This is a genomic window from Paraburkholderia sp. HC6.4b, assembly GCF_014200875.1.
Classification (GTDB): Bacteria; Pseudomonadota; Gammaproteobacteria; order Burkholderiales; family Burkholderiaceae; genus Paraburkholderia; species Paraburkholderia tuberum.
In genome coordinates this window covers 1-113,068 of sequence record NZ_JACHDC010000029.1, presented here as the reverse complement: position 1 = coordinate 113,068, position 113,068 = coordinate 1, and the positions used below count along the sequence as shown (strand labels likewise).

General features: G+C 64.1%; 110 protein-coding genes and 2 pseudogenes (1 of these 112 cut by a window edge). 49 read left to right on the top strand and 63 right to left on the bottom strand.

Going from position 1 to position 113,068, the window contains the following annotated elements; all coding sequences use genetic code 11:
• Both HDG34_RS34910 and HDG34_RS34905 read right to left on the bottom strand, forming a co-directional pair.
• Positions 1-167, bottom strand: partial view of an L-rhamnonate dehydratase gene (locus HDG34_RS34910; protein ID WP_090809205.1) — the 5' end (the start) only. Its footprint begins 1,009 nt before the window's first position; 167 of the gene's 1,176 nt are visible here — the first part of the coding sequence; its start codon is at positions 165-167; its stop codon lies off the left edge, out of view.
• Between the two features lie 31 nt (positions 168-198).
• Positions 199-1,539, bottom strand: coding sequence for an MFS transporter (locus HDG34_RS34905; RefSeq protein WP_184067510.1), 1,341 nt, complete (start codon positions 1,537-1,539; stop codon positions 199-201).
• Positions 1,540-1,676: 137 nt separating this feature from the next.
• Between HDG34_RS34905 and HDG34_RS34900 the strand changes: the two genes are divergently transcribed.
• Positions 1,677-2,612: a LysR family transcriptional regulator gene (locus HDG34_RS34900; RefSeq protein ID WP_184067507.1), complete on the top strand. Its 936-nt coding sequence runs from the start codon at positions 1,677-1,679 to the stop codon at positions 2,610-2,612.
• Here HDG34_RS34900 and HDG34_RS34895 read toward each other — a convergent pair.
• A complete protein-coding gene (locus tag HDG34_RS34895; RefSeq protein WP_184067504.1) occupies positions 2,587-3,924 on the bottom strand; it encodes an MFS transporter in 1,338 nt (445 codons plus the stop codon). The two genes, HDG34_RS34900 and HDG34_RS34895, sit on opposite strands and share 26 nt — an antisense overlap.
• A 307-nt stretch (positions 3,925-4,231) precedes the next feature.
• Between HDG34_RS34895 and HDG34_RS34890 the strand changes: the two genes are divergently transcribed.
• Positions 4,232-4,558 carry a hypothetical protein gene (locus HDG34_RS34890; RefSeq protein WP_184067501.1) on the top strand — a complete coding sequence of 109 codons (327 nt, stop codon included), beginning with the start codon at positions 4,232-4,234 and terminating at the stop codon, positions 4,556-4,558.
• An 80-nt stretch (positions 4,559-4,638) separates the two neighbouring features.
• Positions 4,639-4,809 (top strand): annotated as a pseudogene (locus HDG34_RS34885) (LysR family transcriptional regulator); the annotation flags it as partial.
• Positions 4,810-4,829: 20 nt separating this feature from the next.
• Here the strand turns inward: HDG34_RS34885 and HDG34_RS34880 are convergent.
• The 6 genes from HDG34_RS34880 to HDG34_RS34855 all read right to left on the bottom strand — a co-directional run bounded on the left by HDG34_RS34880 (position 4,830) and on the right by HDG34_RS34855 (position 10,584).
• Entirely contained in the window at positions 4,830-5,240 is a 411-nt protein-coding gene (locus HDG34_RS34880; RefSeq protein WP_184067498.1) for a hypothetical protein, read from the bottom strand.
• 208 nt (positions 5,241-5,448) lie between these two features.
• Positions 5,449-5,850, bottom strand: coding sequence for a hypothetical protein (locus HDG34_RS34875; protein WP_184067495.1), 402 nt, complete (start codon positions 5,848-5,850; stop codon positions 5,449-5,451).
• A 329-nt stretch (positions 5,851-6,179) separates the two neighbouring features.
• Positions 6,180-6,515 carry a hypothetical protein gene (locus HDG34_RS34870; protein WP_184067492.1) on the bottom strand — a complete coding sequence of 112 codons (336 nt, stop codon included), beginning with the start codon at positions 6,513-6,515 and terminating at the stop codon, positions 6,180-6,182.
• A 36-nt stretch (positions 6,516-6,551) separates the two neighbouring features.
• Positions 6,552-7,538: a sugar-transfer associated ATP-grasp domain-containing protein gene (locus HDG34_RS34865; protein WP_260321435.1), complete on the bottom strand. Its 987-nt coding sequence runs from the start codon at positions 7,536-7,538 to the stop codon at positions 6,552-6,554.
• Between the two features lie 101 nt (positions 7,539-7,639).
• Positions 7,640-9,022 carry an undecaprenyl-phosphate glucose phosphotransferase gene (locus tag HDG34_RS34860; protein ID WP_184067486.1) on the bottom strand — a complete coding sequence of 461 codons (1,383 nt, stop codon included), beginning with the start codon at positions 9,020-9,022 and terminating at the stop codon, positions 7,640-7,642.
• Positions 9,023-9,063: 41 nt separating this feature from the next.
• The gene (locus HDG34_RS34855) at positions 9,064-10,584 is read right to left on the bottom strand and encodes a mannose-1-phosphate guanylyltransferase/mannose-6-phosphate isomerase (protein ID WP_184067483.1); all 1,521 of its coding nucleotides are present in this window, start codon (positions 10,582-10,584) and stop codon (positions 9,064-9,066) included.
• A gap of 634 nt (positions 10,585-11,218) precedes the next feature.
• Here HDG34_RS34855 and HDG34_RS34850 point away from each other — a divergent pair.
• Positions 11,219-12,526 carry an O-antigen ligase gene (locus HDG34_RS34850; protein WP_184067481.1) on the top strand — a complete coding sequence of 436 codons (1,308 nt, stop codon included), beginning with the start codon at positions 11,219-11,221 and terminating at the stop codon, positions 12,524-12,526.
• Here HDG34_RS34850 and HDG34_RS34845 read toward each other — a convergent pair.
• From HDG34_RS34845 to HDG34_RS34820, 6 genes are all read right to left on the bottom strand, one after another.
• Positions 12,502-13,692, bottom strand: a complete 1,191-nt coding sequence (locus HDG34_RS34845; protein WP_184067478.1) for a glycosyltransferase family 4 protein — start codon at positions 13,690-13,692, stop codon at positions 12,502-12,504. The two genes, HDG34_RS34850 and HDG34_RS34845, sit on opposite strands and share 25 nt — an antisense overlap.
• Positions 13,693-13,743: 51 nt before the next feature.
• Complete coding sequence (locus tag HDG34_RS34840) at positions 13,744-15,060, bottom strand: lipopolysaccharide biosynthesis protein (protein WP_184067475.1); 1,317 nt, start codon at positions 15,058-15,060, stop codon at positions 13,744-13,746.
• A gap of 16 nt (positions 15,061-15,076) precedes the next feature.
• Positions 15,077-16,087, bottom strand: coding sequence for a glycosyltransferase family 2 protein (locus HDG34_RS34835; RefSeq protein ID WP_184067472.1), 1,011 nt, complete (start codon positions 16,085-16,087; stop codon positions 15,077-15,079).
• A 69-nt stretch (positions 16,088-16,156) separates the two neighbouring features.
• Positions 16,157-17,614 (bottom strand): hypothetical protein, encoded by a 1,458-nt coding sequence (locus HDG34_RS34830; RefSeq protein WP_184067469.1) that lies wholly within the window; start codon positions 17,612-17,614, stop codon positions 16,157-16,159.
• Positions 17,615-17,632: 18 nt separating this feature from the next.
• Positions 17,633-18,748, bottom strand: coding sequence for a glycosyltransferase family 1 protein (locus HDG34_RS34825; protein WP_184067466.1), 1,116 nt, complete (start codon positions 18,746-18,748; stop codon positions 17,633-17,635).
• 60 nt (positions 18,749-18,808) lie between these two features.
• Positions 18,809-21,130, bottom strand: a complete 2,322-nt coding sequence (locus HDG34_RS34820) for a polysaccharide biosynthesis tyrosine autokinase (RefSeq protein WP_184067464.1) — start codon at positions 21,128-21,130, stop codon at positions 18,809-18,811.
• An 809-nt stretch (positions 21,131-21,939) separates the two neighbouring features.
• Here HDG34_RS34820 and HDG34_RS34815 point away from each other — a divergent pair.
• Together HDG34_RS34815 and HDG34_RS34810 are read left to right on the top strand one after the other, a co-directional pair.
• On the top strand, positions 21,940-22,872 hold the full coding sequence (locus HDG34_RS34815) for a GlxA family transcriptional regulator (RefSeq protein ID WP_184067461.1): 933 nt from the start codon (positions 21,940-21,942) through the stop codon (positions 22,870-22,872).
• 58 nt (positions 22,873-22,930) lie between these two features.
• Positions 22,931-23,947 (top strand): ATP-grasp fold amidoligase family protein, encoded by a 1,017-nt coding sequence (locus HDG34_RS34810; RefSeq protein ID WP_184067459.1) that lies wholly within the window; start codon positions 22,931-22,933, stop codon positions 23,945-23,947.
• Between the two features lie 152 nt (positions 23,948-24,099).
• Here the strand turns inward: HDG34_RS34810 and HDG34_RS34805 are convergent, their stop codons facing one another.
• The 5 genes from HDG34_RS34805 to HDG34_RS39655 all read right to left on the bottom strand — a co-directional run bounded on the left by HDG34_RS34805 (position 24,100) and on the right by HDG34_RS39655 (position 28,635).
• Positions 24,100-24,807: a substrate-binding domain-containing protein gene (locus HDG34_RS34805; RefSeq protein WP_221309352.1), complete on the bottom strand. Its 708-nt coding sequence runs from the start codon at positions 24,805-24,807 to the stop codon at positions 24,100-24,102.
• Positions 24,808-24,821: 14 nt separating this feature from the next.
• Positions 24,822-25,505 carry a 4-carboxy-4-hydroxy-2-oxoadipate aldolase/oxaloacetate decarboxylase gene (gene ligK / locus HDG34_RS34800; protein ID WP_184067453.1) on the bottom strand — a complete coding sequence of 228 codons (684 nt, stop codon included), beginning with the start codon at positions 25,503-25,505 and terminating at the stop codon, positions 24,822-24,824.
• 2 nt (positions 25,506-25,507) lie between these two features.
• Positions 25,508-26,533, bottom strand: coding sequence for an amidohydrolase family protein (locus tag HDG34_RS34795; RefSeq protein WP_184067450.1), 1,026 nt, complete (start codon positions 26,531-26,533; stop codon positions 25,508-25,510).
• A gap of 71 nt (positions 26,534-26,604) precedes the next feature.
• Positions 26,605-27,963 (bottom strand): aromatic acid/H+ symport family MFS transporter, encoded by a 1,359-nt coding sequence (locus HDG34_RS34790; protein WP_184067448.1) that lies wholly within the window; start codon positions 27,961-27,963, stop codon positions 26,605-26,607.
• 543 nt (positions 27,964-28,506) lie between these two features.
• Complete coding sequence (locus HDG34_RS39655) at positions 28,507-28,635, bottom strand: hypothetical protein (protein WP_260321434.1); 129 nt, start codon at positions 28,633-28,635, stop codon at positions 28,507-28,509.
• Between the two features lie 220 nt (positions 28,636-28,855).
• On the opposite strand from HDG34_RS39655, the gene HDG34_RS34785 reads away from it, so the two are divergent.
• The 4 genes from HDG34_RS34785 to HDG34_RS34770 all read left to right on the top strand — a co-directional run bounded on the left by HDG34_RS34785 (position 28,856) and on the right by HDG34_RS34770 (position 31,516).
• The gene (locus tag HDG34_RS34785; protein WP_184067445.1) at positions 28,856-29,437 is read left to right on the top strand and encodes a cytochrome b/b6 domain-containing protein; all 582 of its coding nucleotides are present in this window, start codon (positions 28,856-28,858) and stop codon (positions 29,435-29,437) included.
• 3 nt (positions 29,438-29,440) lie between these two features.
• On the top strand, positions 29,441-30,235 hold the full coding sequence (locus HDG34_RS34780; protein WP_184067441.1) for a molybdopterin-dependent oxidoreductase: 795 nt from the start codon (positions 29,441-29,443) through the stop codon (positions 30,233-30,235).
• A 48-nt stretch (positions 30,236-30,283) separates the two neighbouring features.
• A complete protein-coding gene (locus HDG34_RS34775; protein WP_184067438.1) occupies positions 30,284-30,898 on the top strand; it encodes a hypothetical protein in 615 nt (204 codons plus the stop codon).
• A gap of 216 nt (positions 30,899-31,114) precedes the next feature.
• Positions 31,115-31,516 (top strand): DUF3597 domain-containing protein, encoded by a 402-nt coding sequence (locus tag HDG34_RS34770; RefSeq protein WP_090809158.1) that lies wholly within the window; start codon positions 31,115-31,117, stop codon positions 31,514-31,516.
• Between the two features lie 278 nt (positions 31,517-31,794).
• Here the strand turns inward: HDG34_RS34770 and HDG34_RS34765 are convergent, their stop codons facing one another.
• Positions 31,795-32,067, bottom strand: coding sequence for a hypothetical protein (locus HDG34_RS34765; RefSeq protein ID WP_084754487.1), 273 nt, complete (start codon positions 32,065-32,067; stop codon positions 31,795-31,797).
• 329 nt (positions 32,068-32,396) lie between these two features.
• The gene (locus HDG34_RS34760; RefSeq protein WP_184067435.1) at positions 32,397-34,097 is read right to left on the bottom strand and encodes a Na/Pi cotransporter family protein; all 1,701 of its coding nucleotides are present in this window, start codon (positions 34,095-34,097) and stop codon (positions 32,397-32,399) included.
• Positions 34,098-34,475: 378 nt separating this feature from the next.
• On the opposite strand from HDG34_RS34760, the gene HDG34_RS34755 reads away from it, so the two are divergent.
• The gene (locus tag HDG34_RS34755; RefSeq protein ID WP_184067433.1) at positions 34,476-35,216 is read left to right on the top strand and encodes a 3-ketoacyl-ACP reductase; all 741 of its coding nucleotides are present in this window, start codon (positions 34,476-34,478) and stop codon (positions 35,214-35,216) included.
• A gap of 173 nt (positions 35,217-35,389) precedes the next feature.
• On the top strand, positions 35,390-35,794 hold the full coding sequence (locus tag HDG34_RS34750; RefSeq protein WP_184067430.1) for a Fis family transcriptional regulator: 405 nt from the start codon (positions 35,390-35,392) through the stop codon (positions 35,792-35,794).
• Positions 35,795-35,810: 16 nt separating this feature from the next.
• Here HDG34_RS34750 and HDG34_RS34745 read toward each other — a convergent pair whose 3' ends face one another.
• The 5 genes from HDG34_RS34745 to coxB are packed head-to-tail and all read right to left on the bottom strand — an operon-like array spanning position 35,811 to position 41,282.
• Positions 35,811-37,139, bottom strand: a complete 1,329-nt coding sequence (locus HDG34_RS34745) for a cytochrome c (protein ID WP_184067427.1) — start codon at positions 37,137-37,139, stop codon at positions 35,811-35,813.
• A complete protein-coding gene (locus HDG34_RS34740) occupies positions 37,139-37,555 on the bottom strand; it encodes a hypothetical protein (protein WP_184067424.1) in 417 nt (138 codons plus the stop codon). The genes HDG34_RS34745 and HDG34_RS34740 overlap by 1 nt, the downstream gene beginning before the upstream one ends.
• Entirely contained in the window at positions 37,552-38,193 is a 642-nt protein-coding gene (locus tag HDG34_RS34735) for a cytochrome c oxidase subunit 3 (RefSeq protein WP_090810416.1), read from the bottom strand. Before HDG34_RS34735 ends, HDG34_RS34740 begins: the two co-directional genes overlap by 4 nt.
• A 1-nt stretch (position 38,194) precedes the next feature.
• Positions 38,195-40,192 carry a cytochrome c oxidase subunit I gene (ctaD, locus tag HDG34_RS34730; protein WP_184067421.1) on the bottom strand — a complete coding sequence of 666 codons (1,998 nt, stop codon included), beginning with the start codon at positions 40,190-40,192 and terminating at the stop codon, positions 38,195-38,197.
• 28 nt (positions 40,193-40,220) lie between these two features.
• Positions 40,221-41,282 (bottom strand): cytochrome c oxidase subunit II, encoded by a 1,062-nt coding sequence (gene coxB / locus HDG34_RS34725; RefSeq protein WP_409259698.1) that lies wholly within the window; start codon positions 41,280-41,282, stop codon positions 40,221-40,223.
• A gap of 357 nt (positions 41,283-41,639) precedes the next feature.
• Here coxB and HDG34_RS34720 point away from each other — a divergent pair, with 357 nt between their 5' ends.
• The 4 genes from HDG34_RS34720 to HDG34_RS34705 all read left to right on the top strand — a co-directional run bounded on the left by HDG34_RS34720 (position 41,640) and on the right by HDG34_RS34705 (position 46,220).
• Positions 41,640-42,077 (top strand): DUF2778 domain-containing protein, encoded by a 438-nt coding sequence (locus tag HDG34_RS34720; RefSeq protein ID WP_260321433.1) that lies wholly within the window; start codon positions 41,640-41,642, stop codon positions 42,075-42,077.
• Positions 42,074-42,349, top strand: coding sequence for a hypothetical protein (locus HDG34_RS34715; protein WP_090809143.1), 276 nt, complete (start codon positions 42,074-42,076; stop codon positions 42,347-42,349). The genes HDG34_RS34720 and HDG34_RS34715 overlap by 4 nt, the downstream gene beginning before the upstream one ends.
• Before the next feature lie 162 nt (positions 42,350-42,511).
• Complete coding sequence (locus HDG34_RS34710; protein WP_260321432.1) at positions 42,512-42,964, top strand: DUF2778 domain-containing protein; 453 nt, start codon at positions 42,512-42,514, stop codon at positions 42,962-42,964.
• 799 nt (positions 42,965-43,763) lie between these two features.
• The gene (locus HDG34_RS34705) at positions 43,764-46,220 is read left to right on the top strand and encodes a penicillin acylase family protein (RefSeq protein ID WP_184067411.1); all 2,457 of its coding nucleotides are present in this window, start codon (positions 43,764-43,766) and stop codon (positions 46,218-46,220) included.
• A 43-nt stretch (positions 46,221-46,263) separates the two neighbouring features.
• Here HDG34_RS34705 and HDG34_RS34700 read toward each other — a convergent pair whose 3' ends face one another.
• On the bottom strand, positions 46,264-47,229 hold the full coding sequence (locus HDG34_RS34700; protein WP_184067408.1) for a PDR/VanB family oxidoreductase: 966 nt from the start codon (positions 47,227-47,229) through the stop codon (positions 46,264-46,266).
• The gene (locus HDG34_RS34695) at positions 47,226-48,311 is read right to left on the bottom strand and encodes an aromatic ring-hydroxylating dioxygenase subunit alpha (RefSeq protein ID WP_184067405.1); all 1,086 of its coding nucleotides are present in this window, start codon (positions 48,309-48,311) and stop codon (positions 47,226-47,228) included. Before HDG34_RS34695 ends, HDG34_RS34700 begins: the two co-directional genes overlap by 4 nt.
• 185 nt (positions 48,312-48,496) lie before the next feature.
• On the opposite strand from HDG34_RS34695, the gene HDG34_RS34690 reads away from it, so the two are divergent.
• On the top strand, positions 48,497-48,997 hold the full coding sequence (locus HDG34_RS34690) for a MarR family winged helix-turn-helix transcriptional regulator (RefSeq protein ID WP_090809135.1): 501 nt from the start codon (positions 48,497-48,499) through the stop codon (positions 48,995-48,997).
• A 22-nt stretch (positions 48,998-49,019) separates the two neighbouring features.
• Here HDG34_RS34690 and HDG34_RS34685 read toward each other — a convergent pair whose 3' ends face one another.
• Complete coding sequence (locus tag HDG34_RS34685; protein ID WP_184067402.1) at positions 49,020-49,958, bottom strand: NADP-dependent oxidoreductase; 939 nt, start codon at positions 49,956-49,958, stop codon at positions 49,020-49,022.
• Between the two features lie 204 nt (positions 49,959-50,162).
• Here HDG34_RS34685 and HDG34_RS34680 point away from each other — a divergent pair, with 204 nt between their 5' ends.
• Positions 50,163-50,396 carry a DUF2795 domain-containing protein gene (locus tag HDG34_RS34680; protein WP_184006680.1) on the top strand — a complete coding sequence of 78 codons (234 nt, stop codon included), beginning with the start codon at positions 50,163-50,165 and terminating at the stop codon, positions 50,394-50,396.
• A gap of 62 nt (positions 50,397-50,458) precedes the next feature.
• Complete coding sequence (locus HDG34_RS34675; protein WP_184067523.1) at positions 50,459-51,370, top strand: DUF72 domain-containing protein; 912 nt, start codon at positions 50,459-50,461, stop codon at positions 51,368-51,370.
• On the opposite strand, the gene HDG34_RS34670 is transcribed toward HDG34_RS34675, so the two are convergent.
• From HDG34_RS34670 to HDG34_RS34645, 6 genes are all read right to left on the bottom strand, one after another.
• Positions 51,362-52,024, bottom strand: coding sequence for a UdgX family uracil-DNA binding protein (locus HDG34_RS34670; RefSeq protein WP_184067399.1), 663 nt, complete (start codon positions 52,022-52,024; stop codon positions 51,362-51,364). The two genes, HDG34_RS34675 and HDG34_RS34670, sit on opposite strands and share 9 nt — an antisense overlap.
• Before the next feature lie 27 nt (positions 52,025-52,051).
• Positions 52,052-52,204: a DUF6496 domain-containing protein gene (locus HDG34_RS34665; RefSeq protein WP_018437257.1), complete on the bottom strand. Its 153-nt coding sequence runs from the start codon at positions 52,202-52,204 to the stop codon at positions 52,052-52,054.
• A 126-nt stretch (positions 52,205-52,330) separates the two neighbouring features.
• Positions 52,331-53,002, bottom strand: coding sequence for a hypothetical protein (locus HDG34_RS34660; RefSeq protein WP_311734755.1), 672 nt, complete (start codon positions 53,000-53,002; stop codon positions 52,331-52,333).
• An 8-nt stretch (positions 53,003-53,010) separates the two neighbouring features.
• Entirely contained in the window at positions 53,011-54,417 is a 1,407-nt protein-coding gene (locus tag HDG34_RS34655) for a selenium-binding protein SBP56-related protein (RefSeq protein ID WP_184067392.1), read from the bottom strand.
• A 265-nt stretch (positions 54,418-54,682) separates the two neighbouring features.
• Positions 54,683-55,123, bottom strand: coding sequence for a zinc-finger-containing protein (locus HDG34_RS34650; RefSeq protein WP_090809124.1), 441 nt, complete (start codon positions 55,121-55,123; stop codon positions 54,683-54,685).
• A gap of 107 nt (positions 55,124-55,230) precedes the next feature.
• Positions 55,231-55,908 carry a DJ-1/PfpI family protein gene (locus HDG34_RS34645; RefSeq protein WP_184067389.1) on the bottom strand — a complete coding sequence of 226 codons (678 nt, stop codon included), beginning with the start codon at positions 55,906-55,908 and terminating at the stop codon, positions 55,231-55,233.
• Positions 55,909-56,064: 156 nt separating this feature from the next.
• Here HDG34_RS34645 and HDG34_RS34640 point away from each other — a divergent pair, with 156 nt between their 5' ends.
• The gene (locus HDG34_RS34640) at positions 56,065-57,039 is read left to right on the top strand and encodes a GlxA family transcriptional regulator (protein WP_184067387.1); all 975 of its coding nucleotides are present in this window, start codon (positions 56,065-56,067) and stop codon (positions 57,037-57,039) included.
• 49 nt (positions 57,040-57,088) lie between these two features.
• Here HDG34_RS34640 and HDG34_RS34635 read toward each other — a convergent pair whose 3' ends face one another.
• From HDG34_RS34635 to HDG34_RS34580, 12 genes are all read right to left on the bottom strand, one after another.
• Positions 57,089-57,649, bottom strand: coding sequence for a hypothetical protein (locus tag HDG34_RS34635; RefSeq protein ID WP_184067384.1), 561 nt, complete (start codon positions 57,647-57,649; stop codon positions 57,089-57,091).
• A gap of 378 nt (positions 57,650-58,027) precedes the next feature.
• Positions 58,028-59,020: an MxaL protein gene (locus HDG34_RS34630; RefSeq protein ID WP_184067380.1), complete on the bottom strand. Its 993-nt coding sequence runs from the start codon at positions 59,018-59,020 to the stop codon at positions 58,028-58,030.
• Positions 59,017-59,562, bottom strand: coding sequence for a tetratricopeptide repeat protein (locus HDG34_RS34625; RefSeq protein ID WP_184067378.1), 546 nt, complete (start codon positions 59,560-59,562; stop codon positions 59,017-59,019). Before HDG34_RS34625 ends, HDG34_RS34630 begins: the two co-directional genes overlap by 4 nt.
• The gene (locus HDG34_RS34620) at positions 59,559-60,545 is read right to left on the bottom strand and encodes a vWA domain-containing protein (protein ID WP_184067375.1); all 987 of its coding nucleotides are present in this window, start codon (positions 60,543-60,545) and stop codon (positions 59,559-59,561) included. The genes HDG34_RS34625 and HDG34_RS34620 overlap by 4 nt, the downstream gene beginning before the upstream one ends.
• Complete coding sequence (locus tag HDG34_RS34615; protein WP_184067372.1) at positions 60,542-61,465, bottom strand: calcium incorporation protein MxaA; 924 nt, start codon at positions 61,463-61,465, stop codon at positions 60,542-60,544. The genes HDG34_RS34620 and HDG34_RS34615 overlap by 4 nt, the downstream gene beginning before the upstream one ends.
• A complete protein-coding gene (locus HDG34_RS34610; protein ID WP_184067369.1) occupies positions 61,462-62,349 on the bottom strand; it encodes a DUF58 domain-containing protein in 888 nt (295 codons plus the stop codon). Before HDG34_RS34610 ends, HDG34_RS34615 begins: the two co-directional genes overlap by 4 nt.
• Before the next feature lie 20 nt (positions 62,350-62,369).
• On the bottom strand, positions 62,370-63,392 hold the full coding sequence (locus tag HDG34_RS34605) for a MoxR family ATPase (RefSeq protein ID WP_184067366.1): 1,023 nt from the start codon (positions 63,390-63,392) through the stop codon (positions 62,370-62,372).
• A gap of 254 nt (positions 63,393-63,646) precedes the next feature.
• A complete protein-coding gene (locus HDG34_RS34600; protein ID WP_184039165.1) occupies positions 63,647-64,651 on the bottom strand; it encodes a LysR family transcriptional regulator in 1,005 nt (334 codons plus the stop codon).
• Between the two features lie 5 nt (positions 64,652-64,656).
• A complete protein-coding gene (locus tag HDG34_RS34595; RefSeq protein WP_184067363.1) occupies positions 64,657-65,427 on the bottom strand; it encodes a hypothetical protein in 771 nt (256 codons plus the stop codon).
• Positions 65,424-66,335 (bottom strand): substrate-binding domain-containing protein, encoded by a 912-nt coding sequence (locus HDG34_RS34590; RefSeq protein ID WP_184067360.1) that lies wholly within the window; start codon positions 66,333-66,335, stop codon positions 65,424-65,426. Before HDG34_RS34590 ends, HDG34_RS34595 begins: the two co-directional genes overlap by 4 nt.
• 31 nt (positions 66,336-66,366) lie before the next feature.
• Positions 66,367-66,786, bottom strand: a complete 420-nt coding sequence (locus HDG34_RS34585; protein WP_090810412.1) for a c-type cytochrome — start codon at positions 66,784-66,786, stop codon at positions 66,367-66,369.
• Between the two features lie 164 nt (positions 66,787-66,950).
• A complete protein-coding gene (locus HDG34_RS34580; protein WP_184064735.1) occupies positions 66,951-68,768 on the bottom strand; it encodes a methanol/ethanol family PQQ-dependent dehydrogenase in 1,818 nt (605 codons plus the stop codon).
• Positions 68,769-69,186: 418 nt separating this feature from the next.
• Between HDG34_RS34580 and HDG34_RS34575 the strand changes: the two genes are divergently transcribed.
• The 9 genes from HDG34_RS34575 (at position 69,187) to HDG34_RS34535 (ending at position 77,237) form a co-directional block, all read left to right on the top strand.
• Positions 69,187-69,585: a 4a-hydroxytetrahydrobiopterin dehydratase gene (locus HDG34_RS34575; RefSeq protein WP_090809095.1), complete on the top strand. Its 399-nt coding sequence runs from the start codon at positions 69,187-69,189 to the stop codon at positions 69,583-69,585.
• A gap of 273 nt (positions 69,586-69,858) precedes the next feature.
• Entirely contained in the window at positions 69,859-70,884 is a 1,026-nt protein-coding gene (locus tag HDG34_RS34570; RefSeq protein WP_184067357.1) for a beta-ribofuranosylaminobenzene 5'-phosphate synthase family protein, read from the top strand.
• 103 nt (positions 70,885-70,987) lie between these two features.
• On the top strand, positions 70,988-71,914 hold the full coding sequence (locus tag HDG34_RS34565; RefSeq protein WP_184067354.1) for an NAD(P)-dependent methylenetetrahydromethanopterin dehydrogenase: 927 nt from the start codon (positions 70,988-70,990) through the stop codon (positions 71,912-71,914).
• 11 nt (positions 71,915-71,925) lie between these two features.
• Positions 71,926-73,149 carry an ATP-grasp domain-containing protein gene (locus tag HDG34_RS34560; protein WP_184067351.1) on the top strand — a complete coding sequence of 408 codons (1,224 nt, stop codon included), beginning with the start codon at positions 71,926-71,928 and terminating at the stop codon, positions 73,147-73,149.
• Positions 73,112-74,152, top strand: a complete 1,041-nt coding sequence (gene mch, locus HDG34_RS34555) for a methenyltetrahydromethanopterin cyclohydrolase (RefSeq protein ID WP_260321431.1) — start codon at positions 73,112-73,114, stop codon at positions 74,150-74,152. Before HDG34_RS34560 ends, mch begins: the two co-directional genes overlap by 38 nt.
• Positions 74,149-75,120: a RimK family alpha-L-glutamate ligase gene (locus HDG34_RS34550; RefSeq protein WP_184067348.1), complete on the top strand. Its 972-nt coding sequence runs from the start codon at positions 74,149-74,151 to the stop codon at positions 75,118-75,120. The genes mch and HDG34_RS34550 overlap by 4 nt, the downstream gene beginning before the upstream one ends.
• 5 nt (positions 75,121-75,125) lie before the next feature.
• The gene (locus HDG34_RS34545) at positions 75,126-76,028 is read left to right on the top strand and encodes a triphosphoribosyl-dephospho-CoA synthase (RefSeq protein WP_184067345.1); all 903 of its coding nucleotides are present in this window, start codon (positions 75,126-75,128) and stop codon (positions 76,026-76,028) included.
• A gap of 184 nt (positions 76,029-76,212) precedes the next feature.
• Positions 76,213-76,722: a formaldehyde-activating enzyme gene (gene fae / locus HDG34_RS34540; protein ID WP_184067342.1), complete on the top strand. Its 510-nt coding sequence runs from the start codon at positions 76,213-76,215 to the stop codon at positions 76,720-76,722.
• 137 nt (positions 76,723-76,859) lie between these two features.
• A complete protein-coding gene (locus HDG34_RS34535; protein ID WP_184067339.1) occupies positions 76,860-77,237 on the top strand; it encodes a hypothetical protein in 378 nt (125 codons plus the stop codon).
• A 149-nt stretch (positions 77,238-77,386) separates the two neighbouring features.
• On the opposite strand, the gene HDG34_RS34530 is transcribed toward HDG34_RS34535, so the two are convergent.
• Entirely contained in the window at positions 77,387-77,893 is a 507-nt protein-coding gene (locus tag HDG34_RS34530; protein WP_184067336.1) for a dihydroneopterin aldolase, read from the bottom strand.
• 388 nt (positions 77,894-78,281) lie between these two features.
• Between HDG34_RS34530 and HDG34_RS34525 the strand changes: the two genes are divergently transcribed.
• The 3 genes from HDG34_RS34525 to HDG34_RS34515 are packed head-to-tail and all read left to right on the top strand — an operon-like array spanning position 78,282 to position 82,323.
• The gene (locus tag HDG34_RS34525; protein ID WP_184067333.1) at positions 78,282-80,336 is read left to right on the top strand and encodes a sigma-54-dependent Fis family transcriptional regulator; all 2,055 of its coding nucleotides are present in this window, start codon (positions 78,282-78,284) and stop codon (positions 80,334-80,336) included.
• Positions 80,333-80,962 (top strand): flavoprotein, encoded by a 630-nt coding sequence (locus HDG34_RS34520; protein ID WP_184067330.1) that lies wholly within the window; start codon positions 80,333-80,335, stop codon positions 80,960-80,962. Before HDG34_RS34525 ends, HDG34_RS34520 begins: the two co-directional genes overlap by 4 nt.
• Positions 80,941-82,323, top strand: coding sequence for a DUF6513 domain-containing protein (locus HDG34_RS34515; protein ID WP_184052010.1), 1,383 nt, complete (start codon positions 80,941-80,943; stop codon positions 82,321-82,323). The genes HDG34_RS34520 and HDG34_RS34515 overlap by 22 nt, the downstream gene beginning before the upstream one ends.
• 13 nt (positions 82,324-82,336) lie before the next feature.
• Here HDG34_RS34515 and rpe read toward each other — a convergent pair whose 3' ends face one another.
• The 7 genes from rpe to HDG34_RS34480 form a co-directional block, all read right to left on the bottom strand.
• Positions 82,337-83,044: a ribulose-phosphate 3-epimerase gene (gene rpe / locus HDG34_RS34510; RefSeq protein ID WP_184067327.1), complete on the bottom strand. Its 708-nt coding sequence runs from the start codon at positions 83,042-83,044 to the stop codon at positions 82,337-82,339.
• A 22-nt stretch (positions 83,045-83,066) separates the two neighbouring features.
• Entirely contained in the window at positions 83,067-84,104 is a 1,038-nt protein-coding gene (gene fba, locus HDG34_RS34505) for a class II fructose-bisphosphate aldolase (protein ID WP_184067324.1), read from the bottom strand.
• A 201-nt stretch (positions 84,105-84,305) separates the two neighbouring features.
• Entirely contained in the window at positions 84,306-85,178 is an 873-nt protein-coding gene (locus HDG34_RS34500) for a phosphoribulokinase (RefSeq protein ID WP_184067321.1), read from the bottom strand.
• 55 nt (positions 85,179-85,233) lie between these two features.
• Positions 85,234-86,337: a class 1 fructose-bisphosphatase gene (locus HDG34_RS34495; protein WP_184067318.1), complete on the bottom strand. Its 1,104-nt coding sequence runs from the start codon at positions 86,335-86,337 to the stop codon at positions 85,234-85,236.
• A gap of 27 nt (positions 86,338-86,364) precedes the next feature.
• A complete protein-coding gene (gene cbbX, locus HDG34_RS34490) occupies positions 86,365-87,357 on the bottom strand; it encodes a CbbX protein (protein ID WP_184067315.1) in 993 nt (330 codons plus the stop codon).
• A gap of 51 nt (positions 87,358-87,408) precedes the next feature.
• On the bottom strand, positions 87,409-87,837 hold the full coding sequence (locus HDG34_RS34485) for a ribulose bisphosphate carboxylase small subunit (RefSeq protein ID WP_184067312.1): 429 nt from the start codon (positions 87,835-87,837) through the stop codon (positions 87,409-87,411).
• 117 nt (positions 87,838-87,954) lie between these two features.
• Positions 87,955-89,454: a form I ribulose bisphosphate carboxylase large subunit gene (locus HDG34_RS34480; protein ID WP_184039098.1), complete on the bottom strand. Its 1,500-nt coding sequence runs from the start codon at positions 89,452-89,454 to the stop codon at positions 87,955-87,957.
• A gap of 235 nt (positions 89,455-89,689) precedes the next feature.
• On the opposite strand from HDG34_RS34480, the gene pqqA reads away from it, so the two are divergent.
• The 3 genes from pqqA (at position 89,690) to HDG34_RS34465 (ending at position 91,489) form a co-directional block, all read left to right on the top strand.
• Positions 89,690-90,013, top strand: coding sequence for a pyrroloquinoline quinone precursor peptide PqqA (gene pqqA, locus HDG34_RS39975; RefSeq protein WP_311734754.1), 324 nt, complete (start codon positions 89,690-89,692; stop codon positions 90,011-90,013).
• A gap of 105 nt (positions 90,014-90,118) precedes the next feature.
• Positions 90,119-90,718, top strand: coding sequence for a DUF447 domain-containing protein (locus HDG34_RS34470; RefSeq protein WP_184067309.1), 600 nt, complete (start codon positions 90,119-90,121; stop codon positions 90,716-90,718).
• A gap of 27 nt (positions 90,719-90,745) precedes the next feature.
• Positions 90,746-91,489 (top strand): (5-formylfuran-3-yl)methyl phosphate synthase, encoded by a 744-nt coding sequence (locus HDG34_RS34465; protein WP_184067306.1) that lies wholly within the window; start codon positions 90,746-90,748, stop codon positions 91,487-91,489.
• Positions 91,490-91,496: 7 nt separating this feature from the next.
• On the opposite strand, the gene HDG34_RS34460 is transcribed toward HDG34_RS34465, so the two are convergent.
• The 3 genes from HDG34_RS34460 to HDG34_RS34450 form a co-directional block, all read right to left on the bottom strand.
• Positions 91,497-92,087: an aspartate/glutamate/uridylate kinase gene (locus HDG34_RS34460; protein ID WP_018424588.1), complete on the bottom strand. Its 591-nt coding sequence runs from the start codon at positions 92,085-92,087 to the stop codon at positions 91,497-91,499.
• Between the two features lie 166 nt (positions 92,088-92,253).
• Positions 92,254-93,363 (bottom strand): hydantoinase/oxoprolinase family protein, encoded by a 1,110-nt coding sequence (locus HDG34_RS34455; RefSeq protein ID WP_184067303.1) that lies wholly within the window; start codon positions 93,361-93,363, stop codon positions 92,254-92,256.
• A complete protein-coding gene (locus HDG34_RS34450) occupies positions 93,360-94,403 on the bottom strand; it encodes an ATP-grasp domain-containing protein (protein ID WP_184067300.1) in 1,044 nt (347 codons plus the stop codon). Before HDG34_RS34450 ends, HDG34_RS34455 begins: the two co-directional genes overlap by 4 nt.
• 13 nt (positions 94,404-94,416) lie before the next feature.
• On the opposite strand from HDG34_RS34450, the gene HDG34_RS34445 reads away from it, so the two are divergent.
• The 12 genes from HDG34_RS34445 (at position 94,417) to HDG34_RS34390 (ending at position 105,935) form a co-directional block, all read left to right on the top strand.
• Positions 94,417-95,166, top strand: coding sequence for a HisA/HisF-related TIM barrel protein (locus tag HDG34_RS34445; RefSeq protein WP_184067297.1), 750 nt, complete (start codon positions 94,417-94,419; stop codon positions 95,164-95,166).
• Between the two features lie 218 nt (positions 95,167-95,384).
• Positions 95,385-96,776, top strand: coding sequence for a formylmethanofuran dehydrogenase (locus HDG34_RS34440; protein ID WP_184067294.1), 1,392 nt, complete (start codon positions 95,385-95,387; stop codon positions 96,774-96,776).
• On the top strand, positions 96,773-98,482 hold the full coding sequence (locus tag HDG34_RS34435) for a formylmethanofuran dehydrogenase subunit A (RefSeq protein WP_184067291.1): 1,710 nt from the start codon (positions 96,773-96,775) through the stop codon (positions 98,480-98,482). The genes HDG34_RS34440 and HDG34_RS34435 overlap by 4 nt, the downstream gene beginning before the upstream one ends.
• A gap of 10 nt (positions 98,483-98,492) precedes the next feature.
• Positions 98,493-99,464, top strand: coding sequence for a formylmethanofuran--tetrahydromethanopterin N-formyltransferase (gene fhcD / locus HDG34_RS34430; protein ID WP_184067288.1), 972 nt, complete (start codon positions 98,493-98,495; stop codon positions 99,462-99,464).
• Positions 99,461-100,297: a formylmethanofuran dehydrogenase subunit C gene (locus tag HDG34_RS34425; RefSeq protein ID WP_184067285.1), complete on the top strand. Its 837-nt coding sequence runs from the start codon at positions 99,461-99,463 to the stop codon at positions 100,295-100,297. Before fhcD ends, HDG34_RS34425 begins: the two co-directional genes overlap by 4 nt.
• 79 nt (positions 100,298-100,376) lie before the next feature.
• Positions 100,377-100,961 (top strand): cytochrome b, encoded by a 585-nt coding sequence (locus HDG34_RS34420; RefSeq protein ID WP_409259691.1) that lies wholly within the window; start codon positions 100,377-100,379, stop codon positions 100,959-100,961.
• A complete protein-coding gene (locus HDG34_RS34415; protein WP_184067282.1) occupies positions 100,958-101,992 on the top strand; it encodes an alpha/beta fold hydrolase in 1,035 nt (344 codons plus the stop codon). Before HDG34_RS34420 ends, HDG34_RS34415 begins: the two co-directional genes overlap by 4 nt.
• Positions 101,989-102,903: a pyrroloquinoline quinone biosynthesis protein PqqB gene (pqqB, locus tag HDG34_RS34410; RefSeq protein WP_184067279.1), complete on the top strand. Its 915-nt coding sequence runs from the start codon at positions 101,989-101,991 to the stop codon at positions 102,901-102,903. The genes HDG34_RS34415 and pqqB overlap by 4 nt, the downstream gene beginning before the upstream one ends.
• 72 nt (positions 102,904-102,975) lie before the next feature.
• Positions 102,976-103,734 carry a pyrroloquinoline-quinone synthase PqqC gene (gene pqqC, locus HDG34_RS34405; RefSeq protein ID WP_184067276.1) on the top strand — a complete coding sequence of 253 codons (759 nt, stop codon included), beginning with the start codon at positions 102,976-102,978 and terminating at the stop codon, positions 103,732-103,734.
• Complete coding sequence (gene pqqD / locus HDG34_RS34400; protein ID WP_090809033.1) at positions 103,731-104,009, top strand: pyrroloquinoline quinone biosynthesis peptide chaperone PqqD; 279 nt, start codon at positions 103,731-103,733, stop codon at positions 104,007-104,009. Before pqqC ends, pqqD begins: the two co-directional genes overlap by 4 nt.
• A 4-nt stretch (positions 104,010-104,013) precedes the next feature.
• A complete protein-coding gene (pqqE, locus tag HDG34_RS34395) occupies positions 104,014-105,276 on the top strand; it encodes a pyrroloquinoline quinone biosynthesis protein PqqE (RefSeq protein WP_184067273.1) in 1,263 nt (420 codons plus the stop codon).
• Positions 105,273-105,935 carry a response regulator transcription factor gene (locus HDG34_RS34390; RefSeq protein WP_184064647.1) on the top strand — a complete coding sequence of 221 codons (663 nt, stop codon included), beginning with the start codon at positions 105,273-105,275 and terminating at the stop codon, positions 105,933-105,935. Before pqqE ends, HDG34_RS34390 begins: the two co-directional genes overlap by 4 nt.
• Here the strand turns inward: HDG34_RS34390 and HDG34_RS34385 are convergent.
• The gene (locus HDG34_RS34385; protein WP_184067270.1) at positions 105,905-106,903 is read right to left on the bottom strand and encodes a histidine kinase; all 999 of its coding nucleotides are present in this window, start codon (positions 106,901-106,903) and stop codon (positions 105,905-105,907) included. The genes HDG34_RS34390 and HDG34_RS34385 overlap by 31 nt on opposite strands.
• 179 nt (positions 106,904-107,082) lie before the next feature.
• Between HDG34_RS34385 and HDG34_RS34380 the strand changes: the two genes are divergently transcribed.
• A complete protein-coding gene (locus HDG34_RS34380; protein ID WP_184067267.1) occupies positions 107,083-109,464 on the top strand; it encodes a TonB-dependent receptor in 2,382 nt (793 codons plus the stop codon).
• A 260-nt stretch (positions 109,465-109,724) separates the two neighbouring features.
• On the opposite strand, the gene HDG34_RS34375 is transcribed toward HDG34_RS34380, so the two are convergent.
• From HDG34_RS34375 to HDG34_RS39970, 3 genes are read right to left on the bottom strand one after another with little or no spacing between them, the layout of a single operon-like run.
• Positions 109,725-110,186: a hypothetical protein gene (locus tag HDG34_RS34375; RefSeq protein WP_184067264.1), complete on the bottom strand. Its 462-nt coding sequence runs from the start codon at positions 110,184-110,186 to the stop codon at positions 109,725-109,727.
• 55 nt (positions 110,187-110,241) lie between these two features.
• Complete coding sequence (locus tag HDG34_RS34370) at positions 110,242-110,727, bottom strand: hypothetical protein (protein ID WP_184067261.1); 486 nt, start codon at positions 110,725-110,727, stop codon at positions 110,242-110,244.
• A complete protein-coding gene (locus tag HDG34_RS39970; protein ID WP_311541563.1) occupies positions 110,724-111,263 on the bottom strand; it encodes a hypothetical protein in 540 nt (179 codons plus the stop codon). The genes HDG34_RS34370 and HDG34_RS39970 overlap by 4 nt, the downstream gene beginning before the upstream one ends.
• 401 nt (positions 111,264-111,664) lie before the next feature.
• Here HDG34_RS39970 and HDG34_RS34355 point away from each other — a divergent pair.
• A pseudogene (locus tag HDG34_RS34355) lies at positions 111,665-112,960 on the top strand (filamentous hemagglutinin N-terminal domain-containing protein); the annotation flags it as partial.
• Positions 112,961-113,068 lie beyond the last annotated feature (108 nt).

Genomic DNA, 113,068 nt, shown 5'->3' with positions numbered 1-113,068 from the left:
TCGTCGCATTCGACTTCGACGACGAGCCAGCCGTGAAAGCGGAACGACCCCATCGCATCGCCACGCTCGTACAGAATATCGACCGCGTTCGTGCAGAAATGCGCTTGCGGCGGCACGACTTTGCCTTTCCACTCGAAAACACGCGTTCGGATATGCTTGATTTTCATGTTCGACGATTTCCTTCAGAGAATCAGAGAGTCAGTGGCCCGGGCGTTCGCCGAGCGGGCCGCTGCGATGAGAGACGGAATGGGAGGCGGCAGGGGCGAAGCGGAACGTCAGCAGCAGCAATGCGCCGATCAGTCCGACCACCGCGAGCGAGAACATACCCGCCTGCGAAGAGCCGGTCGCGCGCTCGGCCAGCCCCTTCAGATTCGGCGCGACGAAGCCGCCCAGATTGCCGATCGAATTGATCAACGCGATGCCGCCCGCGGCCGCGGCGCCGCCCAGGTAACCGGTGGGCAACGTCCAGAACAATGGCTGCACGCAGACGAAACCGATGGCGGCGAAACAGAAGGCGGCAATCGCAAGCGTGACCGACGACGTCATCGCCGACGCGGCAATGCCGAACGCCGCGAGCGCGAGCATCGCCGCGGCCCAGACACGGTGATGACCGTGGCGGTCGGCGTAGCGCGTCACCCAGAACGTGCCGATGATCGCGGCGATCCACGGAATCGCTGTCAGCATTCCGACCTCGACGCCGACATGGCCGCCGCTTGCGAGCCCGGCGATGCGGGTTGGCAGATAGAACACGACGCCATACACGCTCATCTGCACCGCGAAGTAGATCAGGCCGCAGAACAGTACGCGCGAATCGCGCAGCGCCGCGAGCACCGAAGCCGGACCATGCGCGAGCTTCTGGCGGTCTTCCTGGCGCAACGCGTGATCGAGCGCGTCACGCTCTTCGGCATCGAGCCAGTGCGCCTGCACGGGCCGGTCGGTCAGATAGAAGTAAGCGACGACACCCACCACCGACGCCGCCAGCCCCTCGATGACGAACAGCCATTGCCACGGATGCATGCCGAACGGATTGCCCGCATCGAGCAGCAGACCCGAGATCGGGCTGCCGAGCAGGAGCGCGAGCGGGAAGCCGAAATAGAACATGCCCATCGTCTGCGAGCGCGTTTTGGCGGGAAACCAGTTCGACAGGAACAGGATGATGCCGGGAAAGAAACCGGCTTCGGCGATGCCGAGCAGCGTGCGCAGCACATAGAAGCTCGTGGCGCTGTCGACGAAGGCGTTGCACGCGGACACGATGCCCCACGTGACCATGATGCGGCTCATCCAGATGCGCGCGCCGAAGCGGTACATCAGCAGGTTGCTCGGTACTTCGAACACCGCATAGCCGACGAAGAAAATGCCGGCGCCGAACGCGAACGCCGCGTCGCTCAAGCCCGTGTCGGCCTGCAGCACGTTCTTCGCGAAGCCGACGTTCGCGCGGTCGATGAACGCGAGTACGTACATCAGGATCAGAAAAGGCAGCAGCCTCGTGCGCGCTTTGGTAATCGCGCTGTCGAGCGCGGGGCTCGCGGTCATCGTCATGCGTCGTCTCCGGTTTTGTCTTGTCAACGCGAACGGCGTTGCGATTGGCCGTCCTGCGATAACCGCTAGTGTGCGAAACTATCCGATAACTGACCACTGAATAATTCGAATCGGCCGATTCGCTAAAGTTATCGCTCATGATCCCGCCCGCCTCCACCATTCGCAAACGCTTGCGCCTGCGTCATCTGCAACTGATGGTCGCGCTGTCGGAAACGGAATCGCTGCGGCGTGCCGCCGACGATCTCGCGATGACCCAGCCCGCCGCGACCAAGGCCTTGCAGGAACTGGAGGACACGCTCGGCGTATCGCTGTTCGTGCGCCATGCGCGCGGCATGGAGCCGACGATCTTCGGCGAGGCCGTGATGCGCTATGCGCGCGTCGTGTTCCAGGATCTCGACGAGCTGCGCGAGGAGTTGGCCGGCATCGAGGCCGGCGACATCGGCAAGGTGCGCATCGGCGCGGTGATGGCGCCGTCGCCCGAATTGCTGACGCACACGATCGTCAAGCTGAAGGAAGCGCACCCGCGCCTGCAGATGGCGGTCACGATCGACACCAGCGACGTGCTCGTGCAGTCGCTGCAACAGGATCAGCTCGATATTATGATTGGCCGGATTCCCGATGGTTTTCCGGCGCTCGATCTGAGCTTCGAGACGTTGGCGGAAGAGGCGCTGTCGATCGTCGTGCGGCCCGATCATCCGGCCGTGAAAACAGGCAAGCAAACGGGCACGCGGCCGAAGCTCGCGGACCTCGCGCGTTATCCGTGGATCATCCAGCCGCATCCGAGCCCGATGCGCCAGGTCATCGATCAAACGTTTCGCGAGTCGCGCGTTGCGCCGCCGGTCAGCACGGTCGAGACGTCGTCGATTCTGACCACGCTGTCGTTGCTGCGCGACTCGGACATGCTCGCCGTGCTGCCGAGTTCGGTCGCGCAGTACTACGTCGCGCTCGATGCGATCGCCGCGATCGCGACGCCGCTACGCGGCCGGCTCGCACCGTATGGGCTGATTCTGCGCAGAAACCGGCGCATCACGCCGGCGATGCAACTGGTCATCGATTCGATTCGCGCGGCGTGAGGTTTTCTGCGAAGCGCAATTCGCCGCCCGCATTGATGTCCGCGAGATCCGGGTGAGCGCGAGCCGCGTCGAGCGGAATATCCGGCCGCATGAAGAAGGTCGCGACGATGCCGAGCGCGAGCAGTCCGAGCGAGCCCGCGAACGGCAGCGTCCAGCTACCCGTGCGGTCCACGATCAGGCCGAACACGATCGGCGTGAAAATCCCCGCAACCGCCGAGCCCGCATTCACGAGCCCGCTCGCGACACCGACGTGCCGCGGGCAGATGTCCATCGGCACGGCCCAGATCGGCCCGATCGTCATTTCGAGGAAGAAGAACGACAGGCTCATGCACGCTGCCATGACCGGCAGCGACTTCACGACCATCACCGGCGCGAGGAACACCAAAGCGCCGAGAAACGCGCAGATGATCACGTTGCGGCGCGCCGCGACGACGTTGCGCGTACGCTTCAACACGCGGTCGCTGAGCACGCCGCCCGCGGTATTGCCGACCACGCCGGATAGAAACACGCCCGCGGAGAACATCGCCGAGCTTTTCAGATCGAGGCCGCGACCGTGCATGAAGAACGTGGGCAGCCAGGTGAAGAACAGCCAGCCGGTCCAGCCGTAGCAGAAGTAGACGAGCATCGTTGGTGCGATGCGTTTGAGCAGACGCCGCCACGGCGTGGGCTCGCGCGTCGCTTCGACCGCGGATTGACGGACCGGTGGCAATTGCATTTCCTGCTCCGCGGTCATATGGCGATGCTTGCGCGGGTCGTCGGTGAAATACCATGCGTAGACGACGACCCACACGAACGTCAGCGCGCCGACCGCGAGAAACGACACACGCCACGACGAATACGCGACCAGCAGCGCGATCAGCGGCGGTGTGATCGCATTGCCGAGCCGCGAGAACGAATGCGTGAGGCCTTGCACGAAGCCGCGCCGGTTCGAGGGGAACCAGTTGGTCAGCGCCCGCGCCTGCGCGGGCAGCGCCGCGCCTTCACCGATGCCGAGCAAAAGCCGCGCGCCGAACAGCGACGCGAGCCCGCCCGCGAGACCGGTCGCGACCGTCGCGACGATCCAGATGCTTGCGCAGGTCACGAGCGTGAGCTTCGCGCCGAAGCGGTCGCTGACCCAGCCGCCGATCACCTGGCACAGCGCGTACGTGTATGCGAACGCGGCGAACACGAGGCCGACGTTGGTATTGCTCAGATGCAGATCGTCGCGGATCAGCCCGGCCGCCGCCGACAGGTTGACGCGATCGAGATACAAGATGAACGACATCGCGCACATGAGTGCGAGAACCGCCCGGCTGACCTTGGGTCGCAGCATCGTCTCCTCCGGATTGTCGCGTGAGCCGGCGCCGATGCTCCGACGTTGGCGTCCGCTATGGCTTGTTTTGTGCGCACATTATCAGAAGCCGGGTGATAGTTGACCAATGAATTGTTTGGATACAGCGATCACTGGGGGTTATCGCTTTCATCCTTCGCCCATAGCCGAGCGTTGACTGTCAGGTATAGATTGGGGCTCCATGCGACCGACCCGCAGTACGGCGCAAAACTGATCAGCATCATTCGCTCACGCCATCTCGATCAATATGACGTCCGGTAGAACAGACAAAACCTTGAGGACACGATTGGTGACCTTCGCTCCGCTTCTCGCCAGCGTGCACGCAATGGCATCGGGGCAGACGACCGCCACAGCGGATCAGGCAGCGGACCGGGCAGCGAAAGTTACCCAGAGCCACCATCTATCCTCCAACCGCACCCAATGCCTGATGTTCGACGTATCCGATGAGAAGCGCTATTTCATCGTCGGGGTTCATGAGAAACACACCCCCGAATGCGGTGGCGATCCGACTACCGCACCGGTGCTGTTCTTCCTGAAGATACGCAAGCGAGATGGCTACGTCGTCACCAATCATCGTGACGGGGATCATTTCGCGCCGCTCCCGCCGAAACAATGATCCCGGACCCGCCACCACCACGGCGGGTTCCGCCTCTGTTGCCTCGCACCCCGCACTGGTTGTGCTCGCTCTTGCCCAGCATGAACCTCGGGGCTCTACAGTGCTTCGTCATTCTCGCGGAGGTACTCAACTTCAGCCGCGCCGCGAAGCGGCTGCATACCGCGCTGAGCCAGCAGATCCGCTCGCTCGACGAACTGCTCGGCACGCGGCGGCGTCGACCGCACGCGGCGGATCGACTCAATCACAACTTAACGCACATTGGATGTAAGCGCTATTGACCCGTACAACACTTGTTAGGACAATCGGGCTCAAACGATATTTCAACACGCCGGCCGTTTTCGACATCGTTCTTCGAATAGACGCGCGAACTGGTCTTTACCGTTCCACGCAAGAAGCCAAATTGATCCAGCACCGCTTTACCCGCTATCAGGCGAGCTTGGGCCAATTGGGTTGCGTTCTGTTCGCGTTCCTCAGCATGCCCACTTACTAGCGTTGTTTCCTTGGTTTTGTGATTCGCATATGTAATTTTTTGATCGACTACCCAGTTAGCAAGCCTTAAAACCTCATCAACGGAGATAACGGCACTATTTGGTGGAAAGTAGATATCGAAATTCTCGCCAGGCATACATGCAAAAACATGTCCCGATATCAGAGCCGAAATGATGACGTAAAGTTTACGCATTGTAGATAACGTATCCGGCGATGCTGTCAGCGTTATCGATTGCCTGTTCGGGATTCGTTCCTCCCCACGAAAGGCACTCGTTCATGAAGAGCACCAGTGTGTACCTCGAACCATTCTTCATTTTCGTCGGTCTTGAACCCGTATTTATTCCGATCATCAAAATCATTCATCCCTGATTGCCTCCGCAATATAAAACCTCAAGCTCGATTCAAAAATGGTCGCGATACGCTCGGTTTGCCCCTTGCGCATTCGTAGTTCCCGTTTTCACCCGCTCACCGTCAAGAATGATCCGGTAACGCACATTAGCGAGCGGTTTGCCGTCGCGATCTTTGAGCGCGTATTGCTCGTCGTGAGTGAAACGCTTCGACGCTGGCTCTGGCGCTGCCTTGCGTCCGCGGCAATCGCACGCCCATGCGTAACCGAGGGCTTCGGCCATATCGTAACCGTTTGAATACGACCGAAGCCTATCCAGCCGAAACCATTCGCCGGTTTCGACGTTCAGAGCCATGGCGGACGGCATTGGCGGGAAGTTTGAATATATTGAATATGTCACGCGGCAAAGCTGGCATTCTTCCTTGCCCCCAGCGTCTTCCTGTTTCTGTTGCTCCATTTGACCTCTGCTGGTTTTCCAGAACACACCCGACGAATTAACCATCTAAAACGAATCACAGTCAATGACTTTAATCTGAGATAAAACCGTTTTTACAGATACTCACAATCGTTGCGGGTATCTGATTTTCGGGTCCATCTTTCCGGTATCGCCGCTCAACAAGAAAAGACGGCATTGAGCCGCCTTCTCCGTCAGTGATCGACGCCGGTCAGTGCCAGCGAGAACCGCTGCCGCGCCCGCCGGTGTCAGTCGTCGGTTGGGAAGCCTCTCGGCTGATCTGATCGAGGACGTGCCACTGCCCGCATAACGCGGTTTGCCATAGCCGCGCTTCACGCATCGTCCTTCCCCGCGCGCGCGACGCTCAGCAGTTCTCTAACGCGTCGCGCGAGATTCGACAACGGGCCGCCGGACCGCGCGACGGCCTGCTGTCTGTGTGGCATACGTTGCAGATCGTGCCAGTCGTCATCGAGCGCTCTTGCGTGAGCGTCGGCGCCAAACGGCCATTCGACCACCACCGCGCGCAAGCGGGCGGCGCGCGAGCTTCTGTCGGCGCGATCGATATACGCATTGATCTGCGACGCCTCGTACCGCGCCGATTCCTCCGAATCCACGGCAATGAAGTCGTTCAGTCCTTCGATATGGACGCACCATAACTGTTCGCTCACGTCGCGTCTCCTACCACGTTTTTTTGGCCTGCCCGATCAGCCCAGTGACAGCCGTGCAAACTCAGGTTCGGCCCTCAGCCGTTCCCAGTTCAGATCAGCGAAGCACGGGCCTTGCGTCGCCTCGCTGAATTTGACGTCGTTGTGCTTGCCGTTCCACTCCATCACCTTGACCTGGCCGTTCGCGTCGACCGCGAGATCCCAGCCGATGCAGCGCGCAAACGGAATCTTCCTGTGCAGGCGTAGCACGGTGGCCACGCATTTCTCGAAACATGGGATCTTCAGGCCCGCAAAGCGCGCGCCCGAGTCTGGATGCGCGTCCACCGCGGCCCAGTCGCTCATATACCCCTCGTCGCACAGTTCGCCCGTTTCGAGTTCGACCGGCACGCATATCTCGCGATCGCTCAGCACATGCGTATCGTCCGCTCTGCCGAGTCGCAAGTAGCAAGCCCGAATGGAAATGCGACCGGCCTCGTCCACCACAGTCGTGAAGCGCAATGTCGCCACCGGCTTCGCAGCAAACGTAGCGAACAGACTGTGCTGGTTGATGAACGTCTGAATCACGCCATTGCCGAGCGACCTGATGACCGCGGGGTCGAAGTTGGCACGGTCGAAGAAGTAGACACCGTTGCCCTGTCCGGAACCGTCGAGCTTGAATACGACGCGTTCGGTATGCTCGAACACGACGTCTGTCAGATCGCGCTCGGGCACCACGACGCCTTTCTCGGTAAAGAACAGCCCATTGGCAAAGTACGCGACGTCCGGCAATTCGTCGCCGTCGAAGATCAGCCGTGAAATCGGCTTGAGGCTCGAAATCTTGCCGTACCAGCCTTGCATTTGCGGCACGACGACGATGCCGTAGTAGTTGTCCGGAATCCAGCCTTCCTTGAAGGTGCCGCAAAACGCGGTATAAACGCGCAGCCAGGGTGCGTAGACCGGGTCGCCGAACACGTCTCGCGCATAGGTGTCCGCGAGCCGCAGTTTGTTCGGATCGGTCTTGCCATACCTGCTTTCGAGTCGCTCCAATATTTTTCTCGCCTGCAATTCGTGATCGTGGTGAAAGCGGTAAAGCGAGACCCGCTTCGCAGATCGTCTTACTATGTTTTCAACTCCGGATAGCATCATGCTCAGTACGCGTTTGGATGATGAAGCCCCTTGAAAATCGTGGCCAGAATGATCTTCATGTCGAGCCAGAACGACCAGTTGCGCAGGTAGTACAGATCGTGTGCGACGCGGCCCTCCATCTTTTCCAGACGATCGGTTTCGCCGCGATAGCCGTTGATCTGCGCCCACCCGGTAATGCCGGGTTTGATCCGATAACGGTGGATATAGCCCGATACGATGTTCTGATAGAGATCGTCGTGTTCCAGCGCATGCGGGCGCGGCCCCACCACCGACATATCGCCGCGCAACACGTTGAAGAACTGCGGTAGTTCGTCGAGACTCGTGCGGCGCAGGAACGCGCCGACGGTCGTGATGCGTGGATCGTCGCGCGTGGCCTGTTCGAGAATGCCCGGCTTCTGCTCGTGCAGGCGCATCGTGCGGAACTTGTAGATCGTAAATACGCGGCCGTCGGCGCCTTTGCGACACTGCGTGAAGAACACCGGCCCGCGCGAACTCAGTTTGACGGCGATCGCGCAGCCCAGCAGTATCGGCGAGATCGCGATCAACGCGACGAGCGCGAACAGACGATCGAACAGGTCTTTTTGCACCAACGCCTTCGGCGGCAGCGGCGACGCGGCAAGATTGATCGTCGGCAAGCCGAGCAACTCGGTCATGCTGCCTTCGAACAGCGCAAGCGAGCGCACGTCGGGCATGAAGCGCACATTGATCAGGTCGTTGCGAAACTCCGCCACCAGCTTGAGAATCGCGCGCTCCTCGGTGAGCGGCAGCGCCAGCCACACTTCGCCGATCTGCTGTTCGCGCACGTAGCGAGCGAACGCACCCTGTTCTTCGAAGACCTGCACCGACGAGCGCGGCGGAATGCAGCAGCCGGGGTGCAGGTTATACAGCGCATTCGCGCGAAAGCCGGCCGCGGGCGACGTCTCAATCTTATGGATGATCTCGTCGCAATGTTCGCCGCACGCCGCCACCGCGACCTGCTGCAAGTTCATCCCCGCATGACGCATGCGCCCAAGCAACGCATGCGTGACCAGCCGGCCGGCCATCATTGCCGCGCCCGAAATGCCGGTCCAGTACACGAACCAGAGTCGCGACACGAAATCGATCCGGTGCAGCGAGAACATCAGCACCATCGCGCAGGCCTGCACGACGAGCCAGCCGAGCGCCACCTGGCTCGCCAGCACTCTTTTCGAGCGGCCACGCCACGATTGGTAGACGCCGAGCGCCGGAAAGACCGCGAGAGCGAACGCCGCGGCAAAAGCGACGAAGGCGAAATAAAAGCTCCGTTGCGAGCCGCCGTCGAAGCGGATCTGGGAGGCCGCAAATGCCCCAGCCACGATCATCGCGACGTCGAACGCTCTCGCCAGTAGACCAGTCAGCAATCGCATCACAGCCCCCTCATAGGACGTAGCAGGTCGACTCCGTCGCATCAGCCACAACGCCCGTACTTGTCGTCGAAACGAACGATGTCGTCTTCGCCGAGATAAGTACCCGACTGCACCTCGATGATCTGCAGCGGCACGCGGCCCGGATTTTCGAGCCGATGGCGAACACCCAACGGGATATAGGTCGATTCGTTTTCGCCAAGAAGAAACTGCTCTTGCCCGCGCGTGACGTGTGCGGTTCCACACACCACGACCCAATGCTCGGCGCGATGATGATGCATCTGCAACGACAGACGGCCGCCGGGCATCACGACGATGCGCTTCACCTGAAAGCGCTCGCCATGATCGATCGAGTCGTAAAAGCCCCAGGGGCGACGCACTTTTCTGTGCGCATCGGCCTCCGGCGACTTCTCGGCCCTGATCCGCGACACGAGTCCCTTGATGTCCTGCACATGCGAGCGATCCGCGACGAGCACCGCGTCGTCGGTCTCGATCACGATCATGTTGTTGGTGCCGACGCAGGCGAGAAGCCTGCCTCCTTGCGAGCGTGCGTAGGTCGCGGTGGCCCCTTCAAACAGCACGCGGCCGCTGGCCGCGTTACCGCAGTCGTCCTTCTCCATCGCTTGCCATACGGCATCCCACGAGCCGAGATCGGACCAGCCTGCTTCGAGCGGCACCACCACGCCGGAAAACGCCGACTCCGGTTTGCCAAGCTGTTCCATCACCGCATAGTCGATCGAGTCGGACGGCGAACCCAGGAACTCCTCGGCGTCCGGCATGATGCATTCTTCAGTCTTCTTCGCGTCGCGGTATGCCTGAACGCAGGCCGCGTGCATGTCCGGCTGAAACTGCTCGATGACGGAGAGCCAAACCGACGCTCGCACGACGAAGATGCCGCTATTCCACCAGTAATTGCCCGACGCGACGTACTGGGCCGCGAGTTCCGTCGCGGGCTTCTCGACGAAGCGCTCGATGCGGCGCGCGCCGTCTGGCAACGCGTCGCCGAGCCGGATATAACCGAAGCCCGTGTCGGGCCGTTCGGGCGGTACGCCTAGCGTGACGATCGCGCCGTCGCGCGCATGCCTCGCGGCGATGTCCAGCGCGTGGTGAAGCGCTTCGAGATTCGCGATCGCATGGTCGGCGGGCATTGCGACCAGAATGGCGTCTTCGTCTTCCGCGCATGCCGTCAACGCGGCAAGCGTCAATGCCGGCGCCGTATCGCGACGCGCGGGTTCGACCACGATCCGCGCGGTCACGCCGATCTCGCGCGCCTGCTCGTAAGTGGCGAAATAATGCTCGGTTCCGCAGACGATCACGGGATCGGCCGCGACGTTCCATGCGCCATCAAAACCCGCCATGCGCCCCATGGTTGCTTGCAGCAAAGTCTGATTGCCGATCACGTCGATCAGTTGTTTTGGAAACTGTTCGCGCGACACCGGCCACAACCGGGTGCCGGAACCACCGGCGAGAATCACCTGCACGAGCGTCGGCAACTCCGCCTCGGCAGAATCCTGTCGTATCGTTTCGACATCCGCTGCGGCTGCTGCCGCGGTAACCTTGCCCATCGCTCACTCCTTCGCATTGAAACCGGCTCGGGAACGCGTTTCCCTCGAGGACACCGCATAACGCGGTGTGCCGCGATCCACGCAAATACCGTCTGATGTGATTCATGACAGGGCGTGCGCGTCAAACGGACCAGACCAGTAGTTCGGTTCGCAGTGAAAGATGCATGCGCCTACGGCGAATCCGGCTCGATCGGGAAGTACGGAAACGACTGGCCGAATCGCAATGGTCTGCTCGACAACGACGACCGGAAAACGATTGAAACGAAAGATCGAATGCGGCAAACGACCTGCATCGGATCTAGTCGACATCGTGCCCCGATGAATTCATCATAGTTAGACCAGATTGCGACGCAGCCCATCTGGCGCGAAGCGCGGAAGTTTTGGCGGTGCTCGCGGACTGGATTTAACAAGCTTGCGAACGAGCTTGCACTTCTATTGCAGGGCGCACGATTGGAAATAAGCAGCGACACGTGCTACCGTTTAATGAACGTCCCGTGGCATTCATGTCAAAGATAAACAGCGGTGTGATCCCCGCGCGGCCCACACTGTGAGTTTTCCGCTGTTCCAATCTCGCCATCATCCAGCGCATGGGCACAACCCCAACCGGCGCGCCATTCGTTTTTCTGGAGTTGCAATGGCCTATATTTCGCTAGTCGCACTTTTCCTGACGGTCACGAATTTCGTGCCCATCAGTGCGATCGGCTTTGTCCCGTTGCTATTGCTGGCATGGCGCTTTTACGGCCGCAGTTATCCCGCGTTCATCGCGCCGCTTACCGCTTTCACGGTGCTCGCGACCGTCTCGACGCTGCTCTATGATCCGCAGTCGTTCCTCGACTTCGACTTTTATCGGCGCGACGGCAATTTTTTCATTTCCTATGCGCCCATTTTTGCCGGTTTCGTATATGCGCACCGCTGGGATCTGCACAAGGTACTGCGTGCGCTGTTCATTTTCGCGGTCATCATCAATCTGCCGATGTACGTCTACTACATCGCCACGAACGGGCTGTTCAGCATCTTCGTTAATCCGGCCGACAGTTTCGGCAGCTACTTCATTGCGCGCAACGCAGCCGGCGGCTTCCTGGCGATGCTGTTCTGTCTCGGCATAGCGTGCTACCTGCAAAAACGCAGCAAGCTGCTGATCGCGCTGCTCGCCTGCAATGTGCTGATGCTGTTTTCGACCTACAGCCGTGGCTCGCTGCTTGGCGCGGCGGCCGTTCTGCCCTATCTGTACTTTGGCCGCAAGCGCTGGATGCTCGGCACGCTGATAGCCGTGCTGCTGCTAGCCTCGGTCGCCGTCGCGATCTACCATACCCAGCCGAACGTCGACTACATGGGCTATACGTTCGCGATTCACGCCAATGACGCCAAGGTCAACAACCTCGACATTCGCTACGAGTGGTTGTGGCCGCGAGCGCTCGCGTATTTCGTGCAAAGCCCGCTCGTCGGTCTCGGCTTCGGCTCCTTCGACGACCACATCGGCAGCCTCACCTCGTACTTCCATCTGTTCGCGGTGCCGTCCGACATAGTGATCGAGCACAGCGACTCGCACGCTCACAACTCGTATCTGAATATCCTCGCCGAGCTCGGCGTAGTGGGCTTGACGCTGATCCTCGCGTTCTTCTGGAGACTGATCGAGTGGAGCAGGCAGGGGGCGGCGTATGCCGCGTTGGTCGAGGGCGGCCGCCAGTTCGCGGCGTTCCGCTTCGTGGAGATTTCGTCGGTTTGCCTGCTGGTGATGTCGGCAACCGAGCATCGGCTCGTTTCGCCGTCGAATGTATTGATTCTTTCTCTGGTGATCTCGCTGCTGCTAGCCGCGCGTCCGCTGGCGGCCACCGCATTCAGGCCCGGCCCGCGCGGAGCGCGCAAGGCGGGCATCGTGGGCACGCGAGCTGCGCAGCCCGTGCCCCAGCGCCCGACTCAGGGCGTAACGTCGGCAAGATGACGTTCTTCGGCCGGCAGCGACTGACTCGGCGCATAGGGAAGAAACTGTTCGACGCACGCATACGGGAGCCGCGCGTCGACGAAGCCCATCAGGGCCTTCTTGAAGTTCTCCGACGAAAACCGCTCGGCATTCTTGCGGCACACGCGTGCGTCGAATAGGCCTGCGTTGCTCTCGAACCGGGTAACGGCTTCGAGCAACGACGCGGTGCTTTGCTCACCGAAGAAAACCCCGGTGGGTCGCTCGAGCGGCAATCCCACCACCGATTCAAGCGCGCCACCGCGGCCGAAGGCGATCACCGGCGTGCCGCATGCCTGCGCTTCGACCACCGAAATGCCGAAGTCTTCTTCCGCCGCGAACACGAACGCGCGCGCGCGCCGCAAATGATCGACCAGCACATCGGACGGCTGATGCCCGAGAATCTGGACGTTGTCGCCGGCCACCGCTTTGATCTTCTTCATCTCGGGACCGTCGCCGATCACGACCAGCTTGCGTTCAGGCGTTTGCGAAAAGGCCTGAACGATCAGATCGATACGCTTATAAGGCACCATCCGCGACGCCGTCACGTAGAAATCCTCTTTCTCCGTACCAATAGGCATGTTCACCAGATCGACCGGCGGATAGATCACGGTCGATTCGCGCTGATAGGCCTTTCTGATACGCCGCGCAATGAACTGAGAATTCGCGACGAGATGATCGACGCCGTTCGCGGAGCGCGAATCCCAGCCTCGAATGTAATGAAGCAGCACGCGCGCCAACGCGGAGCGCAGCCCTGTGTCGAGATGGGATTCACGCAGGTACTGATGTTGCAGATCCCACGCATAGCGGATCGGCGAATGAATGTAGCTGATATGCATCTGGTTCGGCCCGGTCAACACGCCTTTCGCGACCGCGTGCGAGCTCGAAATGACGAGATCGTAGCCTGACAGATCCACCTGCTCGATCGCAATCGGCATCAACGGTAGATAGGCGCGGTATCGTCTTCGCGCAAACGGCATCTTCTGGATGAATGACGTGTTGACGGACTTCCCCTTCACGCAATCGCGGTCTTCGAGAAAATCGACAATCGAAAAGACATCCGCATCCGGGAAGCACTCGATGATGTTCTTCAATACTTTCTCGGCGCCGCCGGACACTACCAGCCAATCGTGAACAATAGCGACTTTCACTTCGACCTCCTGTGACAATCCATCCAAACTCCCACACACCCACGCGCCACTTCAATCGTCCTTTGCGCCGCCCGCCTGCGTACTAAGCCCGCACACCACCCGCACCCGCTCGAGCGCGCGCTCGGCGCCGGGCAACAGCCCGACCAGTTCGAGGCGAATCAACACGCTGAGCAGCGTCACCGACAGCGCCGCTTCGCCGATCACCCGAGCAGAGGCCATGCCAATCGCGCCAAAACGCGGCGCGAGAACGAGCGCCGCTGCGAGATTGACCAGCGCCGAGGCGACGCCGGCAATCGCGAGCACCCGGTCTTTCCTGCGCGGCACGAATACATAGAGCGCGACGAACTCGTTGAAAGCCGCGAACGGGAACATCCATGCAAACACCTGCAACACGTGCACGCTCGGCTCGAACGCGGCGCCGAGAATCAGCGGCAACACGAAAGGCGACAGCGTCAACGCGCCGCACAGCACGAGCACGCCATAGCCGAGCAGCAAGATGGCGCCGCGCCGCGTCGTGACATGCGCGCCAGCCTTGTCGCCCTGCGCGAGTTGCCGGGTTATCGTCGGAATAAAGACTTGCGCCGCCGGGGCCATCAGGCTGAGTCCGATCGTCGCGAAACGCTCGGCGGCGCCGAAATAGCCGACCTCCGCGGGCGTCGAGAACAAGGTCAGCAAATACGTCGACGATGCCGTCAGGACGACGGAGCCGGACGAATAGCAGAACAGCATCGTCGACCGGCGCACGAGCGGCAGGACGCCGGCAAACGCCAGACGCGGCCAACCGAGTTGCCACGTCGTCAAACCGTAGGCAATGATCAAGGACGCGATACCCGCAATCAGCAAACTCGCCAACACCCATACGGCATCGTTCGGTCCTTTGACGAGAGTCAGCACCAGCACGAGACTCAGCGCGAAGCCGAACACTTCGATCATGATCGGCGTTCGAATGTGTTGCCGCCCCTGAAACAGCCAGCCGAGATTGCATGCCGACACGATACCTAGCAAGGTCGCGAGCAGGCCGATCAGCGGCCGCTCCGACAGTAACGGTGAACAGAACGTCGCAATGATGCCGATGCCCGCGCCGATCACGGCGAGTGTCAGCCGCGCGCTGACATGCAGCGAATAGATCGCATTGCATTCCTGGGTCGACTGCGCTTTCGCCACCTCGCGCATGCCGACGAAGGTAAAGCCGAAGCCGACGAGCATCCATATCACGTTCATCAGCGACATCGACGCGAGTACCCGGCCGTATTCGGCCACGCCGAGCACCCGGCCATAGAACGGCACGACGATCAGGAGGTACACGTACCTCATGAAATAACCGGCGTAAACAAATACGATCAGGTTGGCGCTCGTTCGTCTATCCATGCCGTCCTCCTTCGCCTCAGCGTCCTGCGACGCGACGGCGCGCGAGCGGGTTCGCGATATAACGCACCGCGAAATCCGACAGCGGCGAATAAGGCACGAGACACAGGCTCGACAGTACGAGCGTGCCGAGCTTCTTCTTCAGGCTCCAGAACGGATTTGCAATGATCGTGTGCAGATAGTTGCGCGAATGGAGGATCATCCAATGCCAACGCCGGAACAGGGTCGCGCGATAAACGGAAGAGCAGAATGTCGCTTTCTCGTGCGAGAAGTCGAGAAATGTTGCCGGTAGTTCTATGTCGAGCCGATCTTTGGCGATATTGCGCAGAATGGCCCAGCGCATGTTGAACGCGCGCGGTGCTTTCGTCAGTTGTTCCGAGTTCGCGAACGACACCGTTTCACTGCCCGCGTTATGCACCCGGTAGCCGCCTAGCGACTTCGACACGGTAGCGATCGGTCCAGCCAGCGCGACGCCATAGATCGCATAAAAGTCCGCGCCATAGCGATTCACGCCCTCTTCGGGAACCGGGAAGATCTGCTTGAGCGCGCTCACCCGGTAAGCATTGCCAGACGCGGGCGGGGACGGATAGAGCCACCCGCCGCGCAGCAGCCTGCCGCAGTCGTGTGGCGGCTCGCTATTCGGCACATAGGCGCCCGTCAATGCGCCTTCGTTGTCCATCACGTCGAGCCGGAATTGCACCTTGGCCCACTCGCCGCCCTCGAAAAAGCGCATGACTTCGGTAACCGCGGATGGGTACAGCACGTCATCGGAATCGAGAAGGATCACATACTCGGTGGTGAGCGACGCGATTGCGTAGTTGTAGGCGGATACTTGCCCGCCGTTTTTCTTGCACAACGTCAGTACGCGATCGCCATAGCTTTCGATGATCGCGCGCGAACCGTCGGTCGAGCCATCGTCGACGACCATGACGGTGGTCGCCGGATAATCCTGCGCGAGCGCCGAGTCGATCGCCGCGGCCAGATAGTGCTCGTAGTTGTAGTTGCAAATCGCAATGGTGACCTGCTTCATGATGTGTCAACGCTATTTGTCAGGTTCGATCCGCCGGCTCCCGGCGGTCGTCATGCTCGCGAAATATCGCTATGCCACTGCCTGCGTCACACGACGCACCACGAGATAAGCCAGATGTTTGGGCGGATTATTACCAGCGCCGTTCACCCGGTCGGGTACCTTGAATCGCACGTTCATCAAATCGTTGTCCCAACTCGATGCAACCTTGTCCGCTGCGCTCGCCTCGCCGCTCAGCGCATCGATGAAATCGACCTGCACCGCGTGCGAGCGCAGCGGCTGCAGCCCGCCGATGGAAATGTTCTGCCAGCCCGCGCTGCTGCTCACCTGCATCACGAGGTCGTTGCCGGAAAGCAAGGCATTTGCAGCAACACCCGGACCGCATTGCAGCGGCTTCGAAAAACTCGCCAGATGCCCGCCCGCTGTTTGATGCAACACGACCAAGCTTCGACCGGAAACGTTGTAGGTTCGTTCAGGCGGACCGGGATGCGTGAGACGAAAAGGTTCATAGCCGTCCCAGTGATAGATCATCGACAGGTACTTGTTCGGGTCGTCCCAATTCCTGCCGAGCGCCCACACCGCGAAGTCGAAGAAATAACGCGGCAAATAGTGCGGGTCTTTCATGTACTCGTTGCCGATCTCCGTTTGCCAGATGCCGCGCGCGGGACCGTTCTTCACATATTGCTGGTACAGCGATTCCATATCGGCAACCGGCAAGTAGTGCGTGTCGATGTAGTCGACCCAATCGAGCATGCGCTCTTTCAAGACCGGACTGCGATATTCGAGCCAGCGGTGGAAGTTATCGAGGCCGCCCTGGTCCGGCCAGCCGCCATACACCACATATGCGCGATAACTGCGAATGATGCGGGCCGCCGGAATATGAATCCGCTCGACGTAATCCTGCATCGCGCGTTCGTACGGTTTCGAGCGTTTTTCGTCCTTGCTGAACTCCGGGCCGTGCCAGAACACGGACTGAGGCAAGCCGCCGGACAATTTGCCGGCCGCCTCGTTCCAGATCTGGAAATAGCGCAGGTTATAAGGCGGCGCCGAATACTTGCGCACCACCGCGTCGACATACTGCTTCCACACATCCACGTCGACGGGTGCCGAATTGCTGTCGCCCGGCACAGTCGCATTCCATCTCGGCGTATAGCCGAGCACCAACAGCGAACCGATTCCATTGCGTTCGTTTCGCAACAGTGCCGACGGCAGATCGACATCGAACGCCGAGCTCGTTTTGTCGATGCGCATCGCCTCACCGGGCCGATCAGGTTGACCAGGGCCGACCGTGTCACGGCCCCAGCTAATGCCCATCGCTCGCCACATCTCGATGTCGGCTTCCGATCCGGCCCAGCCGTTCGTGCCGATCAGATCGGTCATCATGCGGGCGCGCGCGTTCGCGGGCGCTGGGTCCGGTACCAATGCGAGAGCGGGCCGCAGACTCGACAACGGCGCGGCCGCACCCGCCGCCAACGCGGCGAGTGTGCGCAATGCACGTCTTCTGCCAGCACGGGTCTTCATGCGATCCATGTTCGTGCCCACCCATCGCTAGCTCGCGGACGCGCGCGGCGTCAGTTCGGGCAGCCGCTCGCCAGTCTTGACATCGAGGATTTCGAGCACCGTTTGCGCCGCGCGCTCCCAGCGAAACTCGCGCGCATGCAGCAGCCCCGCGCTGCGATAACGTTGGCGAAGATCGGCGTCGCTCATCATCTGCGCGATCTTTGCGGCGATGTCGTCCGCGGAGGTCGCGTCGCAGTACATTGCGGCATCGCCGCATGCTTCGGGTATCGACGTGCGCGCCGACGCGATCACCGGACAGCCGCAATACATCGCTTCCAGAGGCGGCAGGCCGAAACCTTCGTATAACGACGGAAACACGAGGCAGCCAGCGCTCTCGTACAGTGCCTTCAGCTCCGCGTCCGACACGAAACCTGCCCACACGACCTGCCGCGAATGCACAGGATGCTCGACGCCTGCACCGCTGAAGATGCGCGGATACTGTTTTCCCACGATGACGAATTTGACGTCGCGCAGATGCCCGAGCCGCACGATCGCATCGAGCACGCCGCGCAGATTCTTGCGCGGATCGAGACTGCCGACGATCACGCAATAGGCGTCCTTGTTCAATTCGAGCCGTTGCAGCACCGATGGGTCGGCAACGATCCGGTCGAAATGATCCGCGCCGGGCGCTACCACTTTCACACGCGATTCGTCGATTTTCAGGTGATGGCAGATCCGCATTTTCGAAAACGTCGAGACCGTCAGAACGATCGGATGCGTGCGCGGCAAGAGCGCGAAACAGATGCGATACCAGAGCCGGAATTTCCTCGAAAAGCCTTGCGGCACGTCAAAGACGGCCATGTCGTGAACCATCACGACCTGACTGTGCTTGAACAGCGGGTTCGTATTGCACAGACTCAGCAGCGTGATGCCGCGTGCGGCGACTGGCAGCGTGATCTGCTCCCACAGCGTGCCGCGCAGCCACGGAAAGCGCCGTTGCGGTTTGAGCAGCGCCCCCGGCTCGACCGCGTTTTGCGGCACGAACACTTCCGGTTCGTCACCGGGCGCGGCGCGCATCTGCATGGCCCGCGTCAGCTCATACGCAACGCGTTGAACCCCCGTGATGGACTGAGAAGTAAACTTTCCGTTGATTGCAAAGGCCATCTGGTTCTCCGTTTTACGCCATCGCGAACGCGCTTTACCGCGGTTGGGGTCTCCACACGCTCAGGCGCCCCGCGGCGCTTGCTGTCCAACGTCGTTTTCGCCGAAATCGCTGGCATAGTTCGTTTCGTAGCCATAGTTCTTCGTGCTTCGACGCAGCGGAATGCCGTTGAACACCGCGCCCGCGATGCGCCCTTCCGCGCGTTCCACCTTTCTGAGCGTGTCGGCGATCTCCTCCTCGCTTTGCATGCCCGAGCGCAGCACGAGCAGAGATGCGCCCGCCTCGTTCGCGACGATCGAGGCGTCGGTGACCGCGAGGAAAGGCGGCGTATCGATGATCACCAGATCGAACTGGCTCGACAGCCGCTCGAGCACATCCTTCAGGTGCGGCCTCATCAGCAGCGCGGCGGGGTTCTCCGGGCGCACGCCGCATGACAGGAACGTCAATCCTTCGATGCGGGTCGAGCGCAGCGCATTGCGGAGCGGCAGGCGTTCGGACAGTACTTCGGAAAGGCCTCCACGATTGCTCTCGTTGAATAGCGAGGCGAGATGACCGCGTCGCATGTCGGCATCGATCAGCACCACCCGTGAGCCGATTTCAGCGTGCAGGATCGCCAGATTCGCGGCGACGAAGCTCTTGCCGGCCGACGGCGTGGGCCCGATGATCATCACGATGTTGTTGCGTGCATGCGCGAGATCGCGCGTGACGGCGGTCCGTACGCTGCGCAGCGCTTCGACCGACGTGTCGTGCGGAAAGCGCGCGGCGAGAATCCTGTTCTGGACGCCGGAATCGAACTGAATCTCGTGCAGACTCTTCTGCATCGGCGGATGGGCGCGCCCGGCTGCGGCCGGCAGCGATTTGCGCCCTGCGGTCGCATCGCGGTCGAGCAGCAGTTGCTGATGGCTGAACAGAATCTCGCCAAACACCGGCACGCTCATCTGGCGCTCGACATAGCGCGGGTCGGTCACGCCGATCATCACGTGGCGGCGCATGAAGACCAACGCGACGCCGGACACGATACCGAGCACCAATCCGCCGCCGAGCACGAGAATCGGCTGTGGCATGACCGGCATATGCGGTCTGATCGCGCGATCGAGAATATGCGCGCCGCCCGTCGTGCTGGCGCGGCGCACCTGCAATTGCTCGGCCTTCTGCACCATGCCGAGATACACCGTTTCCGCGACCTTCTGAGCGCGGATCAGATCGACGCTCGCGCGTTCCGACGCGGGCATGCCGTTGAAATGGTCGGAGAATTTCGCTTTCGCTTCTTTTAATTGCGCCAGTTGCTCGTCGACGTTCTGCACCCAGCGGCTCTGTCCCGTATAGCGCTCGAGCATTTGCGTGCGCTGCAATTGCAGCGCCGCGATCTGCTTGTCGAGATCGAGGCCGCCCTGCAAATAGGCTTGCGCCTCGTTGGTCGGCTGCATCGATTGCGAGCGCGACCGGAAGTTCTTCAGCGCTTCCTCGGCTTTTCGCAATTCGCCGAGTAGACGCGGGAGTTCGCCGTCAATAAACGCGAGCGTCTGCGTGTCGTTCGCTTGCCGGCTCGCCACCGCGGATGCGAGGTATTGCTCTCCCAATGCATTGGCGACGGCCGCGGCTTTGTCCGGACTCTTGTCGCGGTACTGGATTTGCATCAGCCCAGAGTCTTTCACCTTGTCGCCAATCTTGACGAGACTGGTGAAGCGCTTGATGGCATCGAGCTCATTCCAGCGGATCACCTCGAACTTCGTGCCCGGCCGCGCAGCGAGTTCCTTCACGAGCATCGACACGCCGTTCTGCTTGAGCGGCATGCCGACCGTGCCACTCGCCAGCAACTCGCCGGACGGGCCGTGCAATTCGAAGGCGCCATTGTCGAGCGCGGTCAAGGTCAGCTTCTCTTCCTCGAGTTCGCGCGGCACGTCGAGCGCGGCGATCTGCACACGCTCGCCGCCCCATGCAAACGATTTCAGCCCGAGCCACGGCGCCGCGGGCTGTCCCGGTGTAGCGAATTTTTCGGCGATGTCGCCGAGAACCGGAAGCTTGTGCGGCTTCACCGAAATGTCGAAACGGAACTGGTCCATCACCGGCTGCAAAACTGCACGGCTTTCCATGACCGCCATTTCGGTTACCGACGACGGCGTCGGTGGCGGCAACAGTTCCTGGTTCTGCAACGCGAGTCCGAGGGCATTTGGCTCGGGTGGGTCCACGCGAATGATTACGTCAGCGGAATAGATAGGCGTGGCAATCAGAAGATACGCGACCGCGAACGTGAGGACGACGACCGTCGTCACCACGATCTCCCAGATGTGGTCGCGCATTAGCGTGAGCATCGCGCGGGCACTGAGTTGTCTACGCTCGGTATCAACAGCGGGATAGAGCGAGTTTTGCGGATAGTAATCCACCGGTCTGATCCTTGCAGGTTGATGAAACAAAACGATCGGCAATCGCTTTGCGTCGCCACGTCGCTATTTATGCCGCCGGCCGGATAGACCCTCGATTGGCTGGCAGCACGGCGAAGCGACGTGCTGTGTCGGGTTAGGTCGGGGAGCCGTGTTCGGGACCTCTCGAACCACGGAAGGCTACACAGCTATTGCTTATCCACCGCGGTATTGCCGATTGTTCTTCTCACGAATCAGCAAATGCGAAGCCCGCCATTCACGTAATCCGCGATTGACAATTTCTCTCTCGATGTTGCGCTGAAGCATAGTCCGCAAAGGATCGAGGCATTCGCCGGCGGCCCAAAGTAGGGTGCTATTGGCCGATAATGCGGAGCCTTTTACAAATGAAACAGAAGCCGGAAAGGCTTGTTGCGATCTGCAATTGCTGTAACAGAGTAATACGACAGGCATCGTACATCGCGACAGAACGCCAATTGCACGGCTCAAGTGCCAAGAATGCCCTTGTTATCCCGCGAATCGCGCCGAATCCAAGCCACTCGGCGCATTCCGCCGATGCCCCAGCACTGCGCTTGCAAGAATCGCGCTAATTGATCTGGAAAAAAATTCCGTGCAACGTTAATTAGTAGCACGCATTTCTGCGAATAGCGAGGTAAGAATTTCTTGAATCCTGACGATTACGCCAAAACACCCACGCATGCCGGCCAAGCTCGTCTCGCCCAAATCGATGCGCTAATCTCAATGCGTAGATTTTCCTGACTGGAGAAGCTCGCGTGATGAAGCACATTGGTCTATTCGTCTTTCAGGATTGTTCGATGGCAAGTACCGGCGCGATCGGCGACGCGTTCCGGCTTGCCAATGAGTTCAAGAGAACGGCTGGCGAAGAGGCGCCATACCGGTTTACCGTGGTATCCGACGGCGGCGGTCTGGTGACCAGTTCGTCCGGCATATCGATCTGGACGCAAGGCCTCGAACGCTACTGCCTCGCTGATTTCCACGCGCTCTTCGTGGCCTGCCGCGACGTCACCGAAGTCGCGGAATCCAACGACCGCTTTCTGTCGTGGATCTCGCTGCAAGGATCGATTGCATCTTTCGGCATGCAACAGGGTGCGAATCTCGCGGTCGTCTGCAACGATCCGCTGCAATCGATCGTGCCGATTTTTCTGTTCGACGACAGCGGTGACGCCGCGCGCACGCAAAGCAATGTGACGCCGACCGATCTCGCGCTCGCGCAGATCGAACGCGACATCAATACCGACACTGCCCGCAAGATCGGCCGCATCCTGCAAACCGGCTACGCCGAGAAAAGCCGCTCCGAGTTCGACGACGTCAACATCACGACGACGACGGAGAAGATTCGCGAATCGGCGCGCTGGATCAAGGAAAACTACAGCAAGGCAATTTCGGTTGCGCAGGCGGCCGAATCGGTGGCGATGAGCAAGCGCAATTTCCAGCGCCGCTTCAAATGCGAGTTCGGCATGACGCCGCTCGAGTATCTGCTGCGCACACGCTTCGAGATCGTTCGCTCGATGCTGAAGAACACCGATCTGCCGGTCGACAAGATTGCGCGCCGCTGCGGAATGGGCGACGGTAATCGGCTTGGGCGGCTATTCAAGGAGCGCTATGGTATGTCGCCGACGCAATTCCGCGCGCAACAGCATGTGGATGCGGACGAACGCTGGCTGACGCCGGAGGAAAGCTGGAGTGCCGCGACCGAGATGTTGCGGCAAGCGCCGCTGACGCTTTGATTTCAATTCCCGTTACTCCGAGGACGACTCGTCGACTCGACCGCAAAGGGATTAGAACATGACGATCATCAAATCCGCCGAACTGGCCGCGCAGGATGCGGCCGTCGCGCCGAAAAACATGGCCTCCCTACACTCCGGTGACAGTGCTCTGGCCGCGCCCTGCCGGCAGCCGGGCTTGCACACCGGTGCGCATTCGGCGCACGGGCAATCGCCATCTACCGCGAGAAAAATCAAGGAAGCGGCGAAAACGCTATTGCCGGACGCCCTTTTCCTAAGCCTGTTACATCACAAATGCATTGGCCGCTATCCGAACCTGATTCGTCCGGTGACGTTCAATGAGAAGATCCTGCAGCGCAATCTTCATCCTGATCCGCGCTATATCGACCTGACCGACAAGCTTCTGGTGCGGGAATATATTGCCCGGAAAATCGGCGACAAGCATTTGATACCGCTGATCGCAGCGCCCGATGCATTCACGCTCGAAGTGTTCGACGCACTGCCGGATGCTTTCGTAATGAAAGCCAATCACGGCAGCAGCTACGTCGAAGTGGTGAGAAACAAATCAGAGACCTCGTTCGAGAAGCTGAAGAAGCTCGCCGACCAATGGTTGCGCACCGAATTCTATTACGTCGGGCGCGAGCGGCACTATCGGACGATCGAGCCGCGCGTTTTCTTCGAGCAGTTGCTGCTCGATCGGCGCGGCCAGATTCCGGCGGATTTCAAAATGCACTGCTTTGGCGGCCGTCCTGGCGGGCCGATCATCTATATCCTCGTGATCTCGGATCGATTCGGCGACGCGACGCACGGTGACGTGTACGACGCCGACTGGAATCACCTCGATATCGCAATCGGCGACTACAAGCGCAGCGCGTTGCCCGCTCCGCGCCCGCCGCATCTACAGGCCGTGCTCGATGTCGCGGCCCGTCTGTGCGAAGACTTCGACTATGTGCGCGTCGACCTGTATGCGCCGGACGACCTCGTTTATTTCGGCGAACTTACATTTACGCCCGGCGCGGGCGTGCTGCCCTTCACGCCGGACAGTATCGATTACGAGTGGGGCAAGCTGCTGGCTTGAATCCGCTTTCATTCGTAGCGTTTTGCGTCCTCCATCCGAGCGGGCGTGCCGGTCAGCGCTTGCAGCGTTTCGAAGCCGAGCATGCGCTCGCGCAAAGAGCTGGAGGCGGAAAAGGCAAGGACACAAGCCTGGGCGGCGAGTGCCGCCCGCCATCAAGCCGGCGACATGCCGTTTTGCAGCTTTGCGCCGTCGGCCTCGCGCGAGGCCAGAAACACCAGCAGCGCCTGGGCTGCTTCACGCTGGCGCGCCACGGTGCAGATCGCGGCGGTGAAAGTCGTGGTGGACTGGGCGGCGGCCGGAAGCTCGCCGAGCACGTCGATGCCCGCCACGTGAATCAATTCGCTCATCTGCTGAAAGCCGAGCGCGACTTCTCCGCGCGCGACGAGCGTGCCGACCGGCACACCCGGCGGCGCCTTCACGATACGCGAAGCGATCTGCCCGGCAATGCCCCAGCGTTCGAACAGCTTCAGCAGATGCGTGCCGCTCGGCCCCGTCGAGTAACCGATACTGCGCGCACCGAGAATCGCGTCGCGCAGCGCTGCTTCGGACGCGATGTCCGGGTGCGTTTCTCCGGCCGCGACCGCGACCGCGATGCCCGAGCGCGCGAGTCCGACGCGGCTCGCCGCCTCGACACAACCCGTCACCACGAGCCGCTCGATCGCGTCGGCGGCAAGCACGACGATGTCGAAGACTTCGCCATCCTCGACCCGGCGCGCCGCATCGACGCCGCCGACCGATTCGATCGCGACGCCCTGCCCCGCGCGCCGCTCGTAGAACGCGGCGAGTTCGGCCAGCACCTGGCGCGTGGCCATCGACGAAATGCCGGTGATCGGCGCGCGCGCGGCTTGATCGTTGATCATTGCGACCACGCCTGTCAGTCCTTGTAACGCAGTCCGGCCTGCTCGAGCGGCCCGCGCATGTTGTACATGTCGAGACCGAGCACCCCAGAGGCGAGTTTCGCGCGCTTCCCGGCTTCATTGGCCTCGCGCGCCGCAGCCTTGTCGAGCACGGCTTGCGCGGCGGCCGCCGGCACCACGACCACGCCGTCCTCATCGGCAACGACGACGTCGCCCGGTGTGACCAACGCACCCGCGCACACGACCGGAATGTTCACCGAGCCGAGCGTCGCCTTGACCGTGCCTTTCGCGGAAATCGCCTTGCTCCAGACCGGGAAGTTCATTTCGCTCAGCACGCTGACGTCGCGCACGCCGGCGTCGATGATCAACGCATGCGCGCCGCGCGCCTTGAAGCTCGTGGCCAGCAGATCGCCGAAGTAACCGTCGGTGCTCTGTGCGGTGACGCCGGCGACGACGACGTCGCCCGGCCGGATCTGTTCGGCCGCGACGTGCAGCATCCAGTTATCGCCCGGTTGCAGCAGCACCGTGACGGCCGTGCCGCTCGCGCGCGCGCCGGTATAGATCGGGCGCATATACGGTTGGAGCAGGCCCGTGCGGCCCATCGCTTCATGCACGGTGGCCGAACCGAGCGCGCCGAGTTTCGCTGCCACCTCCGCATCCGCGCGCTGGATGTTGCGATAGACGACTCCGATTTCATACATGATCACAGCCCCTTCGTTTTCAGCAACGCGTCGAGACGCGGATAGACGCGCCGCGCGTTACCTTCGTAGATCTTGTAGCGCTGCTCCGGATTCATATCCGCGGCTTCAACGTAGCGCTTCGTGTCGTCGAAATAGTGACCGGTTTCCGGATCGACGCCGCGCACCGCGCCGATCATTTCACTCGCGAACAGGATGTTGTCCACGGGAATCACGCGCGTGAGCAGGTCGATACCCGGCTGATGATAGACACAGGTGTCGAAGAACACGTTGTTCAGCAGATGGTCTTTCAGCAAGGGCTTTTTCAGTTCCTGCGCGAGGCCGCGGAAACGACCCCAGTGATACGGCACCGCACCGCCGCCGTGCGGAATCACGAAACGCAGCGTCGGGAAATCGCGAAACAGGTCCGAGGTCAGGCATTGCATGAACGCGGTGGTATCCGCATTCAGGTAGTGCGACCCGGTGGTGTGGAAGCACGCGTTGCAGCTCGTGCTCACGTGAATCATCGCGGGAATGTCGTACTCGACCATCTTCTCGTAGATCGAATACCAGGAACGGTCCGACAACGGCGGGCTGGTCCAGTGGCCGCCCGACGGATCGGGATTCAGGTTGATCGCGACATTGCCGTACTGCTCGACGCATTTGACGAGTTCAGGAATACAGGTGGCCGGATCGACACCCGGACTTTGCGGCAGCATCGCGGCCGGCACAAAGTTCTCGGGAAACAGCCGGCTCACGCGATAGCACAGTTCGTTGCAGATCGCGGCCCACGTGCTCGAGATTTCGAAGTCGCCGATGTGGTGCGCCATGAAGCTCGCGCGCGGACTGAAGATCGTCAGATCGAGGCCGCGCTCGCGCATCAGTTTCAACTGGTTGTTTTCGATCGACTCGCGCAGCTCGTCGTCGCTGATCTGCAATTCCGACCCCTGCGGCATCCCGGAAGGACTCTTGATGCCTGCGATCTGGTGGTTGCGCCACGTCTCCAACGCTTTCGGCGCGGTGGTGTAGTGTCCGTGAATGTCGATGATCACCGTGATTCCTCAGTAGATGAATTTATCCAGCGGCGCCCGCGAAACGCGCGCGCGCCGCGTTGCCTCACGCCTCAATGCGCGATATTCGGCTGCGCCACCGTTTCGGCGCCGCCCACACGCTGGCTCACCAGGATCGCGATAGCGGCGAGTGTGGCGGGGATCGCGAGCATCGCCAGGATCGCGCCGAACTGCCAGCCGAAGCCGAGCAGCGCGCCGCCGATCGCCGAGCCGAAGATACTGCCGAAGCGGCCCATGCCGAGCATCCAGCTCACACCAGTCGCACGCGCAACGGTCGGGTAGCGGCCGGGTGCAAATGCGTTCAGACCGGTTTGCGCGCCGCTCATGCAAAAGCCCGCGGCAAACACCAGCAATGCAAGCGACGAAGACAGCGCGCCGATGTAGCCGAGCCCGAGCACGCACAGTGCGCCGCCGATATACGCGGCGCTGATGACCGGCGCCGGACGCGCCTTGTCCATGAGCCAGCCGACGAGGATCGCGCCGATCGTACCGCCGATCTGGAACATCGCCGTGACGTTGGCCGCGGTCGTGACCGACAGACCCGCATCTTTCATCAGCGTCGGCAGCCAGCCGGTCAGCAGATAGATCACGAGCAGGCCCATGAAATACGTGACCCACAGCGCGATCGTCATCGAGCCATAGCCTTGCGAGAACAGCACGCCGATCGGCTTGCGCGTGGGCAGCGGCGGCTCGTTCGACACGAACACTTCATTGCCCGCGAAGTGCACGCCGCACACACGACCAAGCACCTTGCCGATACGCTGCGCGGGCGCGCCGCGCACCGCGAGCAGACGGGCCGACTCGGGCAGCAGCCAGATCTGGAACGGGATCAGCACGAGCGGCAGTGCGCCGCCGAAAATCAGCACCGCGCGCCAGCCGTGAACCGGAATCAGCCAGCCGGCCGCGAAGCCGATCAATGCCGAGCCGAGATTGAAGCCCGTGAACATCACGGTGATCAGCAGCGCGCGCTTGCGTTGCGGTGCGTACTCGGACAGCAGCGTCGTCGAGTTCGGCATCGCGGCGCCGAGACCGACACCGCTGAGCAGACGCAATGCTGCCATCGAAAACGGCGATTGCGCGAACGCAGTCGCGATCGTGAACACGCCGAACAGAAACACCGACGTAATCAGCACCCACTTGCGGCCGATGCGGTCCGATGCCGGACCCGCGAACAATGCGCCAATCACGAGACCGATCGGCGCCGCGCTCATCACGAGTCCGAATTCGGGGCGCGAAATCGCCCAGTCATGAATGATGGAAGGCGCGACGAAACCCATGATCGCGACGTCCATGCCGTCGGCGGTCACGATCAGAAAACACAGCACGACCAATAGCCACTGGTAGGGCGAAATCGACCGTTCGTCGATGAACTTCTTGATATCAATCCTGTTACCGCTGGTAGTACTGGTCATCAAAACTCTCCTGTCCCCTTCATTGGTCTCATCGCGCGCTCGAAGCGGGTAGCTTCGCAAAGTACGTCGACTCCGTAACCATCGTGGCGATGGGCTCCCACTCGGCTTACTCAAATAACTGGCATGAAGGTACGTTTCGTCCTTCGCGGGCCAAAGCGCGGGTTAACCATTGGGTCGATGCGAGTATCCGCATTCTCAGCGTTCCGCATAGCATCGGCGAAGCCCGTCCGATTCGCGCAAAGCCCCACTGGACAAGCGTTCAAACCAGAGTCACGGCCCTTCGAAGCGGGCTTTTCGAACGCCTGCTGGTGCACACCCTGATAAACAGAACAGATGAAGCGGGAATGAACTCGCATAGAACGGCACTGAGACGCCCCGCTTTTCCGATCAACATGGATGCGCCGCGCTGGTAGCGGATTTGCCCCACACAAAAAGGGCACAAAAAGAAAAAAGCGGCATGACCGTGCTACGGTCATGCCGCTTCGGGCTGAGCCGGCCTCGCGAGACCGGCTGGTACTCAATTACCGTTGTGCGCTACCCGGCTCAGGGTGCTGCGACCACCGAACCTTCCGCGCTGCAACCTTCGAGCCAGCGTCTGCCCGTAGTCAGGAATGTCGTATGCTGCGTTTCCCATGCGGCGGGACGGCCTTCCTGCGCGATGTGCGTCGTCATTGAAAGTCGATAGCAAGAACGAAAAGATTTCAGACACGACGGAATAACCGTCGATCGATCGCGTTACCGCTTCGGGCGCAATGCCAGTCTGACGCTCGCAGCGTACCTCGTCGCCCGATCCTGCCTGCGGCCCCATACCGGCGGCCGACGGCATCCCGTTGACGGCTCCCGCGGCACCGGAATGATTGTCAACGAGCATGGAGTGGCCTTGAGGCACAACATGGTTCAACCCGGATGGGTGCGAATTACGCACTGGATCAATGCTGTCGCGGTCGTGCTGATGGTAATGAGCGGCTGGCAGATCTACGACGCGTCGCCGATCTTTCCCGCAATTGAGTTTCCACCTTCGATCACGCTTGGCGGCTGGCTCGCCGGAGCGCTGCAATGGCATTTCGCAGTGATGTGGCTGCTGGTCGCGAATTTCATCGTCTATCTGGCGCTGAATCTGGCGACCGGACGCTTTCGACGCAAGCTGCTGCCTGTCCGGCCGAAACAGTTGGTCGCCGATCTGCTCGCTGCGCTGAGCGGGCGCCTGAAACACGACGACCTCGCGCACTACAACTCGGTGCAAAAGCTCGCCTATCTCGTCGTGATCGCCGACATCCTGCTGATCGTGTTGTCGGGGCTCGCCATTTGGAAGTCGGTGCAGTTCCCGCTGCTGCGCACGCTGATGGGCGGATATGACAACGCGCGCGTGGTGCACTTCATGTGTATGAGCATCCTGGTGGCGTTTTTCGTCATTCACGTCGCGATGGTTGCGCTCGTGCCCCGCTCGCTGCTGTTGATGCTACGCGGACGGTAAATCATGACGATCCGAAAACGAACCGCGCAACAAGGCACCTTCCTCGCGACGCATGGCGAATCGATCATTCGCGATGCTCAGCGCGAACTCAAATCGCCTGCGCGCCGGCTGTTCGGCCGGCGGCTGCTGACGTTAGGCGGCATCGCGCTGCTGTCCGGTTGCGATCTGACCGACGACAAGGCGGTGAATACCGCGCTGCGCCGCATCTCGTTCTTCAACGACGACGTGCAGGCACTGCTGTTCGATCCGAACAAGCTGGCGCCCACGTATCCGGCATCGATGATCACACGGCCGTTTCCGTTCAATGCGTTCTATGGCGTCGACGAGGTGCCCGAGATCGATGCCGCGACCTACCGTCTGCAGGTCAGCGGCCTCGCGCACGGCAAGCGTACGTGGACGCTCGACGAACTGCGCGCGCTGCCGCAGGAAAGCCAGATCACGCGTCTTATCTGTGTCGAAGGATGGAGCGCGATCGGTCGCTGGGGCGGCGTGCGCTTTTCCGAATTCCTGCGCCGCGCGGGCGCGGACACGAGTGCAACGTACGTGTCGCTTCATTGCGCGGACTACAACTACTGGACGAGCATCGACATGCCGACGGCGCTCCACCCGCAGACGCTGCTCACGCTGACTTACGACGGTGACGTGCTGCCGCCGAAGTATGGTTTCCCGACGAGGCTGCGTGTGCCGACCAAGCTCGGCTTCAAGAATCCCAAGCATGTCGTCGCTATCGAAATCACGAACCAGTATCCGGGCGGCTATTGGGAGAACCAGGGCTACAACTGGTTCAGCGGCTCGTGACGCAATGATGTTTTTCTCCTTCCCTCAACCATCCAGTTGGGAGTCCCTATGTCATTCCTCATCAAATCGGGCGCAGCCTTGATGAGCGCAGCGCTCGTGAGCGCTGCTTTCGCGCAGGCGCCGGCCACGAACCCCGCGCGCATCCGGGGCGAAATCGTGTCGCACGACGGTGACACGCTCAAGGTCCATCGACGCAGCGGCGATACTGTGTCGATCGATGTGAAGCCGGCAGCGAGCGTTTCGGCTGTCAAGACGATGCAGCTATCGGATATCAAGCCGGGTACATTTATCGGCACGGCTGCAACCACGGGCGCCGACGGCAAGCTGACAGCAACGGAAGTGGTCGTGTTCCCCGAGTCCGCGCGCGGCACGGGTGAAGGACATTACGCGTGGGACCTGGGCCCGAAAAGCTCGATGACGAACGCGAACGTCGACACCGTCGTGCAGAGCACGGGCGGCCGAGATCTGAAGCTGTCGTACAAGGGCGGCAGCAATGTGGTGACGGTGCCGCCCAACGTGCCCATCGTCACGTTCACGCCCGCGGAGCGCAGCGACCTTACGCCGGGCAAGAAGGTGTTCATTGTCGCTACGCCCGCGTCGCAGGGGACTTACGTTGCGCAACGCGTCGTGGTCGAAAAGGACGGCGTGGTGCCGCCGATGTGAAGGCAGGCCTGGGCCTCGGATAGCGCCACGCACAGCGTCATGTTGACGTGACGCGGGCTGAGTCGTGTCAGGATCATTGCGCGCGGACCAATACGAGCAGTCGACGGGTTGACAAAATATTACGTTTTTCACCGTGGTAGATCGCGTAGCATAGTGGGGGTATGTCCTGCGAGCGCCCCCACTCGCATTCGTTATTCAACCGCGGAGATTTCGGAAATGAGTATTTTTGGTGACATCGTGCACAAGCTGTTCGGCAAAGCGAAGCCGGACCAACCTCCCCCCGCGACAGAACCCACCCCCGACCCGGCCGCCGCGCAAGCCGCGACGCCCAGCGCTCCCGCCGCGCCCGCGCCGCTGACCGACGTCGACGTGGCCGCCGTGATGGATCAACTCGTCAGCGAAAGCGGACAGACGTTGAACTGGCGTACGTCGATTGTCGACACGATGAAGGCACTCGGCGTCGACAGCAGTCTCGAACACCGCAAGCAACTTGCCCAGGAATTGAAGTACAGCGGGGACATGAACGACTCCGCGAGCATGAACATCTGGCTGCACAAGCAGGTGATGCAGGCGCTCGCGGCAAACGGCGGCAAGCTGCCGCCCGATCTGGCAAGTTAAGCAGGACGAAGCAGGCGTTTCGCAGTAAGCGAAGCGCAGTGGAAGTCGCGCAGTAAAAATCACGCAGTAAAAATCACGCAGTAAAAATCAAACACTCAGTCCAGGTTGCCCGGTCGAAGCACGAAACCGGGCAACCGGACACTTCTCCGCTCGGCAATCAATGCTCGCACAATCGACTATCGAGAGCGTGCATTGCACACGCCCGCGACAGCACGATTGCCATCAGCCCACGTATCGAAACGCGGGTGACGGAACACATTGCGATGGAATAGACGCGGCTATTGCGCCGCGGTGAGCTTGAGTCCCGGCCGCAACGGCTGGGGAGACTCCAGAGGAGCCTTGCGTTCGTCCGATACCTGTTCGATTCCCTTTCGCGTGACTTCTTCGAGGAAGGTCAGGCGAGCCCGATAGTAATCGGCACGCAGCTGTGCGTCGAGCACGAGCTGTTCGGCCTGAAACAGTTCCATGCGCAAGTTGTTCAGCGCGCGTTCGGCCTGTTTCTCGGGAGTAGGAGCATGTTGTGAAGCCCAGTTAGCAAGCCACCTTATCATGGTGAAGCCCTCCTTGAGTTCAATGCTCTGCTGCGACAAAGGCTATCAAATTATGGATGCGGCGTGTGTTAAATCGCTTCAGGCGTTGCTTATTGTGCGAGCTACCGCGGGTCGTCGCACGATCGACTTCACCGCCGCGCCTTGACTACTGATACCACAACACGCGCGAGGCGAAAAAAACCCGCACAGCAAAGGCGGGCAATCCCACTCTCTTTGAAAGCGTGTCACGAGGATGACACGCCACAAGTTTAGAGCTCGTGCAACCCCAACGTCCGTGTGCTGGCGATCACTTTGCGCGAATATATCGATCTCCAATCATGCGTCGCGCGCTATTGCAGCTCTTGAAGCGCTGCCACATTTTTCGCAATGGCCCGCGCGAACTGCGCGATCTGCCGGCCCTGCTCGATCAGATCCATGGCGGTCCGGAACGTGACCACGTCCGCCTTGTCCGCCAGCTGAAGCTTCGCGAGCACGACCTGACGCGCGGTCGCGGCGAGCTTGTCGATGCCGGCCTTCGCGTCGACGACCTTCGCGACCTCTTCCGGATCGCGCGTCTCGATCGTGCGGATCGCCTGCTCGAGATTGCGGATCACCGCCTCGGAAAACTGCGTGGTCGCCGCATCGCGCAGACGCAGCAGATCGATCTGCTGCGTCATTCGTTGTTGTCCGACCGTCATCAGCGTCATGCCGACAATGCCGCTGATGCTCTCCAGATGACTCGTGACCTGCGTATAGCCGACCACCTGCTGACCTTCTTCCTCCGAGTGCTGCCGCTGCGACAGGCGGCCGATATATTGAAGAATCTCGAAGGCCAGCCGGTCGCTTTCCTTGTCCTGATCGAGCATCTGATTGATCTCTTCCATCGTGCCGGTCGACACCATCTGCGAGCCGCGTTGCACAACGTCGAGCACCTGCGCGCCGAGCCGGGTCAGCTCGATACGCACGCGTTGCAGTGCAAGTGCCGGCACCGCCAGCGACGTCTCGTCGAGATACTGCGGATCACCCGCGGGTTTGGCGGCCTTCGCGCGCTTCGGCACGACCAGTTGCGCGAGCCGCGCGATCGGACCGGCAAACCAGATCAGCAGCAGCGTGTTCGCCACGCTGAACAGCGTATGCACATTGGCTACCTGACGCGGCGCCTCGGCCGCGAGGCGTGCAAGCCCTTGCAGTTCCGGATGCGACGGCGATATCCAGCGCACGACCTCCGCCATCTGCGGAATCAGGAAGAGCGCAATCACGACGCCGAGCACATTGAAGATCAGATGCACGACGCCGACCTGCAACGCTTCCGGTGGCTTGCCGATCGAGGCGAGCAGTGCCGTGCCGCAGGTGCCGACATTCGCGCCGAGAATCAGCGTGATGGCGGCTTCGAGCGGCATCAAGCCCTGGCCGCTCAACGCAATCACGACCGCGAGCGTCGCCGCCGAGCTTTGCACAACCGCGGTGAAGACCGCCCCCACGATGACGCCGACGAGCGGATTGCGCATGTCCTGCATCGCGTCGATGAACGGCTGATAGGTGCGCAGCGGATGCGTGGACTCGCCCATCAGCTGGATGCCCATGAACAGCAGTCCTAGCCCCATTACGACGCGGCCGAGCTGCCGCAGCAGCTCGCGCGGGGCAAACGCGTGCAGCACGAAGCCGATCGACAGCATGTACGGCGTCAGACGCGAAACGTCGAAGGCGATGATCTGCGCGGTGATGGTCGAGCCGATGTTCGCGCCCATGATCATCGGCACCGCCTGGGTCAACGTCATCAGGCCGGCGGACACGAAACCGACCATCAGCACCGTCGTGATGGTCGACGAATTCAGCAGCGCGGTCACGACGGCGCCCGCCACCACGCCGCGAAACCGGCTTGCGGTCAGCACGCCGATCAGCGACTGCAGTTTCGATCCCGCGATCGCCTTCAGGCCGCCGGTCAAGAACTCCAGACCGAGGAGAAACAGCGCGAGGCCGCCAATCAACAGCCCGAAGATCCCAAGGAAGTTCAACCTGTCGGGATCGATGTCAGCAAGATAATCAGCCATCCTGATGTGCCTCTGATGATCACACGAATAGAACGGGAGCGAGGGACGGCTTCGCGCCCCGCATCGACGACCGTGCAGGCGGCCTGCCGCACGGTGTCCGGGGCAGCTACTTAAGGCTAACGCTAAGGGTAAGAGGAAGACGGCGCGCAGGCAAGGACGGGAGGGCGGCCGGCAGTCTCGGAGCGACCCCGGAGTCCGCAAAGCATGCAACCCGCAATCGACGTAATTCATTGCCACGTCAAGCAACGATTCCACCCCTGATTTGGCAGTTAACCCGTAGGTGAAAATGCCCATCGTCCCAGCCGTTGGCCGCTGCCAATAATAGGTCCATCCTCCAATCAAACTTGCTCAATTCACCCCAAACAAGAAGGAGGACTTATGGCAAACCGTGTTGCATACGTAACCGGCGGCATGGGCGGTATCGGAACCGCCATTTGCCAGCGCTTGCACAAAGAGAACTACACCGTCATCGCGGGCTGCGGCCCGAACTCGGCGCGCAAAGCCCGATGGCTGGAAGATCAGAAAGCGCTCGGCTATAACTTCGTCGCATCGGAAGGCAACGTCGCGGATTGGGAGTCCACCGCGAAAGCGTTCGAGAAGGTCAGGACAGAAGTTGGTGAAGTCGACGTGCTCGTCAACAACGCGGGCATCACGCGCGACGGCATGTTCCGCAAGATGACGTTCGAAGACTGGGAAGCGGTGATCGACACCAATCTCACGAGCCTGTTCAACGTGACCAAACAGGTCATCGAGGGCATGGTCGGCCGAGGCTTTGGGCGCATCATCAACATCTCGTCGGTCAACGGCCAGAAAGGCCAGTTCGGGCAAACCAACTACTCCACGGCCAAGGCCGGCATTCATGGCTTTACGATGTCACTCGCGCAGGAAGTGGCGACCAAGGGCGTGACGGTCAACACCGTGTCGCCGGGCTACATCGGCACCGACATGGTCAAGGCCATCCGTCCGGAAGTACTGGAAAAAATCGTCGCGACAATTCCGGTACGGCGTCTCGGCACGCCGGAAGAGATTGCGTCGATCGTCGCGTGGATCGCGTCGGATCAAGCGGGCTTTGCGACCGGGGCGGATTTCTCGCTGAACGGCGGTCTGCATATGGGCTAACGGGAACGGCGCCGCGTCGCGCGCGGCGCAGCCGTTTTCCGTTATGGACGTTGTCAGGTTCCGTGATGGTGTAGCGGCCGGCGCGAGCCGGCCGCCTCAGTGAGCTTATGACCAGAAAAGCGAGCCCTACTCGCGCTGCACCCGCGAAGTCGCCGCGCACGCACCCGAAGGCTATGCTGCGCCCGATCGTACCTGCCAAAGCAGGCGAAATTTCGCTCGACTATCACATGACGCTCGAGGCATTACGCAGCGGCGTCGCCAATCAATATCACGTCGGCAGCATGGCGCAGGCCATTTACATGGCGATGCTGCTGAATCAGCGCGGCTATGGTTCGGCCGTACCCGAGCTGTTTCGCGACGCGGAGGGAGCGATTCTGCGCTGCCGGCAGGCGGGACTCGAAACGGGCCTCTGCGTGGTCGATCACGACGCCTACGCGCTACTCGGTCAGGTTCTCACGCTCTTCGATCAGCAACTCGCGGCGGCGCCAGTACGGGAGTTGATCGCGGTCAATGCGAAGCTGAAGACGCTGTTCAGCGCCGCCAATGGCCACTGCGACGGTAACGAGAACACCGCATGACGAGGCGCGTTGGCATTCACTTGCGCAATGCGCCGCGCACGCTCGACACATCGTTTCGCGTGACCGGTCCGGCCGCATTTCCCCATGTGGTCCGAACAAACGTGAGCACGCGCGCCATTTCGGTGTCCGTCAGCTTGCCGGCGAAAGACGGCATCTTGCGCGGCTCCGGTCCCGACACGGTATGCGGACTGCCCCCGCCTTCGACCAGCAAGCGCACCAATGACGCGCTCGACGCCGACAACACCGCGGGGTTGCCCGCGAGGCGCGGATACTTGTTCGGCACCCCCGCCCCATCCATCTGATGACAGCGCGCGCAATACGATGCGTAAATGCCCGCGCCGGGTCTTTCCACATCCCCGGTTTTCAGCGCCCGTACGGTTTGCTGTGCGGCGGCGGAGCGGGCGTTGAAATAGCCGCTTGGCGCGCGCGGCGGCAGGCTCTTCAAATACGCGGCGATCGCCGCGAGATCGTCGTCGTTCAGGTACTGCGTGCTGTCTTCGACGACCTGAACCATGCTGCCGAACGGGATGAGTCCGCCGCCGTGGCCGTTTCGAAGGAACTCGACGATGTCGGTCGCGGAACTGCGGCCGAGCCCCGAGCCCGGGTCGGCGCTCAGGTTCGGCGCGAACCAGTGATCGTTGGTGCCTCCCGTCAGATAGGCCGATGCCGACTCGTCATAGCCGCGCTCTTCGTACGCCGGTCCGCGCGGCGTGTGGCAGGCGCCACAATGGCCGAGCGATTGCACCAGATACGCGCCGCGATTCCATTGCGCATCGCGTTTCGCATCGGCTTTGAACTGGCCTTTCGGCGCGAATGCCCAGTCCCAGAACATCAATACCCAGCGCTGATTGAATGGAAACGGCAAGCGCGTTTGCGGGGCAGGCGCCGCGACCGGTTGCACGCCGTGCATGAAGTATGCGTAGAGGGCATGCATGTCGTCATCGGTGATCTTCGCGAACGACGGGTACGGCATCGCCGGATAAAGCCGCTTGTTCCCGGGCGCGATGCCCTCGCGCAACGCGCGTGCAAAGTCGTCATAGCTATAGCGGCCGATGCCGTATTGCGGATCCGGCGTGATGTTCGACGTATAGATCGTGCCGAACGGCGAACCCATGCCGAGGCCGCCGGCAAACGGCGGTGTGGCCTCAGGCGCCGCCCCCGGATGCGGGACGCGCGGCGCGGCGGTGTGGCAACCGGCGCAATCGGCGGCTTTGGCGAGATATGCGCCGCGCGCGACCTGCGCGGCGTCGGTGGAGGCGCTGGCGGCGTTTGCGGTCGCTGCTAGCGTCAGCGGGCATGCGGCCGCGATGGCGAACCTGAGCGCGTTGAGAACGTCGCGCTTCATCACCACCACCTGCACGGCGACACGATCGCGACCGCGGCATCCGTTGCGATCAATGCGAACAGAAACAGCGTGCTGCACATCACCGCGACGTGCGTCAGAAACCAGTCGAGTTCGGCACGCGTGCGGCGCTCGCCGTTCAGCGCACCGAACTTCAGTGGCGCGACGCGGCGCAAATTGCGCCACGCAACCCACGTGCCGAACGCGCCCGCGATCAGACACACGGTGCCGAGCGCGACGAGCGCCGGACGCATCCACGACACGAGCGGCGCGCCGAGCGGATGGTTGTGCGGATAGCAGGCCTGCGCCGCGAGCGCTTCCGCGAGCATCATCTGCAACAGCCACGCGAACGGCGCCGCGAGCAGACCGATCAGCACGTAGGGCATCGAGATGTGCGAGTCTCTGGGCGCTGTCGTCATGACCACTCCCGGAACAGATACGGCGTCAGATACAGCGTGCTGAAAATGAACAGCCAGACGACATCGACGAAGTGCCAATACAGCCCACCGACCGACAGCGCCGCGCAGCGTTTGTCGTCGAAATAGCCGAGCGCGGTCCAGATCGCCAGCAGCGTCAGCACGACGATCCCGACCAGTACGTGCGCCATGTGAAAGCCGGTAATCGTGAAGTACAGCGAACCATAGAGATGCGAGGTCAGCCCATAGGGGTGGTTGTGCCATTCGCGCAACTGAATGCCCAGGAAGATGCAGCCCAGCACGATGCCCACCGCCATCGACGCGACACCGAGCCGCAATCGCCGCCGACGCACGCAGCGCTCGCAGAACCAGACGAACACGCTGCTCGATAGCAGAATGACCGTATTGGCGCTGCCGAGCCCGAGCTTCGGCAATCCTTCCGGCGGCCAATGCTGCTGGCTTTGCGAGGCCAGATACAGATACGAGAAGATCAGATAGCCGAACAGCGCGCCTTCGGTCGTGATCAGCGTGAAGCAGCCCCACCAGCCGCTCGATCGCTCGCCCGCGCTGCCAACCGGCAACGCACGCGCGGTCTCGTCCGGTTCGCTCGACGAGCGATTGAGATCCAGTGCATCGCTCATGTCAGCCTCCGGCATCCTCGACCGCGACCGGCTCGCGCTGGATCAGCGCGCGCTCGGGCCACAGCCACGTGATGATCGAGACCGCGCAGCCGGCCAGCATCGCCCCCACGAACACCCAGGCGGTCAACGCGAGCCCCGCGAACAGTAGCGCGGCAAAGACCGCGAGCCAGAACGGCGCGTACGAATCTTCGGGCATCTTCAGGATCACGTCGGGACTCGCCTCGAGCGCGGTCGTGCCCAACGCTTCGCGACCTTGCGCGAGCAGATAGCCTTCGTCGAGTTGCGAGCGTGTTTGAACCGCGTCGCCCGGCTCTTCGATCCGGCCTTCCCACAACGGATGCCGGCTCGCGAGCGTCGGCACCACCGCGAAGTTGTACGGCGGCGGCGGCGAGCTGATCGACCATTCGAGCGTCGGCGCGTCCCACGGATTGTTGCCGGCGACCTTTCCGCGCCTCAGGCTCACCGCGATATCGATCAGAAACAGCAGCACGCCGGCCGCAAACAGGAACGAACCGAGCGACGTGACGAGATTCACCGTGTTCCAGCCCATGTCGGCGGGATACGTGTACATGCGGCGCGGCATGCCGAGCAGTCCCGCGATATGCATCGGAAAGAACGCGACGTTGAAGCCGATGAAGAGCACCCAGAACGCGAGCTTGCCGAGACGCTCGTTCGTCATCCTGCCGGTGAATTTTGGAAACCAGAAGTAGATGCCGCCGATCACCGGAAATACGTTGATGCCAAGCAGCACGTAGTGCAGATGCGCGACGACGAAGTACGTGTCGGTGAGTTGCCAGTCGAACGGCACCGCGGCCGTCATCACGCCGGAGACGCCGCCGATCACGAACAGCAGCACGAAGCCCGCGAAAAACAGGAACGGCACGCGATACACGGGGCGACCGGTCCAGATCGTCGCGACCCAGGCGAACGTCGCGACCGCGCTCGGCACCGCGATGACCATGCTGGCCGAGCCGAAGAACGACAGCGCGAGCGCGGGGATACCGGTCGCGAACATATGGTGAATCCACACGGCAAAGCCGACCACCATCGTCGCGACCGTCGCCAACGCGACCGGCCCATAACCGACCAGCGGCCGGCGGCAAAAGACCGGCAACGCATCCGACACGATGCCCATGGCCGGCAACACGACCACGTAGACCCACGGGTGCGCGAAAATCCAGAACAGGTGCTGCCAGAGCAGCGGCCGCCCGCTATTGAGCACGTCGAAGAAATGCGTGCCGATGCGGCGGTCCATCCACAGCATCAGAAACGCGAGACTCACCGACGGCACCGCCAACAGATTGCCGGCCGACGCGGTCAGCGTGCCCCACACGAGCACCGGCACGCGATCGAGCGACATGCCCGGCGCGCGCATCCTCAGCAGCGTGACGACGAAGTTCATCGCGCCGACCGTCGTCGAAATGCCGAGCAGCACCATCCCGAGCGCGTACACGTCGATATTCGGGCCGTTGCTGTACTCGAGGCCGGACAGCGGCACGTAGTTGAACCAGCCGGCGTCGGGGGCCTGTCCCGTCGGAAAACTCGCATACAGGAAGATGCCGGCGAACAGGAACACCCAATACGACAGCGCGTTCAGGCGCGGAAAGGCCATGTCGCGCGCGCCGAGCACGAGCGGCCATAGATAGTTCGAGAAGCCGGACAGAACGGGCAGCGCGTACAGAAAGATCATCGTCAGTCCGTGCATCGTGAACAGCTGGTTGTACTGTTCGGGCGTCAGCACCGTTGCGTTGGGACGCGCCAGTTGAACGCGCATGATCAGCGCTTCGACGCCGCCCATCAGCAGAAAGATGAACGCGGTCACCAGGTAGCGCAAGCCGATGGTCTTGTGATCGACCGTCGAGAACCAGCCGCGCCAGCCGGGCCGCGACTCCCAGATTTCGCGCAGCCGCTTTTCCTGCTCGCTGCCGGGCTCGACACGGCCGCGCCGCGGCGTGCGGGTCAGCGCGGGTAGCGAAGCGGAAGCGGGATGATCAGACATTGAACGGGCTCCTCGGGTGCGATGCGCTTCAATGCAGCGCCGCGAGATACGCCGACAACGCGGCGGCCTCGCTGGTGGTCAGCGCGATACTGGGCATCAATGCATCGGGTTTGATCCGCTGGGCGTGCTCGATCCAGTCGAGCAGATGGTCGGGCGTGTTGCTGAGCGCGCCCGCCGCGATCGTGCGACGCGAACCGAGATGGGTCAGATCGGGCGCCTGCACGCCAGTCGCCTTGGTGCCGCGAATCGTGTGGCAACCGGCGCAGCGCTCCTCGAACAGATGCTGGCCGGCCGCGACGGCCGCGTCGCCCGCGGGCACGGTGGCCGCGCGTCCCTGCGCGTCGCGCCACGCGTTGAACGCCGCGGCGTCCTGCGCGATCACTTCGAACGCCATATGCGCGTGCTGCGCGCCGCAGAACTGCGAGCACTGCCCACGATAAATACCGGGACGGTCCGCCTGCAGCCACTGCTCGTTGGTTTGGCCTGGAATCGTCTGCGTCTTGCCTGCGAGTTGCGGCACCCAGAATGCGTGCACGACGTCCGCGCTTTTGAGTTCGATCTTCACCGGCTCACCGACCGGAATATGAATCTCGTTCGCCGTGCTGAAGTTGCGGGCGGGGTTCGGATCGTCGCGGTAATCGGCTTTCCACCACCAGTCGTAAGCGGTCACGGTGATCGTCAATTGCGGATCCGACGCGGGCGACGCCACCGATTCGAGCGTGATCAATGCATAGACCAGCATCGCCAACAGCACGACCGACGACACCGCGGTGCCGATGAACACCCAGCGGATGCCGCCGGGCTCGGCGCTCAGCGCATCCGGTTGCGCCGCGGGACGCTTGCGGACCATCGCGCCGATCAACAGGCCAGCGACGATCAGCGTGACCAGCGTCACGATCGCGGTGAAAACCCAGCCGAGGTACAGCGTCGGACGAGCCGCCGGGCCAGCCGCATGCAGGAAGTAGTTCAGCGGCGCCACCGTGTTCGCGTGTGCGGAGTTGGCGAAACCGATAGCCAGCGCCGGTAACAATGTGACGCTGCCGCGCGTGACGCGCCGGCCTGACGTTCTGGATGCTTCCGCTGCTGCCACTGAGAACCCCGCTGACAGTGATGACCTTTCGACACGCGCCGTCGCCTGCGAACGAGGCGACGTCCGAGCACATCAGCAAAAATCAGGCCGCGTCTGCCGAGAGTGCGGGCGTGAGGTTGGCGCTGACTCGTATAGGTCAGCAGAAGGGTGCATTCGCTCGGTTATGCGAACGCGTAGACGAGCTGCTGCGTAGGCAGGAATGGTTGCTGCAGAAATTTTTTCAATAATGGCCTTCTCAAAATAAATTGCCTTTAAAATGGCCGCGCGGCATAACTGAACTATTTTTCCTATATCACACTTGTCAGTCGATATGGAGGACTGATGCTTCAATGCTCACTCAAACTGAATAATAAGCCAATGAGCGAATTTCACATTGGCGCTCTATCCTTTCCCGCATACTCGGGGCAGGAGAATTATATCAATAAGGCTGTTGGAATGTGCACGCCGAAGTATGGCGCTATTCCCGTCGGCAGGTATTATATTTTTGACCGAAGGTCCGGAGGCATTCTTGGGCCATGGAAAGATCAGCTTAACCTGAATGGCAATAACAAGAGCGAATGGTTCGCGCTCCACGCTATCGACGGTGATATTGACGACGACAAACTCTTATGCGACGGAATCATTCGCGGCCGATTCCGATTGCATCCAAAGGGAAGATTGGGGAAAAGCGAGGGCTGCATAACTATCGATCAACTCGCGGACTGGCGTCATATCCGTTCAATACTAACCGATACGCCGAAAGTTTCAGTTCCCGGTTCGGAACTTAAAGCGTACGGTGAAGTGATGGTGAGATGAGAAAGCTCCTAATCTGCCTCGCGGTCGGTTTCGGCTTACTGCTCGCAATCTTTGCCAATGCGCTGTGGTGGATGATGAATCCCGAAGCGCCCTTGAACTTTTCGAACCCGATATGGAAATTGGCGGTTCGTCTGTATGGGGTCAAGACGGCATATCAAGAATCCGACTTGGCCTTCCTCATGTCGTCGGCCGCAATCGTGCTAGGGTTCGCCGCAGCTGTGCTGGTTTTCCGGCGGAGCAGGAAGCGTGGTCAGCGAAAGCTTGACGACTAACCATCTCACGGTGGAAATAGTCGCTGTTGGCGCGGAAATTTTTTAATAGTGGTTTTCTCAAAATAAATCGCCTTTAAAATGGCCGTACGGCATCACTGAACTATTTCTTATTTCACTCTTTCCAGTCGATATGGAGGACTGATGCTTCAATGCTCATTCAAAATGAATAATAAACCGATGAGCGAATTTCGGATTGGCGCACTATCGTTTTCTGCTTACTCTGGGCAGCAAGGTTATATCAATAAGGTGGCCCTAACGTGCACGCCGGTCTTCGGCGCCATACCGGTCGGCAGATACTATCTTTTTGATCGAAGATCGGGCGGGAAGCTCGGTCCGTGGAAAGATGCGCTCAACCTGAACGGCAATAACAAGTGCGAATGGTTTGCGCTCCATGCGATCGACGGGGATATTGATAACGACAAACTCCTATGCAATAACATCGTTCGCGGCCAGTTTCGTTTGCATCCAAAGGGGAGATTCGGTAGGAGCGAGGGGTGCATAACGATCGACCTGCAAAGTGATTGGCAGCGTATCCGCTCGATACTCACCGATACACCGAAAGTATCAGTACCCGGGTCTGAACTTAAAGCGTACGGCGTAGTGACGGTGGCATGAAAACAATCCTGCTCTGTCTAGCTGTCGGCATAGCTTTCGTGCTCGCAATCTCTGCTAATGCAGTCTGGTGGATTTGGCATCCGGATACGCCCTTGAACTTTTCGAACCCGATATGGAAATGGGCGGTTCGTATGTATGGGGTCAAGACGGCGTATCAAGAATCCGACTTGGCCTTCCTCATATCGTCGGCTGCAATCGCGCTAGGGTTCGCCGCAGCTGTGCTGGTTTTCCGGCGGAGCAGGAAGCGTGGTCAGCGAAAGCTTGACGACTAGCCCTCTCCCGGTGGAAATAATCGCTGTCTCAGCACCAAAACCTGCGCCTGAAGCCCGCCGCCCAGCGGGTTTCGCGCGGCTAGCTCCGCTCGCACGTCCGGTCGCCCAGCCTTGAAAACCGTGTCATGCCATTGACGGCGCCCAGCGCTTTCGGCAAGGCTTCTTGCACTCGTCGACTGAGAACATTCTTCAAGGCAGTTTTGCCTTGGCACGGTCCCACCATGACGGCGGTAGCTCAATTTCTCCGTCGTCGCCTTCCGCCGATGTGTCGTATGTCAGAGAGTCCTCTGTCCAGAACAGCCGGATTCGTCCGGGATATCGATATACTCGCTCGGCGAGCAATTCTGTTGTAGTAGCGCGGTAGAGCCTCAAGGCGATCCGGTCGCGAGGCAGATATGCATACCGGGCGATGTATTTCCCGTCATCTGATATCAGAGCACGCCCAAACGGGGCGTCCATTCACAATCTTCCTTGACGCCGCGCGACACGCCCGTCACCGCTCAACGTTCGCCCAACCACAAAAGGCCATGCGTTCGAACGTCTCTCTGCTCCGCCGCCTCGCCGCCCTGCTGATCGCCCTGCCCGTCGCCGCCGCTCTGCCAAGCTGCGCGAGCCCCGATGCGGACAACGTCGCGCACACCGGCCCGTATCGCGCCGACATCCGCCGCACCGCGCTCGGCATTCCGCACATCAATGCCGACAACTGGGGCAGCCTCGGCTACGGATACGGCTACGCGCAGGCGCAAGACAATCTGTGCACGATGGCCGAAAGCTTCGTCACCTATCGCGGCGAACGCTCGCGCTTCTTCGGCGCCGACGCGCGGCCCACGCTCGGCGCGACGTTCGGCCAGCCCGACAATCTCAATTCGGATTTCTTCTTCCGTTTCATCGTCGACGATGCGACCGTCGCGCGTTACCGCAAGAGCCAGACCGACGACATGCGCGCGTTGATCGACGGCTTCGTCGCCGGCTATAACCGCTACGTCGCCGATCTCGCGCACGGGGATTTCCCGGGCGCGCATGCGGCCTGCCGCGCCGCGCCGTGGCTCGGCAAGATCAGCAACGCGGACTTGTACCGGCGTCAGATCGCGGCGAATCTGGCCGGTGGCGAGGCGCGCTTCATCAACGCGATCGCGACCGCGCAACCGCCCCAGCCGATGCCGGTGCCGCCGCAAAGCGCGTTGCACGACGACGCCCCCGTCGACCCACCGCTCGCCGAATTCGGCGGCCATGCGGGCATCGGCAGCAACGCTCTCGCGTTCGGCGCGGACGCGACGCACACCGGCAGCGCGCTGCTGCTCGGCAATCCGCACTGGTTCTGGACCGGCCCCGATCGCTTCTACCAGGCTCAACTCACTATTCCTGGCAAGCTGAACGTCAGCGGCGTGTCGTTTCTCGGTGTACCGCTGATCATGATCGGCTTCAACGACAACGTCGCCTGGACCCATACCGTCTCCACCGCGAAGCGCTTCGGCCTCTTCAAGCTGACGCTCGAACCTGGCGCGCCAACCCGGTATCAGGTCGACGGCAAGAGCGAAGCGATGACGCCGACGCGCGTGAACGTCGAGGTACGCGCCGCCGACGGTTCACTGCATACCGTGTCGCGCACGCTGTATCGTTCGCGCTTCGGAGCGCTGGTCAATCTCGGCACGATCTCGCCCGCGCTCGCGTGGAATGCGCAGCAGGCGTTCGCGCTGCGCGATATCAATACCGACAACTTCCGCGTGTTCGAAAACTTCCGCGCATGGAATCAGGCGGCCTCGCTCGACGATTTCATCGCCATCCAGAAGAAGAACGCGGCGGCGCCATGGGTCAACACGCTTGCGATCGGCCGTGACGATCCGCGCGTCTGGTACGCGGATATCGGCGCGACCCCGGACGTGCCCGACGAACTCACGCAGCGTTGCACGCCGCCGGTCGGCCGGGCACTGGCGCGGATCATGCCCGGCGTGCCGGTCCTCGACGGTTCGCGCAGCGACTGCGACTGGCGCGACGAGCCCAGCGCGGTACAGCATCATGCGTTGCCGGTCGCGCAGATGCCGTCGCTGCTTCGGCGCGACTATGTCGGCAATTTCAACGACAGTTACTGGCTCAGCAACGCGGCCGAACCGATGACCGGCTATGCGAAGATCATCGGTGCGACCGCGACGCCGCAGACGCTGCGCACGCGACTGGGCCATACGATCGCGGCGCAATTGCAGAGCGATCCGCATGGCGTTTGCGCCGATGCGCTCGGCCACGCTGCGCTCGACAGCCGCTCGATGTCGGCGTTGCTGTTCAAGCAACCCGTGCTCGACCGTCTGTGCGGCAGCGACACGCTCGCGGCCCTGCCGGCCGACCCGAACGCCGACCCGCAGCGCGCGGCGTGCAGGGTTCTCGCCGCATGGGACGATACGGCCGCGGCCGACGCAGTGGGGGCAACCTTGTGGGACGAACTGTGGCGACGTCTGCTGACGATACCGCCCGCGCAGCTATACGCGGTACCGTTCGATCCCGCGAAGCCGTTGACCACACCCGCGGGCATCGCCGCCGATCCGGCGCAGCTCGCCGCCGCGCTGCATGACGCGCTCGCGGCACTGCAACGCGCCGGCATCGCGATCGATGCACCGCGCAGCGCGGCGCTCTACGTGCAACGCAACGACGAGCGCATTGCGCTATTCGGGGGTTGCGACGCGGGCGGCTATTTCACCTCGGCGTGTGCCGCGCATCCCTTCGATGCGAGCGGCTATTCGATGAACGTCAAACCAATGGGCGACACCTATCTGCAGATAGTGTCGTTCGCCGGCGCTCAGGTGATCGCGCGCACGCTGCTCGCACCGTCAGAATCGGATGACCCGGCGTCGCCGCACTATGCCGACGGGACGCGCGATTACGCGGCCCAACGCTGGACATTTATTCCGTTCTCCGAAGAAGCGATTGCGCACGATCCGGCGTTGAGTGTGCGCACGGTAAGTTCGTCGGATTCTGAGGGAAAAGCGCAATAAATAAGCGGTACGACGGGCAACAGGCCCGTCGTACCGCAGAAAATCACAGATCGAGCACCAGCAGCGGCGATTTCGCGCGCGAGCAGCACGGCAGGAACTGATCGTTTGCCGCGCGTTCCTCATCGGTCAGATACGAATCCAGATGATCCGGCTCACCGGACAGCACCCGCGTCAAACAGGTACCGCACACGCCCTGCTCGCACGACGTGATCACTTCGACGCCATGCGCGGCCAGCGCCTGCACGACCGTGCATTCGGGCGGCACGTCGATCGTCGCGCCGCTGCTCGCGATGCGCACCTGGAAGCTGCGTCCCGTCGCCGCCTGATTCGCGGCCGCGCCGAAGAACTCGTAGTGCAGCCTGTTTTCCGGCCAGCCCTTCGCACGCGCGGTCTCGAGCACGAAGTCCATGAAGCCGCGCGGACCGCAGACATACAGGTGGGTGCCGGCCGGCGCATCGCTGAGCGTCTGCTCGATATCGAACGTCGGGCCGCCCGGATGGTCATCGTGATGAAGCTGGACCGACTTCGCGAAGCCAGCTTGTGCGAGACGCTCGACGAACGCCGTGCGTTCCTTCGAGCGCGTGCAGTAGTGCATGTCGAACGAAGCGCCCGTGGCGGCAAGCCGCTCGGCCATGCAAAGAATCGGCGTGACGCCGATCCCGCCCGCGAGCAGCAGATGATGAGCAGCATCGTCGGCGAGCGCGAAATGATTGCGCGGCGCGCTGATCTGCAGGCGATCGCCTTCGCGGACCAGATCGTGCACCGCTTTCGATCCGCCGCGTCCCCCTTCGTCGCGCAGCACCGCGATCAGATAGCGATGCGTTTCGCGCGGATCGTTGCACAACGAGTACTGACGCACGAGCCCGTTTGGCAAATGCACGTCGACGTGCGAGCCGGCGTCGAACGCCGGCAACGCCTGAGCGTTTTCGCTCGCGAGTTCGAAGCTCGCGATACCGAGCGCTTCGTCGCGCCGGCGCGCCACCACCACATTCAGCACGGGATGATTCATGTCGCCGTCCGCACGGGAATGACGCGCCTCACTTCAGCCTGCGGCGCGCCCGTCTCCGCGCGTTCCTGCGCGACGAGCCGATCGATCACGCGACGCGACATCACGCCGCCCGCATCGATATTGAGCTTCAGCAGATTGCGCTCGGGCCAGCGCAACAGGTTCTGCTGCTGACGTTCGAGCATCTCCAGATCTTCACTGAAGATCTTGCCCTGCCCTTCGCGGATGCTCGCGGTCAGCGCCGCATCGTCGGGACGGAAATTGCGCGCCATGCCCCAGAAATACCAGATCGACGTTTCCGTTTCCGGCGTGATGAAATCCACCACGATCGACGACGCTTTCTGGTCGGCCGGCGCGTGATAGCCACCATGCCCGGCATGCGCGACGCCCACCTCGATCAGCACGTGACTCGGCGGCGTGAAGTGGCAGATCTGCCAACGGTCGACGGGCACGTCGTCGGCGAGACCATTGCCGCGCAACGCCATCTTCCAGAACGGCGGCGCCGCGACGTTTTCCATGAAACGGCTCGTGCGCACGGTATCGCCTTCGGCCACGGTTTTGGGCGCGGCTTCGTCGATTTCCTTTTGCCCGATGCTGTTCGCGTGCACATAGGTCTCGTGCGTCAGATCCATCAGGTTGTCGATCATTAGCCGGTAATCGCAGCGGATGTGATAAAGACCGCCGCCGTACGCCCATTGGGCACTCTCGGCCCACTCCAGATGATGCAGCTTGGCGGCATCGGCCTGCGCCGCATCGCCGGGCCACACCCAGACGAAGCCATAGCGCTCGATCACTGGATAGCTGCGAATCGATGGAAAGCCGTTGACGCGTTGCCCCGGCATGCCGGTCGCCTTGCCCTGACAGCCCATTTCGAGGCCGTGATAGCCGCACACGAGCGTGCCATCGCGCACGAAACCGAGCGACAGCGGCGCGCCGCGATGCGGACAGAAGTCTTCGAGCGCCACCACGGCGCCTTCCGCGTTGCGATAGAAAACCATCGGCTCGCCGCAGATCTGCCGGCCGAGCGGCTTATCCGCGACTTCATCGGGCATACATGCGACGTACCACGCGTTCTTGGGAAACATGTCAGTCTCACTCCCTGGATTATTCATGGATTGCATTCAGCCTACTCATTGAGATTCAGTGTACTCAATGCGTCTTTAATGATTAAATGAAGGTTTTCCCCTAGACGAACTTTCAATCAGGTAACACGAACGCCGGTTCGCCATTTCCATTCGCAACGAAAAGGCGCGAGGTCTTCAGAACTAATATGGTCACTTCAACCGATACCAGCACTTCCGCGATCAGCATCGATCTGTACGACCAGCCCGGCCATTTGATCCGACGCGCGCATCAGATTTCGGTGTCCATGTTTCATGATCTGATCGGACGCGAGGTGACGCCCGTTCAGTATGCGGTGCTCAGAATGCTGCAGGAATTGCCCGGACTCGATCAGGTCACGCTCGCGCAGCGAGTCGGCCTCGACACGTCGACCACCGCCGATATCGCGGTACGGCTCGAAGCGAAAGGCTGGATCGTGCGCGAAGTTCTGCCGCGCCGCCAGCGTCGTCTATTGCTGACGCCGGCTGGAGAGCAGTTGCTCGATGAATTGATCCCCGGCGTCAACGCGCTCAATCACGGCCTGCTCGACGGGATGGGAGACGAGGATGCGCGAGAGCTATTGAGACTGTTGAGAAAGTTCGTGCATCTGAATAACGATCAGAGCCGCGCGCCGCTGCGCAGCGCGAGCGACGACGCGAATCCGAACTAGCAGACAGCGCGCGCTCTCCGTACTACGACGCCACCTCCACCACGATCTTGCCGCGCACATGGCCTTTCGCGAGCCGTTCCAGCGCCCTGGCCGTCGCATCGAACGCAAACCGTTCGGCGACCACGACACGCACGCTGCCCTTGTCGAGCAACGACGCGATCTCCGTCAATTGCCGGCCGTCGGGTCGCGCGGTATAACGCGTGGCCCGTGCGCCATGGTTCGACGCCTCGGTCTGCGACGGCTCGTTGAGCGTCGAGACCAGCGCGCCACCGGTCGCGACGGCCGACCACGAGCGGCGCTGCGTATCGCCGCCGATCAGATCGAACACGAGGTCGATGTCGCGCGCGACGTCTTCGAAGCGCTGCGCGTGATAGTCGATCACGCGATCCGCACCGAGCGAGCGCACGAACTCGATGCCGTCGCCGGACGCCGTAGCGTACACTTGCGCGCCCTTCTGCTTGGCGAACTGCACGGCGAAATGTCCAACGCCGCCCGCGCCCGCATGGATCAGCACGCGGCCGCCGGCTTCGAGGCAGCCGTGATCGAACAGGCCCTGCCATGCGGTCAACGCGGCGAGCGGCACGGCGCCCGCGGACCCCACATCGAGTTTTTCCGGCGCATGCGCTAGCGCGCTCGCGGACACGACGACGAATTCCGCGTACGCACCCTGTCCCTGGCCAACGAAGCCATACACCTGCTCGCCCGCGCGCCATTGCCCGACGCCCTCGCCGACCCGTTCGACCACTCCGGAAAAATCGCGCCCCAGTGTATAGGGCAACTTCTCTTCACGAATCAACGGGTACTGGCCCGAGCGCGTCTTCAGGTCCACCGGATTGGCGCTGGCCGCGCGCACGCGCACCAGCACCTGGCCGGCGCCAGGCTCGGGGATCTCGATCTTCTCGGCCTTGAACACCTCGGGACCGCCGAAGCGGTGAATGCGATATGCGAGCATCGTGCTCATGATGGCCTGCTCCTCGAAAGGTCCTGTGTCAGCGGCGCTACTTTGCCGGCTGCGCGCAATTCGCGTTCCTCATCGCGGCGTTCTTTTTCATTCGCACGACGTGCGCCGCTGGAAAACGCAACACGAGCCCGCGCGCCGAGGCACGAGATATGCGAGAGGTACCGGTAGGCGCGCAGTCGTGATGTACTCATTCAAGGAGGAACCATGTCACAGCACCCCGCCCATTCCCAGGATCACCGCCACCCCGGTCAGCCGAATCCCGCTGACGTCGAAAAAGCGATCAGTGGCGTGAATTACCCGACCACACGCGAAAAGCTGGCCGCGCAGGCGCGCAAAAATCACGCGAATACCGACATCGTCGATCTGGTCGACCGTCTGCCCGATCACAATTTCGACAGCCCGGCCGCGGTGGCGAAGCAAATCGCGCGTATTCAATGACGCTGCGATCCGTCGAGTCGGAGCCGTACTCCGAACCCCATTCCGCCGGACTCGACGCGCGAATGAAGAAGACCGGCGATGTGCGTATCGGCATTTCCGGCTGGCGCTACCAAGGTTGGCGCGGCAGCTTTTACCCAGAGGATCTCAAACATGCAGCGGAATTACAGTACGCGTCGGCGCTATTCGGCACGATCGAAATCAACGGCACGCATTACAGCCTTCAATCGCTCGAGAGCTGGCAGCGTTGGTACGCGCAAACGCCTGACGGCTTCGTGTTTGGCATCAAAGGCGCGCGCTATCTGACTCATATGCTGCGGTTTCGCGATGCGAGCGCACGTGTCGGCATCGCGAACTTCTTCGCGCAGGGGCTACTCGCGTTGAACGAAAAGCTTGGTCCGATCCTATGGCAATTTCCGCCGTCGTTCCGATTCGAGCCCGAGGCAATGGAGCGCTTTCTGCGCGTGTTGCCGTCCGACGTCGCGAGCGCATCGGCGCTGGCGAAGCAACATGATGCGCGTGTCAAGACGCCTTATGTCGCCATCGATCGCAAGCGGAAGTTGCGTCACGCGGTCGAAGTGCGCCACGCGAGCTTTGTCGATCCGGCGTTCGTGACCTTGCTTCGGCATTACGGCGTCGCGCTTGTCGTTTCAGATTCCACCGAACCGTGGCCCGTCGCCGAAGATCTGACGGCGGACTTCGTCTATCTTCGCCTGCACGGCAGCGAAGCCAAATACTCGGGTTCATATGGGGACGACGCTCTGCAACGATGGGCCGAGCGAATCGATGCATGGCGCGGCGGCTCGCAACCGGCCGACGCGCGCTTGATCGCGCCGCAACTCCGGCCGCCTCGCCGAGCCGCGCGAGACGTCTACTGCTACTTCGACAACGATGTAAAAGCTCGGGCGCCGTTCGACGCACAACGATTGATGAAAGGCCTCGGATTACGAGCGACGCACGCGCCGGCGTCATCCTGAACGCTTGCCGCCGTGGGCCAGCTTCTGTGCGGTGCGCAACGCTGCGACGATTCGCTCGTACACCTCGCGACGCGTTTCAGGGTCCGGCGCGCGCAGCGCAAACGACGGATGGTACGTCGCGACCACGCGTTGCTCACCGCGCTCTAGCGTTTTGTCGAACGCGTCCTGCAAGCGCGCGTGCGAGTCGTGAACAACCGCTTTCAACGCGGTCGCGCCCAGTGCCACGACCACGCGCACATGCGGCATGTCGAGCTCCTGCTCCAGCCAGTAGCCGCAAGCATCCACTTCACGCTGAGCGGGCGTTTTGTGCAAGCGACGCTTGCCGCGCGCGATCCACTTGAAATGCTTGACGGCGTTCGTCACGTAGACGTCGTTACGCTTGACGCCCGCTTCTTCGAGCGCGCTGTCGAGTAACGCGCCGGCCGGCCCGACGAAGGGCTTGCCCTGCAGATCTTCCATGTCGCCGGGTTGCTCGCCGACCAGCACGATCGACGCATGCCGCTGCCCTTCGCCGGGCACGGCCTGAGTCGCATTGCGCCAGAGCGCGCAACGGCGGCAATCGTCGAGCTTCGCCGGATGCTGATCGGGTTCGACATCCGCTGGCTCCGATTGCGGGTCGCCATGCGCGCGCTTTTTCTGCGTCCCGTCGGTCATGGGTACGACCGCGCGTGCTGAAGCAGCTTATTTCTCACTCTTCTTCGGAATCTTCGCGCCCGACTTGCGCGCCTGATTCAACGCGATCGCGACAGCCTGCTTGTGCGGCTTGCCATGCTTCGACTCGGTCTTGATGTTGTGCGACACGGTCTCTTTCGATGTCCCTTTCTTCAGCGGCATGATCTTCTCCGGGTGTAGATGACGAGAGGAAAAATCAGGATCCGCACGGAATGGCGTCCCTGCACCGAAGCTACGCAGCATATGCTGTGCCCGGGAGCCTCATAGGCCGGATCGGCCGCGTCGAAATCAACCGGAAACGCCCGCTGCCGCCGCATTCAACGCCAGCGACACGCCGCCCACCAGAATCAGACTCGACGCCCACACCGCATCGAGATTGAACCAGCTGCGCGACACGAACCTGAGCCCGAGGTAGCGATAAACGAGCCATGCGAGCACGCCGCCGGCCATCGTCATCGCGGCCGCATGCACCGCGGAGACCGACAGCGCCATGCGCAGACTCGTTTCGATCAGCGTTTGGGCGGCTTGGTGCGCGCTGTCGATTGCTTCTGCGCGGCACAGACCGAGGTAGATCGGCACCAGCATCAAGCCAGCGCCGTGCGCGATCGCCACCGCGAACGACCAGAGCGCGAGCCGCGACGGCGGAATTCTCGCCAGTACGCGCGGATGGCGCCGGCGCATCAGCAACACCAGACCGAAGCCGATCACCAGCACGCTCGCGCCGATCTGCATCTGACGCTGCCACGCGAGCACACTGGCCAGCATCGCGAACGGCAGCATCATCAGCAATATGGCGAGCGCGTGCCCCGCCGCGAGATAAAGAAGCGCTACGACCAGCGCTTGCGAGCGCCGCTGCATCAGCGCGTTCGACACCGCGAGCGGCCACCCCATCGCCGGATTGAGTCCGTGATACACACCGCTCGCGAGGACGGCCAGCCACAGTGCCGCTTGCGGCGACACCGCGCCGCTCAAACGCCCACCGAGGGATAGCAGAACGAATCGGTCGAGCAGTCGCCGCCTTCGAGGCGAATCTGGTGCGCGCGATAGCCGGCGGGAAACTCGACGAAGTAATCTTCGGCGAGCTCGATACCGCCATTGGGGTCGGCATGCGCCATGACTTGCACGCCGGGCACACCATCCGGGTAGAACTGGTCGTCCCACGTCGAATAGAGCGAGTTGGTCCAGTAGATGCGCTTGCCGTCGCGACTGATCTCGACCATCTGCGGACCGCCGGCGAAAGCCTTGCCGTTCGGATGCGGCGCGCAATGTTCGATTCCACCGATGCGCACCGAGCCCGTCAATTCCGGCTTGCGCGGTTCGCTCACGTCGTACTGGCGCATCTCGCCGGTGCCCCAGCAGGAGACGTAGAGGAATTTATCGTCGATCGAAAGATCGATGTCGGTGACGAGCGGCGGCACCGCGCCGAAACCTTGCAGCAGCGGCGGCAATTCATCAGCATGGGCGGGCTCCGGTGGAATGGTCGCGGTCTTCTCGATGTGGAAGTGGCCGCCTTCGCGCCACCAGGTCCAGATCGACCCTTCCAGATTCGTCGTATCGACCACGACGCCGATAAAGCCGTACTCGCGGCTCGGGTCGTGCGCGGGCCGCACTTCGAGCGCCATCTGATGATTCGCGCCGAGATCGAGCGTCTGCACGTTGCGCCTCGCGCGCAGATCCCAGCAGTGCACGCGGTGGCCGTATTTGTTCGCGAGCAGGTCTTCGGGCACGATGCCGTTTTCGAATTGCGGCGGCAGCGCCCATTCGGTCGACACCATGTAGTCGCGCGGCAGATTCCACCAGAAGTCGTAATGCTTTTCCTGCGCGCCGCGCTCGATTTCCCAGCGGCCCAGCACCTCGAATGTTTGGCAGTCCATGATGAAGATTCCGGGCGGCCCGTCGGTGCCGTCCTTGCCACCACCGCCGAGCGTGCTCACGTAGATGCCCTCCGGTCCGCAATGCACGGTGTGCGGACGCGAATAGCCGGTCTTGCGGAAAATTTCCTCCGGCTCGATGATCTTGTGAATCTTCGCCTGGGTCGGATGCGGCTTCGTATCGACGATATAGATGCGCGACGAGCGCATGCCCGGAATGATCAGATAGCGACGTTCCAGAAACGCGTGGCCCGTCAACGGCGACAACGCGGACGAACACGCGTTCCAGCCGAAGTGATGGAATTCGTCGCCCTTGTTCGGCACCGGCACCGTGTGGACCACCTGGCTATAAGTCGGCGAACCGGGCTTCACGTCGATCACGGCGAGCGCGTCGGGCTGCGAGGAGTCCGGACTTAGCAGCACCGTGTACGCGTATTCTTCCGCCGGCGCATCCATCGCGAGCTTCGGCGATGCATGAAAGGTAGGATCGGGGCGCATTCCCATGACGGCACTCTCCCTGTCGTTCTGAACGGTTCTGAACGGAAGCCCGGCCCGCCAAAAATCGAGCCAGCGCGTAACCTTAGATTTGTAGTTCACGATAGCGACGGACGCAACCGGAAATATGCACCCGAACGCAGGTTCGATCCGACTGCCGGGCGGCATCGCACGAGAACTGCCAATTTGGTGGGGGTGAAGCGGCGCGGGGAAGGCGGTATGGCGGGGTGGTATTGGAGGAATGAAAGGGGGCTAGCGGTTTGGGGCTATTGCGCTATCTCGCACGCCGAGCTTCGATAAAAGCCTCGACATAACGCAGCGCCTGTTCGCACTGCTCGGGCGTGAACGCGTGAATGCTCGCCGGAACCGGATCGAAGCCAAGCTCGGTCGCGACCCACCGGATCGCTTTCGCGCGGGCTTCGAACGCATTCACGCCATCGCGGCGCACCTTCCCGGCAACGAGCGGTTCGAGCGCATCGTGCAGCTTGCTCTTCGACTCGCGCAACGTCGCGTCGGCAAGGCGGCCGAGCGGCAGGTTGTGTTTGCTGCGCGAATAAACGCCGATCCACGCCTGACATGCGGTGCAGATCCACAGCGGCCCTTGATCGCTGCGATAGGGGTAGGACTCGTCGCCGTAACGCGCGAGCAACGCACGGTTGCCGCAGTAGTCGCATGACGGCTGCGGCAGTGCCTTGACGGGCTTGCCTACGCGCATGGGCAGTGCCCCGGGGAAAATTCGCCGTACTTCATCGCATCGATCCGACTGGCGGAAACGGGTAGAGCCACACAGTTTAATGGAATGCCCGTACCCGCATGCAAGACTTAGCTTCTCTGCGCGATCGCCATCACCACCCGGCGCCGCGCGGCCAGGCCTTCCGCCGACCGTCGCCGGACCAGTTCCACCACCGCTTGCGGCGCCAACGCCGGATCGCCCGCGTCGAACGGCGGGGCTGGCGCGTATTCGAGTTCGAGCTGGATCGCCTGCGCCTCTTCTGCGCCCGCCAGTTCGGCCGCGACGGTCAACCCGAAATCGATGCCCGCCGTCACGCCGCCGCCGGTAATCAGATTGCCATCGCGGACCACACGCGCATGTGTCGGTATCGCGCCGAGCGGTTCAAGCAGCGAGTGAAACGCCCAGTGAGTCGTCGCGCGCCGCCCGCGCAGCAAGCCGGCCGCGCCAAGCAGCAACGCGCCGGTGCAGACCGACGTCACGTAGCGCGCGCTCGCGGCCTGTCGGCAAACGAAGTCGATCGTTTGCTCGTCTTGCAACAGGTCGGTCACGCCGCTTCCGCCTGGCACACAGATCACGTCGAGCGGCGGGCAGCTTTCGTAGGTCGTGCTCGGCGTCAGCACGAGCCCGTTACTCGACACCACGGGCTCCCGTGTCTTCCAGATCAGATGCATCGTGGCGCCCGGCAACGATGCAAGTACGTCGTGCGGGCCAGTCAGATCGAGCTGCTGTACTTTCGGAAAGACCAGAAAACCGATTTGCAGGTTCATAGGGATACCTTATTCAGGGAGAAATCGAAACACGTGATCCGCCGCGTCTTCCAGGTGGACGGATTGATTCTATGCGCGTAGTCTTTGGCAAGACTGCCATTAACCCCAGTTTTTCTGCCACGCGCGCTCTCTCTTACAGCCCCTGTTACACACGATATGTCCAGCGCTCCCCCCTCCATCGTGCTGCTCGCCTTCCCCAACATGCAACTGCTCGACGTCAGCGGTCCGCTGCAGGTATTTGCGTCCGCCAATGAGCTCGTCGCGCAGCGTGGGCTCGACGAACTCTACTCGCCCCGCGTCGTGGCAGCCGAAGCCGGGCCCGTCACGTCGTCGTCGGGACTTGCGGTACTCGCCGGTTCGCTACGCTCGGTGAAAGCGCCGGTCGATACGCTGATCGTCCCGGGCGGCTGGGGGATTCGTCAGGCATCGGCCGATCAGCGTCTGATCCGCTGGACGCAGCGCCATGCGCCGCATTGCAGACGCGTTGCCTCGGTCTGCTCGGGCGCGTTCCTGCTCGCCGAGGCGGGACTGCTCGACGGCCGCCGCGTCGCCACGCATTGGGGGCGCTGCGACGAACTCGCGCAGGCGTATCCGCAACTGCGCGTCGAAGCCGATCCAATCTTTATTCGCGACGGGGCTATCTGGACATCGGCGGGCGTCACCGCCGGCATCGACCTCGCGCTGGCCATGCTCGAAGAGGATCACGGGCGCGCGTTGGCGCTCGATGTCGCGCGCGAGCTCGTCGTGTTTCTGAAGCGGCCGGGGGGTCAGTCGCAGTTCAGCGCGACGCTGTCGCTGCAACATGCCGACGACCGTTTCGGCGAATTGCATACATGGATGACGTCGCATCTCGCATCCGACCTGTCGGTCCCCGCGCTCGCGCGACGGCTTCATATGAGCGAGCGCAGCTTCATGCGCCACTACAAGGCGCAAACGGGCCGCACGCCGGCCCGCGCGGTCGAGCAGTTGCGCATCGAAGCGGCACAGCGCTTGCTTAGCGAGACATCCTGGTCGATCAAACGAATCGCGGCGCGGTGTGGATTCGGCAGCGAGGAAACGATGCGCTGCAGCTTCGTGCGTCAGCTGCGCGTGGCGCCGCAGGTGTATCGCGAGCGCTTTTCGTCGACGTGACTCGTCGACGTGACTCGTCGACGTGAAATGCGCGGCCGTCCGACATCACTCAGTAGCGACGTTTGACGATCAGCGTCGCGCCCGTATCGTGAGAATGCAGAACCGCGACGCGCGCGGTGCCGGAGAACACCCAGTCGTCGATCGTCAAGGACAAGCGTCGCTGCGGTGACTCGCCTATCGACAACACTGAACTGTTCATCTGAACGATAGACAATTGCGGCGCGGTAGATGGACCCAGATGCAGAGGATTCGAGGCATTTTGCGCGGCAGGTTTTGCGCCCGGTTCGGACACCGGCGCGAACTCCGGTCCGGACGACACCAATGCCTTCGCAGTGCCGAGCTGGACATCGCGCGTCACGTCCACACTATAGTAATTCTCCATTTGCGCGAAGAACGGCTTGCCCTGATCCCCGTGATACTCCATCGCATAGCGCTGCTGCTCGAAGTAGTGCCGAGGCTCGGGAATCGGCGGCACGACTTCGACGGGCGACGCGACGATGTTGGCGACCATCATCGCTTGCGGCACATCGCCGAAGGGGCCGCCCGCAAACGCGTAGCCGCTCATCAAGACGAGTACCGCTCCGACAATCCTCTCGTTTTGGCACGTCATCGCATGCCTCCAGTGAAGGAACTGAAATGTCACATGACACGGCGCACCCGTCGAACCGAGCGCCTTGCAGCGTCGCTTGCACTCAGACATTGTAGTCAGTCATTGGCGTACTGGTAGGTCAAAGTGTTAGGTATCTCGCGTGTGTGGCGAGCGCATGCGCCTTCGCGACTCAGCGCTGGAGTCGACGTCGAAGTGGACCGATTGAGAATGATTCCTGGCAACGCTCTCCGGCCACGAAGACCGGCAAGAGCTTCTGGCGCAAGCCTCGTGAGTCGGTCGAAGCCGGCAACTCTTGCGAGGTTTCGCAAGCAACTACGCTGCTCGATTGGATACCTGCACCTTCAACCGTTGCAGCGTCAACGTTCGCGCTTGCGTGAGTCAGTCGACCCGTGTCGGCCGGCCATTGAATGCCGGCGCGATCTGCAAAACGATCGTTCGAATGCGCTTTCGCCAGGCGCGCGGCCATGCGAGAACGGCATCCGGCATAAAGCGCGCGACGAGCAGCAGCAACGCGAGCAGCGCTGGACACCAACGCAGATCGGTCGGCACCGGTTCGCGGCGAGCGAAGCGCGCATCGAGCAGCGCATCGCCGAACGATGTCACGTTCAGCAGGCGCCGGTAGTCGAGACCAGTCTGCCCCGCCACCGACGCAAGGTACTCGCCGCGCAATTCGGACAACTCCTCGTGCGTTTGCGCCTCGACACCGGAGCCTGGCGTCGGCGGCGCCTGGATCACGTCGTCGGCCTGCCAGTAGCCGATCCGGTTACCGTTGGCGTCGGTCTTCGGAATGGCCGCGGGCTGGTCGCCGCCGACGCCGATCAGCCAGCCCCTGATTCGCGCGGCATTGATGCCCTCCATCAGCGGGCGCGCCGCCGATACCGGCGGCGCCTCCTGACCATCGGTGACGAACGCGATAGCCGCGCCGCCGACCTCCTGCGCGACCCGCACGGCCGAATACACACCGCCCTCGGCAATGCGGCTCCAGTTGGTCCAGCGCATGCGCCCGTCGATGCCATCGAGCGACACCAGCAGCGCGTCGTAGTTGCCACAGACTTCGACCGGCGCCATCAGCAGCAACACCCGCTGCCCCGTGAACACGCTCCAGCCGACCTTCGAGCCGCACGGCAAGCGCCCGAGCGCGTCGCGCATCGCGGCCTGCGCGAATTTGAGCCGGCTGACCGGAGCACCGTCGAGCACCACGTCCTCGACGTCCATGCTTTGCGTGATATCGAACGTCACGATGTAGTTAAACGTGTTGCGCGGCAAAGTGACGTCCGGCATCGCGACCGCCGCGATCAATGCGACGAGCGCGAGCGGCGTCAACGCGTGACGCCATCTGGCGAAGCCGCGCTCGCGCGAGACGCCGCTCATGGCAAGTCCTGGCTCTGCGGGTCACGCAGCTTGACGTTGTGCTGCTCTTTCACATCGGGCCCGGCGAGCGCGGACGGCGTTTCCGGCGCAAGCCACAGCGCGCGCTCGAGGTTGTAGCGCGCGTCCCAATCGTCGGGCGCCGCGCGCAGCGCGAGCCGGTAGCGCGCCTTGGCCTCACCGATCATCGCGAGAGATCTGACCGTCTGCGCCGTGTCGCCGCTGCCTTCGCGCAGGTACAGGTTGCCGAGGTCGAACAGCGCCGCGCGGCCGACTTCGTCAGGCGGGCTGCCTTCGGGGATCAGACCGTTATAGAGCCGCGCCGCCGCGTCATACGCGCCCGCTTTCGACAGCGCTATCGCGCGGGCCAGTTGAACCTCGCGCGCGTCGTCGCCGGCAGCCTGGTCGCGCGCAGCGGCGTTCGTCGCGAGAATGGCCTGATCGACGCGCTCCGCGTGCTGCAGACGAACGAAGCCAGACGCGGCCCACGCGGCGCAACAGATCGCCACGGTGCCGAACAGCGTGTGGATCAGCGTGCGCTTCATGCCCAGCTCCTGACCTGCAACTGGTGCAGCAGCACCAGCAGCGCCGAACAGAACAGCGCGAGCGCGAAACAGTACAGACTCAGGTCCTGGCGAGGCAGATGCTCGACGAACCTCGTCGTCGCGTTCTGCTGCCGGTTGATCTCCGCGATCGCCGCCATCATCGCCTTCGGGTCTTCGGCCTGAAACAGCCTATACGGTGTCCTGAGCGTCAGAAAGAAGCGATGCAGCTGCGCTTCGGCCGAGGTTCCGCTGACGGGCTGCGTCGCGTTCAGATCGGGACTGAAGACGCTGCTGCGCAAGTAGATGAAGTAGAGGGCGATCCGGTTGCGTCGCAGTCCCGCCTCGATGCGCCGTTGCATCGTTTCGTCGAGCAACGCGCCGCCATCGGAGACCAGCACGATCGCGCGGCGGCCCGACGACAAGCGCCCGTCGAACTGCGCGATCGCCGCGAGCATGCCGCGATCGAGCTCGGTGTCCGGCATGCCACGGCCAATCGCCGTCGCCGCGACAGCGGCCTCGATTACGCGATGGTTGTACGTGAACGGCATCGCCAGCACGGGGTTGGTGCCGAACATCATGAACGCGAGCCGGTCGTTGGGCCGCTGCTCGACGAAGCGCGTCAACGCGGCGCGCGCCACGTGGTTCTTGGAGTCGCCGCGCGGCGCCTCGACGCCCTTGCTGCCCATCGGCTCGTCCATGCTCGCGCTGCGGTCCATCAGGATCAGGATCTGCGCGCCGCTGCCGGTGCGCAGCACCTGCAACTGCGAGCGCCCCGGCCCCGCCAGCCCGACGACGATCGCGGCGATCGCCAGTGCCGCGCCGCCGCGTACGAGCCAGCCGGCCGCGCGTCCGAGATCGTCGGCGGGCAGCCACGCGACGCTCGAAAACACCAGCGTGTCGCTGCGTCGCCGCAGCAGCGGCAGCGCGGCGAGCGGCAGCAGCACCAGCATCCACGGCAGGGCGAAATCGAGGCTCATGGTCATCGCTGATGGCGCCTCTCCGCCCGATACAACGCACGGCACAGCGCGTGCAACGACAGCTCGCCGGGATTCCCGACGGCCTTCGGCGCCGGTGTGAAAAAGCGCTCGGACGACGCCAGATAGAAGCGTTCGAGCTGCGCGCGCAGCGGTTGCAGATAGGGCGCGCGCGCGAGCAACGCGGATAGCGAAGCCGCATGCACGACCTGGCCGGCGGTTTCGTTCAGTGCGCGATGCAGGCAGACCCACGCATCGTTCGATGAAGCAGCGGGCGCCTCCGGCAGCCGCTGCATCTGCCGCCATGCACGCGCGAACGGCAGCCGTGCCGCCTCGCGTCGGTTGCGCGCCCACCACCAGCTCGCCCACGCGAGCAGGGTCACGAGCAGCAGGCCGAGCGCCCACGCGATCTGCCGACGCCAGCCGGCCGTGCCCAGCATGGGTGCCTGACGATCGGGCCGCAGCGGCTGCAAATCCCCTGCGGCGAACGCGGTTTGCGGCGTCAACGGTCCGATGCTCGCCGGCCATTCGGCGACCTGCAATTGCGTGCCCGCCGCCGACGTCAACGTCAACGCGGGCAACGTGATCTGCGTGAGCGTCTGCGGCGCGTTGACGACCTGATACGCGATCACCATCCACTTGCGGCCGTTGGCATCGGTTTCGAGCGTCACGGGCCGGCGTTCGAGCCACACGCCCGTGCGTCCGACCGAAGGCGGCGTGACCGCGCCGATGTCCCGATCGTTGGCCTCCAGCAGCACGCGCTGCGTCAGCACATCGCCGAGCACATAGCCGAACGCGCGCGGCTCCTGAACGAGCGCGGTCGCCACGGCGGCGCTGGCCGTCGCGCTCGCGGCGCCGCAAAGCGACGCGATCAGCATATGCAGCGCCGCCCGACGAGCGACGCTACCGCGCACACCGCGCGCGCTCATACCGTCATCTCCAGAAAGTAGCGCGACATCGCTTCCGGATCGAACGCGCCTTCGACATAGAACGGCCGGATGCCGCGCGCGCCGAACCCCGCGGCGAGTTCGTCGCGACGGCGCGCGACGCCTTCGCGCCAGCGCTCGCGCACATCGCGGGAAAGCCACACGCGACGCTCCTCGCCGGACTCCGCATCGTTGACGGCCAGCAGCGAGGCGTGCTGCGGCGGCGTGATCTCGGCCGCGTCCCACACGACCATCGGCACCACACACGCATGCACCAGCATGTCGAGTACCGACGACAGTCGCGCGAGCGGCCAGTGGAAATCGGACACGACGAACACGAGCGCCTGGCGTCCAGCGATACGGATCGCGCAACGCCGCAATCCTTCGACGGCCGCGGGTCCGGCCTGACCTCCGGCCTGACGATCAGCCGTTTCACCGGCGCGTTCGCGCAGCATGCTCGCGAGCAGCGAGCCGGTGCCCCGCCCCGTGCGCGCCGGCATGAACAGATCGTCGCGTTCGCCGCCATCGAAGGCCAGCATGCCCAGCCGGTCGCCGACCCGGAACGCGCTATGGCCGAGCGCTTCGACGAAATCGGCGGCGACCTCCAGCTTCGTTTTGCGGCTGCCGAACCGCATCGACGCCGATACGTCGACGATCACGAACACCGGCACCGCGACGCGCTGCAAATGCACGCGCACGAGCCACTCGTCGCGCGCCGCGCGCAAGCTCGCGCGCAGATCGAGCCGGCGCGGGTCCGGGTAGTCGAACAACCGGCCGTGCATCGCGAACTGCTGACCCGAGCCGAAGCTCGAGCCCGGATGCGAGCCGGGCCGCGCGCCGGCCGCGCGCATCGGCAGACGGTAGTGGAATTCCGCGGTGTCGTTCATCGTGGTGCGCGCGCCGCCGGTCAGCGAGGCACGGCGACGTTCTCGACGATCCGCGCGATCAGCGCCTCGGCCAGCTCCTGGCGGCGTAGCTCGTAGATCGGTGTGAAGAACACGCGATGCCCCAGCGCCGGCAGCAGCACTTCGTGAATGTCCTCCGGAAGCAGATGCGTGCGTCCCGCGAGCCACGCGACCACGCGCGCGGCCCGCAGCAGCGCGCTCATGCCGCGCGGACTTGCGCCCGCGAGAATCAGCTGCTCCATGTCGACGCCGTCGAGCGCGATGCCGAAGCGCGCCGGCGTTTCCGTCGCCTGCCAGATGTCGTGCACGTAGCGCTCGATCGTCTCGCTCGCCTGCACGCCCTGCTGGATCGCCGCGCCGATCCGGTTCAACTGCTCCCACGCCACGATCGACGGTGTCAGTTGCGCGAGCAGGCCGTCGACGTCATGGAACCTCGTGTCGAAGACGAGGCTGCGCCGCGCGTCCTCGTCGGTCGGCGTCGGCATGTTCAGCTCGAACAGGAAGCGGTCGCGCGCCGCCGACGCGAGCTCGAAGGTCTCTTCCTTCTCGACCTTGTTGCGGTCGGCGTATACGGTCATGTGCGGAAAGCGGTGCTCGCGGTCGAACGCCCACACGGAACGTTCGGCCATCGCGCGCAACAGCAGCGATTGCACCTGCGGACGCGCGCGATTGATCTCGTTGAAGAAGAAGGTGGTCAGCTGCTCGCCGTGGCGCAGCAGCGGGCCCGGTTCGATGCGCGGCTTGCCGTCGGCATCGACATAGGTGTGATAGACGAGGTCGCCCGGCATCAGATCGATCGTCCCTTCGACGCGCTCGAAGTCGCCGCCGACCACGCGCGCGAACGCCCGCAACACGGTCGTCTTGCCGACCCCGACGCCGCCTTCGAGCAGCACGTGGCCGCGTGCGAACAACGCGACGTTGATGAGCCTCAGCGTTTGCTGCTGACCGACGACGACTCTCGCGACTTCGTTTTCGATCCGCTGGGCGTGAGAACGCCAGTCCTGAAGCTGCTCGCCAGAAACCATCGCTGCGATCCCCTTCCGTGGTGGCTGGCGTTTATTTGCACGACGCTCGAACGTCGACGCGCTTCGAGGCTCGCCAGCCTTCCGTTCAAGCATGGTTTATGCCGATCGTGCGCACGGGACCCAGGAGTTAAATCGAATGCGAAAAGTTGGCAGCCTGTCACGACAGTCGGGTACAGACTGTGCCATCGACGCTGCCTGGGACGCGTCGTTCACCAGCAAGCCGACGAGCGCAGTCGCGCAACGCGCGCATGACGCTACCGCTTCGCGCCGACCGGCGGTTTCGCAAACACCCCTGCAAACTGCGCATATTCCTGCTCCAGATGCACCGCCGCATGCTCGAGCAGAAACTGCCGGAACATCATGCTGGTCGGCGAAAGCTGCTTCGTGCGCAGATGCACGACCTGCCACGCGCGTTCGATCGGCGTGCCGTTCACGTCGAGCAGCGCGATCTCGCCGGTGCGCAACTCCAACTGCAACGTATGCAGCGAGATCAGACTCACGCCCATGCCCGCCATCACCGCCTGCTTGATCGTTTCGTTGCTGCCGAGCGTGATGGTTTTCGCGGGTGTGAACAGATGCTGCCGGAACATCGCCTCGGCGGCCATGCGCGTACCCGAGCCCGGCTCGCGCAGCAGGAAGGTGTCGCGGCGCAACTCCTGCAGATCGAAGCGGCGCGCGCCGCACAGCGGATGATCGAGCGGCGCGATCACCACCTGAGGATGACTCGCGAGCGGCTCGGCCGTCGTATCGAGTTCGGGCGGCGGGCGGCCCATGATCGCGAGATCGATCGCGTTGTCCTGCAACAGACGCAGCAACGCGTCGCGATTGCCGACCGAGAAGTGCACATCGACTTTCGGGTATAGATGCGAGTACATCGCCAGCAGTTTCGGCGCGAAGTAGGTCGCCGAACTGACGATGCCCACGTTGATCGAGCCGCTGTCGGCCTGCTTCAGCGACATCATCGCGTCTTCGGTGTCCTTGATTTCGCCGAGAATGCGGCTCGCGTGATGGGTCAGCACCTCGCCCGCTTCGGTCAGCGTGAGCTTGCGCGCGATGCGCTCGAACAGCCGCAGGCCGACCGCCTCTTCGAGCTGATGAATCTGCATCGACACCGCCGGCTGCGTCAGATGCAGCTCCTCGGCCGCGCGCGCGAAACTCGTATAGCGGCTCGCGACGACGAAAATCTGCAACTGCCGCAGGGTCAGCGTGCGAACGAAATTCAGCTTGACCCGGTTCGTCGCGAAACTCGCGTTCTGCATTTGATTCAGCGACTCGCTCGCGGCGCATTCGATGACGGTTTCGCCGGCGCCTTGCCCGAGGGCAACTTGTTCAGTGCCGATTGAAAGCTCAACGACTCCGTATGCGCCGGATGCGCAAAGTCGTTGTTGGGGCCCGGCACGTCGGTGCGGATCTGCACGACCTGGCCCGGCACGCCGTCTGCGAGCAGGAACGTGTAGCGCTTGCCCGTGTATTGCGCGAAGCGCTCCGCGTTCGGATCGTTCAGATAAGGCTGCACGACGATGCGCCGCGCGCTGACCGGCTTGCCGCCGACCTCGCTCGGCACGCTCTCGATCTGCGGCCCCGCGGCGAGCGCGAGACGCAGACGCTGCTGGAAATAGCGGCGCTGCCCGCCGGTGAGACCCTGCATCTCCGCGATGTCGTGTTCGAGAAAATAAATGATTGCCGGATTGCACTGCAGGCCGCCGATCGGCAGGTTCACGCTGCCGCTATGGTCGGACACCTGTGCGTCGCCTTTCGCGTTGTTCTCGCTCAGCACCAGCACCTTGACGACATCGGCGCTGCGAGACGGTTGCCCGGAATCGATCAGCGCGTAGTCGAGTTCGGTCTGCGCGGCGACGCCGTGCAGATGATCGGTCAGAAAAATCAGCCGCTCGGCCGGCGTGATCTCGTCGCCGCCCGGCGCCGACGCCGGACTCGCCGCACGCGCGGCGGCTGGCGCGAGGCACAGCACACACAGCGTCCCCATCAGCGCGGCGCGTGCCGCGCGCAGCCAGGCGCCGCGCGCGCGCGTCATTGCGACGCGTCGCCGGGCTTGCCCGCCGGCGCGTCGACCGGTTTGAGCATCGGCACCTGGTAGGTCGCGAGGATGCTGTCGATCTTGTCGTGATTCGCGCCGATCCATTGATCCACCTTGTCCTTCCAGTCCTTCTCGCCGTAGCGCACGCCCATCGAAATCGTGTAGTCGAAGCGGATGCCCGGCCCCGGCGGGAACGGCACGAGTCTGACCGAATCACCGGAGCGCTTCGCGAAGTAGCCGGCAATCGGCCCCCATAGGAACACCACGTCGACGTTGCCCGCGCGCAGGTCGTGCTCGATCATCTGGCCCGGGTACACGGCCGGATCGCCGCTTTGCACCTGGTACGACACCGCCTGGTCGATCAGGTTGTGGCCGAGCAGCCAGTCCACCGCGGGGGTTTGCGAAAAGATGCCGAAGCGCAGCTTGTGCAGTTGATCGGGCGGCAGCTTCAGCAGGTCGTCGGGCGTCTTGATGCTCGCGAACTCGGGGCGGTTCGGCAGCACCATTGCGTAGGTCGAGCGCAGATACGGCTGCGTTGTCGACGTCATTTCATAGCCCTTCGGCACGCCGATGATCAGGTCGCACCGATAGCGCTCGCTGCCGTCCTCCTTCTCGCGCAGCGTGTGGCGCACGAAGCCCATGCGCTGCGGAAAGTACGTGTATTCGAGCTTGTAGCCGAAGTCGCTCGCCATCTGGGCCGCGATGCGGTTCTCGTAGCCCTCGCCCTTGTCGTTCGACAACGGCATGTTGTTCGGGTCCGCGCACACCCTGAGCACGCCGTCCGCGCCGTCGTTGTTCGGCAGCGCGGGGCCGTCCGCCCGGACCGCGGCGCTCGCGAGCGCCGCGCCACACAACGCGGCCGCGATCACGCTGACATGCACGGACATGCTTCTCTTATCACGCATCGTGAGCCTCCGGAAGAATGACGACACGGCGTTATTTGGCGTCGATGGCCTTCAGATCGCCCGGCTTGATCTGTCCATCGGAGCGCCCTTTCAGGTACGCGTAGAGGTTTTCCCAGTTCTTCTGCATCATCTGGCTCGTGCTGAAATCGGGCATGCCCTTGTCCACCCGGCCGCCGAACACCGTGCGATGAAACTCGGTCTTGTCCAGCGTCTTGAACGCGTCGATCAGCGACGGCCCGACCATGCCCTGCTGCTGCGCGCCGTGGCAGCGTTCGCAAGCGAGCGCGCGCCACGTCTTCCAGCCAAGCAGCGTATTACTGTCCACCTTGGTGCCGTCGACCACCTTGTACGCGACCTGCGCAATCGAAGGATTGTTCTGCGCGTATCCGACGGGCAGCACGACGAGCGCTGCGGGCAACACCGTGAGCAACAGGATAGATCGGCCTTTCATGCACATGTCTCCATCTGGGAATAAGCCGCGCCCCGATGCGTTTCATCGACGCATCCACCAACGGGCGCGATCTGGGGGTGATTCAATGCTTGCGCGAGGCTGACGGGGCGGCCGTGCCTGTTCAAGCCGCCCCGCTGGTTCAGCCTTTCATTTCAGCCGTTCGTTCAGCTCTTCTCGCCAGGAATCGCGAACACGAACAGCGTGCCGCCGAGCGCGGTGTACTTCGCGAGATCTTTGTAGCCGCCGACCGCACCCAGACCTTCGGTCGGCTTCTCCAGACCTGCCGCCATGCCGATGCCGGCCCAGCCGCCGATGCCCGAATACACGCCGACGTACTGCTTGCCCTGATACTCATACGTGAAGACGTTGCCGATGATTCCCGACGGCGTCTTGAAGCGCCACAGTTCCTTGCCGTCCTTGATGCGCACCGCCTTCAGGTAGCCTTCCAGCGTGCCGTAGAACGCGATGCCGCCCGCGGTCGCCAGCACACCCGACCACACCGAGAACCTCTCCGGCTTCGAGTAGACGATCTTGCCCTTGCTCGCATCCCACGCGATGAAGTTGCCCATCGCGTTGCCCTCGTTCGGGCCCGGATACATCGACAGCGTGGCGCCGACATACGGCTGTCCCGACACGTAGTCGACATCGAACGGCTCGTAATCCATACAGACGTGGTTGGTCGGCACGAGGAACAGGTGCGAGTTCGGATCGTATGCCGCCGGTTGCTGGTCCTTCGAACCGAGTGCCGCCGGGCAGATGCCCTTCACGTTGTGATCGGAGCCGGCCGCCTGCGTCGAGTACGCCGCGTTGCGAATCGGCAGGCCGCTTTGCAGGTCGACACGGTCGGCCCAGTTCACCGCCGGGTCGTACTTCTGCGCGACCAGCAGCTGTCCGGTTACGCGATTGAGCGTATAGCCGAAGCCGTTCCGGTCGAAGTGCACGATCGCGGGCACCTGCTTGCCGTTGATCGTCAGATCGGACAGGATCATTTCGTTGACGCCGTCATAGTCCCATTCGTCGTGCGGCGTCATCTGGTAGACCCATTTGGCCATGCCGGTATTCAGGTCGCGCGCGAAGATCGACATCGACCATTTGTTGTCGCCCGGACGTTGCGTCGGGTTCCATGTGCCCGGATTGCCGGTACCGTAGTACACAAGGTTGAGTTTCGGATCCCACGCATACCAGCCCCACGTGGTGCCGCCGCCGAGCTTCCACTGATCGCCCTTCCATGACTTCAGCGACGAATCCGCGCCCACCGGCACCATCTGGCCGTTCGAGTACGTCATCGTCTTTTGCGGGTCGAGCAGCATATCGTTGTCGGGGCCCGTGCTGTACGCGGTCCAGGCCGGTTTGCCGGTCTTGATGTCGTACGCGATCAGACGACCGCGCACGCCGAACTCGCCGCCCGAGATCCCGGTCAGCACCTTGTCGCCGAATACGTGCGGCGCGTTGGTGTTGGTTTCGCCGGCTTTCGGATTGCCGTTCTGCGCGGTCCACACCACGTCGCCCGTCTTCGCGTTCAGCGCGACGAGTTTGGTGTCGGCCTGCTGCAGGAAGATCTTGCCGTCGCCGTACGCGAGACCGCGATTGACGGTGTCGCAGCACATCACGGAGACGACCTGCTCGTCCTGTTTCGGCTGATACTGCCAGAGGAACGTCTGATCCTTCAGGTTGACCGCAATGACCTTGTTCGGAAACGGGGAGTGGACATACATCGTGTCGCCGATCACGAGCGGCGCGCCTTCATGGCCACGTAGCACCCCGGTCGACATGGTCCATGCGACCTGCAGTTTGCCGACGTTGTTCTCGTTGATCTGCTTGAGCGGGCTGTAGCGGTGATTCGCATAATCGCCCGCCTGGGCCGCCCAGTTGGCTGGATTTTTCATCAGCCCGTCGAGCTGCGAATCGGCCTGCGCAGCCAGAGAGCCAAAGGCTGCGGATGCGAGGATCGCGAGCCCAAGAACTACAGTGCGTAAGTTCATGTCTCCTCCAGAATTGTCCTGCTGTTCAACTCACGAATGACCCACGCTACCTCATCGCATCGTGCGCGCCTTCTCGAGTGCAGGTAACGATTAACGCGCTATCCCGATTCGATGTCGGGCTTCGCGACGCATGAACGGCCGACGCATATTCCATGCCGGAATAGCGGCAACGTTTGCCGCTATTGGCTGCGCTGGCCCGGCGACTCGGCACGCGCGAGGTGTCGCGGCACTCGGGCGTTGCACGCCGATGCTTGCATGGCGGTAAGCTGAAGGGCCTGCGTCACGCGATGCGGCACATACTGTGTCACTTGCGTGATACGAATCGTGTCCTTTGCGAATCACACGCCGCGGCACGGGCCTGTCACTTGCAACGATGCTTCGTTCGGCGATCGATTCGCGCATTCGAGGAGCAACAGCCATGGCAAACACCGAGCACGTCTATACCGACGAAGAGATCCAGCAGCGCCTCGTCGGTCCGCTGCAGCACTGGTATCTGGAAGATGGCTGGCTGCGGCGCAAATACCGCACCGAGGGCTGGAAGGGAACGCTGATGGTGGTCAACACCGTCGGCCACCTCGCGGAAGCCGCCTGGCACCACCCCGATCTGACGGTCTCGTACGCCTTCGTGACCGTGAAGCTGAAGACGCACAGCGCCAAGGGCATCACCGACAAGGACTTCGCGCTCGCGACGAAGATCGAATCGGTGGTCCACTGGCAGCCCGGCCTCGAGGACGGCCCGCTCGAAGGCACGCCCGCCGACGATCAGCGCTTCCGCTATATCAAGTACGACGCGCCCAAACCCGCGCAAGGCAGTTGACACGCGTTCCTGTCGCCGGATGAAACAGCGCGTGACACAGTGCGCCTTCGGCGTCACACAGCGTCCATGCGGCGGCGAAACCGCGTGGGGCGCGGCGTGCCCGTTTAGAGGTTCCAGTGGGCCGAACCCGCGGCGGCGGCCGTTGCGCGTGCCTGGTACGGCTTTCGCTTGACGTCGCCGGGCGCACTATCGCTGGAACCCGCGACGCGTTGCGGACGCCCCGCGGCCGAACCCGGTCTTGCGCACCCGCAAGGACACCTGAGGACACTCGAGATGCCGCTTCAGCTCCGCCGCCTGCCGCCACGCGCCCCCATCACGATCGATGCGCCCGCGCGGCTGCATCTGGGCTTTCTCGATCCGAACGCGTCGCTCGGGCGTGCGTTCGGCAGCCTGGGGCTCGTCATCGATACGCACGGCACGCGGATCGAAGCGCGGCTCGCCGAACGCGAGCAGATCGGCGGCGTGGTCAGCGAGGCCGAGCGCGAGCGCATCGCGCTGAATCTCGCGCGGCTGCAGGCTGCCTATGGACCGGCGACACTTGCGATCGACGTGCTGGAGGCACCGCGCGCGCACACCGGCCTCGGCTCCGGCACGCAGCTGGCGCTGGCGGTCGGCACCGCGTTCGCGCGCCTCGTCGGCCAGCCGGCGAGGAGCGCCGAGCTCGCCAGTCTGCTCGGTCGCGGCGCCCGCTCCGGCATCGGCATACTCGGCTTCGAGTGCGGCGGCCTGCTGCTCGATGGCGGCCCGCCCGGCGATCTGCGCCAGAGCATGCCGCCGCTGCTGTCGCGCCAGCCGTTTCCGCAGCCGTGGCGCGTGCTGCTCGTCAGCGACAACAGCCGCGAGGGCTTGCACGGTACCGAGGAACGCAGCGCGCTCGCATCGCTCGCGCCGTTTCCGCAGCGGCTCGCCGCGCATCTGTGCCATCTGGTGCTGATGCAGATCCTGCCCGGCGCCGCCGAACATAACTTCGCGCCGTTCGCGCACGGTCTCACCGAGCTGCAGCAGACCATCGGCGAATATTTCGCGAGCGCGCAAGGCGGCGTGTTCGCGAGTCCCGACGTCGAGCACGTACTGCGCGCGGTCGCCGCCGAACGCACCGCCGGCATCGGCCAGACCTCGTGGGGCCCGACTGGCTTCGCGGTGCTCGCGAGCGCGCGCGAGGCCGACCGCGCGCTCGCGACCGCGCGCGCCGCCGCGAGCGCGCTGCCGCATATCGCATGCAGCGTCGTCGCGGGCCGCAACAGCGGCGCGGCGATCAGCGGCGCCGAGGCGCGCGCGCCGCACATCGACGCCGCATGATGCGCTGCACCGCTCAGGCCGCCGCTTACATAAGGCGCTGCCACGCGCGGCGCGGCCTTGCCTTGCGCCGTCCCCGAGATTGCCACTAAAACGAGCCCCTGCCATGTCAGAAACCCTTGAAAGGCCCTACATCCTGCACATGTTCACGGCCACGCCGCAGATGAGTCCGTTCGACGTCAACATGGCCGCCGACGCCGGCTATCAGGTCATCGTGCCGTATTGCAACGTCGAAGCGGGCATGGTCGCGAATCTGACGCAGGACGCGATCTTCTCGCGCGGCCCGAAAGGGGTGTCGCGCACCGGCATCTTCATCGGCGGACGGGACGTGATGCAGGCCGCCGACATGCTCGACACCGCGCGCCGCGCGATGGTCCCGCCGTTCGAGGTCTCGGTGTTCGCCGATCCGAGCGGTTCCTACACGACCGCGGCCGCGCTCGTCGCGCTGGTCGAGCGGCATCTGGGCAAACAGCACGGCGTGGAGCTGGGCGGCAAGCGCGTGCTGATTCTCGGCGGAACGGGCGCGGTCGGGCGCATCGCCGCGGCGATCGCCGCGGCGCGCGGCGCCGACGTGACGATCGCGAGCCACCACGACCGCAATCGCGCGCTCGGGGCCTCGGCCGAAGTCAACGAGCGCTTCGGCATCTTCACGAACGGCATCAGCGCCACGACGCCCGACGAACTGCGCGGCGCGCTCGCCGACGCGGAAATCGTGCTCGCCACCGCCGTCGCGGGGGCGCAGGTGGTCGGCAGGGACGACCTCGTGCATGCGAAGCGCCTGCTCGTCGCCGCCGACGTCAACGCGGTGCCGCCCGAAGGGATCGCCGGCGTGAATGTGATGAACGACGGCAAGCCGATCGACGGCGTGCCGAACGCGGGCGCGGTCGGCATCGGCGCGCTGGCGATCGGCAACGTCAAATATCAGGTCGAGCATCGCCTCTTCGTGCGCATGCGCACGGGTGGTAAGCCGGTCTACCTGGGCTTCCCGGAAGCCTACGACGAGGCCCGCGCGGTCGCGGCCGGTCTCGGCTGAGCGCGGTCGTCATGAAGTCGCACCGCCCGCTCATGCATGCGCCGTTGGTCGCGGTCGTCGGGCAGTCCGCGCGCTTGCTCGCGCAGTCCGCGGCGCGCGCCGGCCTGCATGTCGCCGCGCTCGATGTCTTCGGCGACCGCGACACGCGCGAGGCCGCCGAGCTATGGTTCGACATCGGCCGTGGTGATGGCGCGCTCGGGATCGACCGGGCGCGGCTCGTCGATGCGCTTGCGCGTGTCGCGCGCTTGCCGGGTTTGCTTGGCTGGATCGGCGGCAGCGGGCTCGAACCTTTGATGCCTCAGTTGTGCCGCGAATCCGGCTTGCCGCGCTTTCTCGGCAACGCTGCCGAGGCGATCGCGGCCGTGCGCGAGCCGCGGCGTTTTTTCGCGCTGCTCGACGCGTTGCGGATTGCGCATCCGGCTGTGTCGTTCGAGCGGCCCGCGACGGCCGAGGGCTGGCTGTTCAAGCAGGCGGATGGTTGTGGCGGTACGCACATCGAGGCGGCCGACCCGTTCCATTTAACGACCGACTCCGCGCACGGCTACTTCCAGCGCATTGGCCAAGGCCGCTCGCTGTCGGCGCTTTTCATCGGCGCGCACGGCAGCGCGCATCTGATCGGTTTCGCCGAGCAACTCACCTGCGCGATCGGCGATCTGCGCTTCGTGCATGCGGGCTCGATCGGGCCGATCGACTTGCCGCCAGCGTTCATCGCGCGCGTGCAGCAAGCGCTCGACGCGCTGTGCGCAAACACCGGCCTCGTCGGCATCAACAGCTGCGACTTCCTGTCGGACGGCACCTCGTTCGACGTGCTCGAAATCAACCCGCGCCCTTCGTCGACGATGGCGCTCTACGAAACCGCGTCGCCCGATGCATGGCCGGCCGGCCTGCTCGCCTGCCACCTCGACGCGTGCCGCCACGGCCGCGCGCCGTCGGCCGCGAGCCTCGCGCTCGCCCGCGCGCCGCGCTGGCGTGCCGGTCAGCGCGTGCTGTTCGCGCAGCGGCCGTTCAGCGTCTCGGCCGCGTTCTCGGACGCCTGCCTGCGCGATCCGCAATGCCGCGACGTACCGATGCCGGGCACCCGCATCGACGCAGGGCAGCCGGTCTGCACGCTGCAAGTGCGAGCGGCATCGGTGGACGCGGTGTTCACCGCGCTCGACGCGCAGCACGAACGCGTCGTCCAACGAATCGAAACCTGCGATGAACCCGACCATGCCTGCCTCCACGCCCACAGCTGAGACTTTCCCGCCCGCCGCGTTGCCGAGCGTGAACGCGCTTTCAGAGCGCCTCGTAGCACGGCTCGTCGATCAAGCGGCACAGCTCGGCGTCGCACTGACGCGCACGCGCGATGGCACCGTGATCGCCGACGCCGGCGTCGACGCGCGCGGCAGCCTCGACGCCGGCGTGCTGATCGCGCGCATCTGCATGGGCGGTCTCGGCCGCGTCGCGGTACGCGCGAACTTCGACGCCGCGCCGCTGTGGCCGACGATGCTCGAGGTCAGCACATCGTCGCCGGTGCTCGCCTGTCTCGGCAGCCAGTACGCGGGCTGGAGCCTGTCGGCGACCAGGGAGCAGACCGGCGGCAAGAAATTCTTTTCGCTAGGCTCGGGGCCCGCGCGCGCGCTCGCGGTCAAGGAGCTGCTATTCGACGAACTCGGCTATCGCGACCGCCACGAGCGCGGCGCGCTGGTGCTCGAAGTGGACCGCCTGCCGCCGCAGGTCGTGATCGACAAGGTGCTGCACGATTGCGGCCTCGCGCCCGAACACCTGACGCTGATCGTCACGCCGACACACTCTGTCGCGGGAACAGTACAGGTCGTCGCCCGCGTGGTCGAAGTTGCGCTGCACAAGGTGCATGTGCTCGGCGTACCGCTCGATGAGATCGTCGCGGGGACGGGCTCGGCGCCGCTGCCGCCGCCCGCGCCCGACGGCATTCAGGCGATGGGCCGCACCAACGACGCGATCCTGTACGGAGGCCGCGTGCACCTGAGCGTCCAGCACGACGAGATCGCGCAACGTCTCGCCGACACCCTCCCCTCCGCCAATTCGCGCGACTACGGCCGGCCGTTCGCGGACGTCTTCACGGCCGTCAACTTCGACTTCTATCAGATCGATCCCGCGCTGTTCGCGCCCGCCGAGGTGTGGGTCAGCAGCCTCGAAAGCGGCGCGACCTATCATGGCGGCCGGCTCGACGGCGGCCTGCTGCGCAAACAGTGGGGCGGCGAGTCCGTCGCGCGATGATGATCACATCAGGCGTGCGCATCGCGATCATGACCGACGAAACCGGCTGGCACACCGGCCGGCTGAAAAAGGCGTTCCGCGCGCGCGGCGCCGAGGCGCGTTGCGTCGATCTCGCGGATTGCCGCATCGACACCACGTGGCTGCCGCACGGCCTCGCGATTCCGGGCTTCGGCCGCACGCTGCCGGACGCGGTGTTCGTACGCGGCATCGCCGGCGGCAGCTTCGAGCAGGTGACGCTGCGGCTCGGCATCCTGCACGCGCTGCGTGAATCGGGCGTGCCGGTGTACAACGACGCGCGCGCGATCGAGCGCAGCGTCGACAAGTCGATGACGAGCTTCCTGCTGCATCGCGCGGGCGTGCCGACGCCGGCCACCTGGGCCGGCGAATCCGCCGCGTTCGCGCAACGCGTACTGATGCGCGAAGCGGCCGCCGGCCGTCAGGTCGTGCTCAAGCCGCTGTTCGGCTCGCAAGGCCACGGGCTCAAACGGCTCGGCGCGCGCGGCGGGCTGCTCGCGCCATTGCCATCGCTCGCGCGTTATCGGCAGGTCGCTTATCTGCAGCGCTTCGTCGCGAGCGACCGGCCGGGTTTCGACTGGCGCGTGCTCGTGATCGGCGGCAAGGCGGTCGCGGCAATGCGGCGCAGCGGCGGCAAAGGCTGGATTCACAACGTCGCGCAAGGCGCGCGCTGCGAGCCCGCCGAGCTCACGGTCCCGCTCGCACAGACGGCAGTGCGCGCAACCGCCGCGCTCGGGCTCGACTACGCGGGCGTGGACCTGATCCCGAATGCCGACGACGCCGCGCTGCCCCTCGTGCTCGAAGTCAACGGCGTGGCCGCGTGGCGCGGGTTGCAGTCGGTCGTGCCGCTCGATGTCGCGGCGGCGCTCGTCGACGATCTGCTCGATCGCAGGCTGGCCGAGCAAGCCGCTAGCGCCGGGTTGCCCGATCAGCCTCCGCAGCGCCGGGCTTGAGCGCGATGCCCGACACTCATGCGATTCCCGTCGAGCACGCGCGCGCGGCCTTCCTCGAAGCCTGCGCGCTCGACGTCACCACGCCGAAACCCGGCAACGTCAGCACCCAAAGCCCCGGCCACGGCATGCACGCGGCCCAGTTCCTCGCCAGCGCGGACGCGTCGCTCGACGCGCTATTCGCGCGCGGCGAGCGCGTCGGACAGCGCATTCTCGACGCGGTCACGCGCACGCGCGCGGCCGTCGGCTGCAATACGAATCTCGGCATCGTGCTGCTGGTCGCGCCGCTCGCCGCGGCCCTCGACGAAACCGGCGAAGCGCCGGTGTCGGCGCAAGCGTGGCGCGCGGCCGTCGGCGACGTGCTGAGCCGGCTCGACGTCGAAGACGCTCGGCTTGCTTACCGCGCGATCGCGCTCGCCAATCCCGGCGGCCTCGGCGACGCGCCCGAGCAATCGGTCCACGCACCGCCGACGATCGGCCTGCGCGACGCGATGCGGCTTGCCAGCGAGCGCGACAGCATCGCGCGGCAATACGCGAACGGTTTCGCCGACCTGTTCGACACCGGCCTCGCCGCCTACTTCGAAGCCTCGATTCCAACGCCCGAACCCGCGCCCGCCGATCCAGGCGAAATCGCGATGCTCAACGTGTTTCTCGCGTTCCTCGGCGGCTGGCCCGACTCTCACATTGTGCGCAAGCACGGCCGCGCGCTGGCGCAGAGTGTCACGCTCGTGGCACGCGAACAGCACGCGCGCTGGCGCCAGGCGCGATCCGCCGCACGCTGCTCGGCAAGCGATCCGCAACTCGACGCCTGGGACGCCGAATTGAAGGCACGCGCGATCAATCCCGGCACCAGCGCTGACCTCGCGGTGGCCACGCTGTTTCTTGCGCGCTGCGTCGAAGGGCGCGGTTAACCCTGAATCGTCTGGACTGAACACGACCCGGACAGGCGCGCCAGCAGGCCCTTTGCCACAACTGGCACGGAACCTGTTAGTTACTACCGCCGTGCATTCCCGCACCGCTCGCGCGATGCTGATCCGGACGATCGCGGGCGGCGCCTCGTCAGCAGGTCCATACCTACTCTTTTGGAGGAACAGAATGGCCAAGATCAACCGCGTCATGATCGGTGAGTCGCTCGTCGGCGACGGCAACGAGGTCGCGCACATCGACTTGCTGATCGGACCGCGAGGTTCGGCTGCGGAAACCGCGTTCTGCAACGCCCTCACCAACAACAAGGACGGCTTCACGTCGCTGCTCGCCGTCGTCGCGCCCAATCTCATCACGAAGCCCAATACGATCCTGTTCAACAAGGTGACGATCAAAGGCGCCAAGCAGGCCGTGCAGATGTTCGGCCCGGCGCAGCACGCGGTCGCGCTCGCGGTGGCCGACAGTGTCGAGGACGGCACGATCCCGCAGGAAGAAGCCGACGATCTGTTCCTCTGCGTCGGCGTGTTCATTCACTGGCAGGCCGAGGACGACAAGAAGATCCAGCAGTTCAACTATCAGGCGACGCGCGAGGCCATCAAGCGCGCGGTCAGCGGCGACCCGAGCGCGGCTGAAGTGATGGCGAAGAAGGGCAGCGTCGCGCATCCGTTCGCGCCGAACTGACGGCGCATGCAAGCGCAGGAGACGCGGCGCCGTTGCCGGCCCCGCCTCCTCGCGCATCCCGTCGCCTCGCGGCCGCAAGGCACGCATCTCGCGCAGCGGTTCGCGAAGCAGGCTCAATGCTTTCGCAGAGGGATTCAATGACCAACAGATGTCGCGCGCTTCTCGCCTTTACCTCGCTCCTGCTCGCCGCGCCGCTCGCGTGGGCGGGCGGCTACAACTATCCGACCGAGGGTCGCGTCGAATACGTGCTCAGTTGCATGGACGATAACGGCCACGAGTTCGCGAACGTCTACAAGTGCTCGTGCGTGATCGACAAGATGGCCGCGTCGTTGCCGTACGACGAATTCGTCGACCAGTCGACCTTCTCGAAGTACGCGACGCTAGGCGGCGAAGGCGGCGCGGAATTCCGCGTCGACCACGCCAAGGCGCAAACCAAGCGCTTCCGCGCGCTGCAAACCAGCGCATATCAGGCGTGCGGACTCGGTCCGCAGAAGACGTCGACCGTGGCGAAATGACCACGGCCTGAAACGCGCCGGGCGTTCTGCGCGCCCCGCTCGGCGCGTCCGGCTCGGCGCCCCCGGCTCGGCGCCCCCCGCTCGGCGCGCCCGGCTCGGCGCCCCCGGCTAGGCGCCCCCCGCTCGGCGCGCCCGGCTGGGCGCCCCCCTCAATTCGGCACCAGCCCCTCGCCCAGCGACGCGTACCGCGCGAGACCCACGGCCGCCGCCGAGCCATCGCCGCGACGCCGCTCGATCTGCACGCCGACGGCCGCGAGGTCGGCGAACTTGGCCGGCTTCGCGAGCGACACGCGCACCCAGTGCGCGCCGAAGTCGGCGATCAGCAGTTGCGCGATCGTCTCGGCAAGCGCCTCCAGCAGCCGCACGCGATGCGACGCGAACAGATCGAGCAGCGCCCCGCGCACGGCCGCGTAGTTGACCGTATCTTCGATCCGGTCCGTCGTGCAGGCGCGGATCGCTGGCACGCCGATAGCCAGGTTCACACGCACCGGTTGCGCAACATGCAACTCACTGCTATCGATACCGATGACCGTCTGGCCGATGAAATTCTCGATGAATACGATGTCCAGGCGCTCGGGCAACGCGCCGACTTGCGGGCCGGGATTGGCGCCGAGGCTGGAAAATGCGGCAAGGCGAACAGTATCGAAACGATCCATGATTTGATCTCCGCCGCGGCGCGGCCCAGGATTGAACAGCCAGTGATGACCAGCGAAACGATGCAACAGTAGAGCAGTAGAACTGAACGACGCGCGGCACACTCTGTGCCGAAGCTGCGACAGGCATGCAACCTGCAACCCGTTTAACGCGTCGCGCATCGAGAAAAGCAAATTCCGGGCACAGTGAGGTAAACCCAGTGTGACTTTCTGTTGAACCAATCCTGCATCGGGCGTACAGTTTTCAACACCCGCCTCGTAGTAGGGCCGGTCGGGAGGGCGCAGGCGAACCGAGATTGCGCCGCGCCAGGGGCAGGCAGGCTTGATAAAGCGGCATTCGCGGCGTGCGAAGCAGTCACGCTTGCGAAATGACGCAACGGAGGCAAATCCCATGTCGTTGCTCGCTGACAGCAGTACTCACGTCCGGGAAGTTCTGAACGTGGTCAACCATCAGTTGACCACGCGCCCGACAAGCGAACCCGTAGCTCAGTCGTGGACGCGCTGCATCAACGAATTCCAGCTGGACCCCGCGCGTTTCGTGCCGCCGCCGGTGCTCACCGAGTACGAACTCAGCGCGCGCCGTGAGGCGCTCGGCGATCTGATCGCGTGTTCGAAGCTCGAGATGACGACGCTCTATCAGCAACTCGCCGATCCCGAGCTCGCGGTCGTGCTCGTCGATTCTGGCGGCGTGATCGTGCATCAGGTGTCGTCCGTGCCGTTCGCCGAGGCGGTCGCCGTCGACGGCTTTCGCGTCGGCGCGCTGTGGAGCGAACGCGAAGCCGGCACCAACGGCATGGGCACCTGCCTCGCGGAGCGCGACTGCATCGCCGTCTGTCAGCACGAGCATTTCTATCCGCGCTATACGTCGCTGACGTGCTCGGCCGCGCCGATCTTCGACGACGGCGGCGAAATCGCCGGCGTGCTCGACGTCACGAGCCGCTCGAAGCTGCTGCAGCAGCACTCGCTGGTGCTGGTCGGTATGTCGCGTCAGATGATCGAAAACCGTCTGCTCGATGCGCGCTACCGGCACGCCAACATGATCCATTTCCACAGCCGCCCGGAATTCGTCGGCACGCTGCACGGCGGCAAGCTCGCGGTCGGCGACGACAGCACCGTGCTCGCCGCGAATCGCAGCGCGCTGTTCCAGCTGGGCTTCCGCTCGCTGAGCGAGCTGCGCGGCCGGCGCATCGAGGAAGCATTCAACGCGTCGCTCGAAGACATGATCGCGCGCAGCATTCGCGGCTCGTTCCATCCGGTCACCGTCTACAGCGCAAACGCGACGAACCGCTTTTTCCTCGTCGCGCAGACGCCGCAAAACGCCACAGGGCGCGTGACGCGCGTGCTCGTCCCCGACTCCGCCATGCGCGCCAACGCCGCCGAAAAACACGAGAAACATCCGCCGGTGCCGAAGCTCGACGAGATCGCGCACCTCGAATTCGGCGACCCGCGCATGGCCTCGCAGATCCAGTTGGCCGCGCGCGTGATCCAGCGCAAGATTCCGATCGTGCTGCGCGGCCAGACCGGCACCGGCAAGGAAGTCTTCGCACAGGCGTTGCATAGCATCAGCCCGCACGCCGCCGGTCTGTTCGTGCCGGTCAACTGCGCGTCGCTGCCGGAGAACCTGATCGAGAGCGAGCTGTTCGGCTATCGCGCGGGCGCGTTTACCGGCGCGCAGCGCGAAGGACGGCGCGGCAAGATCGTGCAGGCCAACGGCGGCACGCTGTTTCTCGACGAGATCGGCGACATGCCGCTCGTGTTGCAGGCACGCCTGCTGCGCGTGATCGAGGAACACGAGGTCACGCCGCTCGGCGCCGAGACCACCGTCAAGGTCAATTTCCAGCTGATCAGCGCGAGCCACCGCAATCTGCTCGAACTCGTGCAAAGCGGGCAATTCCGCGAGGATCTGTACTACCGGCTCAAGGGCGTCGAGCTGAATCTGCCGGCGCTGCGCGAGCGCGTCGACAAGCTGCCGCTGATCCATCATCTGCTCGCGAACGAAACCGACGATCCGCCCGATCTGACGCCAGAAGCCGAACACGCGCTGCTCACCTACGCGTGGCCCGGCAACATCCGTCAGCTGCGTCACGTGTTGCAGATGGCCATCGCGCTGTCCGACGGCGAGCCGATCCGCTGCGAGCATCTGCCGCCCGAGGTCACGCAACGCACGTCGGCGGTCGACCTGCCGATCGCGCTGCGCCTCGCGAACGCGGACATGGACGGGCATCTCGCCGACGAAGCGGACATTTCTTCGCTGAACGCGATCCAGCTGAACGAGCGCGAAACGGTGCTGTCGCTGCTCGACGAGCACCGCTGGAACGTCAGCAACGTCGCGAAGGCGCTCGGCATCAGCCGCAATACGCTGTATCGCAAGATGCGCCGGCTGCACATCCGGCTGTCGCATGAAGGCTCGCCGACCGACGGCATGCCGTTCGATCTCGACGCATGACCGGGTCGTCCCTCAGGTCCCCCGGCGAGTCTGCTCGCAAGGGCGCCCGCGATCTCGCCGACTTCAGGCCGGATGCGCACTTCGCGTGGTGCGTGACCGGCTCCGGTCATATGCTGGAAGAATCGATCGCGCTCGCCCGGCGCTTGCCGCGCGTCGATCTGTTTCTGTCCGCGGCGGCCGAGGAAGTGCTGCCGCTCTATGGCTGGTCGCTCGACAAGCTGCGCGAACACTTTCGCGTACTGCGCGACAACAGCGCGAGCGGCGTGCCGGTCGGCATGCTGTATCACGGCGTGTATCACACGGTCGTGATCGCACCCGCCACCAGCAACACGGTCGCCAAATGCGCTTACGGCATCTCGGATACGCTGCCGACCAATATGTATGCGCAGGCCGGCAAGCAATGCATCCCCGGCATCGTCTTTGCGTGCGACACCGAACCGAGCGTGATCACGCATAGCCCGGACGAATGGGTCGAACTGCGGCCACGGGCGATCGAACTCGACAACGTCGAGCGTCTGGCGCGCTTCGAATACACGACGCTCGCGCGCTCGCTCGACGAACTCGAAGCGGCGCTCACCCAACGCCTCGCGACCCTCGACCTCGCATGGACCACCTCCTCTTCCTGACCGGCCGGCTTGCCGAACCGAGCCTGCGGCGCGTGCTCGACGGCATGGCGCCGACGCCGTTCAGTTGGGAGGTGCGCGAAATCGGCCTGCAAGTGGCCGGGTTGATGACCGCCGACCTGATCCAGCGCCGCGTGAGCGCGCCGCTCGCCGCGCAGCGCGTGATCGTGCCGGGCCGCTGCCGCGGCGATCTCGACGCGCTGGGCGCGCACTACGGCGTGCCGTTCGAACGCGGTCCCGAGGAGGTCAAGGACTTGCCGCAATTTTTCGGCCGCAAGGCGAAGCCGTTCGATCTGAGCCGCTACGACACGGAGATTTTCGCGGAGATCGTCGATGCGCCGCGCCTCGACCTCGACGGCATCGCGGCAAGGGCGCGCGAGTATGCGGCCCAAGGCGCGGACGTGATCGACATCGGCTGCCTGCCGGACACGCCGTTTCCGCTTCTCGAAGACGCGGTGCGGCGGCTGAAGGCCGAAGGCTATCGCGTCAGCGTCGATTCGATGCGCAACGACGAACTGCTGCGCGGCGGCCGCGCGGGCGCCGACTATCTGATGAGCCTGAACCTCGACACGCTATGGATCGCCGACGAAGTGCCGTCGACGCCGATCCTCGTCGCGCGCGAACCGGCCGACCCCGCTTCGCTCGACGCCGCGATCGACGCGCTGTCCGCGCGCGGCCGCGCGTTTCTCGCCGATCCGATTCTCGATCCGATTCCGTTCGGGCTGGCCGCGTCGATTGCGCGCTATGTGCGTTTGCGCGAGCGCTATCCCGACATCGCGATCATGATGGGCATCGGCAACGTGACCGAACTGACCGAGGCCGACACGAGCGGCATCAACGCGGTGCTGCTCGGCATGGCGGCTGAATTGCGCGTTGGCGCGGTGCTGGCGACGTCGGTGAGCCAGCATGCGCGGCGCGCGTTGCGCGAAGCCGATGTCGCGCGCCGCGTGATGCATGCCGCGCGCGATGCGCAGGTGCTGCCCAAGGGCATCAGCACCGAACTCGCGACGGTCCATGCGAAACGGCCGTTTCCGTACAGCGCCGAAGAAATCGACGAATTCGCGCGCGGCGTGCGCGACCCGAATTTCCGCGTGCAGATCAGCGCCGACGGCATTCACGTGTACAACCGCGACGGCCATCGTCGCGGCGACGATCCGTTCGCGCTGTACCCGCAGTTGAACCTCGAAACAGACGGCGGCCACGCGTTCTATATGGGCGTGCAGCTTGCGCGCGCCGAGATTGCATGGCGGCTCGGCAAGCGCTTCGATCAGGACCAGCCGCTCGACTGGGGCTGCGCGGTCGACCGGCCTGAAGAAGATCTCAGCGCATGGTGCGCGCCGGGCGAGACGCTGAAAAAGCGCTGAAACAGCAGCGCCATCACTGCATGGCGGCCACCCCCGCGGGTTCGTCGACAGTAGCCAGTTCGCCGCGCATGCCGCGGATCGCCTGCGCGCGATCGCCCGCACCGAACACGGCCGACCCGGCAACGAACACGTCCGCGCCCGCCGTGGCGACACGCGCGATGTTCGACGCCTTCACGCCGCCGTCCACTTCGATCAGCAAGGGCCGCCCGGTGCGCTGCATCGTCGTGTCGACGCGCTCGCGCAGCCGCCGCAGCTTGTCGAGCGTTTCGGCGATGAATGCCTGGCCGCCGAAGCCCGGATTCACCGACATCACCAGCACGACGTCGAGCATCTCCAGCACGTGATCGAGCGCCGCGAGCGGCGTGGCCGGATTCAGCGCCAGCCCCGCGCGCGCACCGTGCGAGCGGATCAGTTCGATGGTCCGATGCACGTGCAGCGTCGCCTCCGGATGAAAACTGATCAGGTTCGCGCCGGCCTCGGCAAACGCCGACACCAGCGGATCGACGGGCGTGGTCATCAGATGCACGTCGAACGGCAGCGTCGTGTACGGCCGGATCGCCGAGCACACGAGTGGGCCGACTGTCAGGTTCGGCACGTAGTGGTTGTCCATCACGTCCAGATGAATCCAGTCCGCGCCGGCCGCCGTCACGTCGCGAATCTCGTCGGCGAGCCGGGCGAAATCCGCCGACAGCAGCGACGGAGCAATCAGGAATTCGCGCATTGCATTCTCCGTGGCAGTGGCGTTAGTGGTAGCGGCTCGCCATCGTGTCGAGCGGCAGCGGCTTGATGCGCGCCGCCTGACCCGCGCAACCGAACGCCTCGAATCGCTCGACGCAGATCGCGCTCGCCGCGGCGGTGGCGGCCTTCAATGCCGCGCGCGGATCGAACTCCGCGCGCGCATTGGCGAGCGACTTGCGCATCGCGCCGCTCATCGCGAGACGGATGTCGGTGTCGATGTTGACCTTACGCACGCCCTGGGCGATGCCGCGGCGGATTTCGTCGACGGGCACGCCGTAGGTGGTCGGAATCTCGCCGCCATATTCGCGGATCACCGCGAGCCATTCCTGCGGCACCGACGACGAACCGTGCATCACCAGATGCGTGTTCGGAATGCGCGCATGGATATCGGCGATCCGGTCGATCGCGAGGATGTCGCCGGTCGGCTCGCGGCTGAACTTGTACGCGCCGTGCGACGTGCCGATCGCGATCGCGAGCGCATCGACGCCGGTCGCGTCGATGAAGCGCCGCGCTTCGTCCGGATCGGTCAGCAGGTGCTCGCGTGTGAGCTTGCCTTGTGCGCCGACGCCGTCCTCTTCGCCTGCCGTGCCGGTTTCGAGCGAACCGAGACAGCCGAGTTCGCCTTCCACCGACACGCCGACCGCATGCGCGGCGTCCACCACGCGTCGGCTCACCTCGACGTTGTAGTCGTACGCGGCGGGGGTTTTCTGATCGGGCAGCAGCGAGCCGTCCATCATCACCGACGTGAAGCCCGAGCGGATCGCCTGCTGACACACCGCGGGGCTCGCGCCGTGATCCTGATGCAGCACGAGCGGAATGTCCGGGTGCGCTTCGAGCGCGGCGAGCACCAGATGGCGCAGATACGGCTCGCCGGCGTACTTGCGCGCACCGGCCGACGCCTGCAGGATCACCGGGCTAGCGGTGGCCTCGGCCGCGCGCATGATCGCGTGAATCTGCTCCATGTTGTTGACGTTGAACGCGGGCACGCCGTAGTCGTGTTCGGCCGCGTGATCCAGCAGTTGCCGCAGGGTGATGAAGGCCATTGCGTGCTCCTCGAAATGAAATGAAATCTTGGCGAACGGCGGGCTCAACGCGCGCGGTCCGCGACGCGCCGCGCTTCGTCGAGCGCGAGCATGCGCAGCGCGTCGGCCATCGAGCGCGTGGCGGGTGCGTCAAGCGGTTGCGCGACTGCACTCATCGAATCTCTCCTTGCGAAATGAACCTCGATATCCGTCTGGTACCGCTCAGGCGCGCGAGCGTCGGTCGATCAGTTGCAGGATCATCGGCGTGAAGATCAGCTGCATCGCGAGTCCCATTTTGCCGCCCGGCACGACGATCACGTTCGGGCGCGACATGAACGAGTCGTGCAGCATCGTCAGCAGATACTGGAAATCGATACCCTTCGGCCGCGCGAAGCGGATCACGACGAAGCTCTCGTCCGGTTGCGGAATCTCGCGGGCGGTAAACGGATTCGACGTGTCCACGGTCGGCACGCGTTGGAAGTTCACATGCGTGCGCGAGAACTGCGGGCAGATGTAGTTCACGTAGTCGGGCATGCGCCGCAGGATCGTGTCGACCACCGCTTCGTGCGTGTAGCCGCGCATCGTCTGATCGCGGTGCAGCTTCTGGATCCATTCGAGGTTGATGATCGGCACGACGCCGATCAGCAGATCCGCATGCCGCGCGATATCGACCCTGTCGGTCACCGCCGCGCCATGCAGCCCTTCGTAGAACATCAGGTCGGTATTGGGCGCGACCTCCTCCCACGGCGTGAAGGTGCCGCCGTCCTGCTTGTACAGTTGCGCTTCGCCCGCGTCGTGCACGTAGTGGCGAAACTGCCCGCTGCCGTTTTCGCCGTAGCGCGTGAACAGCGTTTCGAGTTCTTCGAGCAGATTCGCTTCCGGCCCGAAGTGGCTGAAATTCGGCACACCGTCGCGTTCGCGCTCCTGCATCGCCGCGCGCATGCCGTTGCGGTCGTAGCGATGGAACGCGTCGCCTTCGACGATCTGCGCATTGATGTGCTCGCGTCTGAAGATATGCGTGAAACTCTTCATGACGGTGGTGGTGCCGGCGCCGCTCGAGCCGGTCACCGCGATGATCGGATGTTTGACTGACATGCGTTTGTCTCCGGATGACTGTGTTCTGTGCGCTGAGTGCGCCGTCAGTCGCTGATCACGCCGTGAAATCCGGCAGGAACAACGAGCGCGTGCCGAACAGCGGCGACGTGAACGGCTTGTCCTCGCCGCGGTCGTATTCGCCGTGATAGCGCGCAATGCGCTCGACCTCGTTCTTCGAGCCGAGAATCACCGGCACGCGGCCGTGCAGCGCGCGCGGCGCGACGTCGAGAATGCGTTCCCGGCCGGTGATCGCGAGGCCGCCCGCCTGCTCCACGAGGAAGCTCATCGGGTTCGCTTCGTAGAGCAGGCGCAGGCGTCCTTCCATTGCCGGCGTTTTCGAGTCGCGCGGATACATGAACACGCCGCCGCGCATCAGGATGCGATGCACTTCCGCGACCATCGACGCGATCCAGCGCATGTTGAAGTCGCGCGCGCGGCAACCGCTGCGGCCGTCCTTGCACTCCTGCACGTAGCGGCGCACGGGCGGCTCCCAGAAGCGCTCGTTCGATGCGTTGATCGCGAACTCGCCGGTTTCCTCCGGAATCCGGATGTTCGAATGCGTGAGCACGAAGTTGCCGATGTCGCGCTCCAGTGTGAAGCCATGCGTGCCATTGCCGACCGACAGCACCAGCATGGTCGACGGTCCATACACGGCATAGCCGGCCGCGACCTGTTCGCAGCCCGGCCGCAGGAACGCGGCTTCGCTGCTTGCATCCTCTGCCGGGTCGCGCGTGCGCAGCACCGAGAAGATCGAGCCGACCACGCCGTTGATGTCGATATTCGACGAGCCGTCGAGCGGATCGAACGCGAGCAGATACTCGCCGCGCGGATAGTCCAGCGGAATCGCGTAGACGTGCTCCATTTCCTCGGACACCATCGCTGCCAGCAAGCCGTCCCACTCGCATTGCTGCACGAAGATCTCGTTGCTCGAGACGTCGAGCTTCTTCTGTTGCTCGCCGTGCGTGTTGAGCGTTTGCGCGGAACCGTAGTTGCCGCCTAGCGCGCCCTTGGTCAGCATCGCCGAGATCGACTTGATGGCCGCCGCTACGTCGATCAGTAGCGCGGAGAGTCCTGCAGTGTCGCGCGTGTCGTCCGTACACGGCGGGCGATCGAGCGTGTCGATCAGGAACTTCGAAAGTGTCGTGCGTCCGTCCTGCATGGCGTTCTCCGTCGATGGTGTCGTGATTCAGCCCGGCGGCGCCGTGACGGCGCGCGCGGTGGAAGGCGAATGCGAGGACTGCGGCGGCGCGTCGAACACGCGGCTCGCGCGCACGTCGGCGGCATCGATCAGCGTCAGCGTGGCAACGTCGACCGGCTCACCGCCTTGCAAGGCGCTCGCGAACAGGCGGTTCGCCTGGCGCAGCCGCGCGCGGTCGAGCGCGTTGCGCACCGAGCGCGCGTTGGCGAAATTCGGCTGGCGGATGCGGCGCGCCAGATAGTCGGCGAACGCGCGGCGCGACGCGGCATCGAAGCGGTAATGCATGGCGCCGAGCATCCGCTCGGCGATTTCGAGCAACTCCGTTTCCTCGTAATCGGGAAACGTAATGTGATGCGCGATGCGCGAGCGGAAACCCGGATTGCTCTCGAAGAACACTTCCATTCGCGACGCGTAGCCGGCCAGAATCACGACCAGGTCGCTGCGCTGGTTCTCCATCGTCTGCAACAGGATTTCGATCGCTTCCTGGCCGTAGTCGCGCTCGTTCTCCGGGCGATACAGGTAATACGCTTCGTCGATGAACAGCACGCCGCCCATCGCGCGCTTGAGCACGTCGCGCGTTTTCGGCGCGGTGTGGCCGATGTACTGGCCGACCAGATCGTCGCGTGTGACCGACACCAGATGATTGCGGCGAATGTAGCCGAGCCGGTGCAACACTTCCGCCATGCGCAGCGCAACCGTCGTCTTGCCGGTGCCGGGGTTGCCGGAGAAGCACATATGCAAGGTCGGCGCGCCGCCCGCGAGACCCAGCGAAGCCCGCGCGCGCTCGACCAGCAGATGCGCGGCGACTTCGCGAATGCGCGTTTTCACGGGCGCGAGCCCGACCAGATCGCGATCGAGTTCGCCGAGCACGTCGCCGATGCCCGAGTCGCGGTACAGCGCCGCGAGGTCGATGTGGGGCGCGGCGGCGTCGCTGCGCGCGGTGGACGCGGGCAGTGCGTCCACGATGGCGGCGTCTGTCATGGTTCCTCCTCGCTGCGGGTCGTCGTGTGCGTTGTTGCGCGATCAGCGGCGTCAGCCCGCCGCGCCGTAACGCTCGCCCGCTGGCCGGTCGCCCGCGTAGCCCGTCATGCTGTAGCGCTGCGTGCGCCCCTGCGCGTCCTGCCGCAACAGCCGGAAGCCCGGCTCCCCGTCCGGCCGGTTGACGATGAACGACAGGCGCATCGTTTCGAAGGTGCGCACGGAGTCGAACGCGTTGACCTTGATGTAGTGCTGCGGCCGCGCCTCGCGGCAAGCCCTGACCTCCTGCAACACGCCGGCCGCGTCGTGCAGGTCGAACATCGGCAGACCCCACATTTCCCAGTAGGTGTTGCGCGGATGCGGGTCGTCGGTGAATTCGACCGAACAGGCCCAGCCCTGGCGCAGCGCGTAGTCGATCTGCAGGCCGATTTCCTCGTCGGTCAGCTCGGGCAGAAAAGAAAACGTTCCTTGAGTAATACGCATGACGAACCTCGTGGATGGATGTCGCGTTCGGAACGGCGTCAACGGTGCCCCGCGCGGTGCCGTTGCACCGCGTCGCGGATGCGCTCGTGAGGCGCTCGCGGGAAAAGCTCGGCGTGGCTAGGCCGCCGTCGGCGTGGCGGCGAAATCGGGCGTATCGGTCGATGCGTAGTTGAAGCTCACGTCGCGCCACGTATCGAGCGCCTGCTTGAGCGGCGTGCACCAGCGCGCGGCGGCTTCGAGCACGTCGGGCCCTTCGCGCAGAATGTCGCGACCTTCGTTGCGCGCCTTCACCATCGCTTCGAGTGCGACGCGGTTCGCGGTCGCGCCGGCCTGGATGCCGGCCGGATGGCCGATCGTGCCGCCGCCGAACTGCAGGATCGCGTCGTCGCCGAACAGATCGAGCAGCTGATGCATCTGCCCCGCGTGAATCCCGCCCGAGGCGACCGGCATCACCTTGCGCAAGCCGGCCCACGGCTGGTCGAAGAAAATGCCGCGCGACAGATCGACCGCGTTGTGCGCGTCGCGGCACACGTTGTAGTAGCCCTGCACCGACAGCGGATCGCCTTCGAGCTTGCCGACCGCGGTGCCCGCATGCGCGTGATCGACGCCCGCCATGCGCAGCCATTTGGCGATCACGCGAAACGAGATGCCGTGGTTGCGTTGCCGCGTGTAGGTGCCATGCCCCGCGCGATGCAGATGCAGGATCATGTCGTGCCTGCGGGCCCAGCGCGACATCGACTGGATCGCGGTCCAGCCGATCACGAGGTCGATCATCACGATGCACGAGCCGAGCTCCTTCGCGAATTCGGCGCGCTCGTACATGTCCTCCATCGTGCCGGCCGTCACGTTCAGATAGTGCCCTTTGAGCTCGCCAGTCTCCGCCTGGGCGCGGTTCACCGCCTCCATCGCGAACAGGAAGCGGTCGCGCCAGTGCATGAACGCCTGCGAGTTGATGTTCTCGTCGTCCTTCAGGAAGTCGAGGCCGCCGCGCAGGCCTTCGTAGACCACCCGTCCATAGTTTTTGCCCGACAGACCGAGCTTCGGCTTGACCGTGGCGCCGAGCAGCGGCCGACCATACTTGTCGAGCCGTTCGCGCTCGACGACGATGCCGGTCGGCGGCCCCTGAAACGTCTTCAGATAAGCGACGGGAATGCGCATGTCTTCGAGCCGCAAGGCCTTCAGCGGCTTGAAGCCGAACACGTTGCCGATGATCGACGCGGTCAGGTTCGCGACCGAGCCCTCTTCGAACAGATCGAGTTCATAAGCGATATACGCGAAGTACTGCGGCTCGTCGGCGCGAGACACCGGCACCGGCTCGACGCGATACGCCTTCGCGCGATACATGTCGCAGGCAGTGAGCCGGTCGGTCCACACCACCGTCCACGTCGCGGTCGAGGATTCGCCGGCCACCGCGGCCGCTGCTTCCTCGGGTTCGACACCGGGTTGCGGCGTGATGCGAAACAGCGCGATCACGTCGGTGTCTTTCGGTTCGTAGTCCGGTTGCCAGTACCCCATCTCGCGGTATTTCATCACGCCCGCCGCGTACCGTTCGCGCGGATTGTGCGGATCGCGCGCTTGAGGTTCGGGCTGGATCGGCGGTTGACTGAAATCGTTCATGACGTGTCCTCGAAGGTGGCAAGCGCACTGCCGGAAGAACGAAGCGCTTGAGTTGCACTGTAGGCACGGACACGCCCAAGGTGAATTCACGATTTTATTTGGCAGACTTAACGGATCGGTTATCGCTATCACATCGTGAGGTTCTTTTTCGAGCCGTGCGACGCGAATCGGAGCAGAATGTGTTGGTGAGCGAGGCGGGCGCGGCGTGACAGCGCAATCGAATTAGCGAATCGCGATGGCACACTTTGCTTCGTTTTCGCCACACCGCGCGGCTCTTTGCGTCTGGCAACCCGCGCGAGCGCCACGGCGTGGCGCAATTCGCCGGGTGCTGTATTGGCCGTCGAATGCACGCACGCCTGGCCGGCCGGAACGCGCATGGGCACGGAGCTTGCATGATGCCGGCTGCCGTCGACACCGGGCATCACGCCGGGCCGGCGGCGCAACGCTGTTCCACCCGCTGTTTCAACCGAAGGAGAAAGCACGTATGCAATGGACGACTCCGAGCTACACCGACGTACGCCTCGGTTTTGAAATCGTGATGTATGTCGCTACGCGTTAAGCCCGCAACCGGGCCGCACGCCGCGGCCCCCTTGCGGTTCCCGTTTGTGTTTGACCTCTGCTGACGGCCGGCCTTCCGGCGCTGTCGGGACACGCGTTCCCAGCCATGATCCACGAAACGATCGTCACCACGGCAGCGTGCGATGGCCGTCCTCATATCGCGCCAATGGGCGCGCGCCACGAGGGTGAGCGCATCATCCTTGCGCCGTTCCGTCCGTCGGTCACGCTCGACAACGTGATCGCGACGCGCGCGGCGGTGCTGAACTTCACCACCGACGTGCGTATCTTCGCGGGCTGCGTCACGCACTGCGCAACCGATTGGCCGACCGTGGCCACGAACCGCGTGCCGAGCGTACGTCTGGCCGAGTCGCTGGCCCACGCCGAGCTCGAACTCGACGAGCTGCGCGACGACGCCGAGCGCCCGGTGCTGGTGATGAAGTGCGTGCACCGTGAAAACCACGCGCCGTTCGCGGGCTTCAATCGCGCGCAGTCGGCGGTCGTGGAAGGCGCGATTCTGGTGAGCCGGCTCTTCATGCTGCCGGCCGACAAGGTCGATCGAGAAATGGCGTATCTGCAGATCGCGATCGACAAAACCGCCGGCGACAACGAGCGCACCGCATGGAGCTGGCTCGTCGCCGCGATCGCGCGATATCGCGCGAGCCTCGAAGACGCGGCGCATCAGGCCGCCGCTTCGGCCCATCACTGAAAACCCTTCCTTCCGCGGAGAACCCCGATGACCGCATTGCTCGCGAGCGTCCGCTCGGCTGACGAAGCATTCGACGCCGCCCGCGCCGGCGCCGAGCTGATCGACCTGAAAGAGCCGGACGACGGCGCGCTCGGCGGCCTGTCGATCGGCGCCATCACGACCATCGCGCAACAACTTCGCGCGCGCTACCCGGTCAAGCCGATCAGCGCAGCGATCGGCGACGTGCCGGCCGACGCGTTCGACGAGATCGCCGCGCGCGTGATCGACGTCAGCGATGCCGGCGTCGACTATGTGAAGGTCGGCGTCGCGCGCGGACCGGCCGCGCGCCGCTGCCTCGAGCAGCTCGCGAATCTGCCGGCTAGCGTCGTGCCGGTGCTGCTATGCGACGGCGGCATGGACGACGAGCTGGTCAGCCACACCGCGGCGCTCGGGTTCGCCGGCCTGATGTTCGATACCGCGAGCAAGGACGGCGGCACGCTGTTCGATCACGTCGATGTCGACTCGCTCGCGCGCTGGTTGCGGCTCGCGCGTCAGCGCGGCGCGATGGCGGGCATCGCAGGTGCGCTCGGCTGGGCGCAACTGCCGCAGATCCGCGCGCTGGCGCCCGACGTGGCCGGTTTTCGCACCGCGCTGTGCGCCGACGGGCGCCGCTCGCGGCTCGACCCCGAGCGCGTCGCGCAATGGGCGAGCGCGTTGCATCGGCCAGCTGGAGAGATTCGCGTCGATGGCGCGGCGCCGTTGCCGGGCTCGACCAACGCGACGCGGGTGTAGCAGCCGCTCACATCACCGGAATATTCAGCAAACGGTCGCGCATCAGCGCGACGTTGCTCTTGTCGAGCAATTCGACCACATAGTTCGCATCGTTCACGTAGTCGACGAACTTGCGGTCGATCACCCCCGACGCGGCCAGCGTTTCGAGCGGATCGTCGACGGCGATCGGACAGGATTTGACGACGACCAGCCGCTCCGCGTTGAGCATCGTCGATAGCCAGGCGGCGAGGCTGTCCGAGGTCGTGTCCCAGTTGCTCATCGCGTCGGGCGTGTCGCGCATCAGCGCGGTCGGCGCCCACACGGCGACGTGACCGTCACGCAGGGTGCGGCGAATCTTCGCCTCGCTCGACGCGATCACCAGTTCGGGCGAAACGCCCTGCATCAGCAGCGCATATTGCGTCATCGCGAGCAGACACATGTTGTGCGCGGCCAGATCGTCGAAGTTCCACTCGCCCTGGTACTGGCGGACCTTGTCCGCGAAATCGCCGCCGCCGGGCACGATCACGACCCGTCCGCCGCCGACTTCGCATAGCTCACTGAGCCAGTGGCGCAGTGCCGGGTCGTGACTCAGGCTGCCTCCGATCTTGACCACCCACATGACTGTTGCCCTCGTGTCCAGTTGAGTGCCCGGCCGGGTCGCGTCGTTTCGCAACCTCGTTCATCACCGAACTTGTCCCGCTCGCCATATCGTGTCCCCTGCCCCTCTTTGCGCTACTCGTGCGCCGGCGCGCCGCGTCCCCGGATTGCGCGCCGCGCCTCTCAACTCATGCCGCGCGCGCCGCGATACCACGCGCGCCGCGCCGTTGGGCGCCCGGCTCGCGCGCCGCGAGCAGCGCGACCGCCACGCTCGGCGCGCAGGTCGCCGCCCATGCCGCGCAAGCATCGGGCACGCCCGCCAACGCGCCGAAATCGATATAGCCGCGCGCCTCGTCGCGCGCCAATGCGGCGACGAGGAAGCGGCCGCAGCCGGCGCCCACCAGCGGCGCGGCCGCGAGCACTGGCTGCGCGGCAACCACGCGCATCAGGTTCGCGCCGATTTCGCGCACCTGCAGCGCGCGCCAGCGCCGCGCAAAGTGCAGCCATTCGACGTCCGACGCGTCGTGCGCGTCGTGCCCGATCATGCGCGCGAGCCGCGCGCGGCTCGCCGCCTGCGTCTTCGGCCCCTGGTCGGCGCTCGGCTGCACGTCGTGCAGCGGGTCCAGTTCGCCGGTCAGCCGGTAGACGTCGGCGGTCGTGGCAAACCATTCGTTCATCACGTTCAGCATGGCGCCGCCGAATTCGATCCGCTGCGCGACGCCGCACAACGGCGTGCGCACGACGCCGTGATACACGAGTTCGCCGGTCGCGAGCCGGCCCGCATCGGTCGCGGCACGCGCGACGACGCGGCCGTCGACGATCGGAATGATGTCGGTGGTGGTGCTGCCGATGTCGATCAGCAGCGCGTTCGCCATGCAGGTAGCGACCCAGCTCGCGGTCGCGAGCCAGTTCGCCGACGCGACGTGACGCCAGCCGGCCGCGCAGTCGGCGGCGGCGAGCCAGCCGGCGGCGCCGGCGTAGAAACGCAGTGATGGACCGAGCCGCTGCGCGAGCGCGGCCACGATCGCGCGCACGCCTTCGGCGCGATCCGCGAACAGGTCGACCATCTCGCCGGTCATCGTCACCGCATGCTGCGCGGCGTCCGTGCGGGCCTGCGGCCAGCGCTCGAAGACGAGGTCGATCGCGCGGTGCAGATGGTCGAGCCCCTGCCAAAGCGGACACGGCCATTGCACGACGTCCAGCACGGCGTCGCTGCCGTCGACGAGCGACACCTTCACGTGCGCGCCGCCGACGTCCCAGCCGAACCGCGCCGCCGGGTTCGAACGGGCGGGGCTCAAGGGCGCACCTCGTACGTCGCCGAATTGGCGCGCGCCGCGCCGCAGCGCTCGATGCGCACGCCATGCGCGGCCAGCAGCGCGCGCGTCAGGCCGCTGCCGCGCGCCGCCGACAGCCCCGCATAAGCGACCGTCAAACGCGGATTCACTTCGATCACGACCGGCCCGAGTTGCGGATGCCACACGACATCGATGCCGACGAAGCCGCGCAAACCCGGGATGGCCCGCGCGACGCGATGCGCGAGCGTGTCAAGCGCGCGGCCCATGTCGCTGTGCTGGTCGATCTGATCGACCAGCACGCCGTCGAACTCGACGATCCGCGCAACATCACCCGACGCGTCGTCGCCGCTCAGCCCGATCTGCTGACGATTGATGCTGAGGAGCTTGGTGGCGTCGCCGCGGCAGATCAGCGACAGGCTCAACGGCTCGCCATCGACCCACGCCTGCAGCACCGGATTGCGCGCCGCCGCCGCGCGCGCCTCGTACTCGGCGCAGGCATCGGCGAAGCGCTCGTACACGATCGTGTCGAGGCCGCCCGCGCCGTCGTCCGGTTTGACCACCCAGCGGCCGTCGTGCTGCGCGGCTGAGCCGCCGGGTTCGAGCGCCGGCGTCGTGGCAATGCCATGCGCGGCAAGACACGCCGCCGTCGCGCTCTTGCTCGACGCGACGCGGATCGCTTCCTTCGCGCAGCCGAGCCAGCGCGCGGTACCGACCGCATCGTGAAAGCGCAGCAGCAGCCCGTCGCATTCCGGCGCGACGACCCACGCGTAATCGTGCTCACGCGCCGCGCGCGCGACGAACGCCGTCATCGATTCGCCGGGCGCGGCCATACAATGGGCCTCGCCCGCCCCTGGCGTTTCGAAGCGCGAGGTCGCGAACGTGACCTGCACGCCGTCGAGTTCACGCAGAGCGTCGACCAGCGCGTCGCGCATCACGCGTCCTTCGACGATCAGCGCGCTCAAATCGGCGAGACTGCCCGGGCCGGCGAGCTGGGGGTCGATGCCGCCGCCGGTGAGATACTCGTAGACAAAGATTCTGGTCAAAGGAAAGCCCCCTATGCAGGTGATACCTGTTCTCGATCTGCTCGACGGCCAGGTCGTACGCGCGGTGCGCGGCGAGCGGAGCGCCTATCGGCCCATCCAGTCCCGCCTCGTCGCGACGAGCGACCCACTTGCCACCGCCCGCGCGCTGCTCGAAGCCAGCGGCGCGCGCACGCTCTATATCGCCGATCTCGGCGCCATCCTGCAGCGCGGCGCGCATGCTTCGACGCTCGCCGCATTGCGGGCCGCGCTGCCCGGCATCGAACTGTGGCTCGACGCGGGTTTCGCGGACTACCCGTCGATGCGCGCGCTATTCGAGCGCATCGACGACGCCATCGATCAACACGACAGCCCTGCTGCCGCTTCCCACCTCGCGACTCTCGTGCCTGTGTTCGGCTCGGAGACGCTGCGCGATATCCACGCACTGCACGCGGCTCAGCGCGCCGGCCTTGCGCCGATCCTGTCGCTCGATCAGCGGGCGGGCGAACTGCTCGCCGCGGCCGCGCTCGACCGCTCGTCGGCGTGGTGGCCGCCGCGCGTGATCGCGATGACGCTCGACCAGGTCGGCAGCTACGCCGGCCCCGATCTCGCGACGTTCGAGCGCGTGCGCGCGCAAGCCGCCGCGCACACCACGCTGATCGGCGCGGGCGGCATCCGCAATCGCGACGATCTGGCCGCCGCGGCCGGCACCGGCGCAAGCGCCTGGCTGGTGGCGTCCGCGCTGCACGATCGACAGATCGACTGCGCGCATTCCGATTCCGCGTAGGCCTTCCATACAATTTCCATGCCACGCGTTCTGACAGCGCTGTCGGTAAACGCAACGCAAGCCGGACTGTTCGCGCGTGACACTCTGCTTGACACTCTGCTCCAGAACGGCACACATTTTGTATGGCGCGGTGGGCCTTTGACGCGCGCGCCGACGCAGGATCAGGCACGCTTACCGCAGGGTCGAAAGGTCGGCATGGAGCTTGCTAAACCTGCCCCATGCATAGCCCCTCCATCGATCCATCGACCCCCAGCCCGAGCGCAACGCGCGCCGCGGCGCTCACACGCGACTGGATCTGTCCGTTCTGCCCTTTGCTGTGCGACGACCTGGCCGCCGCTGCCCACGACGACGGCACGCTCGATGTGCCGGACACCGAATGTTCGCGGCTCGCTCACGCGCTCGCGCAGTACGGCGCGACGGACGCGCAATGCACTTGCACCGTCGATGGCAACGAAGTGGACAAGGATGCCGCGCTGGCGAGCGCCGCGCAGTTGCTCGCGAACGCGCGCCGCCCATTATTCGGCGGCCTCGCCACCGACGTCGCCGGCACCCGCGCGCTGTATCCGCTTGCCGCCGCCTGCGGCGCGATCCTCGATCATCTGCACGGCGATGCGCTGACGCCCGCGACGCTCGCTTTGCAAGACCGTGGCTCGTTCTTTACGACGCTCTCCGAAGTGCGCGCGCGCGCCGACCTGCTGGTGTTCTTCGGCTGTCAGCCGTCGCGGCGCTATCCGCGCTTTTTCACGCGCGCCCTGGCGGGCACCGAACTCGCGCGCGAGCTGGTCTTCGTCGGCTGCGAAGCGGACCCGGCCGCAGCCGGCTTCGCGCAAACGCGCATCGACACGCTGCTGCCGGACACCGATCCGTACGACACGCTCGCGCTGTGGTCAGCGCTCGCGGAAGGACGCGACGCCGCCGCGCTCAGCCACGGCGATGGCAGCGCAGCCAACGTGGCAACCGCGCTCGCGTCGTTGCACGCACGCATCGCCGGCGCGCGCTATACGGTGGTCGTCTACGAACCGGCCGCACTGCCCGCGCCGCACGCGGCGCTGCTGATCGAAGCGCTGAACCGGATCGTGAAGGCCGTGAATCGCACGACGCGCGCGGCATGTCTCGCGCTCGGCGGCGACGACGGCGCGTTGACGGTCAATCAGACCGTCACGTGGCTGTCCGGCTTGCCGCTGCGCACACGCGTGTCGATGCCGGCGCACGCCGCGGGCACCGCGCCGCTCGATCACGATCCGTACCGCTATCGGACGGCTCGGCTGCTCGCCGAACGCGAAGTCGATGCGCTGCTGTGGATCGCGGGCTTCGCGCCGCACGCGTGGCCGGCGTCGCTCGATCCCGCGCTTGCCCTGATCGTGCTGGGTCATCCGGCGCTCGCCGATGCCGCGAGGGCACGCGGCGCGAACACCGTGTTCGTGCCGGTCGCGACACCGGGCGTCGATAGCGGCGGGCATCTGTTTCGCATCGACGGCACGGTCGTGATGCCGCTCACCGCCGCGCGTGGTGCCGCGCTGGAGTCGGTGGCGTCGATTGCCGCGAAGTTGAGCGGGCGATTGAGCGGGCAACTGAGCGAACGCTCGAGTACGCGCGAGGATCAGCCATGACTCTCGTCCGGCTCAAGGGCGGCACGGTGTTCGACCCGATCCACAACGTCAACGGCGAGCGCCGCGACCTGACGTTCCGCGACGGCCGCATCGTCGACATGGCCGCCACCACGCCCGTCGATCGTGAATACGACGCGACCGGCATGATCGTGATGGCGGGCGGCATCGACCTGCATTCGCATATCGGCGGCGGCAAGACCAATCTGTCGCGCCTGCTGCTGCCCGAGGACCATCGCGCCGATGCGCGGGGCGCCCATGCGCCGCGCGAGGCCGCCTACGAAGCCGCGCGCGACGACAACGGCCGCTACCTGCGCCTGCCGTCGTGCGGCGTCTGCACGCCGGGCACGCTCGCGACCGGCTACCGCTACGCCGAAATGGGCTACACGGCCGCGTTCGAGCCGGCGATGATGCCGTCCAACGCGCGCCACACGCACCTCGAAATGGGCGACACGCCGATCATCGATCACGGCGCGTACGTGATGCTCGGCAACGACGAGCTGTTCCTGCGGATGCTCGCCGCGCGCGACGACTTCGAACGTCTGCGCGATTACGTCGGCTGGACGATCGACGCGAGCAAGGCGCTCGGCGTCAAGGTGGTGAACCCCGGCGGCATCTCGGCGTTCAAGTTCAACCAGCGCTCGCTAAACGTCGACGAGCCGCACGCGCACTACGGCATCACGCCGCGCGACGTGCTGCGCACGCTGACGCGCGCGCTGACCGAGCTGCGCGTGCCGCATCCGCTGCACGTGCACACGAGCAACCTCGGCGTGCCCGGTAACCTCGCCTCGACCATCGCGACGATGGACGCCGCCGACGGTCTGCCGATCCATCTGACGCATATCCAGTTTCACAGCTATGGCACCGAGGGTTCGCGCAAGTTTTCGTCGGGCGCGCGGCAGATTGCCGAGGCCGTGAACGCGCGGCCGAACGTGTCGATCGACGTCGGCCAGATCATCTTCGGACAGACCGTCACGGCCTCCGGCGACACGATGATGCAGTTCCGCAACGCGCCGCTCGCGCGGCCGCACAAGTGGGTGGTGGGCGATATCGAGTGCGACGCGGGTTGCGGCGTGCTGCCGTTCCGCTATCGCGAACAGAGCTACGTGAACGCGCTGCAATGGATCATCGGCCTCGAAATCTTCCTGCTCGTCGACGACCCGTGGCGCGTCGCGATGACCACCGATCATCCGAACGGCGGACCGTTCACGAGCTATCCGCATCTGATTCGCCTGCTGATGGACAAGCCGTTTCGCGATGAGCAACTGGCGAAGCTGCATCCCGAGGCGCAGGTCGCCAGCGCGCTGCCGGAGCTCAAGCGCGAATTCTCGCTGTACGAGATCGCGATCATCACGCGCGCCGGTCCCGCGCGGCTGCTCGGTCTGCGCGATCGCGGCCATCTCGGCGCGGGCGCGGCGGCGGACATCGCCGTCTATCGCGACGAGCCGGACCGCGAGCGGATGTTCACGTCGCCGGCCTATGTGTTCAAGGACGGCGAACTGGTCGCGCGCGACGGCACGCTGGTCGCGACGCCGACGGGCGGTATCCATTTCGTCGCGCCGCAATTCGATCGCGGCATCGAGACAACGCTGCGCGCGTATAGCGACGCGAACCTCGCGAGCAACTTCGCCCACGCCGCGATCAGCGACGACGAAGCCTGCCGCTGCTGCCGCGGCGGACGGCTATTGCCCGTCGAATGTCTAACCTGACGCGTCCACGATGAACGCTCCCGCCCCGCTCGACATCAACGGCACCGCGATCGACGCGACCTTCGCCGAAGCCTTTCCGATGAAGGCGACCCGGCTCGTGATCACCGCGCACACGCCGACGTGGGCGATGCACGCGGCGAACTCGCTGGCGGGCTTCGCGACCTCGGTGATCGGTTGCGGCTGCGAGGCGGGCGTCGAGCGTGCGCTCGCGCCCGCTGCCACGCCCGACGGCCGGCCCGGCGTCGCGGTGCTGTTGTTCGCGGTGTCGTCGAAGGAGCTCGCCAAGCAGATCGGGCGGCGCGTCGGCCAGTGCGTGCTCACCTGTCCGAGCACGGCCGTCTACGGCGGCATCGATCCGGCCACGAGCCGCGCGCCGCTGTCGGACCCGGCGCCGCTTGGCAGCGGGCTGCGCTTTTTCGGCGACGGCTGGCAGATCGCGAAGATGATCGACGCGGGGAACGGACCCACGCGTTACTGGCGCGTGCCGGTGATGGACGGCGAGTTCGTCTGCGAAGACATGGCGGCGACGGTCAAGGCCGTCGGCGGCGGCAACCTGCTGCTGCTCGCGCGCGACCTCGGCGCCGCGCTCGCGGCGGCCGAAGCCGCGGTCGCCGCGATGCGCCGGCTGCCGAACGTGATCATGCCCTTTCCCGGCGGCATCGTGCGCTCGGGCTCGAAGATCGGCTCGAAGTACGCGGGCGCGACCGCGTCGACCAACGACGCGTTCTGCCCGAGCCTGATCGGCCTCGCGCGGCGCAGCGAGTTGAGCGCGGACGTTGGCTGCGTGCTGGAAATCGTCATCGACGGTCTGACCGACGCCGACGTCGGCGCGGCGATGACGGCCGGGATCGGCGCGGCCGCCGGACTCGGCCGCGCGGCCGGCGTGCTGCGCATTTCGGCGGGCAACTACGGCGGCAAGCTCGGGCCGTACCACTTTCATCTGCACGAACTGGCGGCGGGGCTCAATGGGAGTCACGCATGAGCACGACCACGTTGCGCGTGAAGACACCACCCGGCTTTCGCGTCGATGCCGCAGCGCTGTCACCCTCGGCGCTGGCCAGCATGAGCGTGGCCGAGATCGAGCGCATCGTGCTGCCGGCCGGCAACGAGCGCTGCGTGGTCGGCGACGTCTTCGAGGTTTCGCGCGACGACGCGCCTGCGTCCGGCGACGACATGGCGACGCTGCTGATCGACGACGCCGCGCGGTGGCTGGACCGGCTCGGCGCGCAGATGGACCGCGGACGGCTCGTCGCGCGCGGCTCGGTCGGCGACTACAGCGGCTTCAGAATGAGCGGCGGCTTGCTTGAAATCGACGGCGACGCGGGGCACTTCACCGGCTGCGAAATGCGCGGCGGACGCGTGACGGTGCGCGGCGACAGCGGCGACTTCGCCGCCGGCGCACTGACGGGCGATATGGAAGGCATGAGCGGCGGCACGCTGACGATCCACGGCAACGCCGGCGCGCGGCTCGCCGACCGGATGCGCCGCGGCCTCGTGCTGGTCGGCGGCAACGCGGGCGACTTCGCGGCGTCGCGGCTGGTGGCGGGAACCGTCGGCGTGGCGGGGCAACTGGGCGCGCATTATGCCTATGCAATGAGGCGTGGCACGCTGCTGCTCGCGCAACGGCCAGAGCCACTGCCGCCCCCTACTTTCACCGGCGGCGGACACGGTTTCGACGTATTCTGGTCATTGCTCATACGCAGTCTCGCGGCCGAAATCGCGCCGTTTTCGCAGTGGCGCGCGGACCGTCTGCCGGTCCGTTTCACGGGCGACCTCGCGGTCGACGGCCGCGGTGAAATACTGATCGCCGGCTGAACCAGCTATGTCAGCCGCGACTGAAACGGTGTTCGGCAAAAAAGAAACGTCCCGCAACGATGTTGCATGGAGACAGGGCATGAGGACAGCGGATTCTGCAAACGCGAAGCCTGATATCGACGTCAACGCAAATGCCAGCGCCGGCGGCCCGCGCTATGCCGGGCTGCTGATCGCGCTGCACTGGCTGATCGCGCTCGGCATCGTCGGGCTGCTCGCACTCGGGCTTTATATGGTCGGCTTGCCGAAGGGCTTGCCCGTCAAGGCGACGCTGATCAATCTGCACAAGTCGCTCGGACTGACGGTTTTCCTGCTGGTGCTTTTGCGCATCGTCGCGCGGCTGGTCCTTCACCGGCCTCCGCTGCCGCCGATGCCACCGTGGCAACGCGCCGCCGCGCGCACTACGCAGGGTCTTTTATATGTCGGCATGGTGGCGATGCCGCTTGCCGGGTATCTCGGCTCGTCGTTCAACACCTACGGCACGCGCTTCTGGGGCATCCTGCTGCCGAAGTGGGGCTGGGACGACGCGCATCTGCGCGCGCTGTTCTTCGGCCTTCACCACGCCATCGGCTTCGCGCTGATTGCGCTGATCGTGCTGCACGTGGCGGGCGCGTTCAAGCATCAGTGGATCGATCGCGACAACCTGCTCGCGAGGATGCTGCCATGACGATGCGAGGCTTATCGCGCCACACGCAGGCAGCCGCCGCGCTCGAAGTCCATACGCTGCGCACGCGCGATGGTCATCGCGTGTGGTATGCGCTGGCCGGCGCGCGCGACGGCGTGCCGGTCGCGGTGCTGCACGGCGGCCCAGGCAGCGGCAGTCAGCCCGGCGTGCTGCGGCTGTTCGATCTGCAGCGCTTTCGCGTCGTGCTGATCGACCAGCGCGGCACCGGTGCCTCGACGCCGCACGGCAGCGTGCGCCACAACCGCACCGACTATCTGATCGCCGATCTCGAAGCGATTCGCGCGCGGCTCGGCTTCGCGCGCTGGGGCGTGCTCGGCGGATCGTGGGGCGCGGCGCTCGCGCTCGCTTATGCGGGGCAGTGTCCGCGGTCGGTGACGGGCGTCGTGCTGCGCGGCCTGTTCCTGACCTCCGCGCGCGAAGTGCGCGGTTTGTTCATCGCGTCACGCAAGCGCGCGCCGCGTGCGTGGTCGAGACTGCGTGCCGCTGCTCGCTGCGAGCAGCCCGCGACACTGGCCGCGCGTTGCGGTGACACCTTGCAATACGGCGCGAATGAAGCGCGGCAACGCGCGCTCGCGCTGGCCTGGCGCGGCTATGAAAACGCGGTGCTCGCGAGCGCATCGCCGCGAGGCGCCGCACAACGACGTGCGAACCTGCGAAACCCACGCGAATCCCAACGCCACGCGCGCAAGCTGATCGGCAAATACCGGATTCAGGCGCACTACCTCGCGCATCGCTGCTGGCTCGGCGAGACGCGTTTGCTGTCGCTCGCGCGCCGCGCGGCGGCGGCCGGGGTATCGATTGCGGCCGTGCATGGTGGGCGCGATCCGGTGTGTCCGCGCGGCAATCTGCGACGTCTGTCGCGCGCGGTTCCGTCGGCGCGCGTCGAGTCTGTCAGCGCGGCGGGTCATCTGGCGAGCGACCCCGCGTTGCATGCATGCGTCGCGCGGGCGCTCACCGCGATGTTCACTCCCACCGTCGAAGAGGGGCGCAGCAGCATGCGTCGCGCGGCATGAAGATCAAGGTACTCGGCTCGTCGGCGGGCGGCGGCTTTCCGCAGTGGAACTGCAATTGCCGCAATTGCGACGGAGTGCGTCGCGGCACGGTGAAGGCGACGCGCCGCACGCAGTCGTCGATCGCGGTCAGCGCGAACGGCGAGGACTGGCTGCTCGTCAATGCATCGCCCGATCTGCTCGCGCAGATCGCCGCGCATCCCGAACTTCAACCAGCGCGGCGCGCGCGCGACAGCGGCATCGCCGCGGTGCTCGTGATCGACGCGCAGATCGACCACGTGACCGGCCTCTTGATGCTGCGCGAACGCGACACCCCGCTGCCGCTATACGCAACCGATGCGGTCTGGCAAGACCTCCGCTCCGGCTTTCCGGTCGCGCCGATCCTGTCGCACTACTGCGGAGTCGAGCACCGCCGGATCGCGCTCGACGGCGCGCCGCTCGCCGTCGACGCGCTGCCCGGCATCCGCATCGACGCGCTGCCGCTGTCGAGCAAGGCGCCGCCGTACTCGCCGCATCGCGATGCGCCGGAGCGCGGCGACAACATCGGACTCGTGCTGACGAACCTGCAATCGGGCCGGCGCGTGTTCTACGCGCCGGGGCTCGGCGCGATCGAGCCGCACGTGCTGGCGGCGATGCGCGAGGCCGATCTGCTACTCGTCGACGGCACGCTGTGGACCGGCGACGAAATGATCCGCCTCGGCCTGTCGAACAAGACCTCGGCGGATATGGGCCATCTGCCGCAGAGCGGCGCGGGCGGCATGATCGAAACGCTCGATTCGCTCGGCGCGAAACGCAAAGTGCTGATCCATATCAACAACACGAATCCGATCCTGATCGAAGACGGCCCCGAGCGGCGCATGCTGGGCGAGCATGGCATCGAGGTCGCGTACGACGCAATGAGCTTCGAGCTTTGAGGCGCGCAGTGAAGAGTACGGAGCGATGCGGTAACGAGGCGCGGCTGTGAACGACGATAAAACGGAGACGGCATGAACGCGAAAGACATTCAGGACACGACACCAACACGCGACGCGAGTACCACGGGAACTCAAGGCATCGACCGACCCGCCTGGAGCCGTGAAGAATTCGAGGCGCAGTTGCGCGCGAAGGGCACCGCCTATCACATCCACCATCCGTTCAACGTGAAGATGAATAGCGGCGGCTGCTCGCGCGAGCAGATTCGCGGCTGGGTCGCGAACCGCTTCTACTACCAGATCAATATTCCGCTGAAGGATGCGGCCGTGCTGTCGAACTGTCCGGACCGCGAGACGCGCCGCCGCTGGGTGCTGCGCATTCTCGATCACGACGGCTACGATGGCGCGGAAGGCGGCATCGAAACCTGGGCGCGTCTCGCGGATGCGGTCGGCCTCACACGCGACGAACTGTGGTCGCTCGAACACGTGACGCCGGGCGTGCGCTTCGCCGTCGATGCGTATGTGAATTTCGCGCGCCGCGCGCCGTGGCAGGAAGCGGTGTGCTCGTCGCTGACCGAAATGTTCGCGCCGCAGGTGCATCGCGACCGGCTCGCGAGCTGGCCCGAGCACTATCCGTGGATCGAAGCGGAGGGCCTCGCGTATTTCCGTTCGCGCATCTCACTCGCGCAGCGCGATGTGCAGCACGGACTCGAGGTCACGCTTGCCCATTTCACGCGACGCGATCAGCAGGAACGGGCGCTCGACATCCTGCAGTTCAAGCTCGACATTCTGTGGACCATGCTCGACGCGATCGAGAAGGCGTTTGCGCAATGAACGACTCGACACGCGCCGACCCCGCCACGCCGCTCGCGATCGCCAAGCCATTTCGCCTGCAATGGGAGCCCGCGCAGAACGCGCACGTGCTGCTGTACCCCGAGGGCATGGTGAAGCTCAATCAAAGCGCGGGAGAAATCCTCAAGCGCTGCGACGGCACACGCGACATCGATACGCTGATCGCCGACCTCGAACAGGCGTTCAACACGACTGGCATCGGCAGCGAGGTGCGGGCCTTCATCGCCGACGCGCATGGGCGCGGCTGGCTGGAGTAGCGCGATGACCGATCTTTCTCAACCTGCCTCTCAACCTGGCTCTCAACCCGGCGCGCAAGTGCAAAGCGACGCGGCCGCCGTCGTGCCGCCGCCGCTGTGGCTGCTCGCAGAGCTGACCTATCGCTGTCCGCTGCATTGCGCGTTCTGCTACAACCCGCTCGACTACACCGATCACAACCGCGAACTGACCACCGGGCAATGGCTCGACGTGCTGCGCGAGGCGCGCGCGCTCGGCGCGGTGCAGCTCGGCTTTTCGGGCGGCGAGCCGCTGGTGCGCGACGACGTCGAAGTACTCGTCGAAGAAGCGCACAGGCTCGGCTTCTACACGAACCTGATCACGTCGGGCGTCGGTCTCACCGATCAGCGCCTCGGCGATCTGAAGGCCGCCGGGCTCGATCACATCCAGCTGTCCTTCCAGGATTCGACGCAGCAGTTGAACGACTTCCTGAGCAGCACGCGCACCTTCGAGCTGAAGCAGCGCGTCGCCGTCGCGCTCAAGCGGCACGGCTTTCCTATGGTAATGAACTGCGTGCTGCATCGCTACAACCTGCCGCATGTCGACAAGATCATCGAGATGGCATTGGCTCTAGGCGCCGAATATCTGGAGCTGGCGAACACGCAGTTCTACGGCTGGGCGCGCGAGAACCAGGCGCAACTGATGCCGACGCAACAGCAGCTCGAAGAAGCCGAAGCGGTGGTCGCGCGCTATCGCCGCACGCATGGCGAGCGCTGCAAGATCTTCTTCGTCGTGCCCGACTACTTCGAGCGCCGCCCGAAGCGCTGCATGAACGGCTGGGGCGCGGTGTTCCTCGGCGTCGCGCCCGACGGCGCCGCGCTGCCGTGTCACGCGGCGCGCGGCCTGCCCGGCCTGACGCTGCCGAACGTGAAGGACATGCCGTTGCGCGAGATCTGGTACGACAGCGACGCGTTCAACCGCTTTCGGGGTTTGCGGTGGATGAAGGAGCCGTGCCGCAGCTGCGATGAAAAGGACCTCGACCTCGGCGGCTGCCGCTGCCAGGCCTTCCTGCTGACCGGCGACGCGGCCAACGCCGACCCCGTCTGCGACAAGTCGCCGTTTCACGACACCGTGGTCAAGATCGTGCGGCGTGCGGCATCGGGATCTGCATCCGCAACCGGGGCGACAGCAGCGGCCCGCGAACAGCCGATCCTGTTCCGCAACGACGCCAACTCACGCAAGTTCGCGGCCGCTGCCCGCGAGCCCGACGCCGGCGGCGATAACCGGGCGTCACCCGGAGTCCAATCATGAGTGCCGACACCATCTCCGTTCTGCTCGTCGACGACCATGCGGTCGTGCGCGAAGGCTACCGGCGTCTGCTCGAACTGAATGCCGACGTCGAGGTGTGCGGCGAAGCGGGCGACGCCGCGCAGGCCTACCAGCGTTTTTGCGCGCTGCGGCCCGACGTGGTCGTGATGGATGTGGCGCTGCCGGGCGCAAGCGGCATCGAAGCGATGCGGCGCATGCTCGCGCGCGAACCGGACGCGCGCGTGCTGATCTTCAGCGTGCACGAGGAATCGATCTTCGTGCGGCGCGCGCTCGACGCGGGCGCGCTCGGCTACGTGACCAAGGCAAGCGCGCCCGACGTGCTGGTCGAAGCGGTGCGCTCGATTGCGCGGCGTGCCCGCTACCTGAGCCCGGACATCTCGCAGGCGCTCGCGCTGCGCACCGCGTTCAACGAAGGGCCGCCGGGGCGTCAGTTGTCGGCGCGCGAGTTCGAGGTGCTGCGGCTGCTCGTGCAGGGCTATACGCTGCCGAGCATCGCCGAAAAGCTGGGCTTGAGTCAGAAAACGGTGGCCAACCACCAATCGGTGATCCGGCAGAAGTTCGGCGCCGACAACGGCGTACAACTTGCGCAGATGGCAAGCCGCCTCGGGCTTCAGTTCACGGGCTCGGCCAGCCCCGCCTGAGCGGGCACGCGCGCGCAGAACAGAAAACCGCGCTGCGGCTCGCTCGCGATGTGAAATTCGCCGCCGAGCGCCTCGACGCGTTCGCGCATGCCGATCAGCCCGAGCCCGCTGCGCGGCCTGGTCAGATCGGTGCCGGGGCCGTCGTCGGCCATCGTGACGACGATCTCGTCGATCTGCGTGCCGTTGTGTTCGCGCGGCGCGCGCACCATGAACAGTTCGACGCGCGAGCGGCGCGCGAACTTCGACACATTCGTCAGTCCTTCCTGCACGAGCCGGTACAGCGTGATCGTCAACGCATCGCTGAGGCCGCTGAAATCCCCTTCGATCGTCATCGAGAACGACGCCTCGGGCAAGCGCTCGCGCCAGCCGTCGACGCAATGTTCGAGCGCGCTCGGCAAGCCGAATTCGTCGAGACCGATCGGCCGCAGGCGGCGGATCATGCCGCCGATCTCGCGGTACACATGCGTCGCGCTCTGCATCAGCCCGAGCGCGATGCGATGAATTTCCGGCTCGCGCTCGCCCGATAGATCGCGGATGCGCGCCGCGTCGAGCGAGATCGCGTTCAGGTATTGACCCAGCTCGTCGTGCAGCTCGCGCGCCAGATGGCGGCGCTCCAGTTCCTGCGCCTGCAGCGCCTGACTGGCAAGGCGCCGGTTGTCGGCGAGCAGTCGTTCGGCCTGTTCCTCGAGCATGCGGCGATGGCGCAGTTCGCGGCGCGCATCGCGATAGCGGCGCCACGCGAACCACGCGAGCGCGATCGACAGCACGAACAGCGCGCCCGGCAACTCGTCGAGCTGGAAGCGCTCCATGCCACGCGTGAACCGGTAGACCTTCTCGCTGAGATCGAAGGCGGCGCCGAGCACCGCCGCGAGCACGGTCACGGCGACGACCCAGCCGAGGTCGCGCCATATCGGCGACGATGGCGGCGCTCGATCAGCGGAAGAGGAATGGATCGGTTCGCTTGACATGACGCTTGCATTCTACTCAGCGCCGGCACGCGCAGCGGGTTTTGCGCGAGTTTGGGAACGCTTCCCCGGCAGATCGGGAAAAGCTCCCGCGCGTCTTACAGACGCGTATGCGAAGCTTTACACCAACGTCAAACAACGCGCGACACGCGTACAAATCAAGCCGGCAGGAGACAATAACGATGAGCATGCGATCACAAGCACGCCGCAAACGCCGGCTTCAGCGGCGTGCCGGCATCACCTTCTGCGTCGGCGGCGCGCTCGCCGGTCTGTCCACGAGCGTATGGGCGCAAGCGCAAGCCGAGCCGCTGGTCGCGGCGTCGGCGCCAGCCTCGGCGTCTTCCGCTGCCTCTTCCGGCGCAGCCGACGGCAACGCCAACAGCAACACGACACCCACCACGACCCTCGCGCCGATCGTCGTCGTAGGCACCACGCCGCTGCTCGGCATCGGCACACCGCTCACGCTGGTGCCGGCCAACGTGCAGACGGTCCACGCGGCCGATATCCAACGGCAGGGCCGCCAGACACTCAGCGACTACCTCGCGGCGAATCTGCCTAGCGTCACGATCTCCGACGCGCAGGGCAACCCGTATCAGATGAACCTGTTCTATCGCGGCTTCACCGCGTCGCCGCTGCTGGGCACGCCGCAAGGTTTGTCGGTATTCGTCGACGGCGTGCGCGTGAACGAACCGTTCGGCGACGTCGTGAACTGGGACCTGCTGCCGCAACAGGCGATCGACACGATGCAGCTGATCCCCGGCTCCAATCCGACTTTCGGCTTCAATACGCTCGGCGGCGCGCTGTCGATCACCACGAAAAACGGCAAGGATAACCCGGTCGGCGAGGCCGAAATTCAGGGCGGCTCGTGGGGACGCAAGGCCGCGCAGATCGAACAGGGCGGCACGATCGGCCAGAACCTCGACTACTACTTCACCGCCAACGCCGCGAACGACAACGGCTGGGCCGAGCAGAACGAGAGCCGCATCCGCCAGGCGTTCGGCAAGCTGCGCTATACCGACGCTAACACGACGCTGTCGTTATCGGCCGGCGGCGCGGACAACGATCTGCACGGCGCGCAAACCATTCCGCGCTCGTTCCTCGGTAACCCCAGGCAACCGTACACGTATCCCGACCAGAATCAGAACAGCGCCGGCTACCTGACGCTGTCGGGCGATCATTACTTCAACGACAACGTCGAGCTGAGCGGCAACGCGTACTACCGGCACTTTCGCAATGCCAACACCAGCAGCAACGTCAACAACGACTACGGCACGATCAATCCCGACGGCACCGTCGATACGTTGCAGGCGACCAACGTACAGTCCACCGTGACGACCGACAGCTACGGCGCGAGCCTGCAACTGACGCTGCTCGGCAAGCTCGGCGGCATGCAGAACCAGTTCATCGCGGGCATGGCCGTCGATGCCGCCGACTCGCGCTTCACGCAGTCGTCTCAGGACGCAACGTTTACCGATTCGCGCGCGACGGTCGGCATCGGGAATTTCGCACAGCAGACCAACGCGAACACGCACAACACGAACTACGGCATCTACCTGACCGACACGCTGTCCCTGACGCCGCAGTGGTCGCTGACGCTGTCGGGACGCTACAACTGGGCCGATGCGACGATCGGCGACGAATCCGGCACGCAGCCGCAGCTCGACGGCCACCATACGTTCTCGCGCTTCAATCCGGCGGTCGGCATCAACTGGAATCCGACGCCGGCGCTCACCGCCTACGCGACCTACAACGAGGGCATGCGCTCGCCGACCGCGATCGAGCTGGCCTGCGCCGATCCGAACGCGCCGTGTTCGCTGCCGAACGACTTCATCTCCGATCCGTCGTTGCAGCCGGTCATTTCGAAGACCTATGAAGTCGGCGCGCGCGGCAGGATCGGCGGCAACACGACATGGAGCGCGGCTGCCTACAGCACGACGCTCGACAACGACATCGAGTTCATCAGCAGCACCGGCGCGGGCAGTTCGCAGGGCTTTTTCCAGAATGTCGGGCGCACGCGCCGGCAAGGCGTCGAACTGGCTGGGCAGACGAAGTACGGTCCGTTCACGGTGACCGGCAGCTATAGCTACGTCAATGCGACCTACCAGTCGACATGGGTCGAAAGCAGCCCCAGCAACTCGAGCGCCGACGCGAACGGCAACATCACCGTGCATCCCGGCGATCACATCCCGAGCATTCCGGCGACGACCGTCAAGCTGCGGCTCGATTACGCGGCCACCGCGAAATGGCGAATCGGCACGAATCTGACGTGGCGCGGCAGCATCTACGCGCAGGGCGACGAGAACAACCAGGACGTGAACGGCAAGATCTCCGGCTATCTGTTGATCGATATGGACACCAGCTACCAGGTGACGAAACAGTTGCAGGTGTTCGCGTCGGTGTCGAACCTGCTCGACAAGCGCTATGCGAGCTTCGGCGCGCTCGGGGAGAACTTCTTTACCGGACCGGGCAATACGTTCAACGGCACGGCGCCGGTCAACGAGCAGTTCGTCGGGCCGGGTGCGCCGAGGGGGTTCTGGGTGGGGATGAGGTATGCGTGGAAGTAGTGGTGCTTGGCGGGGGCGGATCGCATGGCTTCGCTCCTTCCGCAGCCTGAGGCTTCGTCACGAGCGCAATGCCGGGGAACGCGGCGCGGATTTTGAGGAATATGTACGCCTCGTCGCGGCACCCGTAAGCCCGACGTCTGATGCCTAACGACTTCGTGCTCGCGGGATCGAGTTGATAAGCGACGTGGCCGATGCTCAGTCGTGGTGGTGCCGCTTGCCTGCGTGACCCGCCTTTAAATGGCCCCGCCGAAACGGGTCGTTCAACCCGTTTTTATCGAATAGAGGTCGCGCAGGATTTCGTTTTGCTGCTTGCGAATTGAATAATGGCAACGCGCTCCCGTGACATCGTACATATCCACGTGTGTTTTTGGCGGTTCTTCAATATTCCAATCATAAGCTAGTTTAGGGGCTAGATCGCAAGCCTTTGCCGATTCATCTTGTGCGCGCATGTACCGATCGAGCTCAGCCTTGCTCGCGCCTTTGATGCCTCGTGCGGATTTAATTGAATTCGCCAGTTTCTTGTTGTCGACTTCAAGGGATCTTGCATGATGCTCATAGCAATCAAAATCTCCAAATCCGCCACCGCCCAGGTACTGCATGCAATTCGAATCGTTGATCACCTCATCGGCAAATATCGGCCGAAAGCTGCAAAGCGCCATGACTAGCAAGAAGCACCTCAAAAATTTATTCAATGTCGATACCTCTGCCATGTCGAGCATCACCTGACGATTACCAGGAATACCGGTAATGAGGGGACGCTCAATGTCCAGTCTCTCCTTACGACAAGGACCAGGGATCGACCTTGCCACCCTCGATCACGAAATGCTTCGCGTCGGGATTCGAGGGGAATAGGCGCCAGTCCTCATCATCAGGTATCGCATCCGCAAGAATGACTAGTCGCATATCTCTCGCCAGCAAAATGACGGCATCACCGTTCTCGCCCGCCTCGATATTCAAAACAGCCGTTGGGCCATGTGTCACAAGGAGATCACGGACTCGTTCCGTTGTCACTCTCGTTCTCTCTTCAGACGCTGCGAAGTCCGAATAAGACGCAACGATCACGTGTCCCTGCTCGATGCGCCAGTCGCACTGAATATGGAGCGCCCAATCGCCCAGATACTTGATGGTTCCTCTGCCGGTCTTTACCTCCCGAAGCGGACCGAACTGTAACGTAAGCATGTCGGCCGCGTGCGCCACTCCGCTGACGTTAAGCCCGATCAAGGCGGAAAGGTGAAGTCCTACCTGCTCTTTCGTATCGATCATTCCAATTTGTCTCCAAACAGGTCCAGGGCGCGCTCCATCATGCCGTGATACTCAAGATCGTCCATCTGAATATCGTAGTGAAGGCGGCGTGCTTGATTCTTGCTTAGTCCAAGTGCTTTGACCACCGCCTTAAATTGCTTGTTCTGCGCCTGATTGTTACCGGGCCGACCATCGGCGCCGGCGAGCTGCACAGCGTCGCCGTCCGGCATGTCGGGCTGATAGACGAACGACTGAGCATTGCCGAGATTCTCCGGCACGCGCGGGCTGCTGCCATAGAGCGAGCTTGCCATGCTCGCGTCGTCCGCTTGTCGTGAGCGCCCGCGACAATCGCACGCCCATGCGGTGCCCAGGGCTACGGCCATCTCGTAACCGTTTGAATACGACTTCAGCCTATCGAACGGAAACCATTCGCCGGTTTCGATGTTCAGCGCCATTGCGGATGGCATTGGCGGAAAGTTTGAGTAGATCGAATAGGTGATACGGCAAAGCAGGCATTCTTCCTCGTCCCCAGTGCCGTCCTGTTTCTGTTGTTCCATTTGACCTCTTCTGATTTTCCAGAAAACACCCGACGAACTAACCATCTAAAGGAATCGCAGTCAACAGTTTTAATTTAGGATAGATCCGTTTTGACAAACATTGACAATAAACGTCAAAAAACGGCAGACCTGTGACTCCTGGCTTTACCACGGCAAAACACTAACCGGTTCTGTCGGCATTCCAATGAAGGTGGCTTGATGGCGCCTTTTTCAATTACACGGCGAGAAGCAGACGTTTATTCGTTTGCATATCTCGTCTGCGCATATTGGCGCTTTGCGTCCATCAGACAATTCCTGTTTTTGATTTCTGTTGTTGCTTCGCACTGCATTGACAATATTTAACTTACCCGAGCAGTGGTATGAGGTATTTTTCGGCAGGTTAAAAAAATACGCTATGCAGAATGAACAAGAACATGTTCAGGCTGGTTTTCAGCCGGTGCCGGAGTATGCTCGTCGCCGTTGCGGAAACCGCCATTGCCCACGGCAACGCAAGTCAGGGCGAGACCCATTCATCGGCCTCACGGCGCCCGATCACACTGTTCGCCATGCGTCACGCAGCTTTCGCCGCGCTGGTGCTGTGCGGACTCGCACCTGTTCTCGCGGATGCGCAGATCGTGCCCTCGGGCGCGCACGCGCCGAATGTCATCCAGACGCGCAATGGCCTGCCGCAGGTCGATATCAACAAGGCGTCGAATGCGGGTGTTTCGGTTAATACGTATTCGCAGTTCGACGTGCAGAAGAACGGCGCGATCCTGAACAACTCGCCCGTTATCACGAACACGCAATTGGCAGGACAGGTGAGTGGTAACCCGAATCTTTCGCCAGGCCAGTCCGCGCGGATCATTCTCAACCAGGTCAACAGCAATTCGCCCAGCCAGTTGCGCGGCTATCTCGAAGTGGCGGGCAACAGGGCCGAAGTCGTCGTGGCAAACGGTTCGGGGATCGTGGTCGATGGCGGCGGCTTCATCAATACCACGCGCGGCATTCTCACCACCGGCACGCCGATGCTCGATGCGGGCGGCAACCTGAGCGGTTTCAACGTAACTGGCGGCATGATTACCGTCCAGGGCGCGGGCCTGGACGCGACCAATATTGATCAGGTGGACCTGATCTCCCGCGCGGTGGAGGCTAACGCGGCCATCCGTGCCAACGGCCTGAATGTTATCGCCGGCGCAAATCGCGTCAATCACGACACGCTGGCCGCGACGCCCATCGCAGGCAGCGGCGCAGCGCCAGGTGTGTCCATCGACGTGAGCCAGCTTGGCGGAATGTACGCCAATCGTATCGTTCTGGTCAGCAATGAATACGGTGTCGGGGTGTCCAATGCGGGCGTGATCGCCGCCCAGGCGGGCGACCTGACGCTCACGACGCAGGGCAAGCTGGTTCTCACCGGCAAGACAACCGCGAGCGGCAATCTTGCGGTGTCAGCGGCGGGCGATGTAGACAACAGCGGCTCGACCTACACGCAGCAGAACCTGACCATCAGTGCGGGGAACGTCACGTCAACCGGCACCCTCGGTGCGGGCATCAATGCGGATGGCAGCGTTGGCCAGAGCGGCGATCTGAACCTGAGCGCGGCAGATACCCTTTCCGCAACAGGCCAGAACATCGCGGGTGGCAATGCCACGCTTCAGGGCAACAACGTAACGCTGACGGGCAGCCAGAGCGCTGCTAACGGCGCGCTCACTGTTTCCGCCGCGCAGACGCTTGACACTGATATGGTCGCTGCGTGTCAATAAGAGAAACAGTTATTGAATCCCAAGGGTAATCGGACGATGCGGCACAAGTCCGTTGCAGCGACGATG

Bases quoted from the DNA above. Each gene is read 5' to 3' on its own strand.
- HDG34_RS34500 (WP_184067321.1), bottom strand. From the start codon at position 85,178: ATGTCAGTCAAACATCCGATCATCGCGGTGACCGGCTCGAGCGGCGCC.
- HDG34_RS34575 (WP_090809095.1), top strand. From the start codon at position 69,187: ATGGCAAACACCGAGCACGTCTATACCGACGAAGAGATCCAGCAGCGC.
- HDG34_RS34850 (WP_184067481.1), top strand. From the start codon at position 11,219: ATGGCCTATATTTCGCTAGTCGCACTTTTCCTGACGGTCACGAATTTC.
- ctaD (WP_184067421.1), bottom strand. From the start codon at position 40,192: ATGTCTGATCATCCCGCTTCCGCTTCGCTACCCGCGCTGACCCGCACG.
- HDG34_RS34515 (WP_184052010.1), top strand. From the start codon at position 80,941: ATGGACCACCTCCTCTTCCTGACCGGCCGGCTTGCCGAACCGAGCCTG.
- HDG34_RS34370 (WP_184067261.1), bottom strand. From the start codon at position 110,727: ATGATCGATACGAAAGAGCAGGTAGGACTTCACCTTTCCGCCTTGATC.
- HDG34_RS34550 (WP_184067348.1), top strand. From the start codon at position 74,149: ATGATGATCACATCAGGCGTGCGCATCGCGATCATGACCGACGAAACC.
- HDG34_RS34495 (WP_184067318.1), bottom strand. From the start codon at position 86,337: ATGCAGGACGGACGCACGACACTTTCGAAGTTCCTGATCGACACGCTC.
- fba (WP_184067324.1), bottom strand. From the start codon at position 84,104: ATGGCCTTCATCACCCTGCGGCAACTGCTGGATCACGCGGCCGAACAC.
- pqqE (WP_184067273.1), top strand. From the start codon at position 104,014: ATGACCGATCTTTCTCAACCTGCCTCTCAACCTGGCTCTCAACCCGGC.
- HDG34_RS34805 (WP_221309352.1), bottom strand. From the start codon at position 24,807: ATGATCAACGATCAAGCCGCGCGCGCGCCGATCACCGGCATTTCGTCG.
- HDG34_RS34860 (WP_184067486.1), bottom strand. From the start codon at position 9,022: ATGCGATTGCTGACTGGTCTACTGGCGAGAGCGTTCGACGTCGCGATG.
- HDG34_RS34480 (WP_184039098.1), bottom strand. From the start codon at position 89,454: ATGAACGATTTCAGTCAACCGCCGATCCAGCCCGAACCTCAAGCGCGC.
- HDG34_RS34670 (WP_184067399.1), bottom strand. From the start codon at position 52,024: ATGACCGACGGGACGCAGAAAAAGCGCGCGCATGGCGACCCGCAATCG.
- pqqC (WP_184067276.1), top strand. From the start codon at position 102,976: ATGAACGCGAAAGACATTCAGGACACGACACCAACACGCGACGCGAGT.
- HDG34_RS34440 (WP_184067294.1), top strand. From the start codon at position 95,385: ATGCATAGCCCCTCCATCGATCCATCGACCCCCAGCCCGAGCGCAACG.
- HDG34_RS34470 (WP_184067309.1), top strand. From the start codon at position 90,119: ATGATCCACGAAACGATCGTCACCACGGCAGCGTGCGATGGCCGTCCT.
- HDG34_RS34600 (WP_184039165.1), bottom strand. From the start codon at position 64,651: ATGCAGAACGCGAGTTTCGCGACGAACCGGGTCAAGCTGAATTTCGTT.
- HDG34_RS34900 (WP_184067507.1), top strand. From the start codon at position 1,677: ATGATCCCGCCCGCCTCCACCATTCGCAAACGCTTGCGCCTGCGTCAT.
- HDG34_RS34590 (WP_184067360.1), bottom strand. From the start codon at position 66,335: ATGCGTGATAAGAGAAGCATGTCCGTGCATGTCAGCGTGATCGCGGCC.
- HDG34_RS34835 (WP_184067472.1), bottom strand. From the start codon at position 16,087: ATGAAGCAGGTCACCATTGCGATTTGCAACTACAACTACGAGCACTAT.
- HDG34_RS34640 (WP_184067387.1), top strand. From the start codon at position 56,065: ATGTCCAGCGCTCCCCCCTCCATCGTGCTGCTCGCCTTCCCCAACATG.
- HDG34_RS34415 (WP_184067282.1), top strand. From the start codon at position 100,958: ATGACGATGCGAGGCTTATCGCGCCACACGCAGGCAGCCGCCGCGCTC.
- HDG34_RS34560 (WP_184067351.1), top strand. From the start codon at position 71,926: ATGAAGTCGCACCGCCCGCTCATGCATGCGCCGTTGGTCGCGGTCGTC.
- HDG34_RS34570 (WP_184067357.1), top strand. From the start codon at position 69,859: ATGCCGCTTCAGCTCCGCCGCCTGCCGCCACGCGCCCCCATCACGATC.
- HDG34_RS34545 (WP_184067345.1), top strand. From the start codon at position 75,126: ATGCCCGACACTCATGCGATTCCCGTCGAGCACGCGCGCGCGGCCTTC.
- HDG34_RS34705 (WP_184067411.1), top strand. From the start codon at position 43,764: ATGCGTTCGAACGTCTCTCTGCTCCGCCGCCTCGCCGCCCTGCTGATC.
- HDG34_RS34750 (WP_184067430.1), top strand. From the start codon at position 35,390: ATGCTGCGCCCGATCGTACCTGCCAAAGCAGGCGAAATTTCGCTCGAC.
- HDG34_RS34385 (WP_184067270.1), bottom strand. From the start codon at position 106,903: ATGTCAAGCGAACCGATCCATTCCTCTTCCGCTGATCGAGCGCCGCCA.
- HDG34_RS34525 (WP_184067333.1), top strand. From the start codon at position 78,282: ATGTCGTTGCTCGCTGACAGCAGTACTCACGTCCGGGAAGTTCTGAAC.
- HDG34_RS34425 (WP_184067285.1), top strand. From the start codon at position 99,461: ATGAGCACGACCACGTTGCGCGTGAAGACACCACCCGGCTTTCGCGTC.
- HDG34_RS34380 (WP_184067267.1), top strand. From the start codon at position 107,083: ATGAGCATGCGATCACAAGCACGCCGCAAACGCCGGCTTCAGCGGCGT.
- HDG34_RS34605 (WP_184067366.1), bottom strand. From the start codon at position 63,392: ATGGTTTCTGGCGAGCAGCTTCAGGACTGGCGTTCTCACGCCCAGCGG.
- pqqA (WP_311734754.1), top strand. From the start codon at position 89,690: ATGGCACACTTTGCTTCGTTTTCGCCACACCGCGCGGCTCTTTGCGTC.
- HDG34_RS34615 (WP_184067372.1), bottom strand. From the start codon at position 61,465: ATGAGCGCGCGCGGTGTGCGCGGTAGCGTCGCTCGTCGGGCGGCGCTG.
- HDG34_RS34665 (WP_018437257.1), bottom strand. From the start codon at position 52,204: ATGCCGCTGAAGAAAGGGACATCGAAAGAGACCGTGTCGCACAACATC.
- HDG34_RS34765 (WP_084754487.1), bottom strand. From the start codon at position 32,067: ATGATAAGGTGGCTTGCTAACTGGGCTTCACAACATGCTCCTACTCCC.
- fae (WP_184067342.1), top strand. From the start codon at position 76,213: ATGGCCAAGATCAACCGCGTCATGATCGGTGAGTCGCTCGTCGGCGAC.
- HDG34_RS34645 (WP_184067389.1), bottom strand. From the start codon at position 55,908: ATGAACCTGCAAATCGGTTTTCTGGTCTTTCCGAAAGTACAGCAGCTC.
- HDG34_RS34840 (WP_184067475.1), bottom strand. From the start codon at position 15,060: ATGGATAGACGAACGAGCGCCAACCTGATCGTATTTGTTTACGCCGGT.
- HDG34_RS34690 (WP_090809135.1), top strand. From the start codon at position 48,497: ATGGTCACTTCAACCGATACCAGCACTTCCGCGATCAGCATCGATCTG.
- HDG34_RS39970 (WP_311541563.1), bottom strand. From the start codon at position 111,263: ATGGAACAACAGAAACAGGACGGCACTGGGGACGAGGAAGAATGCCTG.
- HDG34_RS34460 (WP_018424588.1), bottom strand. From the start codon at position 92,087: ATGTGGGTGGTCAAGATCGGAGGCAGCCTGAGTCACGACCCGGCACTG.
- HDG34_RS34775 (WP_184067438.1), top strand. From the start codon at position 30,284: ATGTCATTCCTCATCAAATCGGGCGCAGCCTTGATGAGCGCAGCGCTC.
- HDG34_RS34485 (WP_184067312.1), bottom strand. From the start codon at position 87,837: ATGCGTATTACTCAAGGAACGTTTTCTTTTCTGCCCGAGCTGACCGAC.
- HDG34_RS34825 (WP_184067466.1), bottom strand. From the start codon at position 18,748: ATGGCCTTTGCAATCAACGGAAAGTTTACTTCTCAGTCCATCACGGGG.
- HDG34_RS34595 (WP_184067363.1), bottom strand. From the start codon at position 65,427: ATGACGCGCGCGCGCGGCGCCTGGCTGCGCGCGGCACGCGCCGCGCTG.
- HDG34_RS34905 (WP_184067510.1), bottom strand. From the start codon at position 1,539: ATGACGATGACCGCGAGCCCCGCGCTCGACAGCGCGATTACCAAAGCG.
- HDG34_RS34630 (WP_184067380.1), bottom strand. From the start codon at position 59,020: ATGAGCGGCGTCTCGCGCGAGCGCGGCTTCGCCAGATGGCGTCACGCG.
- HDG34_RS34685 (WP_184067402.1), bottom strand. From the start codon at position 49,958: ATGAGCACGATGCTCGCATATCGCATTCACCGCTTCGGCGGTCCCGAG.
- HDG34_RS34465 (WP_184067306.1), top strand. From the start codon at position 90,746: ATGACCGCATTGCTCGCGAGCGTCCGCTCGGCTGACGAAGCATTCGAC.
- HDG34_RS34580 (WP_184064735.1), bottom strand. From the start codon at position 68,768: ATGAACTTACGCACTGTAGTTCTTGGGCTCGCGATCCTCGCATCCGCA.
- HDG34_RS34535 (WP_184067339.1), top strand. From the start codon at position 76,860: ATGACCAACAGATGTCGCGCGCTTCTCGCCTTTACCTCGCTCCTGCTC.
- HDG34_RS34790 (WP_184067448.1), bottom strand. From the start codon at position 27,963: ATGACCAGTACTACCAGCGGTAACAGGATTGATATCAAGAAGTTCATC.
- HDG34_RS34650 (WP_090809124.1), bottom strand. From the start codon at position 55,123: ATGCGCGTAGGCAAGCCCGTCAAGGCACTGCCGCAGCCGTCATGCGAC.
- HDG34_RS34565 (WP_184067354.1), top strand. From the start codon at position 70,988: ATGTCAGAAACCCTTGAAAGGCCCTACATCCTGCACATGTTCACGGCC.
- mch (WP_260321431.1), top strand. From the start codon at position 73,112: ATGAACCCGACCATGCCTGCCTCCACGCCCACAGCTGAGACTTTCCCG.
- HDG34_RS34780 (WP_184067441.1), top strand. From the start codon at position 29,441: ATGACGATCCGAAAACGAACCGCGCAACAAGGCACCTTCCTCGCGACG.
- HDG34_RS34530 (WP_184067336.1), bottom strand. From the start codon at position 77,893: ATGGATCGTTTCGATACTGTTCGCCTTGCCGCATTTTCCAGCCTCGGC.
- HDG34_RS34785 (WP_184067445.1), top strand. From the start codon at position 28,856: ATGGTTCAACCCGGATGGGTGCGAATTACGCACTGGATCAATGCTGTC.
- HDG34_RS34585 (WP_090810412.1), bottom strand. From the start codon at position 66,786: ATGAAAGGCCGATCTATCCTGTTGCTCACGGTGTTGCCCGCAGCGCTC.
- HDG34_RS34875 (WP_184067495.1), bottom strand. From the start codon at position 5,850: ATGGAGCAACAGAAACAGGAAGACGCTGGGGGCAAGGAAGAATGCCAG.
- HDG34_RS34625 (WP_184067378.1), bottom strand. From the start codon at position 59,562: ATGAAGCGCACGCTGATCCACACGCTGTTCGGCACCGTGGCGATCTGT.
- HDG34_RS34680 (WP_184006680.1), top strand. From the start codon at position 50,163: ATGTCACAGCACCCCGCCCATTCCCAGGATCACCGCCACCCCGGTCAG.
- HDG34_RS34445 (WP_184067297.1), top strand. From the start codon at position 94,417: ATGCAGGTGATACCTGTTCTCGATCTGCTCGACGGCCAGGTCGTACGC.
- HDG34_RS34770 (WP_090809158.1), top strand. From the start codon at position 31,115: ATGAGTATTTTTGGTGACATCGTGCACAAGCTGTTCGGCAAAGCGAAG.
- HDG34_RS34390 (WP_184064647.1), top strand. From the start codon at position 105,273: ATGAGTGCCGACACCATCTCCGTTCTGCTCGTCGACGACCATGCGGTC.
- HDG34_RS39655 (WP_260321434.1), bottom strand. From the start codon at position 28,635: ATGACGACGCACATCGCGCAGGAAGGCCGTCCCGCCGCATGGGAAACG.
- HDG34_RS34610 (WP_184067369.1), bottom strand. From the start codon at position 62,349: ATGAACGACACCGCGGAATTCCACTACCGTCTGCCGATGCGCGCGGCC.
- HDG34_RS34735 (WP_090810416.1), bottom strand. From the start codon at position 38,193: ATGAGCGATGCACTGGATCTCAATCGCTCGTCGAGCGAACCGGACGAG.
- HDG34_RS34760 (WP_184067435.1), bottom strand. From the start codon at position 34,097: ATGGCTGATTATCTTGCTGACATCGATCCCGACAGGTTGAACTTCCTT.
- HDG34_RS34655 (WP_184067392.1), bottom strand. From the start codon at position 54,417: ATGGGAATGCGCCCCGATCCTACCTTTCATGCATCGCCGAAGCTCGCG.
- pqqD (WP_090809033.1), top strand. From the start codon at position 103,731: ATGAACGACTCGACACGCGCCGACCCCGCCACGCCGCTCGCGATCGCC.
- HDG34_RS34810 (WP_184067459.1), top strand. From the start codon at position 22,931: ATGACGATCATCAAATCCGCCGAACTGGCCGCGCAGGATGCGGCCGTC.
- HDG34_RS34420 (WP_409259691.1), top strand. From the start codon at position 100,377: ATGAGGACAGCGGATTCTGCAAACGCGAAGCCTGATATCGACGTCAAC.
- HDG34_RS34520 (WP_184067330.1), top strand. From the start codon at position 80,333: ATGACCGGGTCGTCCCTCAGGTCCCCCGGCGAGTCTGCTCGCAAGGGC.
- HDG34_RS34895 (WP_184067504.1), bottom strand. From the start codon at position 3,924: ATGCTGCGACCCAAGGTCAGCCGGGCGGTTCTCGCACTCATGTGCGCG.
- HDG34_RS34675 (WP_184067523.1), top strand. From the start codon at position 50,459: ATGAAGAAGACCGGCGATGTGCGTATCGGCATTTCCGGCTGGCGCTAC.
- HDG34_RS34830 (WP_184067469.1), bottom strand. From the start codon at position 17,614: ATGGATCGCATGAAGACCCGTGCTGGCAGAAGACGTGCATTGCGCACA.
- HDG34_RS34855 (WP_184067483.1), bottom strand. From the start codon at position 10,584: ATGGGCAAGGTTACCGCGGCAGCAGCCGCAGCGGATGTCGAAACGATA.
- HDG34_RS34745 (WP_184067427.1), bottom strand. From the start codon at position 37,139: ATGAAGCGCGACGTTCTCAACGCGCTCAGGTTCGCCATCGCGGCCGCA.
- HDG34_RS34695 (WP_184067405.1), bottom strand. From the start codon at position 48,311: ATGTTTCCCAAGAACGCGTGGTACGTCGCATGTATGCCCGATGAAGTC.
- pqqB (WP_184067279.1), top strand. From the start codon at position 101,989: ATGAAGATCAAGGTACTCGGCTCGTCGGCGGGCGGCGGCTTTCCGCAG.
- HDG34_RS34620 (WP_184067375.1), bottom strand. From the start codon at position 60,545: ATGACCATGAGCCTCGATTTCGCCCTGCCGTGGATGCTGGTGCTGCTG.
- HDG34_RS34880 (WP_184067498.1), bottom strand. From the start codon at position 5,240: ATGCGTAAACTTTACGTCATCATTTCGGCTCTGATATCGGGACATGTT.
- HDG34_RS34635 (WP_184067384.1), bottom strand. From the start codon at position 57,649: ATGACGTGCCAAAACGAGAGGATTGTCGGAGCGGTACTCGTCTTGATG.
- HDG34_RS34755 (WP_184067433.1), top strand. From the start codon at position 34,476: ATGGCAAACCGTGTTGCATACGTAACCGGCGGCATGGGCGGTATCGGA.
- fhcD (WP_184067288.1), top strand. From the start codon at position 98,493: ATGAACGCTCCCGCCCCGCTCGACATCAACGGCACCGCGATCGACGCG.
- ligK (WP_184067453.1), bottom strand. From the start codon at position 25,505: ATGTATGAAATCGGAGTCGTCTATCGCAACATCCAGCGCGCGGATGCG.
- HDG34_RS34815 (WP_184067461.1), top strand. From the start codon at position 21,940: ATGGCAAGTACCGGCGCGATCGGCGACGCGTTCCGGCTTGCCAATGAG.
- HDG34_RS34720 (WP_260321433.1), top strand. From the start codon at position 41,640: ATGAGCGAATTTCACATTGGCGCTCTATCCTTTCCCGCATACTCGGGG.
- cbbX (WP_184067315.1), bottom strand. From the start codon at position 87,357: ATGACAGACGCCGCCATCGTGGACGCACTGCCCGCGTCCACCGCGCGC.
- HDG34_RS34715 (WP_090809143.1), top strand. From the start codon at position 42,074: ATGAGAAAGCTCCTAATCTGCCTCGCGGTCGGTTTCGGCTTACTGCTC.
- HDG34_RS34435 (WP_184067291.1), top strand. From the start codon at position 96,773: ATGACTCTCGTCCGGCTCAAGGGCGGCACGGTGTTCGACCCGATCCAC.
- rpe (WP_184067327.1), bottom strand. From the start codon at position 83,044: ATGCGCGAATTCCTGATTGCTCCGTCGCTGCTGTCGGCGGATTTCGCC.
- HDG34_RS34710 (WP_260321432.1), top strand. From the start codon at position 42,512: ATGAATAATAAACCGATGAGCGAATTTCGGATTGGCGCACTATCGTTT.
- HDG34_RS34700 (WP_184067408.1), bottom strand. From the start codon at position 47,229: ATGAATCATCCCGTGCTGAATGTGGTGGTGGCGCGCCGGCGCGACGAA.
- HDG34_RS34740 (WP_184067424.1), bottom strand. From the start codon at position 37,555: ATGACGACAGCGCCCAGAGACTCGCACATCTCGATGCCCTACGTGCTG.